Consider the following 102806-nt stretch of genomic DNA (forward strand, 5'->3'; position numbering starts at 1 on the left):
TGCCCCCCATCGAATGGCCGGGGATATGGATGACCTCCCATGACATGCCCCCGATCTCGAGTGTCTCTCCGCCCTGAAGCTTCCGGTCCACCTTAAATGTGAATGCCCCCGGCTTCAGGCCGTACTGCATCTGGCACATGCCCTTAAACTCCGCCATGCCGTACACCGCCTCGTCCTGCCCCTTCTCCAGGAGCTCTCCTTCGAGGGCGTGAACCCACAGCTCCGCGCCGGGAATCTCCTTCTTGATCTCCGTGAAGCAGCCTATGTGGTCCAGGTGGGTATGGGTCATGATGATTCTTTTTATGTGGGAGGGCTCGATTCCAAGCTTCTTGAGCGACTCTATCTTATAGCTTCCCTTTCCCGTAAGCCCCACGTCGATCATGGAAAGATCTTTCGTTGCCGGATCGCCCAATATATAGACATGGGAATCGGGAATAAACTCATCCTGTCCCTGGATGAAGTGGATACCGTCTGTAATCTTTGGCATATATGCTCCTCTCGCTGATTTTATGTTCGCTCCTTTCTTATTGTACGTTTAAAGGCCTGTGAAATCAAGGTCATTAATGGATATCGGCCTCCCTTCCAAGGGCGTGAGAGGGGCCGGGAAGGCCCCCGGCCTCGCCTGCGCCCTTCCCGGCCGTGACGGAAACCAACTCGAAATCACTTGTTGAAGGCTCAAACTACACCTTCCGGCTCGTGTATCCCCGCAAGTACAGGCTAAAGGAGGCCCACAATGTGTATACACTTAATCTTATAGATAAAATGGAAAAGAAACGTTGTTTGTTGTACCAAAAACAATTCATTTTTTTGTTGACAGCCGACCGCGATTGGGGTACCATTATTGTACGATATGTTGAGCAATGCACGGGGTACCGAATCCCTGGAGGCTCGAAAAGGTTCAGAAATCGGAAACCGGCATATCAGGGAGTTGAGTGACTCTTTACATTGAAATTACCTCCATAAGCTTCTCATAATAACCCCCCTTCCCCCTGGGCCTCCCCCAGGGGTTTTTCTTTACAACGACGGGGATTTGATGTATAAAACTACGACAGGAAGGGTATCTATGGACATGTATACAAATGGTGTATTCGGTCTCGTCGCTTCGGCAGGGACCATGGCAAAGGTTATAATAGGGATTCTCTTACTCTTTTCCATTCTCTCCTGGACGATTATGCTCGTAAAAATGCGCCAGTTCGGGAAAACCGAGAGGGAAGGCAAGAGGTTTCTTTCGGCGGCAAAGGAGACGGACTCTTTCAGGAGGCTCCTCGGCATGTACCGGGATAACCCGGATAATCCTTTCTACCGGCTCATGGTGGTGACTTACAAAGAGATCACGGCAAAGCAGAAAGAGAACCCCCGGCTTGAAGCGGAGACGGTGCCCCTCATCGAGAATGTCCTGAGGATCACGATCTCCGAGGAGACGGAGACCCTCGAGCGGCGTCTCTCCTTCCTCGCCACTACCGCCAACACCGCGCCTTTTATCGGGCTTTTCGGCACGGTATGGGGCATTATGGATTCTTTCAGGGAGATAGGAGTGCGGGGGACCACAAGCCTCGCGGTCGTCGCCCCGGGCATCAGCGAAGCCCTTATCGCGACGGCGATCGGCCTTGCCACCGCCATCCCCGCGGTCCTCGCGTATAACTACTTCAACAGCAGGCTCAAGAGGATCGTGGCGAAAATGGAAAATGCTTCCATGTATCTCCTCAATATCCTCGAAAAATGAAGACTTCCCGCGATTCGAAAGGACCCCTTTCAGAGATAAACGTGGTGCCCCTCGTGGACGTCATGCTCGTCCTCCTCATTATCTTCATGATCACTGCGCCCATGATGCAGCATGGCATGAACATCGATATCCCCAAGGTGACGACCAAGCCCATGGCCACCAAGGATGAACCCCAGATATTGAACGTGACAAAAGAGCAGAGGCTTATCCTTAACGAGAAGAAGCTCGAGGTAAAAGACCTGAAGGCCGCCGTGGAGCTTCTCTTCGCGAATAAGAAGGACAAGGAGATATACTTGAGGGCGGACAAGGACGTGCCTTACGGGTTCGTGGTGAAGTGCATGGGCACTATCCGGGAAGCGGGAATCGAGAAGATCAATATCGTGACGAAACCGCTCGAAGAGCAATGAGTGAATCGACCTGGCTGAAATGGTGCATTGTATCCGTCCTTCTGCACCTCGCGGCCTTCATCGTCTTCAGTGTCCAGCTCCCCAAGTCAACGAGAAAGATCAATTTTTCGTCTTATTCGGTGAGTCTCGTAGGGGACATGGGGGGAGGACCGAAGACCACGGGGGACATGGGGGCTGCAAAAGGCGCGCCGGTCCCTCTCAGGGAGCCTGCCAAGCCTGAAAAGAAGGCGGAAGCCAAAAGACCTGCCAAAGAAAAGCTGGTAAAACCCAAACCCGTGAGGCCCGAGAAGAACGAAGTCTCCATCTCGAAAAAGAAGGTCCCCCTCAAAGAGCCCCCGAAACAGGTGAAAAAAGAGAAGACAACCGCTTCAAAGGACGACCTGAAAGACCTCAAGGAACGACTCGACCAGATTAAGAAAAGGACCAGCTACGTCGACATATCGAGAGGCGATGGCGCAGGCTCGCGGGGCGCGGGCACACCGGGGCTGCCTTTTTCAGGGGAGGGAACTGGAAGACCCCTCGATCTGGCCACCCAAAAATATTATATGGACATAAGGGACAAGATCACCGCAGCATGGCGCATGCCCGGCTCGGGTCTCAAGAAGCTGGTAACCGAAGTGACGATCACGATACGCAAGGACGGGAAGCTTGTAGAATGGAATGTGGACAAAGCCTCGGGGAGCAGGGTCTTCGACGAATCGGTGACGCGCGCCCTCAGGGCAGCGGAGCCCTATCCCCCCATACCGCCGTCACTCAGTCTTGACTCGATCGAAATCCCCTTCAGGTTCCGTCCCGAGGATATGTCTTGACCTTCCTGCAAGGCGTCGCACTCGGGGCGCTGCAGGGAATCACCGAGTTCCTTCCCGTCAGCAGCTCTGCCCACCTTATTCTCGTGCCATGGCTTTTCAAAATGCAGGACGGAGAGGTCCAGAAGCTCACCTTTGACGTCTTCCTCCACTTCGGGACCTTGATCGCGATCTTCTGTGTCTACGGCAGGCGGTTTATGGTCATGGTCGTGGAGGGGTTCCTCGATATGGGGAGCGGAAAGTGGAGGACCACCCTGCTCACGAAGATATGCTTCGCGACGATCCCTGCGGCACTCTTCGGTTTTGCGGGAAAATCGTTCATAGAGGCCCACCTGAGAAATCCCGCGGTGACCATCTATGCCCTCGTTGCGGTTTCGCTCCTCATGCTCATTGCCGAGAGGCTTCCTCGAAATAAAAAGGATATCTCCCTTGCCTTCGCCTTCATCGTGGGCCTTGCCCAGGCCTGCGCCCTGGTCCCCGGCGTCTCCCGGAGCGGCATCACCATCGCCATGGCCATGATCCTGGGATTAAAAAGGGAGAAGGCAATCGATTTCTCCTTCCTCCTCGCCATACCCGTCATCCTCGGGGCAACACTCCACGAGGCATTACATTTCCGGTTTGACGCGAGCAATGAGCTGCTCCTCATTTATGGGTCGGGGGCCGCGTCCGCCCTCTTATTCGGGATTATAAGTCTTACTTTTCTGGTGAGGTTTCTCCGCAGCCACTCCCTTGACCTTTTTTCGTACTACAGGATCCTTCTTGCCGTGTTTCTCTTCTTTCTTCTTTACTAGCTTGAGCTTGTGGGCGATATGGGTAAAGAAGTGTATGATCTTGTTCCTGCCGAAATAGAGGAGCACCGTGAGCACGGCACTGCCGATCAGGAGGATGATAAATGCCGTATAATGGGCGTCCTTGACCGCCGTACCCTGAAAGGTAAGTATGATGGTGCCCGGAAGTCTGCCCAGAAGGGCCATCAGGAAGAAATCGAGAAATTTCATGTGGGTGAGCCCCAGGAGGTAACAGAGGGAATCCTTGGGAAAACCCGGTATGAGGAAGAGGATGTAGCTGATGTAGAGCCCCTTGTGGGTCACGAAATCATTGAATTTGTGGATATACGCCTTTTTGACTACCCTCTCCACGATCCTGAGTCCGAAAACGCGGGCAATCATGAAGGCGAGTACCGAGCCCAGGGTGAGCCCTATGGTGGAGAGCACCCCGCCCATCACATTGCCGAAAAGAAATCCTCCCACGAAACCGGTCACCTCTCCGGGTATGGGAGCGAAGACGACCTGGAGCGCCTGGAGCAGGACGAAGACCACCGCGGCGTAATGGCCGAAGGAGGCTATGAAGAGCCGGAGCCTCTTGGGATTGAGAAAATAGCGGTAGAAATCTGCAATATCTCTCCACCCGCCCTCGTGATAGGTATAGAGGATCATCACGATAAGGGCCGTGAGGAAGAGATAGAGGAGGACCCTCAAGAATATGGAGACCCCTTTCGAGCTGACTATGGAATGTTTAAACAATCTTAAATTGTCCTTGTCCCAATGATTTGCGCCGCCGGCACGGAACGGTGACTATCCTATTTTCCGAATCTCCGGCTCCTCTGCTGATAACTCCTGATGGCCCTCAGGAAATCTATCTTCCTGAATACGGGCCAGAAGGCGTCGCAGAAATAGAATTCGCTGTACACACTCTGCCACAGGAGAAAGCCGCTCAAGCGGACCTCGCCGCTCGTCCTGATAATGAGGTCGGGGTCCGGAAGGCCGCAGGTGTAAAGATGGCTTGTAATATCATCTACCGTAATACTTTCCGGCAGTTCGGCGACGGCTAAGGCCCCTTTCGCGACAATGGCCTTTCTCACCGCCTCGACGATCTCTTCCCTCCCTCCATACCCCACCGCAATATTGAGGGACCGGCTGTCATGCCCTTTCGTCTTCTCCTCGCAAGCCCTGATCGCTCCCTTGAGCCCCTCGGGAAGGAGCTCCAGATTACCGAGCACCCTTATCCTGAAGCCGAGGTTCGTGATTATGGGATTGTTCGAGAGCTCGTCTATCTTGCTCTCTATCACTTTGAGAAGACCTTCTATCTCCTCTTTATCTCTTAAGCTGTTATCCGTGGAGAAGACCCAGATGGTAACGACTTTTATATCGAGCTCCACGCACCACTTGAGCACTTCGTCCAGCTTTTTTGCCCCTTCCTTGTGGCCCCAAGTGACGTCGTCGAAACCCATCTCACGGGCATATCTCCTGTTGCCGTCGAGGATGAGGCCTATATGGGTGGGAAGGGGTCCCCTTTTGATCTCCCTTTCGAGGACTTTCCCGTAGGAAAAATATAACAGTTTTTTTAAGGGCACGTTAAAGTATAAAGTATATTCCCGAAAAACTTAAGACTTATTTGGATCCACGGACCGAAAGAAGACGGGTGTTTTGCGCCTTTACAGAATGATCGAGGCCTCCGAATCCCTGCAATGCCGCCCTCTTCGGGGAACCGCGGGAAGACCGCCCCTGTCGGGCTTTCCTAATTGTTGACCGGCCGCTTCACCCGTGACGTCAATGACTTTATGGCATCTTTCAACCCGTCAACCGTAAGCTCGTGCATGGGGAAGATCTTCCTGATGCTGTCGACCGTATAGTGGCCCCAGTAGTTCCTGTGAGTCGGGTTGAGCCAGACGGAATGGGGGAAATGCTCCCTCAGTTTAAGGAGCCATTCGATGCCCGGCGTCTCGTTGGTGGAGAAATAGTCGATGCAGCCGTTCACGTCGAAAAGCTCCGAAAAGGCCATTCTCGCGTCTCCTACGAAGACGAGCTTATATCTCTTGTCGAAGTTGGAGAGGAACTTCTCCGTCGAAATGCGCTTGTAATTGGCGATATCCTCGTAAATATCCTGGTAGACGCAGTTGTGGAAGAAGAAATATTTGAACTCCTTGAAATGCTCCATCTGGGACGCAGCCGAGAAAAGCCTCTCGCAAAGCTCCGTGTAGGGGAGCATGGAGCCGCCCGTATCCATAAGGAGAATGATGCGGACCGAATTCTGCCGGGAGCGGTTGAAGACAAGCTCTATCTCGCCGCCTTCCTTGGCGGTCTTGTCAATGGTCTCCTCGATGTCCAGCTCTTCCTCGGACCCTTCACGCTTCAGCTCGCGCAGCTTTTTCAGGGCCACCTTGGTCTGTCTCACGTCGAGGATGATGTCGTTCCGGTAATTCTTGAACCGTCTCTCTTCCGCGACTTTCGCCGCCGACTGGCTCCACGACTCGCCCCCTACCCTGATGCCGCCGGGATGGGTCCCGTAGGCGCCGAAGGGCGAACGACCGCCGGTGCCGATCCATTTGCCGCCGCCGTCATGCCTCTCCTTCTGCTCGGCGAGCCTCTCCCTGAATTGCCTCATCATCTCTTCCATGTCGTGGGTCTTCTTGAACTCCTCCATCCTCATCTGCATTTCATGGATCTCTTCCATCGTAAGCTTGGGAAGATTGTTGAGGGGGTTCTCGAGCCACTCCATGACCTTGGAGAGGTCCACATCGTCCGTCTTTATGCCGCCGAAATATTCCTGAAAGGCGAGATCGAACTGGTCGTAATAGGCCTCGCTCTTCACGAGAAAGGCGCGGCCCACGTAGTAGAGGTGGTTCAGGCTCGCCTGAAAATGGCCTTCATAGAGGGCCTCGATAAAGGAGACCCACTCGGTCACGGAGACGGGTACACCTTTCCTTCGCAATGTATAATAAAAATCAGTAAACATTAATTATCCGCTCTTCTTAATATCGTCTCTTGAATCCCATTCCGCCCTGGCCCGAAGAGGTCCTCACGAACCGCTCCGTGTCAAGCTCGTTCTTGAGAATGGTGCCGAGGAAAGGTATCTCGGAGGAGATCCTGTCGACGCTTATGCCCCCGATGGCAAGGGCCTTGATCCAGTCGATAAGCTCGCTGGTGGAGGGCTTTTTCCTCAACCCGTCGACTTCGCGGATCCAGTAGAACTTCTTTAAGGCCTCCCTCATGAGCTTCGCCTCGATATCGGGATAGTGGACCTTGACGATCTTCTCCATCATCTCCTGGTCGGGGAATTCGATGTAGTGGAATATGCACCTTCTCAGGAAGGCATCGGGCAGCTCCTTTTCCGAATTGCTCGTAATGATCACCACGGGACGGTGCTTTGCATGGACTTCCTCGTCAAGCTCCGGGATATGGAAGGACATCTCATCGAGCTCGTTCAGGAGGTCGTTCGGGAATTCCACGTCCGCCTTGTCCACTTCATCGATAAGAAGGACCACCTTCTCGTCGGCCTTGAATGCCTGGCCGAGCTTTCCCATTTTGATGTACTGCCTGATGTCGGTGATGTCCTTATCCTTGAACCGCGCATCATTGAGTCTCTGGACCGTATCATAGACGTAAAGGCCGTCTTTCGCCTTGGTCGAGGACTTGACGTTCCAGATGTTGAGCTTCATATTGAGCGCCCGCGAAATACTATGGGCGAGAAGGGTCTTGCCGGTGCCCGGCTCACCTTTGATAACAAGGGGTTTCCCCAATGCGATGGCAACGTTTACGATCTCCATAAGTGGTTTGGATGCGATATAATCTTCGCTCCCCTTATAACCTTGAGCAGTAGTACTCATTCCTTGAGCCTCCTTAGAATAGTGAAAAATATCACTGATATTATAAGGGTTATGGGCCCCTCTTGTCAAATGGGCCGGAGTGCCGAGGGAGCCCGCATGCCGTTCGGGTAGGTGCACAATAATCCTTGCAAAACTCCTTGAATGATAGGAAAATGGCGGGAAGGGAGGGCGAAATGAAAAGATTGATAATATTCGTGCTCTGCATTACGGCCGTTACGGCCTTAACGGCGATGGCCGACGACGCGGCCGGCCGAAAGCAGGCGGCGATGGAGCTCGTTGAAATAATGAATGGCCGGGCCATGAGGGACGAGATGGTCAAAGCGGTCGATGATATGATGGAGAAGCAGTTCGAATTTGCAGCCGCGGATCTGTCGGCTGAAGCTCGTAAAACCATGGAGGCCCTGAAAAAAGAGTACTTTGACTGGCTTTCCGAGAGCCTGTCCTGGGAGCAGATGAGGACGTTGTTCGTCGACGTCTATACGGAGGTATTCACCGAGGAGGAGATGAAGGAGCTCAATGGATTCTACCGGTCCCCCCTGGGCAGGAAAATGCTCGATAAGATGCCCCGACTCATTGAGGCGACCATGCGGAAGAGCCGGGAGATGGTACAGAAAAAGCTTCCCGAGTTCAATGCGAGGCTCGATGCCCTGGTTTCTGACGTGACGGCAAAGTACAGGGTAGGGAAATAGCGATTTCAGACCCCCACAAAAGGCTTGCAACCGAAGCCGTGGAGCGGCAGAATATATACAGGCGGGAAAGGCCGCCACCAAATTGAGGAGGGTATTATGAACATTTTTATCGAATACTGCGGTTCCTGAAACTACCAGCCCCATGCTTCCCGTGTGGAAGCGGAATTGAAATCGAGTTTCCCCGATTCCAAAATCAAGGTTGTCGTAGGCAGCGGCGGCATCTTCGACGTGAAATGCGACGGCAAGCTCGTCTATTCGAAAGCGAAAACAAACAGGTTCCCCCAGGAGGGAGAGGTGACGAAGCTCATAGGGGAGAAGTGAGGAGGAGATCGGCGAGCTCATCGGCTTCTACAAATCTCCCCTGGGCAGAAAACTTCTCGATAAAATGCCCGACCTTATCCGGACGACCATGGAAAAGAGCCCGGAGATGGTAATGAAAAGGCCACCCGAGTTTGAGGCAAGGATGGAGAAGATCCTCTTGGCGACCCCGAAGCGAAGTACAAGACAAAGCCCTCCCCGGTCCAAACCGAGCCCCTTCTCGGCCGCAGATAAATTCGGAGAAAGGCGATAGAGACGGACGGCCCATTGATTAGCCTTGCAACCGGATGAGAATTAGAGGAAAATAACTTGTATACAGAGGCAAGATCCGATGGAGGAGGCTTCATGAGGATAGTTATCGAATACTGCGGCTCCGGAGACTACCGGCCCCATGCTTTCCGTGCCGAAGCGGAACTGAAGGGAGCGTACCCCGATTCAACCATCGTTCGCGTCGAAAGCAGCGGCGAAATCTTCGAGGTAAAGTGCGACGGTATGCTTGTCTATTCGAAGCAGCAGGTCCCGGGAGACCGTTTCCCCATCACCGGGGAGCTCACGAAGCTCCTGGGGAACAAGGAAAGAGCAAGGGAATTGGAAAAGGAGAGGGCGAAGCAAGGGATAGAGGACTGATCCAAAGGGCCATGGCACGCCCAGGGCGTTCTGCCGGGGTATGCCGTGCAATCGAACCCTCTTCGCCTCCGCCGGGCCAGTTGACTCATAATTAAATCTTACCCAAGAGCAGTTGCGGCCAGGCAACATTGACTCATAAAAGATGTTACCCGGGGGCGGGGAGGAAGAATACCTTTTTCAGCTTCGCCTCCATTGCTTTACGTAGCACAAATGGATTGAGTCCTTCAAGCTCTTTAGTAAGTGATTCCTTGACCGTATCGGGGATATGAGGAGACTCCATGATTCTCTGATAAGGGGTCTTGGGAGAATCATGATGCTTTATGGTCTTGGAGCCGATCCTTTCCTTCGATATGAGCTTTACCGAAGGGCAGAAGAAGTTATGAAAGAGCCGCCATTCGGTTCGGTAAAGATCGTTGAGGAGTGGCACCACGCCTATGGTGTCCATCCTTTCATATCCCAGCCATTGCCGTACATGGGTCCAGTTCTTCTGCTCAATATGCGCATTATCGTCCTTATGGTAGGCCCTCGAGCGGGTAAAGGCGACAGGCTTTATTCTCTCTTCGAAGTGTCTCACGAGATGGTAATTGAGAAACTCAGATCCGTTGTCGCAATCGAAACCCAAAAGGGGAAAAGGGAGAAACTGCTCCACATCCTTAATCTGTTCCAGCACGCCCCGTTCCCCCTTGCCCCACACTGCCCGCTGCTCGGTCCAGCCGGTAGCGATGTCAACAAAGTCTATGGTATTCACATATATCCCCGCGGTAGTCTCTCCGCAGTGCGCCACCGTATCCGCCTCCAGAAATCCCGGTCTTGTCTCATCCCACTGGTTCACCTTCACCGGTATGTGCCTCCTCAGAAGCGTTCCCGGTTTCGTGGTCGACCTCCCGTGTGTTCTGTACTTCATGCGGGTGGGTTTTAAGAGCCTGTCGATCGTGGCAGGAGATATACGTTTCAATGCCTTGATAACATCCAGGGGCAGAGGTTCGAAGGACTTTGCATACCCGGGGAGCCACAAAGGGAGGATCACCTTTAAGCGCTTTGAGCAGGGGAGGTTTGCAGCACGCCATATCCGCTTTAAGGCATGGAGAATCTTGTCGTCTCCATAGAGGGGCCTTCTTCCTCTCTTCTTCGGTTTGGGCCTGGTAAATCGCTTAAAGCCCCTCAGAAGCACAATCGCATATTTCCGGTGATAACCCGTTGTGGCGCAGAACTCATCGAGAATGACGGTCTTCTCCTTCATTGAAGCCCTCTTATACCTCTTATGAACGGCTTCGGTGTACTCTCTTTTGGATCGCGGACTCATAGGCAACGCCTCCTTCAAAGGCAGGTATTGGGTAATACCTATTTATGAGTCAACGATCCCTTTCTCTTAACTCCTTGGGTAAGATTTATTGTGAGTCAATTCGCCGGGCTCGTCCGGTTTGCCTTTTTGGCGCCATTCCATTATGATAATGGTCAGTGAAGAAAATACTTCTCCTCCTCCTCGTCGTCATTGCCTGCGGCCTCGCCTATTACAGTTTCTATCCGAATATTTCGAAGCTGAAGAAGGGAAACCCCGGAAAGACGGCCCTCATGGAGATAAGGGAGGCCGAGTGGAAGGCAAAGGGCAAGAAGCTCGTCATCCGGCAGAAGTGGGTACCCCTCTCACGGGTCTCCCCTTTCCTCGTCAAAGCGGTGCTCATAGGCGAAGACGACAAGTTCTGGTCCCACAACGGGTTTGACCTCGATGCCATACAAAAGGCCGTCGAGAAGGACCTGAAGGCGAAAAAGTTCAAGTTCGGGGGGAGCACGATCAGCCAGCAGCTCGTGAAGAACCTCTATCTCTCCCCTTCGAAGAACCCCTTAAGAAAAGGGAAAGAAGCGATCATCACCTGGAGGATGGAGCGGACCCTCACGAAAAAGAGAATACTCGAGCTTTACCTCAATACCGCGGAATGGGGAGACGGGATATTCGGCGCAGAAGCAGCCTCCCAGCGCTATTACGGCAAACCCGCCGCCGCCTTAACCGCAGAGGAAGCCTCGAGGCTCGCCGCCTCCCTGCCGAACCCCAGAAAGTTCAAAGCCGACGGCGACTCCCGATACATAGAGAACCGCAGCAGGATCATCTACCGAATAATGGTAAAAAGAGGCATAGTAATCCCGGAATATGAAGAAGTAATTGGCGCGCCCGCGGAAGAAGCAGTTCAGGCGGAGGAGCAGGAAGGGGACACGCTCTAAGAAGCAGCCTTAACTGCAGTCGTTAGTCGTTAGTCTCTAGTCTCTAGTCTCTAGTAAAAGACCGAAAGGATAGTCGTTGATATATAGTATATGGTATATGGTGAATGCCTTAACGGCAGTCTCTGGTCGTTAGTCGTTAGTGAAAGGCGAAAAGGGCGGGGTCATAAAAGTAGTCTCTGGTCGTTAGAAATAAGCAGAAAATACGATAAATGGCATAATCTGTGGGGGAGTCATGGAGAGGAAGGCCGATCTGCGGCACTCTACTGCGCTCGCGTCCTCAACGTACAGATGTACGCCTCCGGGCGCGTGCTCGTAGCGCACCACATCCAGGCCTTCCTCTCCATTCGTGATCATTGGCAGGTGCAAGTCAGGAGAAACATTCAAAACAAACAGAATTTTTCCGATTTTAGCAGCTGAGTTTTATCATCTACTTGCTTACGAGGAAAACGTCTGAGTGGGCCATAGTCTTTCGCATATCTAGGCGACTAGGAGGAGCCGACGCAGGCGTACTTCTAGGTACGTCAAGGAGAGTGACGACGCGGGCAACGACGAGAGGCGGAAGAGGATGGCCTACTCGCTAGGCGGCCGCGTTTTTGGAACGCTTCCGCTCCAACCCATCCAATATCATTTTCCTCAATCTTATCGACTGAGGCGTAATTTCCACCAGCTCATCATCGTTAATATAGGAGATGCACTCTTCCAACGTCATCTTCACGTGGGGCGTCAGTATGACGGCGTCATCCGAGCCTGAGGCGCGCATGTTGGTCAGTTTTTTGCCTTTTGCCGGGTTCACTATGATATCGGCTTCCCTCGAATGCTCGCCGATGATCTGGCCTGCGTAGACCCTTTCTCCGGGGCCTAAGAAGAGCTTTCCCCTCTCCTGGAGGTTAAAGAGGGCATAGGCCACAGTGGAGCACTCTTCCATGGCGATGAGCACGCCCCTTGTCCTGTTCCTGATCTCGCCGGCGTATTCGTCGAATTTTAAGAATACGTAGTTCATCACGCCCATGCCGCGGGTTTCGGTGAGGAACTCGGAGCGGAAGCCCAGGAGCCCCCTGGTCGGGATTTTATATTTGAGTCTCGCCATGCCGTTTTCCTGGCGCATGTCGATGAGGGTGCCTTTTCTGCCGCCGAGGTTCTCGATTACTCGGCCCATGTAGTTCTCGTCAACGTCCACCGTAAGCTCTTCGTAGGGCTCGAGCCTGGTGCCGTCTTTCTCTTTGAAGATGACCTGGGGCCTGGTGACCTGGAACTCGTAGCCTTCCCGGCGCATCTTCTCGATGAGGATGGAAAGATGGAGCTCTCCCCTGCCCGAGACTTTGAATCCCTGGGCATCCTGGAGGTCTTCCACCACGAGGGCCACGTCCGACAGGGTCTCCTTGAAAAGCCGATCCCTCACGTGCCGGGAGGTGACGTACTTTCCCTCTCTGCCGTAGAAGGGCGAATCATTGGGCACGAAGGTCATGGAGACGGTGGGAGGGTCAACTTCTATGCCCATGAGAGGCATGGGGTTCAGAGGATCGGTCAGGGTCTCGCCGATGGTAATCGACTCCATCCCTGCCACTGCCACGATCTCGCCCACTCCCGCCTCGGCGGTCTCGACCTTGTCGTTCCCTTTGAAGCGATAGATCTTGGTGATCCGCGCCGGCTGGACCGTGGTCTCCCCTGCCCTCGCCACCACCACGTCCTTATCGATGCAGAAGGTGCCTGAGGTGATCTTGCCTATGGCGAGCCTTCCCAGGAAAGGTGAATAGGCGAGCGAGCTTACGAGCATCTGGAGCGAGCCTTCGGGGTCCCCTGTGGGGGCCGGTATGGCGTCTATTATCATGTCGAAGAGCGGTACCATGGTACCGCTCCGCTCGGTGTGTTCGTGAGTCGCGTAGCCGTCTTTCGCCGAGGCGTAAATTACGGAGAAATCAAGGATATGATCGGGCGCCTCGAGCTTTACGAAGAGGTCGAATACCTCGTCCACCACCCACTCGCAGCGGGCAGCGGGCTTATCGATCTTATTGACCACCACGATGATGGGGAGGGCGAGGGCGAGGGCCTTTTTCAGCACGAAATAGGTCTGGGGCATGGGCCCCTCGGCCGCATCGACCAGAAGCAGGGCGCCGTCGGCCATTTTAAGGACGCGCTCTACCTGACCGCCGAAATCGGCGTGGCCCGGGGTGTCAATGATGTTGATCATGTGTTCTTTATAGAAAAAGGAGCCATTCTTGGAGGCGATGGTGATGCCCCGCTCCTTCTCGAGATCCATTGAATCCATGAGCCGCTCTTCCACGACCTGGTTGTTGCGGAAAAGTCCGCTCTGCCGGAATAACTGATCGACAAGGGTTGTCTTGCCGTGGTCGACGTGCGCAATGATCGCAATATTTCTTATTTTTCCCTGCTCCATACTCCCTCTATAATGGCTGACGTTACCGTGTTGATACCGTGGTGCCGGATTGGACATCTATTATACCCCAAAAAGCTCGCTGAATCAATAGGGATTTTCCTCCACTGCCTGCCGCCCTGTCCCGATCCCCGGATGAGGGGAAAAAGTCTTCTGTCGCCCCAATCCCGACCGAAATCATCCATTCCGTCCATAATATATGCCATTCCAGCCTTAAATGTTGTATACTCTTGGTAATACGTCGCCGGAATCGGGCGCGAAATGGAGATAGGATGAGTAACGTTGCAATTTTATGGGACCTTGAGAACGTCAACCCCGGGTCTGATTCACTTTTCCTGGAAGGATTAAACGAATTTGCCGAGGCAAAAGGCCGGGTAGTCACCGCGCGCGCCTACGGTAATTGGGCCAATACATCATTCGCGAAGCTCGCGCCCTCCCTCACGCGAAGATACTTCTATTTAGTCCATATACCTAAAGGCAGAAAAAACAGCTCCGACATGGTGCTCGTGTCGGATACCCTTGAAATAATGCGGATTCACGACCACATCGACTGCTTCATCCTCGTCACGGGTGACAGCGATTTCCGGTTCCTCGTCCTCGAGTTGAGGCGGGCCGGAAAAGTGGTCCACATCGTCTGCAACACCCAGAACGCGTCGGAAGACCTGCTCGCCCTGGCGGACAGCTATGTCGATTACCGGGAGCTCGTGCCCGGCGGCAACGATGAGGAGACGGTAGACAAGCCCGCTCCTGCCGCGGAATCGAAAGGCGGTCAGGCAAAGGCAGCGCCCGCGGCCCCGGCCATGAAGCTCGAAGACTGGTTCATGCTCCTGGCCGAGTCGGCGGACCTCATGCTCAAGAAGAAGGTCAACCCCGGCATAGGCTCGGTCAAGATAAGAATGAAGATGCTGAACGCCAATTTCAACGAGAAGAAGCTCAACTTCGGCCATTGGAGCGAGTTCGTGGCAGCCGCGGTGAAAGCAGGCTATGTGACCATAGAAGGAAGAGGCCCTGAAGCCCTCGTCTATCCCGTACCCGCCATATTCAAGAAAGAAGGCACCCTCCAGCAGGGCTTCAAGACCCTCCTGGAAGTACTCTCAGAGCTCGACAAACACGGCGTCCCCGCCCATCATTCCTACAGAAGCGTTAACTCGAAGCTGATAGAGAAAAAGGTCTATTTCAACCAGCTGGGCTTCGGCCAATTCAAAGAGTTCATCCAGGCAGCAGAGACAAGAGGCTTGGTAGAGTCCCGTGTAGAAGGCCTGAAGCACTCGGTAAAAAAAGCCACTCCCGAGCAGCCCGAAGATGCCGCCCAGGAAAACGGGTAGTACCGGAAAGATAATGATGCAAAGAAAATAAGGATGTCTCAAGAAGGGGGCTTATGGTACATCTTACTCTCGCAGGTCTTGTGCTTTTTTTCACTTTTGTCCCTGTATTGGGCGCCACGGCTGCGGAAGGAGCCGCCGCGGTGGTGAAGACCGTCTCCGGCTCCGCCCAGATCCAGCGACAGGAGAAGGTGATTGCCGCCGTCCCGAAGGAGAAACTTTTCCGGGGCGACACCCTCAAGACCGGGAAAGAGGCTACCCTCGGCATCATCTTCAAGGATGACACGATCCTCACCCTGGGACCGGAGACCACCGTCGTCATCGACGACTTCCTCTTCTCCCCCGCGGAGCAGAAGCTCTCCGTCGCCACGCGGATGCTCCGGGGCACCGTCTCCTATATCTCGGGCATCATCGGCAGGCTCTCTCCCCAATCGGTCAGGTTCGAGACCCCGGTGGCGAGCGTGGGCATCAGGGGCACCAAGTTCCTCGTCCGCATCGAAGAAGAGGAGGCGCCATGAGGCCCCTCCTCTTCATATGCCTCGCCGCCTCCCTCCTTCTTACCGCCTGCGCGTCGCCGGGGAAGAACCAGTTCGTCCTCGTGCCCGGCTCTGACGGGAAGACGGGAAAGATCGAGGTGACAAACCGGGGCGGCTCCCGGACCCTCGATACGGCGAACCAGACGGCGGAGGTGACCGATTCCGTCACCGCGCCCGGATCAGCCCGGACTATGGAGCCTGCCGAGATCGCGCGGATCTTCGGGTCCGTTCTCGCCGCCGAGCCCCTCCCGCCGGCCCGCTTCATCCTCTATTTCGAAACAAACTCCTCCCGGCTCACCGCCGATTCAGGTAAGCTCCTCCCGGAGGTCGTGGCGGCCATCGCGGCGAGGAACTCGGCCGACGTAAGCATCGTGGGCCACTCCGACAGGACCGGCACCCGCGCGAAAAATTACGACCTTTCCCGGGAGAGGGCGCAGCGGGTGAGGGAACTCCTTACCTCCCGGGGCGCCTCCGCCGCGATCCTGGAGGTCGACTCTCACGGACAGGACAATCCCCTCGTCCCCACGGCAGACGGGGTGGCCGAGCCAAGGAACCGGAGGGTCGAGGTAACGGTCCGCTAGGCCTGAAGAGAGGAAGGCCTGCGGTGAATCTCCGCCTTCTCACGCAATCGGTGCTCAGCCGGCCCGGCAACGGGAGGCGCGCGATGGTCCTCGCCACCGCCTGTCTCACTTTCGCCCTTGCCGCGCTCTCCCTCATCCGCCCCGCCTTCATCCAGTTCCTCGACCATCACTTCTACGACGGCCTCGCAAGGAGCGCCCCCGCGGGCCGATCCATAGCGGGGAAGCCACCGCTCATCGTCGATATCGACGAAGCGAGCCTCGCCGAATACGGCCAGTGGCCCTGGCCGAGATACCGCCTCGCCCAACTCCTGGAGAGGCTCCGGGCCATGGGCGCATCCGCCGTGGGCATCGACATCCTCCTCTCCGAGCCCGACCGGACCTCGCCGGTAGTGCTGAGAGAGGCCTTCTCCCGCGACTTCGGAATCGACCTCACCCTTCCCTCCATCCCCCCGAAGCTCGCCGACCACGACCTCCTCCTGGGGGAGGTCCTCCGGTGCGGCCCCTTCGTGACTGCCTTCAAATTCTCCTTTGTCGCCGGGCTCGCTTCCGGAAAAGGGACGCTGCTACCCCACCCCCTGACGGCCGCCGTGGCAGGCCCCGATCCGATTGCCCTAGGGGAGAGCTCCCTCCCCCACGCGAAAAGCGTGGTCTCCTCCCTGCCTGTACTTTCGACAAGCGCCGCCTCGTCGGGCTACATCAATGCCTCGGTCGACCGGGACGGGATTCTCCGGCGCATGCCCCTGGTTACCGAATACGAGGGGAGGCTCTACCCCTGCCTTGCCCTAGCCGCCTTCTCCCTCTCCCGGAATAACCCGCCCACTCTCCTCACCATGGGCCGCGGGGGCGCGGAGAGCCTCCGGGTAGGGACGGCCACCGTGCCCCTCGACCGCCACGGCAGTCTGCTCATCCGCTACCGGGGCCCGGGCAGGACCTTCGAGTACCTCTCTGCAGGGCGGATCCTGAAGGATGAGGACTTCACGGAGAGGGTGAAGGGGAGGATCGTCTTTCTCGGCACCTCGGCCGCGGGCCTGGCCGACATGCGGCCTTCACCCTTCGACTCGCTCTTACCGGGCGTGGAGGTCCATGCCACTGTGGCGGACAACCTCATGAGGGAGGATTTCTTCTCCCACCCCTCCTGGTCCCCCGCAATGGAGCTTCTCCTCCTCCTCGCCACGGGAGGCATCGTGATCTTCCTCTTCACCTGCACGGCCACCCTCTGGAGCCTCGCCTGCCTGCCTGCCATGGCGGCCGCCCTCTGGCTGGGCTCCCTCTTCGCCCTCCATTACGGGGGCGTCTTCATCTCTCCCGTCATGTCCCTCTTCACCCTGGCGTGCGACTTCTCCTCCATCACCCTCTTCAAGTACGGGCGGGAGGCGCGGGAAGCGCGGGCACGGCAGAGGCAACTCACCCTCACTCAGGACTTCACGATCCGCTGCCTCGCGTCGCTCGCCGAATGCTGGGATAGCGAGACGGGCGGCCACATCCTCAGAACCCAACGCTACGTGGACCTCATCTGTCGCCGCCTCGCGGAAAAAGACGGGTACGGCCGCCACCTTGGCCCCGAGACCATCGAGCAGCTCTACAAGTCGTCGCCGCTCCATGACATCGGCAAAGTGGGTGTGCCGGACCATATCCTCCTCAAGCCGGGGAAGCTCACGGAGGAAGAGTTCGAGGAGATGAAGAAACATACCGTCTACGGCCGGGACGCGATCAGGCGGGCCGAGGAGAAGTTCGGCACCGGCACGAGCAGCCATTTCCTCCTCCTCGCCAAGGAGATGGCCTACTCCCGCCACGAGAGGTGGGACGGCACGGGATACCCGGAGCACCTGAGGGGGGAGGAGATCCCCCTCTCCGGGAGGATCATGGCCATCGCCGACGTCTACGACGCCCTCGTGAGCTACCGGGTCTACAAGCCGCCCTTCTCCCACGAGGAGGCGGTCGCCATGATCCTGGGCCTCAAGGGGAGCCTCTTCGACCCGGCCATCGTCGCCGCCTTCCTCGAATCGGAGGAGCAATTCCGGAAGATCGCCGCAGAGCTCTCCGACGACTCGGCCGATTAGCCCCTCCCATCTTCTTTTCCCCCTTGAAATATGGTATACTTAAGCTATGAAAACAGTCTCTACGAATAGGAAGGCGTTTCATGAGTACCACATCGAGGAGAAATTCGAGGCAGGCATCTCGCTTATGGGAACGGAAGTCAAATCCCTGCGGGAAGGCAAGGCCAACCTCGTGGAAAGCTATGCCAAGATCACGAATGGCGAGCTTTTTCTCCTGAACGCCCACATAAGCCCCTATTCGTGCGGAAATTTGTTCAACCACGAGCCGAAGAGGACGCGAAAGCTCCTCGTCCATAAGAGGGAGATCCATCGGCTGGTAGGAAAAATACGGGAGAAGGGATACACGCTCGTGCCTTTGACCATTTACTTCAATGCGAGGAACAAGGCAAAAGTGGAGATCGGTCTCGCAAAAGGCAAGACCCTCTACGACAAGCGTGAATCGATCAAGCGTAAAGACGAGAGACGCATTAATGAAAGAGAAATGAGAATACGATGAAAGGGGGCGATTGGTCTCGACAGGGATGCAAGAGTCAGAGAGGCATGCCGGGTTTTCTGCCGACCCGTAAAAAAGGCGGAACTAAACACAACTGCAGACTCTAACGAGTACGCACTAGCCGCCTAGAGCGGCTACGTCATCCGGACTTTCTTCCTGCTTCAAGTCCGAGTATGGCGTCATTCAAGTAGGATAGTCTTTCCTGAAACCTATAGGGAAAGGCGAAATTAATAGGCATGGGTGGTGTCAAACCTGTCAGTGGGTGTTTCCCCATCCGAGATTAAATCACTGACTACGCATGTAGGCTTTTTGGCTGCTTCTTCTTTGGACGCGGGTTCGATTCCCGCCGCCTCCACCATTTTGGATACGATACGCAGCACACGGAAACCCGCTGGAAACAGCGGGTTTTTTATTTTCCGACGCCGCGCCATGGAATCTCTCTCATAGTCTAGGCAAGGGGAAAAGTGCACAGGCTTTACTGTGAGGGTCGCTTTTTGAGCTTCTTGACTTAATATATTCAAATATATATAATTGGATAAACCCACTGAGGATATCCTGAAGGATATTAGAGCAGAAGATGAAAAAGGAAAAGACGGAAGAAGAGCAGAATCAGCCAAAAAAAGTAGAATGGATAGGAAGTAGCTTAAAAGATATGAAGAAACTTCCCAAGCCCGTCCGTCGAGCATTCGGTACCGCACTCGTAGCGGCTCAATTGGGGGACAAATCGCCTGATGCCAAGCCTCTTAATGGATTTGGCGGGGCAGGCGTATTGGAGGTAATCGAAGATTACCGCACCGATACATACCGAGCGGTCTACACGGTTAAGTTTGCGGGTGTCGTTTACGTGCTGCACGTATTTCAAAAGAAATCGAAGCAGGGGATCAGAACGTCGCGAGGAGATACAGAACTTGTAGAGAAGCGATTAAAAGAAGCGGAAGCTCATTATAGAAGCAGATAATAATCTACCTCACCGCACGCAACGGCGAGATAGACCATGAAAGGGGCATGACATGACAACAAATTATGAGGAAAGCAGTGGCAATGTATTTGCCGATCTTGGATTTCCCAATTCGGAACAAGAACTGGTAAAGGCAAAGTTGACTGTACAAATCTATCAGATCCTCCGGGATAGAGGATTAAAACAAGCCGAAGCCGCAAAGCTTCTGGGCACGACTCAGGCCCAGGTATCCGCGCTTATGCGCTGCCGGCCGGTATCGGTCTCCGTGGGGCGCCTCATGGAATTCCTCACGATATTGGGCCAGGATATCGAGGTTAGGGTCAAGCCGGCGGCCGAGGATGACAAGGGACATATGTCCGTGAATCTGGAGCCGATTCGCAAGGCGGTATAAAGGGTGATCAAGATCAAGCAGTTCGTTACCAATCCGAAAGGGCACAAGATAGCCGTTACCATTGATATAAAAGAGTATGAGAGGTTGAGCAAAATCTTTAAGCTCATCCCTTCTTCTGAGGCATGGCTTTATGAGAACTCGGAAGCCCTGGAAAGCGTCGAGAAAGGATTGCAGGGCGCGGCCCTGGGGAAGGTCTCAAAACTCAATCTAAAAGACCTCTAGGCCTTTCATTCAAGGCCCTCCCCTAAGCTTCCCCAATATTCCATTTTCAAAGAGCAGTGCTTCCGCCGCGGCCATAGAGCGGGCACCTGGGTGCCCGATAATGCCCCTTGCCGGCTAACCCGCACATGTGGTCATGATTCCCCATCGTGCTCAACGAAAGGGGTTTCACGCCCCTTTTCGGCATTTCCCGGCTTGTGCCTCTTGTGACTCACCATGGGGGGGAGGGGGTGTCGGTTAGTTTTCGCGGAATCATTAGGGTTTTACCTCATCAAAGAACTCATCTATGAGTTTGAAGACCTGTTGGACGAACGCCTTATCGAGGGTTTCGCCCCTCGCCTTGATGGACTTTACGAAGACATCCATGGCAACGGCGACCGAGTAATAGACGTCCGGCTCCATCTTCTTATGGACGTCTGCGATCGCTTTCACGACGGCGGTGTAGGCATAGGTGGCCTGGACGTCAATCGCCGTAGGCCCGAGAGTTTCGAAGAACCCCTCATACCGCTTCCTTTGCGCTTCAAGACCGGCGATGAGCTCGGTCTCACCCCTGTTCGCTTCTTTCACTGTCGTCTCCTCTCTCTGTTCTCTTAAGGCACGGCCCTTCCAGCCGCATCGGTCCGCCCATGCCGAGATCGTGGTCCTGTGTATGACAAGCCCCTCTGCCGCAAGCCGCCGCGCCGCCTTCCCGGAGTTATACCCGCATTCCTTCCATGCGAGATATGCCCTTTCACCCGTATCTTCATCAAATTGTACCCGCATGGGAGTACTCCTCCTGTCCCCTTATCGGGGAACCCCGGCGCCGGGTACTATGCAAAGGGACGTCCGACCCGAGCGTCTCGTGAAGACTAACAAAAGGTCCTCCCCTAAGTCTTTGAAAGCAGTTGAAAAAACTCTCTTTAGACGCACGCCCCACCCCGGACGTGCTCCGGCCGGACCAAAAGGGTGGCTTTTTGCCGAAAACCTACGTGCCCCCCCGCAGTTACGGCTATTGAAATACTGAAGGATGTCCCGATCGCTCACGAAACTACATCATGAGAGGGGACGGAAAGTGAAAAAGTAAAGGGCCCCCCTCGATCACCAAGCATGGAGTATAAAGCGGATGCCCTCCTAATCTTGCCGCTACTCCAGAAGTGTTGTAGAATAGACATACTGATTATATAAATGAAGGTGAAATCGATGAATGAAACAAGGCATAGGAAAGAGCCCCCTGTCCGTAAAGCGGAACATCATTTTCATAAATATGATGCCGTCATGAAGGCGCGTATCGCTGAGTATCTATGAAAAAACATGGGGAAACGAAAACAGCTTCAGATGCCATTGAACCGGCAAGCACGCTCACTTTCAAAAAGGCACCTGTCTATACCGTTCAGGATATAATCCTTAAAATCTTGTCTGTCGAGCGATTCGAGGGCGGGTTTCAGATGGACACTCCTCTTGCGGTGATGCTTGGTTTAAGTGCAGTTGACCTCATGAAGCTGTCAAAGAAGATCATGGGCCGACAAAAGATGAATCGGTTCCTTGTGTTGTCGACGGCGATAGTACTGGAAATTCTTGAAAAGAGGTACCTGAATGAAAAGACAGAATGGAGCGCCGTTGTAGATAAAAGCAAAAAATGGTTAGACCGGGAAATAAGTGAAAAATCTCCCATGATTGAGCACACTGCACTCCTGAAGTGGACTGAAAGGTATGTAGGTGGAACTCGAGGGCAACCATAGTGCGATAATAAAGACCCGACTCAAGGTATCTCAACTGGCTACGCTATCCTAAGATGTATTGTATCAGGGGCCCCTTGGGCCCCGACCAGTCACCTCGGGAGTCACGGTGGGCCGAAACCACGTCATCAGAGCGAATTCCCATGGTTGGACTTTAACCAACAAGTCATACGTTCTACACGGCATACGGACGTCCATAACCATATTCACTAGATTGTGTTACCGTTAATGAAGTTATTTAATTTTGATTCCTGAGAAGCAGCTCTCTTTCGATGTTGGGAAATTTTGATTTAAGTTCTTAAGAGCGTCCCTGCTGGTACCCCCTGGATGATCGTGCCATTACCTTCGCCTGCCACTTTTTCATTGAATAAAACCTCTATATATGTGAGAAAGGAATAGAGAAAGGTTCGTCGGCAACACATCGGATGGGGCGACGACATACCGCACGCGCTACCGGGGCATGGGGGTCTCACGAAGACTTTTGACATCGATGACAACTGATTACCACGCGAAATATTACGCCTACGAGCTTAGCCGGACGGGAGGCAGTGGAGTCGACCGGCTGGGGCGCGCCCTTTTCGATGCCTGTGTGGATTTAAACCCCCACCAGATTGAGGCGGCCCTTTTTGCCCTCCGCTCTCCTATCTCCAAGGGGGTGCTTCTCGCCGACGAAGTTGGCCTTGGCAAGACCATTGAGGCGGGTCTTGTACTGTGCCAATACTGGGCGGAGCGGCGGCGCCATCTTTTGGTGATCTGCCCTGCCTCTCTCCGCAAACAATGGGAGTTGGAACTTTCTGAAAAGTTCAACCTCCCCTCTATAGTTCTCGATGCAAAAGCCTTTCGGGACCAGCAGAAAAATGGCAGACCGAATCCCTTCAGAGATAGCAGGATAGTCATCTGTTCCATGCATTACGCAGCAGGCAAAGCGGACGAACTCAAACAAATCCCGTGGGACCTTGTCGTCATCGATGAAGCACATAAGCTCCGCAATTCCTACCGCCAGAGTAATCAGATAGGTCAGAAAATCCGTATGGCCACGGAAGACCGCAAAAAGCTCCTTTTGACCGCCACGCCACTTCAAAATTCGCTCCTGGAGCTGTATGGCCTCTCCACCCTTATCGATGAACGTTTTTTCGGTGAGCTTGCCTCCTTTCGCGCCCAGTATCTTAATTACGGAGGCGATATCCCGGGACTAAGAGATCGCCTCAAGGCCTTCTGCTGGCGCACTCTGCGTAGCCAGGTGGTCGAGTTCGTTTCTTTCACGGAGCGAAGACTCATTACACGCCCCTTCAAGCCCACGGAACAAGAGCACAAACTCTATGAGGCCGTGTCGGCCTATCTGAAACGCGATGATGCGTACGCTCTGCCATCGGGACAGAAACACCTCCTCATCCTCCTGGTCCGTAAAGTACTTGCTTCCTCCCCCCATGCCGTAGCAGGTACACTGGAAATCATGAGAAACAGGCTTCTCAGGCTCCAGGATGAGGTCAGGAGCAATGCATCGGTGTTGACGCGCCTCATATCCGACGAAGAGATTGACGACGATGTCCTCGACGAGCTTCTCGAGGACGAGGAGGATAACCTCGTCGACGCTGACAGCATGCCCGTGGAGGTCCCGTCCGAGGCGGTAGAAAAGCCGATTGACCTCAAAAAGCTAGCCCATGAGATACAAGAGCTTGAAGATTATATCCGGTGGGCGAGGGGCATCGGCATAGACACAAAAACAAAGGCCCTCGTCGCGGCCCTTGAGATCGGTTTTAGAAAAATGGAGGAGATGGGTGCAGCGCAGAAGGTGGTGGTCTTCACCGAATCGCGGCGCACCCAGGCCTGGCTCAAGGAGTTTCTTGAAGGCAGCGGATATGCCGGTCAGGTGCTTACCTTCAACGGCACGAACAAAGATGATGCATCGGGCCAGGTCTATCAGGAGTGGCTCATTGCCAACCGGGACTCGGGCCGGGCCACCGGCTCCAAACAGATTGACCTCCGCACGGCCATCATTGACCGCTTTCAATCGCATGCGCGCATCCTCATAGCGACAGAGGCGGGTGCGGAAGGCCTTAACCTTCAGTTTTGCTCGGCCATCGTCAATTTCGACCTGCCCTGGAACCCGCAAAGGATAGAGCAGCGCATCGGAAGATGCCACAGGTATGGTCAGAAACATGATGTGGTGGTTATCAATTTCCTGAATGAACGGAATGAGGCAGACCGCCGCGTATATGAGTTATTGGATCAGAAATTTAACCTCTTTACCGGCATCTTCGGTGCGTCCGATGATGTACTCGGTTCCATTGAGTCCGGGATTGATTTTGAGAAGCGCGTCCTTGAAATTTATCAGGAATGCCGCACGGAAGAGGAAATTCAAGCAGCCTTTGAACGTCTGCAGACCGACCTCGATGAGGAGATCCAGACAAGGATGCGGGACACCAGAAGGCTCCTCATGGAGAATTTCGATGAGGACGTCCACGCGAGGCTCAAAGTCAACTTGTCCGGCGCCCAGGAGAAACTCGACAGGATCGGGCGGCTCTTCTGGATGCTCACAAAGCACGTCCTTCAGGATTTGGCCCGGTTCGACGACCCGAACCTTTCCTTTCTTCTCGATTCCTCCCCCATCTCCGGGGCTACTCCCGGACACTATCATCTCATTTCAAAAGATAGAGAGAATGTACCGGGCGAATACCTTTACAGGCTGAGCCACCCCCTCGGTGAGCACGTCATTGCAGAGGGTGTATCGTACGAGTGCCCCACGGCGGAGGTGGAATTCGACATGAGCAACCATCCCACCAGGATCTTGATGGTGGAGAAGCTCAAGGGAAAATCCGGCTGGCTCCGTCTCCGGCACGTGCGGATAGACTCGTTCGACCGGGTAGAATTCCTGCTCTTTACCGCGGTTGACGACCAGGGCAACAACATAGACCAGGAGACGTGCGAGAAGCTCTTCAACTGCAGGGGCCGAACCCGCCAGGCGGTTGACTTGCCTCAAGACTCCCGGGATCGCTTAGGCGCCGATTCCGAAAGGTATACAGAGGCTACGATTGCCCGTAACCTGGAAGAAAACAATCAGCACTTCACCGAGGCGTGCCGGCAGCTCGACAAATGGGCGGAAGACATGGAGATGGCCGCGCAGAAGGAGCTGGACGATATAAAACGCCAGGTCCGGGATCTGCAGCGCAGAAGCCGCCAGGCCCCCACCATTGAGGAGCAGCACGGCCTGCAGGAAGAGATTGGCAGGCTTGAACGCAAGAAACGCACCCTGCGGGAGCGGATTTTTGACATTGAGGACGAGATTACCGCCAAGAGGGACCACCTCGTAGATCAGCTCGTAAAGCGCATGCAGCAAAAAACAACGGTCACACCGGCCTTTACTATACGGTGGAGTGTGGTATGATGAAATGGCGGCACTCCTGTAGCTATTTTGACTAAAATAAAAATTCCCAAAAGTGATCATCGATCATTATTGATTGGAGATTGAAGAATGCCTACGACCGAACAATTGAGAACCAGGCTTCTCAAGAAACTGAAGGAGCTTTTTCAGCTCGATCAGCCGGACCTTGACTTCGGCTTCTATCGCATCATGCATGCCAAGGCCCGGCAGGTCTCGGAATTTATCGACAATGACCTTCTCAAAATAGTCGAGGAGGCTTTCGGCCATGTTGACGAGGCTCGCAAGAATAGCCTCAAGGCAAAGATAGAGGAGGCAATTACCACGGCCCAAAAATTCGGGGCTCCTGACCCTGAGGCGACGGACGCGGTAAAGGAAGCCCGGGTCCAATATGAAGCGGTTGCGGATACGGCCTCGGCGGAAGCCGACATATATGATCACCTCTACAGGTTTTTTGAACGGTACTATGACGACGGCGATTTCATCTCCCGCCGCTACTATGCGAGGGAAACGGAAGGTCGCGCTGCTCCTTTTGCGGTCCCTTACAACGGAGAGGAGGTTAAGCTCCACTGGGCCAATGCAGACCAGTACTATATTAAGACTGCGGAATACTTCACCAACTTTACCTTCGATCTTTCTAAAGCGGCAAGAGCCCAGATCGAAAGGAACCGCAAAGAAAAAGCGGGCGATAAGGACACTCTTTTCGATCTCTCCGATAAAGACCCTCTCGATGACCTCAAGGTCCATTTTCTTATCGTCGAAGCGAGCGAGGGAGAGCACGGCAATGTAAAAGCATCGGAGACCACGAAGCGCTTCTTCCTCATCCACAAGGATAGACCCATAGAGCTGAACGACAGAGAAGAGTTGACCGTCAACTTCGAGTACCGGCCTGATCCTGAAAAATCAGGCCAGGAAGGTACCCACCGCGAAAAACGCAACGCCGAGGCAATGGAAACAATTCTGCACGCCTTAGAAGAAATGGCCAAAGGCGAGGCATCTCCTCGCCTGGAAAAATATGGGCAACTGTTAAGAACCCCTTCCCCCACGGATTCAGACAAAAAACGGCCTCTCCTGGCGAAATATATCAACCAGTATACGGCCCGCAACACCATGGACTATTTCATCCATAAGGACCTTGGCGGCTTTCTCCACCGGGAACTCGATTTCTATATCAAGAATGAAATAATGCGTCTCGACGACATCGAAAACGCCGACGTGCCCTCCGTTGAGTCATATCTTGCGAAAATAAAGGTCCTTCGGCTAATTGCGGGCAAACTCATCGATTTCCTCGCGCAACTCGAAGACTTCCAGAAGAAACTCTGGTTAAAAAAGAAGTTCGTTATCGAGACAAATTACTGTGTCACCCTTGACCGGATACCCGAGGTGCTTTATCCCGAGATAACCTCGAATGAGGCGCAACATGACGAGTGGATACGCCTGTTTTCGATTGATGAGATCGAGACAGTGCCCGGTGACTTAGCTACCCCTGATATACCAGGTTATTCAAAGCCCCTCACGGTGCATTTTCTTAAAACTCACAACAAGATGGTGCTTGATACTCAGTTCTTTGACGATACGTTTAAGGAACAACTTATTTCCTCAATTGAAGGATTTGACGAACAGTGTGATGGCTTGCTGATTCATTCGGAAAATTTCCAGGCATTGAGTCAGTTACGGGAGCGCTATCGAGAGCAGATGGAATGTATCTATATTGATCCGCCCTATAATACTTCTGAGAATGCTTTCTTATATAAGAACGGCTACAAACATTCTTCGTGGCTTGCTATGTTGTCCGATAGGATTAGAGTAGCCTCGCTATTCACCCCAAAATCTGGTGTGTTTATGGGCGCGATCGACGACACCGAGTATTCAAACCTCAAGACTGCGTTGTCTGACACTTTTGGAGACGACAATTATGTGGGCACTATTGCCGTCGAAGTAAACCCAGCAGGTCAAAATATTAGGCCAAACGTCCCGGCGCGGAGCCATGATTATTTTCATATTTTTGCAAATGATATCGAATCAATAAACATGGTCCTAAGGGGACTCACCGCCAAGGAACGAGAGCAATACAAGGAAAGGGACACAAAAGGTTATTTTTATTGGGATAATTTGCGTCGAAGGGGAGGTAACTCGCGACCCTCAGACAGGCCCAAACAATGGTTCCCCTTGTTTATAGATGGCGCTCAGGTCAGAGTTCCAACAATGGACTGGAGCGAGCATGCAAAAAAATGGCTTGTAAAGGAAGCCCCGCTACAGGGAGAAACTGAAGTATGGCCAATTGACCCCAAAGGTGAGGAGCGTATATGGCGCGTCAATGTAGAGGGCGCAAGGCAGGGAATTGCCGAAGGCGAGATATCTGTTATCGAGAAAGCCGGTAGATTGGAGGTGTCGAAAAAGTCGCGAGAACCCGAAGGAAAAAAACCAAAAACATTCTGGTCGGAGCCAAAATACTCGGCCACATCCCACGGATCAAAGTTGCTCCTCGACATTCTTGGATCCGGGTTGCATTTCAGTTATCCAAAATCAATACATCTCACCACTGATGCAATTCGGTACTGGGCAGATCAATCAGCGCAGGTACTGGATTTTTTTGCTGGCTCGGGCACGACCGGCCACGCGGTTATGAACCTCAACCGCGAAGACGGCGGACGTCGTAAGTACATCCTTGTGGAAATGGGTGACTATTTCGATACTGTTCTAAAACCGCGTATTGCCAAAGTGGTCTATTCCGATAGCTGGAGGGACGGTAAACCGGTCGCCCGTGAGACCGGCATCTCCCATTGCTTCAAATACCTACGCCTCGAATCCTATGAGGATACCCTCAATAACCTGCGCTTCGATGACGATGCTGGGCGCATTAAGGCCATCGCTTCTAACACTTTCCTCATAGAAGACTACATGCTCCACTACCTGCTGGATGTGGAGACCAGGGGCAGCCAATCTCTTTTGAACATCGATGCCTTTAGTGATCCTACAGCGTATAGACTGATGGTGAAAAAGCCGGGCAGCGACGAACATGTCACCCGGCATGTCGATCTTGTGGAGACGTTTAATTACCTGATTGGCCTGAGGGTGACACACATTGCGGTACCACAATCTTTCGCGGCCGCATTTGCCCATATCCTTGATCCTGAACTGCCCGAGGACCAACACACAAAGCTTATCCTCGATGGGAAGATAAAACAGGATATCCAGGGCCCTTGGTGGTTCAGAAAAATCGAGGGCTGGGTTCCCGCCGACCCATCAAACCCGGGCAACGGTCATCGGGAAAAGGTGCTTATCGTTTGGCGAAAGCTTACGGGCGATATGGAACAGGACAATCTCATGCTCGACGAGTGGTTCGAAAAGAACCGCATCAGCACGAGGGATTTCGAATTCGATACCATTTACGTCAACGGGAGCAACAATCTCCCGAACCTCCAGAAAGAAGGGGATAACTGGAAGGTCCGTCTGATAGAGGATGAGTTCATGAAACGAATGTGGGATGTTGAGGGGGTGTGACGTGGCGCCGGTCAATTATCACTATGGCAAATTTCCTCCTGAAAAAGTCAACTGGGCCGACCTCATCTCCCTGATCGGGCCGGCCAATGCCGCTATAGCCCGTTACGACGGAGTGCTGTCTGCAATACCCAATTCAACCATATTGTTGAGCCCTTTGATAACTCAGGAGGCTGTTCTTTCTTCCCGCATCGAAGGCACCCAGGCGACGATGGGGGAAGTGCTGGAGTATGAGGCCGAAGGAGAGAAGGCCGGCATGTCAGCCGAGAAACGGGATGACATTATGGAGGTCCTCAATTATCGTGAAGCCATGCGTCACGCCGTGAATATGCTCAAGGAATTGCCTTTATGCCTGCGAATTGTTTTGGAAACCCACAAAATACTTTTAAACAACGTGCGGGGACATGGCAAGTCGCCGGGGCAGTATAGAAGGGTTCCGAATTGGATCGGGCCGGCCGGCTGCACCATGGAAACGGCCAGGTACGTGCCTATTTCCGCTGAACGGCTGCCTCAAGCCATGGGGGATTGGGAAAAGTATATTCATGGCGACGCCCCTGACAAGCTGGTGCAGCTTGCCATCCTTCATGCCGAGTTCGAGGCGCTCCATCCCTTCCTGGACGGAAACGGTCGCCTCGGCCGCATGTTGATACCCCTCTTTCTCTCTCAATCCGGTCTGATTCAGAGCCCCATGTTCTATATCAGCGCCTATTTTGAGACTCACCGTGATGAGTATTATGAAAGGCTCCTTGCCGTATCTCGGGATGAAGACTGGACTGGCTGGAGCGCGTTCTTTCTCAGGGCGATCCAGGAGCAGGCCGAGCAAAATAGAGAAAAGGCGCATGCCATACTGGCTCTTTACAATACCAAAAAGTCGGATATGGTGGCCCAGACACATTCGCAGTATGCCATTCACGCTCTGGATTGGATATTTCAGCGGCCCATATTCCGGAGTAGCGACTTCGTGAGATCTTCATCCATTCCCAAGCCAACTGCCTCGAGAATCCTTGCGGTCCTTAAAGAGAGCAAGATGCTCGCGGAGCTCGTTCCCGGAAGAGGACGGAGAGCTGCAGTCCTTGCATTCAGCGAGTTATTGAATATTGCGGAGGGACGCAATGCGTTTTGAGTCTCGTCTGTTAGACGCAAAGTCAGTTGTGTATCATAATAGCACCAATATGAGACACAATAGACTTCGTGGCTATTTCATGAGCCACAACCATAATCACGCTGAATATCGAGTACTTGTCCATGCCTAAGAAGCCCAAAGGTCCGAAGCAGCATGCCTTTCGCAACAAACTTCTCCTCAATCACTGGCTCATCAGCCTTTTCGGCATCGATCCCCTGTCCGAAAAGTATTCCGGCGCTTCAACGCGGCCCTTTCATGATCTCACAGAGCCGCTCAGGAAATGCCGGGAAGGTCTGGATCATGATAATCTTCACCATTTCTACCATGCCCTGGTACATAGTGAATTATTCTGGAACGACCTGGCCCTTCTTCCGAAAGAGCAGATCCTGATCTACGAAGAAAACCTAGTGCGACACACCCAGGCCATCAACGACAGGCGACACAGGCCCGTGGTCTGGAAATACTATCAATGGCTGACATTGCTCTTTGCGGAAGTTTACCTGGACCGTTTTTTCGGCAATCGGGAGAAACTCGTAGAGGACCTCAACGAATTTGTGAAGCGCTTCAACCTGAGATGGGTCGATTATGCGGATTTCCCGGCCTATTCGGAAGACGACCTGAATAAACTTTGCCTCCAGAACGCCACGGGAAGCGGGAAGACCCTCCTTATGCACGTCAATCTGCTTCAGTATCGTCATTACGCCAGGAAGTGCGCACAGGAGAAGCTCCTCTCCCGGGTCATTCTCCTTACCCCCAATGAACGGCTGAGCGAGCAGCATGTCGGTGAATTCAGGGAGAGCGGCATAACGGCCGGCAGCTATGTGAAAGAAAAAGGACAACTCTTCACCCAGGCGCAGGGCCTCAATCGGGTCGATGTACTGGAAATCACCAAGCTGGCAGACCAGGAAGGTCCTAATACCATCGCCGCCCGTAGCCTCGGCGACGAAAACCTTCTCCTGGTAGACGAAGGCCATCGGGGCATGAGCGGAAAAGAGGAAGGCGTGTGGCTTACTCGCAGGTCGGACCTTTGCGCAAAAGGATTTACCTTTGAGTATTCGGCGACCTTCGAACAAGCGGTGTCGGCTGCAGGTAACAAAGATTTCGAAAACAGCTATGCCAAGACTATCTTTTTTGACTACTCTTATCGATGGTTCTATGAGGACGGATTCGGCAAGGATTATCAGATACTGAACCTGCCCAAATCCTTCGAGGATATGAGGACCACATACCTGACGGCCTGCCTGCTCAAATTCTACCAACAGCTAAGGATCTACGAAGACAAATTGGTGGAATTCGAGCCCTTCAATATTGAAAAACCGCTTTGGGTTTTCGTTGGCAGCACGGTCTCAAAGGCCAAAGGGGGCTCCGAAGACGAAAAGATCATGGCAACGGATGTGGCGCAGATAATTCAATTCATCGCCGGCTTCCTCCATGACCGCCAGGGTGCGTGCCGGAGAATGGGCGATATCCTCACCGGCAAGGGCCGTGATACGGGCCTCGTTGACAAGGATGGGGCCGATATTTTCGCCGAATCCTTCAATTATCTGGCAAGGATGATGATGGCCGGAGAAACTTTAGACCATCTCTACCGCGATATTCTCGCGCGTCTTTTCAACAATTCGGCGGGCGGCATCCTTGAGCTTGCCAGGATCAAGGGGGAATCCGGCGAGGTGGCTCTCCGCGTCGGCTCTGCTCGCGACCCCTTCGGGCTCATAAACGTGGGTGACGCAAAAGGCCTCTGCGACCACGTTGAAGAGGTGGCCGCCCAGAACGGTACCCTTCTGAAGGTGGAAGACAGCGACTTTACCGAGGCCATGTTCGCCTCCGTGAAGGATTCGTCGTCCCCCGTGAACCTCCTCATAGGGTCAAAGAAGTTCGTAGAAGGATGGGATTGCTGGAGGGTCAGCACCTTGGGGCTGATGCATGTGGGGCGCAGCGAAGGCTCTCAGATCATTCAGTTGTTCGGGCGTGGCGTCCGCCTTAAAGGTTACGAGTGGAGTCTGAAACGGAGCGGGAAGTCTTCCGCACCTCAGCAGCCCGTCTTCATTACGGAAATCGAAACCCTCAACGTGTTCGGGATTGAAGCCGATTTCATGGAAAAGTTCCGGGATTTCCTGAGAGAGGAAGGCCTGCCGGGGAACGAGCACAGGCTGGTCATAACCATCCCCCTGAATGTGACCTACGACTTCGGCAAGAAGCTCAAAATCCTGCGCCCGAAAAGAAAGGCTTCTGATGGTAAGGAATATGATTTCAAAAAGGATGGACCCGTCCCTACCGTGGGCGATGTGCCTCAATATATGACCGACAACCGGGTGGTGGCAGACTGGTACCCCCGCATCCAGGCCGTACAGTCCAGGGGAGGGGGCCTTGTCGCCCAAAAGGACAAAGCGTATCTTAGAGAAGGGCATCTTGCTCTGCTGGATTACGACGCGCTGTTTTTCGAGCTGGAACAGTTCAAGCGCGAACGGACCTGGCACAATCTCAACATTTCGAAGGACGGCATATACCGTCTTCTCCACGATACGTCATGGTACATCCTTTATCTGCCGGAAACATGGCTTACACCATCGGGATTCCATGGAGTTATGCTCCTGCAGCAGGTTGCCGTCGAGCTCCTGAAGAGGTACTGCGAGCATTACTACAATTACCGCAAACGCGAATTTATCGAGCCGCGGCTTGAGCTCAGGGAGCTGACGGCGGATGACGACAACTTACCCAAAGAGGAACTTTATCAACTCATCGTTGACGGGGACGAGTTGCAGGTCATTGAGGGAATCGAACGGATCAAGAAGGATCTCGAATCGAGAAAGGACGACCTTCTTCGAGCCGGCGATCTAAACGCCTGCGACTTCGGACGGCATCTTTTCCAGCCCCTATTTCATGTCCGTCGCGGCGGCAAGATTACCATCCTTCCGATAGCGCTCAACGAAAGTGAATATCAATTCGTCACCGACCTGAAGGACTGGTGCGAAATGAATAAGGCTACCCTTAAGACCGACGGCGTGGAGCTCTACCTGCTGAGAAACATGAGCCGCGGCAAGGGTGTAGGGTTTTTCGAGGCGGGAAACTTCTACCCGGACTTCATTCTATGGATGCTCACTGGAGACAAACAGTACGTCACCTTCTTAGACCCCCATGGCCTCCTGCATGGCGAGGGCCCGGCAAGCGAGAAGATCCAGCTCCACCTCCGAATCAAGGACATCGAGCAACGCCTCAACGATCCGAATATAGTTCTCAACAGTTTCATCCTCTCGTGGACCCCACATCCCCAGTTAAAATGGGGCAACACCCGGGAGGAACTCGAAAAACAGCATGTACTCTTTATGACGGATGACCGTGATGGGTATATTGAAAAACTTTTTGAAGGAATGAGAAACACTTTAAATAGCGGGCGCGCAGGAGAAAAGTAGAGAAATCTTACGACACAAGGAGTAACTCCTCTATGGAATACATTTCTAATAAACAAGCGACCAAGAGGGTACAAAAGGCAATTCTTCAGTGCCCTTCTGCTCTGCCTGTATAAGAAAGGTGACGATGTACATCGCTGAGTTGAAGGGGAAGCTATCTCTCACGGACGAGAGAAAGGAAGACATCCTCACGAGTAATGTGTTTTCCTTTTTTAAATATTCTACCCGCAAGGTCTTTCTGAAGGATAAGGGGTTGCGGGACGCTCTTAAAAACTTAAGTTAAACGAGATTCTCCTCCATCAACCGGTACCCATTCTCCTAGGCGATTGTTTGGCCTCTCCTTGCGGCATAGGGCCCCATGTGGGAGACGCGCATCAATAAATAACTATCTTTCCCTGTACCCCCCCAGGAACCTACGGAGATATACTCCCCGAAGTCACGTATCGATCCTCTTGGTTTGAAGAACCCGTTCTAAGTCGCCTTTGATTGTAAGCACAAAGAAATTTGTCTTGAAATTTGATAGGTCGTGGAGCACAATAGATTCTACGTGGGTGGTACACTGTCACGAACACTTCCCAAAAATTGTCAAGGGAGACACAATGGCTTTCATTACTTTGGCAGTCGGTCCCCGTGTGATTCGAGAGGTGTGCGAGGGCCATGAATATCAGAAGCAGCTTGCGATCCGAGGCGCCTCCCGGGACCTTCGAACCCTTATAGAGGCGGCCAATCGACAGAATAAGGTTACTGTTGCGATTTGCGGGACATTCGAACTTGCAATTGGTGATACAGGCGCGATATGGGGAGTTCATCAGGCTGTCGGCGTCCAAGCGGAGGACTTTGGCAATCTTTATGCTCTTTTGGCAAATCGTCCGGGCATCGCAGTTACATTCCGATGGTAGAAGAGTACCTAGGGGACGGAGCGCCACCTTCTCTGCGTCGCCTGCACCAGGGCCAAGGACTATCTGCTCGTCACGAGCGGCATACACCGTCGGAGTTTCTCGACGACATGGAAATAGGGGGCGTGCATAAGAGGGGTGACGATGTACATAGCTGAGTTGAAGGGAAAGCTTTCTCTCGCTGACGAGAGAAAGGAAGACATCCTCACGAGTAATGTGTTTTCCTTTTTTAAATATTCTACCCGCAAGGTCTTTCTGAAGGAATATCTCCGAAGACTTCAGTTCAGCGTCTCCGACGAGGAGGCGGAAGCTGCCGAATTCGAGTTTTGGCCTCGGTACGAGGAGAACACAGAGCCCGACCTTGTACTCCTCGTGGGGAAATATTATCTGCTCTTTGAAGCGAAGTACTTCTCCAACTTTGGGCAGGAGACCAAGACGACCCGCGGCCAGTTGATCAGAGAAATTGAGGGCGGCCTCCTCGACGCGAAAAATTACGGCAAGGAGTTCAAGCTCGTTGCCATAACTGCCGATCATTACTATAGGCACCACAGATTTGATGCAGTTCCCAAAGAACTACATCAACATTTGAAATGGACGAACTGGCAAATTGTCTCTCACCTCCTCTACGACGCCCTTGAGCGCGGCTGGGACTTGCGCCAGGAGGACGTTGATTTTGCGCGGGACCTTTACAATCTTCTTGATCGAAAAAACCTCAGGAACTTCCTCGGGACTCACATCCCGCACCGGAGAATCTTCCACCGTGCCCAAAAGGGATCGGTCTTCTTCGAGGCGAATACTGCCCGCTACAGAGGGAACTTCATAGGCTTTCTATCGAGTTTTTCGGAGAGCGGGAGGCTCAGGGCGGCATATGATGCTATATTCTACGAGCCTCGCAGGATGTTCTTTGCCATGAATGACGCCGGACTACTCCATCGTCCGCAGGAAACCATATTTTGGAAGGAGAAAGGGTAAGATGAATAGGCCGGAGATGGTCAACCAAACGCGGATGGCTTTTGATTACCTTCAGAAGATGTATCTTGAAGTGTCGTATCTCATAAAGGAGATAGAAGGACAGCTATTTGAAGAAGACGAGAAATTCGTGATTTGTAAGGCCAGCGGCTATGCTATAAGCACGAGAAGCTCATCAGGCTTGGAATCTCCCAACGTGGCGATGTGGCTCACAAGAAAACTCGCCGTATCTTTCGTGCCGGAGGAGAGAACCAAGTTGGATCGAGGTCAAACACTTACCGACATTAACGGCGGACTCAAAGTGTTCCATACCAGTATTGTGTTGGATGATCCTAAGGTAAGCGAGCCTTCCGTGTTTTCCGGTGTGCTCTATAATATCCATCAGAAACTCTCGGTAAAATGGATCAAGAAGTTTGAGAATATAATGGCCCATATTGAATATAACAGGGAGAAGGTCTTCAAAGACCCCGAAAACGTGGAACATGAAGATGCGTATATCAAACTGAGCGGCAAGTTTGTCCGTCGCAATCTATTCGACATCAACAACAGCGAAGCGATAGTGGAGCACATCATAAAACCGGCATTGCTGCTGTATAGAGGCGTGCCGTAGGATGGTTCCCGACGGTACGTCGGCACCCGTGCGGTGGCAGCAAAACTTCGACAAATCGTAGGAAGGCCAACGGGAATAGCCACGATGCAATCTGTGTATTTGGTAAATAAAAAAAGAGCCCGAGAAACCGACGTGAAGGAGGTTGCATGTTCAAGAAGAACCAGTTTTACACGAGAATAGAAATTGCAGAGGAAGTTGGTGGCGGTGGCCTGCAGGACTGCCTCGTCCATTCCGGGGGCCGTGTGATCGCAATCTGCATGAGGAAGGACATGAATCCCGACGCCCCCGACATATTGTTGGTCGGAACAGGACCAGACAAACAAAGATACAGTAAATTCCTATGTGAATTCCAGCTAAACGATTCGATCCCTATCTTTACAAAAACCGACAGTGGCTGGAAGTCTCACGGATATTTTAAAGTAAAGAACTTTTCGGTAGACGCGAATCTAATCAAAAAACACGAAAGCCAATCCGGCAGAAACGATGTCAAAATGGTCATTGAGTTTATGGAAGCCTAGAAAATGAGATACACTCACCGGGCGTAGCCTTCCTCTTCACCCGAAGCTAGTCGATTGCTTCGGAATGTCCTCCCAAAAGTCTACTTCAAACCGCTTGTCACGAAGGGTCAGCCCTTGATTGACACGAGACAAAGCCTTGTTCAGTAATCCTCGATTTGCCGGTCAGCAAGGGCCCGGCGTAATTCGGACGATGGATAAGAAGTGAGATATAGTGAATATAATCAAAAAGAGGTCGTGCCGCGGCGACCATCTAATGTGATACCTTTGGAGCCGCCTGCTGTGGAGGGTGGAATTGGCCGGAAGGTCCAGATGTGGTGTCAGGCGAGCATAGGAGGACCGCAGGCGTATATTGATACGTCGAAGGGCACCGGCGGAGCATGGCGCCGCAGATGGGCCTTTTGTGTCAATTCCACATTCCCGGCTAGAGCGAGGCCGTGGCCTCAGGACAAAGCAGAAGGGTCGGTCCCTTGACACAGGACAAGCTGTCCCCGCCAAGCATGCGTCTCTGTCCTCCGAAACAGGCCTCTCATGCCCACAGTAACCAAAGCCGTTCAGGCACTTGAGGATGGAAGGCTCGTAACGGAAATAACCGGCCGACCCAGGGGAAGGATTTACAATTATCGGTAGTATATGGACATCATGAATGAGGGGGCCGACCTGGAATAGTTCTGGTTGTTGGGGTATTTGTGGGAGCTATCGGATGCATACCTCCTTCGATTCCTCGTCCATGTAGCAGCCGCTGCAATTCCAGTTACAGTCGCCATAAAGCAGGTTGCAGGATTGTGCTGCTTTTCGCGTGTCGAAGACGTCGACCTCGCCCAGATATTGGTTGTTGTTTCTGTCCCCTGCGTAGCAGGAAACCATATATTCGGTTTTACCCCAGTCTGCCGCTGCGCTGCCCGCGAGGATGGATAATCCAGCCAAAACCAGGATTAATGCACCTACAAGATGTCTCCCCACGGGTCCTTCAGCCTTCCCGCGGCCCTCAGACACAGGGCTGCCGGATCGATTTCATTTTCATTGTCTCTCTCTTCCCTTGCGCGGATGTCGAAATTTTTTATCCCCACGCTCCGGGCCTTGATCCGGGTGGCTCAATTAGCCATAGGATCTTTTATGGGCTCTCTCTTTCTATTCTCCTTCTTCAGTTCAGGTCCTTATCTTTGTAGTACTTGGCGCCCGTGATGCTGACGCCGGCGATAAGACCCTCTTCAGTGATCTGGTACATATGCACGCCTTCCGACACTGTCACGGCTCCGGCGAGCGCCCCGCCCTCGGTTTTGGTCTTGGCTGCCGCCATGGCGTCCGCGCCGAACTCCCAGCCGGAAGTCACGAATTTGTTGTAGGCCTCCGGAGTGTCAAAGATCATCACGGCCCGAAATCTCCTGGCTCCCAGACCCAACCCCGGCTGGAGTTCCGCCATCTCCATGAACGTCTCCTTTTTCGTGTCGTTGTTCTTCGCCATGCCCTTGCCCCGGACCCCTCCCATGAACATGAGCTTAAAACCGAAGTCGGTGAAGACCGCGTAGCCCGCCGCATTTGTGACTACCCTTTGGGCTGCGGGGTTGGCTCTATAGAGTTGGGCAAGCGTCTGTGCCGCCATGTCACGGAGAGGAGCCTGCGCCTCTTCTTTTTGAACCTCCGTCTTCGGGGCGGTCGCGCAGGACGCAAGCCCCAGGAACCCCAGTATCATGACCGACAAAATAACTGCACGAACTGTTTCTCTCCTCATTGTGCGTCCTCCTCCCGTGTTCCGCGCGTCCCTATCCAATAGTCGCCAAAATTAACCGTCATCATTGCCGTTCTTCTTTAGACTCGACCGGAGTTCATGAGAACTCATGGTGGCCCATCCCCGTCCATACCGGGATTATTATCACAGGCTTCTGTCTTGTCAAGCGGCCATATATTCATTATGTCGCTCCTCGGGGAATGTCGCGAACAGTTTCCTTTTTTCGCTCTCCCGGTGATTCTCGCAAGGAGAGGATGGGATCGGGGAGAGCGAAAAAGACCGGGATGGGGCGTTCGGTATGGCTGCCCGGATAGGGGAAGTGGACGAGAACGACATCGATACTTACACTTCCTCCAGGGACTCCGGGTCTTTTGGAAGATTGTCGGAAAAAGACCCTTCGATTTCATGCGCCGGATGAAGCGGAGCGGAGTGGCAGCTGAATTTGCTGAACCTGCGGCGCACAGCCCCCTTGGATGCCATCTGGTGGCGTTCTCAGGGCACGAAGAAGGCGGATAAGGGGCTCAACACACGAGAGAGTTGTTCAGGGAAGTTCAGATCACAATGTTATACCGGCACTTGAAAAGAGGTGAGAAAGAAAAATGCTGAGGCGGCAGCCTGCCATAACCCTGCAAAGGGGGCGGCTTTTTTCGGTATTAGTCGAGTATTTGTATGCACCAAATTAATGAGGAAGGGAGGTAAGGCATGAAGAGGGTATTGTTAGCAGTAATGGCTCTGGCACTGGTTTTCACGGTGGTACAAATTGATTTTGCCCTGGCTCAGGATACCGAGATGCTTGGGGCCGCGAAGATGGCGGGCGAGAAGCCCGGTGTCGTTATGGTGCAGTCAGTTTCGGAGAAGGTCAACGTCGAGTCAGTTGACGCGGCGGCACGGACCTTGACCCTCAAATTTCCGGACGGGAGAATGGTCGCTCACAAGGTGGACCCGTCCGTGAAAAACTTCGACCAGATAAAGGCGGGTGACGAGATCAAGGTAACTTATGCAAAATCCGTGGCGCTCTATGTCAGGAAGGCTACTGACTCGCCGGCGCAGGGCGAGGTCCGGACCGTCCAGGTGGCGCCCAAGGGCGCAAAGCCGGGCGTTGTCATGACAGGTACCTCTGAAATAACTGCCAGGGTCGAGGCAATCGATTATGCGAACCGAACCGTAACGCTCAAAGGACCCGAGGGCAACGTGGCCACCTTTTCGGTGGACGAGAGGGCAAAGAGGTTCAAGGCCGTGAAGGTGGGCGACGACATCGTCCTGAGGGTCACCGATGCCATGGTAATAGCGGTCGAGACGCCCGCTCAATAGCGGGTCAGCGTACCAAGCCCCGCCTAAAGGCGGCCTGCGAGCCCTCGTCGCCTTCAGGCGGGGCTTGCAGATTTCACTGAGGAGGAAAGGGAGATGAGGAAAAAAGCTGAAATGCTCTTCGTGGTTTTTACGGTTACGCTGGCGCTCGCAATGTTCTGTCCGTGGGCATACGGTCAGGAGACCTCATCCGGTGAGAGCGACTCCATCAAAGGTGATAAATGGCAGGTGGAGGTAATACCCTATCTCTGGGCAACGGCCCTGACCGGCAATGTGCAGGTAAGAGGCATCGATTCCAAAGTGGATATGAGCTTTGCCGATATCTGGAAGGACCTCGACTTTGGAGCCATGGCGCACGTAGAAGCAATGAAAGGGAACTGGGGGTTCTTCGCGGACGGACTCTATGTGAAACTCACGGCCGATGGGGACACCGCCGGTCCAAGGGTCGGACCCGTCTCGGGGAGCGTCAAGATAAAAGAATGGATCGTTGAGCTGGGCGGCCTGTACCGGATCGGCCGGTGGCCGGTCGGGGAAGGGAGAAAGATATCGCTTGACGCCCTTGGCGGGGGCCGGTACTGGTACCTCGAAAGCACCCTGAATTTTGCCGCTCCTGATCGCGGTCTTCTTATCGATATGAGCGCAAGTAAAGAGTGGGTTGACCCCTTTGCAGGACTCCGGATGCGCGCGGACCTGACCCGGGATCTCGCATTCCTGTTACGGGGCGATATTGGAGGCTTCGGTCTGGGTTCGACCTTCTCCTGGAATGCCTCCGGCGTCTTTCAATATTCTTTTACCCCCGCAATCAGAACCTATCTGGGATACCGCGCCATGAAGGTGGATTATGAGTCGGGAAGCGGTGCGACCAAGTTCAGATATGACGTGAACATGTATGGCCCCATCGCGGGAGTGGGCTTCCGTTTTTAGCTTGAATTGCCGTAACAAAACCATAGGCTGCGTTGAGAGGTTCTCGAAGCGGCGGCCGGGAAAGGGGCTTTTAGGTTCCGGGCGGAGAGGATGAAGATTTTTCCGGATGAGACCCATGGAGTAGGAAAGTAGCGCACCTGAGCACGGCAAGAAACGAAATGAAGTAGTGACAGGGAGGAAAAGATGAATACAAGAATGGTGCAGCTCCTTTCCGCAATTGTGGTCCTTATGGCGTTCATCGCCTGCCCGGCAATTGGGGCGGACAAGCCTAATATTGTCGTCATAATGGGAGACGACATCGGCATCTGGAACATCGGCGCGTACCACCGGGGCATGATGGCCGGGCGAACGCCGAATCTCGACAAGCTCGCCGCCGAAGGCATGCTCTTCACCGACTACTACGCCGAGGCAAGCTGCACGGCGGGCCGGGCGAGCTTCGTCACCGGCGAATTGCCGATCCGCACGGGCATGACCACAGTCGGCCAGGCGGGTTCTCCTATCGGCTTGCCGGCCCAGGCGCCTACGATTGCGACGGCGCTCAAGAGCATGGGTTATGCCACGGGGCAATTCGGAAAAAACCACCTCGGCGATCTCAACGAATTCCTACCCACCGTTCACGGCTTTGACGAGTTTTTCGGCTATCTCTACCACCTCGATGCAATGGAAGATCCCGCCCATTCCGCCTACCCGCAGGAGTTGCTGAACAAAGTCGGCCCGCGCAACATGGTCCACAGCTGGGCCGCGGATACGGATGACCCGACGGTGCAGCCACGGTGGGGCAAGATCGGTAAACAAAAGATCGAAGACGCCGGGACGCTCTATCCGAAACGGATGGAGACAGTGGACGACGAAATCCTCGCGAAGGCGCTCGCCTTCGTGGACAAGGCCAAGGCGGACGGCAAACCCTTCTTCCTCTGGCTCAACCCGACCCGCATGCACATTGTCACCCATCTTTCGGAGAAGTATAGGAAGATGCGCGACTCGAAGAATGGCTGGACCATTCAGGAAGCCGGCATGTCCCAGATCGACGATATCGTGGGCGACGTGATGAAGAAACTCAAGGACATCGGCGTAGACGACAACACAATCGTCATGTTCACCACCGACAACGGCACGGAAACATTCACCTGGCCCGATGGCGGCAACACACCCTTCCGGGGACAAAAAGGAACGATCTATGAAGGCGGGTTCCGCGCGCCGGCAATGATCCGCTGGCCGGGCAAGGTGCCGGCAGGCAAGGTGGAGAACGGCATCATCTCCGGGCTCGACTGGTTCCCGACTTTTGTGGCTGCTGCCGGCAACCCGAACATCGCTGCCGAGCTGCTGAAAGGAAAGCAACTCGGTGACCGCACCTACAAAGTCCACCTCGACGGCTATAACCAGATGGACATGATCACGGGCAAGGGTCCCTCGAACCGCCACGAGATCTTCTATTTCGGGGAAAGCACGTTGGGCGCGGTGCGCGTTGACGACTTCAAGTATCGTTTCATCGAGCAGCCTCAGGGCTGGATCGGTCCCAAGGTTCATGTCGATGCGCCGATTCTGACGAACCTTCGCCTCGATCCCTTCGAGCGATTCGACTGGCCGGTCGGAACTCTTGCCGGATCCCAGAATTATTTCTCCTGGTTCCAGTACGAGTTCTGGCGTTTCATTTTTGTCCAGCAGGAGGTGGCGAAGCTGGCCAGGACGGGCGTGGAGTATCCACCCATGCAGAAGGGCGCGAGCTTCAACCTCGATGCCGTGAAAGCGAAAATCGAGGAAGCCATAAAGGCGCGCGAGGGTCGATAAGAAGACTCTTAACGACAGGGGTCCCGGGCCGCACAGGCATAGAACGATTGGCGGATGAATAAGGGGGGGTGAATCGTGAGCCCATTGGCAATTTCCCTGGTTACATTTGGTTGCATTTTTGGCGGCACCATGCTCGGAATTCTCTTTCATGAGATGCTGCCCGATCATCATCTCAGTGCCGAGTCAAAGGATTCGGTGAAGCTGGGGACCGGTATGATCGGGATGCTGGCTGCCCTTGTCCTTGGTCTTTTGATTGCCTCCGCAAAGGGTAATTTCGATACTATGAGCAGTGGGCTCAAGCAGGCCGGCGCCAAAATCATCTCCCTGGACCGCGTCATGGCCGACTACGGACCGGAGACAAAGGATGCACGCGATCTCTTGCGCCGCGCGGTCGCCGCGGTAATCGAGCGGGTCTGGCCGGATGAGAGGACAGGACGAAAGGAAGTGAAGGTCTTTGACGCGGGGGTCGGGATCGAGACTATCCAGGGACATCTTAGTCGACTCACCCCGAAAAACGACTCCCAACGATGGCTTCAGTCGCGGGCCTTGCAGTTGATCGGCGAGATAGGGGATGCACGCTGGCTGCTTGTCGAACAGAGCCACGAGAGTTCGCTGCCCATGCTGCTCCTCTTCATACTGATCTTCTGGCTCACCGTTATCTTCTCCAGCTTCGGTCTCTTCTCCCCGCGTAATGCAACAGTAGTCGTGGTCTTGCTCGTGTGTGCCTTATCTGCCGCAGGTTCACTCTTTATGATTTTGGAGCTGGACCGCCCGCTTGAGGGGGTGATAAGGCTCTCCGACGCCCCGCTGCGTAACGCCCTCGTGCTGCTCGGTCGTTAGGTCTGACGTCGGCATCGGAGATACATCGTGTTTCACCACAGAAAGGAGTATTACAGTGAAAGGGTGCAAAAAATTTCTTAACCGGACATTTGCGCAATGAGGAAACGAATATGGCTCCGGGTGGCGCTGGCGGCAACGATCATAGCCGCGGCTTTGAACGCGCGCGCAGAGGAGGGGGGATACCGGGGCTATGCGGGCTCCAGGAGCTGTGTGGAGTGCCACCAGAGGTTTTATGATCTCTGGTCCAACTCCCGCCACGGGCTGGCCATGCAGCCCTACAGTACCACATTTGCGAAAGCCGCGCTCACTTCCCAGACGGGGGACGTGGTGATCGGCAAGCTTAAATACCGTGCCGATCTCACCAGAGGCGTAGTCACCGAGAAGGGCCCCGGGGGGATGAAGCAGTACGCCATCGCGCATGCCCTGGGAGGCAAGAACGTCTATTACTTCCTGACCCCCTTTCCAAGGGGGCGGCTGCAAACGCTCCCCCTCGCATATGACATCAACAGAAAGGTCTGGTTCGATACGGCCGCAAGCGGCGTACGCCACTTCCCCGGCGCAGGCAGGGACCAACCTGTAAGCTGGAAGGACACCGGTTATACCTTCAACACGGGCTGCTACAACTGCCACGTGAGCCAGCTTTCGACCAACTACGACCTGAAGACCGATAGGTACCACACAACCTGGGCGGAGCCGGGCATCAACTGCGAGACCTGTCATGGTCCGTCGGCTGAGCACAACCGGGTCATGAAGGAGACCCCCAGGGGGCAGCTCCCGAAAGATATGAAGATCATCAGCGTCAAGAAGTTCACGCCCGATCAGCACAACGCCGCCTGTTCCGGATGTCACGCCAAGATGTCCCCCGTCACCAAGGCTTACGCGCCCGGGGAGAGATTCTTCGACCACTACGATGTCGTTACCCTGGAGAACCCCGACTACTACCCTGACGGCCGCGACCTGGGCGAGAACTACACCTACACCTCGTGGCTCATGAGCCCTTGCGCCAAGGGGGGGAAGATCAACTGCGTGACCTGCCACACCTCGAGCGGCCGCTACCGGTTCAAGGCCGAAGAAAAGGCGAACCATGCATGCATGCCCTGCCATGAGGATCGTGTGAAAAACTCAGTCGCCCACACCCGCCACAAACCGGACAGCACGGCGAACAAATGCGTCTCCTGCCACATGCCCATGACCTCCTTTGCCCGCATGAACCGAACCGACCATTCCATGCTGCCGCCGACGCCTTCGGCTACCATTGCCTTCAAGTCCCCCAATGCATGCAACCTCTGCCACACCGATAAGGACGCGGTCTGGGCGGACAAGCATGTACGGCAATGGCGCGCCCGTGACTATCAGGCGCCTCTCGTCGCGAGGGCGGCCCTCATCGAGGGGGCTCGCCACAGAGACTGGAAGCAGCTGCCCGCGATGCTCGACTACATAACCGGCAAGGATCGTGATGAGGTATTCGCCGCGTCCCTTATCCGCATGATCCCCTGGTCGGGGGACGCACGGAAGGCCCCGGCACTGCTTGGGGCCATGAAGGATTCTTCTCCGCTGGTACGCGCCGCCGCAGCCGATGCGCTGCAACAGGCGCCATCCCGCGAGGCGGTCCAGGCCCTTGTGGCTGCCACGGCCGATGAGTACCGTCTTGTCCGGGTTCGCGCTGCCGCATCCCTCACGGCTTACCTCAAACTGCCCCTTGACGGGGCGAGCAAACAGACCGTTGAAACTGCGCACAAGGAGTACCTCGCCTCGCTCACGGCACGACCCGACCAATGGTCATCGCACTACAACCTGGGCAATTACCACCTGAACCGCAACGAGCTGAAACAGGCAGTCGGCGCTTACGACACGGCCTTGAAGCTTGAGCCGCGCGCGGTCCTGGCCATGGTCAATGAATCGATGGCCTATGCCCGCATGGGAGAGGGCAAGAAAGCCGACGAATCGCTCAAGAGAGCCTTGAAAGAGGCCCCGGACAATGCCGCCGCCAACTTCAATATGGGCCTGCTCAAGGCGGAGCAGAATGATCCGAAAGGGGCGGAAAAGTATCTTAAGAAGGCGCTGGATGCCGATCCCCAGATGGCCCAGGCGGCTTACAACCTCTGCATCATTACTTCAAAAGACCGCATCGCCGAAGCGGTGAGGTACTGCAGAAAGGCGGCCGATCTCAGGCCCCAGGACCCCAGGTATGCATTCTCCCTTGCCTTCTATCTTAATCAGAAGGGAGACAGGGACGAGGCGGCGAGGTTGTTAAAGGCCATCATAGAGAAGTACCCGGGCTATAGAGATGCCGAGATGCTCCTCGGAGAAATATCGAAAAACAAGAAGAAACCATTAGGGAAGCATCGGGAATGGAGCAGTGACATGAAGTAATACCGGAGCGATCCCCGAGATTTCTCCTGTCGACGCCCCACCTGCGGATCGAGAGGGGTGGTGTGCTCCCGGCGCCGAACGGCAGGTATGGCGAAGGATGGCATATTATTCCCGTGAGCAGGTAAAACCGTTTTATGGTGTGGTATGCAATATCACGTGGCGCCATTCCTAAAAGAGATCAATCTCGCCTTTCCCTGGTTGTTCGCCGGCGCGTTACACACTTTGTCAAATAGTCAGCATATCAGGAGAGGAGGTTTTATGAGAAGAAAGGAGGTTCTAATTACGGCCCTGCTTGCAATTGCCGCTTTGATGCTTTCGCTCGTGCCGGCCATGGCGCAGCAGATCACCGGGATACCCGGTTCACCGAGCGCCACCATAACGATAAGGGGCGACCGGCTTCCGGCGCCGCCCGCGAAGTTCGAGGGCAAGATCGAGCGCAACGCCATGGATTCAAAGCCATACTGGCCGCCGCGCATTATGCCGAAAAAGGACGCACCGAACGTGCTGCTTATCATGACCGACGATTCCGGCTACGGCGTCCCGAGCACGTTCGGCGGCGTGATCCCGACCCCGGCGCTCGACAGGATCGCCGCCAACGGCGTACGGTATACGAATTTCCACTCGACGGCGTTGTGCTCGCCCACGCGGGCGGCGCTCATCACCGGCCGCAACCACCACTCGGCAGGCTTCGGCGTCATCTCCGAGCAGGCGTCGGGTTACCCGGGCTACAACAGCTTCATCGAAAAAAACAAAGCCACTATCGGCACCATCCTGAAGAACAACGGCTACCGCACCTCGTGGTTCGGCAAGAACCACAACACCCCTGCGTTCCAGGCGAGCCAGGATGGGCCATTCGACCAGTGGCCCATCGGCATGGGCTTCGAGTATTTCTACGGATTCATGGGCGGGGATACCAATCAGTGGCAGCCGGCGAATCTCGCGCGCAACACGACGTATATCTACCCTTTTATCGATAATCCCGGCTACAACCTCACGACTGCCATGGCGGACGAGGCCATCGCCTATATGCAGCGCATCAACGCCCTCGCGCCTGAGCAGCCGTGGCTCATCTACTACGTCCCCGGCGGAACTCACGCCCCCCATCATCCCACGCCCGAGTGGATCGCCAAAATCAGCAAAATGAAGCTTTTCGACAAGGGATGGAACGAGCTTCGGGAACAGATCTTTGCCAATCAGAAGAGGCTCGGGGTGATCCCCCAGGACGCGAAAATGACCCCCTGGCCGGACGATCTGCTAAAGAGATGGAACCAGCTCACGGACGGTGAGAAGAAGATGTTCCTCCGCCAGGTGGATGTCTTTGCCGCGTACGTCGCCTATACCGACCACGAGATCGGCCGCGTGATCCAGGCGGTGGAAGACATGGGCAAGCTCGACAACACGCTTATCATCTACATCAACGGCGACAACGGCACCAGCTCCGAAGGCACGCTGAACGGCACGCCGAACGAGGTCGCCATGTTCAACGGCGTCGAGGTGCCGGTCGAAACTCAGCTCAAGCACTTCTATGACGTCTGGGGATCGGACAAGACCTACGGCCATATGGCGGTGCCGTGGGCGTGGGCTTTCGACACGCCCTTCTCGTGGACCAAGCAGGTTGCATCGCACTTCGGCGGCATCCGCCAGGGCATGGCGATCTCGTGGCCAAAGGTGATCAAGGACAAGGGCGGCATCCGTCACCAGTTCCACCACGTCATCGACATCGCTCCCACCATCCTGGAGGCCGCACAGATCCGTCAGCCCGAGGTGGTCGACGGCATCAGGCAGAGCCCCATGGAGGGCGTGAGCATGGTCTACACCTTCGACAAGGCTAATGCAAATGCGCCGTCGACGCACAAGACGCAGTACTTCGAGATGATGGGCGACCGCGCGATCTACCACGACGGCTGGATCGCGAGCACGAAGGTCATGCGTCCGCCCTGGGTCACCATGGCGCCCGCCAAGGACCCGATGAGCTTCCCGTGGGAACTGTACGACCTCAAAAAGGACTGGACCCAGTCCGACAATGTGGCCGACAAGTACCCGGACAAGCTCAGGGAGTTGGAGGGCATCTTCTGGCAGGAAGCGAAGAAATACCAGGTCCTGCCGCTCGACGCGACGGTCGCGACGCGCTTGATCACGCCGAGGCCGAGCATCACTGCCGGGCGCAATGTGTTCACCTACTCCGGGGAGCTGACCGGAACTCCCAACGGCGACGCCCCGAGCATACTGAACACGTCGTACCACTTCAAGGCCGAGGTGGAGATACCGCAGGGGGGCGCCGAAGGGGTGATCGTGACCCAGGGCGGCCGGTTCGCAGGCTATGGATTCTATCTCCTGAAGGGTAAGCCCATTTTTCTTTGGAACCTGGTCGATTTGGAGCGGATCCGCTGGGAAGGTCCCGAGGCTTTAACCCCGGGCTCCCATACCCTTGAATTCGATTTCAAGTACGACGGACTTGGCATGGGCACCCTTGCCTTCAACAACCTGAGCGGTATCGGCCGAAGCGGCACGGGCATTCTTAAAGTGGACGGCAAAGTCGTCGCGGAACGGAAGATGGAGCACACGATCCCGCTGATCCTGCAATGGGACGAGAACTTTGACGTAGGCGCCGATACGGGTACGCCGGTGAATGACGCCGACTACCGGGTACCGTTCAAGTTCACCGGGAAGCTCAACAAGCTGACACTCACCATCGACAGGCCGAAGCTCACGCCCGCCGACGAGAAGCGGTTGCGGGAGGCCCAGCGGAACAACAAGGTGAGCGAGTAGAAACCACTGGTGACCGGTCACTGATCGTCAGGGTGTGATGAATGAGAAAAGGCAGGGTCGGGATGGCCCTGCCTTTTCTTCACATTTTTTGAGGCGGTAATGGCTTGTTTCCCGGTTATATGGGAGACATGAGATGGAAATCTCTCATGTGGCGTATGGTCACCTTCCCCTTACTTCGCGAACGTGTCGTACCCGAGTTTGACCACCATTGCGGAAACGACCACGAGAAAAAATATCCGCACGAACCGGTTCCCTTTGAGGATCGCGAGCCTCGCCCCCACGAGCGACCCTGCGATATTGCTCGCCGCCATGGGCAGAGCCAGGGCGTAGAGGATATTATCGGTGAATCCGAAATAGAGCACTGCGGAGAGGTTCGTCGCGAGGTTGACGACCTTCGAGGAGGCCGAGGCGGAGAGGAAGCTGAATCCGAAGACCCCTATGAAGACGAAGATAAGGAAGCTGCCCGTGCCGGGGCCGAAGAAGCCGTCGTAGAAGCCGAGGACCATACCGGTGGCGATGCTGAAAAGATAGTGGCGTACGTCGTGGGCCCGGGGCGCGTGACGGGCGCCGAAGTCTTTCCTCGCGAAGGAATGGATGAGGATCGCGACAAGGAGCATGATGATGACCACGCGCATGAGTGCCGGGTTCATGTGGCTCGCGACCCTGGCCCCGAGGAAGGAGAACACAAGGGCTGCGAGGGTGGCGGGCAGGGTCGTCTTCCAGCTTATCCGCACGTGCCGCGAATACTGGCCCGCGGCGAAGAAGGTGCCCGCGATGGAGGCAAGTTTATTCGTGCCGAGGAGGTGGGCAATCGCCTCGTGGGGAAGAAAGATGAGGAGTGCGGGCAGCTGGATCAGCCCTCCACCCCCCGCGACGGAGTCGATGAAGCCCGCGAGGGCGGCAAAGGCGCATAAACAGACGATTTCCATATATTACCCTTCTTCCATGCCCTGCCCTTTTGCGGAAACCCTCATCCGGTCTCCTATCCGGCAAGCCCCATATCTGCCCGCCCCGGGGTGATCTTTTGCCACACGACCACGAGCGCGATGAGCCCCATGCCGATGAGATCGAAGTATATGTTCGAATAGACGAGGAGGAGCCCCCCGACGATCAGGGCCACCCTCTCCCAGGCCGTGGTCCGTCTGAAAAGCCATGCGCTCGCACCTCCCGCGATTCCGGCGATGCCGATCATGGCGGTGAGGAAGGTCCAGATCATATTCGGGACCGGGCCCTCCAGGAGCAGGCCGATGCCGTCGGGGGTGAGGACGAACATGAAAGGCACGATGAACGCGGGGATCGTATACTTCCATGCGAGCATCATGGTCTTAAAGGGGCTGCCGCCGGTCAGGGCTGCCGCCGCAAAGGGAGAGAGCGCCGTGGGCGGCGACACTTCGGAGAGCACCGCATAGTAGAAGATGAACATGTGGGCGGCAACCTCGGGCACCTTGAGCTGAATGAGCGCGGGAGCGGCGATCACCGCGCCGATGATATAGGTGGCCGTCACCGGGACCGCCAGGCCGATGACCCACATGAGGACGCCCGTAAAGAGGGCCGTGAGGAAGAGGCTCCCTCCCGCGTAGCCTATTATGATGCTCGAAAACTTCAAGCCCAGGCCGGTAAGGGTGACCACCCCCACGATCAGGCCCGCGCTCGCACAGGTACATGCCACGGAGAGGACCCCGAGAGAGCCGCCGCTCAGGGCGGTTATGGCCTTCTTATAGGTAAGAGCGGTATCCCGCCTGAGGTAACTCGTGAAGAAAGCCAGGACCGTGGCCCAGAATACGGCCCAGATGGGGCTGAAGCCTATGACCATGAGTACCACGATCGCCACGAGAGACGAAAAGTGGTACCAGTACCTCCTCGTGAGAAGCCAGACGGATTCCCCGTCCCGGGTTTCGATTTTCTTCGCGCCGAAGCGTTTCGCGTCGAACTCCACCATGAGAAATATGGACCAGTAGTAGAGGACGGTAGGCACTATGGCCAGCTTGATCACCTGGAGATAGGAGATCTTCAGTATCTCCGCGATGAGGAAGGCCGCGGCGCCGAGCACGGGTGGAGAGATGATGGCACCGATCCCTCCTGCCGACAATAATCCCCCTGCCGATTCCTTATCGTATCCCGCGCGCTTCAGCATGGGATAGGCGACCGAGCCCAATGTGACGGTGGTTGCCACGCCGCTGCCCGAGGGCCCTCCGAGCAGGAAAGAGGCCAGGGTCACGGTCCTGCCCGCGGAAGAGGGCTTCCCGCCCATGAGCCTGAAAGAAAAATCGATAAAGAACTTGCCGGCCCCGGTATGCTCAAGAATGGCGCCGTAGATGGTGAAGAGAATGATGAAGGTGGAAGAGACCTCGATGGGTACCCCGAATATGCCCTCGAGGGTCATGTACATGTGGCCGACTATCCGTTTCAACGTGTATCCCCGGTGGGTCCAGGGCGAGGGCAGCCAGGGCCCCACATAGGCATAGATCAGAAAGAGGGAGACCACTAAAGGCATGATCCAGCCCGTGCCGCGCCGGGTCGCTTCCAGGATAAGGACGATAAGGATGGAGCCGAACACCAGGTCCAGGGCGTTGGGCGTAACGGCCCGGTAAATGAACTCCTCGAAATCGACGAGCATATAGACTATGGTTGCCACGCCCATGAGAGCAAGGAGCACGTCATACCAGGCGATGGAGCGCAGCTTCTTCTTCGATGGAGGAAAGACGAGGTAGCTGAGAAAGAGCACCATGGCGACATGGAGGCCCCTCAGGACCTGGGTGGTGATGGTCGCCACTGCCGCATAGAGGTGAAAAAGGCTCATGGCCACCGCGAACCAGGTGACGGCCTGCTGCTTCCACCCGGAAAGACGCCGGGTGACCCCTTCCTCTTCCTCTATGTATCTCTGCGCCTCCCTGAGGCGCTCTTCGGAGACCTGGCCGGTCGGCTCCCTTTGATCCATCACATGCTCCTCCCGCTCACATGGCCCCTAGGGCTCGCAACTTATGTCGCCCGGCCGGACCCGGATGGCCAGGGGCTCGGCGGCGGCGGCAACATCCTTCAGATGGAGGGTCCTCCCCCCGACAATCAGGCGGTGGTCTTTGTAGCTGGAGCTCCTGATCCTGATATCTCCCACCTTCCTGTGCAACGTGGCGCTTCCGGTGCCGTCGGGCTCCAGTCCGTAATATTCGAATACCCCTGCCGAAGGGCTCTCGACCCTGACCACGAAGATACCCTCCCCGTCAATGTAGACAAGGCTTTCCCGCACGGGTGCCAAATATATGGAGTTGATAAATTCGAGATAAATTGGCTCCCCTTCCTTAAGAGGCAGGCACGCGCGCGCCTTTTCCGGCTCACCTCCGAGAACTAGGAGCTGCCGTTCGGGAATCCCGCCGGCCGGGGCTGTGCCGGCCCATGCGAGCATCGTCAGAAGAAGGCCTGCGCGAAGGAGCGCCATTACCCGGCCCTACATCTTTATGCCTTTTTCCTTAAAGAACTTTATTGCCCCCGGGTGGTAGGGGACCGGGGTCTTGATCACCGCCCCCTGGAGGGTCAACTCCTTCGCCTCGGAGTGGACGGCAACCAGGTCCGCCTTATGGTCGAACATGGCCTTCAGTACCTTGTAGATGAGGTCAGGATCGGCGTCCGTGTTACAGACAAGCACATTCGGAATCCCGACCACACCCACGTCGCCCGTCATTTTCGGATATGCGGCCCTGGGGATGCTCTCCCTGGTATAGATCTGTCCGTACTTCTGGAATATCTTCGGCAGCGCCGTGTCGGTGGGAACGAGCCTCATCGATACGCCGGGGCTGGCGGCGAGATCGAGGATCGCCCCGGTAGGAAGGCCGCCGACCCAGAAGAAGGCGTCGATCTTTCCGTCCCTTAGGGCATTGGCCGATTCGACCACGCTGAGACGGTCCCGCTTGATATCTTTGTCGGCCCGTATGCCGAAGGCTTCAAGGACCCGGAAGGCCACGACCTCGGTGCCGCTGCTCGGAGCCCCCGTCGAAACACGCTTCCCCTTGAGGTCGGCCACCGATTTGATGGGGCTACCGGAAAGGGTGACAAGGTGAAAGTAGCTCATGTACAACTGGGCTACCATCCTGACCGGCAGTTTGCCCCTGAAGAGCCCCTTCCCTTCCATCGCGTCATAGGCGAGGTCGGGATAGGCATAGCCGAGGTCCGCATCCCTGCTCGCCACGAGCTTCAGGTTGTCTACGGCCGCCGCCGTCACCTCGGCGGTCGCCTCCACGCCGGGCACGTATTTGGAGATGACGTTCGCGATCGCCCCGCCGTAGGGATAATAGACACCCCCCGTGCCTCCCGTTGCAATGGAAAGCCTCACCTTCTTCTGGCTCTTCTGGGCCCACGCGGACGAACATCCCATCACAAGACCGATGACCAACAAGACCGCCAATACACGCTTCATGGATAGACCTCCCGCATTTGACCTGATGCCGAAATTGAGATTCATGGGTCTCGCAAAATTATAAGGCAACCCCGATATGGGGGATATCTCGTCGGGGACAGAGGGCAAGGGAAACCGGAAATCGCATACCTTCCTTCCCGCATCAGCTAACCCAAACGGACGTTATCAGCAAAGATCTGAAGCAATCTGCCGAGAGGATATAACGCGCCAACCCGTGTGTCAATGCCAAAATAGACCTGTATTTATAGGGTAATGCGGGCGGGCGTAGGAACGGTGAAACGAAGTTTCTGTCTGATCTCCCTTCTTGGCCATCGTCAGAATTAAACACCTTCCGGAAATGCTTTCCGACAGGGAAGACTTGAAAGTCTTTTCGCCCAAACTTATAGTGTGCTCAGATGGGCACGATATAACCGTGAAGTGGAGAGCCGCATGAAAGCGAGGGCGCACACCGGAAGAGCTCATACGGCACGGCAAAGAAGCCCTGTTTCGGCTTTGGGTCACTTCAGAATCAGGAGGACAATATGGGTACGAAGCGGTCAATCATCAGGGCAGTGTCAAACCTATCTATCGGCGTATTCATGCTGGTTTCTCTTCTGGTGCCCTATTCCCGGGCGCAAGAGGCCGCAGGCCCCGGTTTCCCGACGAGGACCCTCGGCTCCGTGGCGGCTATCGGGGACAGCATAACCCAGGCGTTTAATGCGAAGTACTCCGACTTCGGGGACTGCCGGTACATCGACACGCCCGAGTACAATTTTTCAACGAGCAAAACAGTCAACACGACTTTCAGTATCGCGGAGCGGGCCACCGCATACAAGGGCAGTACGGTTCCCACCGCCAACTTCGCTGCAGACGGAGCCCGGATGTCTTCCGGCGCTGACCAGGCGGCCGCGGTGAAGACCTGGGCATCGGGTCAGGCCGCGCCGCATCTGATAACTGTTTTTCTGGGTCACAACGACCTCTGCGCGGGAGGAAAGGACAAGATTCAGATCTCGTGCTCGCGCGCCGATCGGGACCCGAACAACTATTGCCGGACCTCCACCTTTTTTTACGAACTGCAGATGCGCCAGATGCTCGATGTGCTCGTCACCATTCCAAGCTCCCAAATTGCGATCATCCATCCGATCAGGGTATCCCAGCTCTGCAACTTCGCCACGGAAAAGGTCGTGGATACGCCTTTGCTTACCCTTAGTTGCCAGGACCTGTGGGCGTTGCCTAACCTCTTCGGCGAGGATGGTGTCTGCCCCTCACTGACGAGCTGCACCCCCGACCGCATCGCCGATGCCTATACAACCTGGGTCAGCTATCGTGACATCGGCGAAAGACTCGTTGGAGAATACAACCAGGTGGGCGCGGGTCAGGCCATCCCTCCCAACCCGACCTTTGGCACGGGCGGCGTGGTCAGGGCGAGCGAAGTCTTCCTGCAAACGACCGACGCCATCGGCAATCAGAGGTTTAACTATACGAATGCATTCGGCAACGTGATGCTGAGTGTATGTGAGTGCTACCATCCCAGCAAGTTCGGCCAGAACCTGCTGGCCGGTTCTCTTTGGGGCGGCGTCACCTGCAGCTCCACGACCCCATGCTGCAACGATAACGTCCAGGGCGACTCCGATACCGATAAGGGCCTTTGTAATCACTTCACCACCAGCGGCTCCATGAACGGTCTCTGGGGCGCGGGTGAGCCCAGGGCCCTCAGGGTAGTTAAGACGGGCAACGGGACAGGGCTGGTCACGAGCACCCCGGGCGGGATCAACTGTGGTAATGACTGCAATGAGTTTTTCACGCAAGGTACAGTTGTCGCCCTCACCCCTTCGGCTTCCGTAAACTCCACATTCGCCGGCTGGAGTGGAGGGGGGTGTTCAGGTACCGGCGCCTGCAGCGTTACGATGGATTCGGCAAAGTCAGTGACGGCTGCCTTTATGGGACCCCAGAAACTGACGGTGACAAAACAAAGGGTCAGTAACGGCACCGGGACGGTCGCCAGCGACCCTTCCGGCATAAGCTGCCCTACAGGCTGTACGCGCACCAATGCGATCTATCCCTTCCAGCAGAACGTCACCCTCACCGCCATCGCGGATAGCAGCTCCGTCTTCACCGGCTGGCTCCCCGTCGCCCTCTGCCCGGGCACGAGTCCCTGCACGGTTACCATGGATAAGGCAAGAAACATTACTGCGAAATTCACGGGGCCTCAGACCCTGACGGTAAGGAAGGTATCGATAAGAAAGGGAACGGGTACCGTCACAAGCTCGCCCGGGGCCATCAACTGCGGCCCAACCTGTAAGGACAGGTTTACCTACAACACTTCCGTTGTCCTTACCGCACAAGCAGGTACCGGCTCCGTATTCTCGGGCTGGCTCCCTGCCTCCATCTGCCCGGGCACCGGTCCCTGCATGGTTACCATGGATAAGGCAAGAAACATTGCAGCGAAGTTCACCAAATAAGGTACTGGCGGATGACGAGAGGGGTGCGCCGTGATGAAGGGGATTCAGGCTGAATGGTTGATATCGTTGGATAGTTTCTTTTTGCAACTTGGTGTTGACAGGGGAATATAGGATGTCCCCTAAAATTCTTTTCTGAAACATAACCTTCCGGCGATCTATCATATCTTTTGTCACCAGGGAAGAGAGCGAACCATATTCCCTCCGGGAGGGGGAAAACAAGGGCATCCGCCGATTTTCCTTTGACATCAGGCGTCAAATCGTCATAAGACTTACCGGTACCGGAAGAAGATTACCTCATTAATGGATGCTTCGAAAGCATAGGCTTAGCGAGCCGGGCCGCAAAGCGCCCTCCGGCCGATTATGACGTTATCAAGATGATCTAAGGATTGGATAGAATGGAAAAGCGTGTCATAGGCGTCGTTACTGCCGGTTTCTTTACACTTTTTATTGCATTTGCGGTCAGATATTCCTATGGACTGATTCTGCCCTACATGCTGTCCACCCTTGCAATATCGAAAACCGAGGCGGGAGTCATTTTCTCGTCCTATTTTGTTACGGCTACCATCTTTTCGCCTTTGATGGGCATTCTCGCGGACCGATTCAATACAAAGCTTATTCTCACCGTTTTTGTGGCTATTCTGGGCGCCGGTACGTGCCTCATGTCCTTCTCCTCCTCGGTCGTGCAGGCCTCCATTTTCTTCGCCATAATAGGGATCGGCCATTCGGCGTGCTGGGCCCCGGTTGTTGCGGTGGTCATGCGATGGGTCAGCCCGAAGAGGAGAGGCATAGCTATTTCGGTGGTAGACCTTGGGACTACGGTCGGCATTGCCGTATGGAGCGTTATCGTGCCGATCATCATCAGGGACCATAGCTGGAGAACCGTATGGCTCGCCCTCGGTGTCACCGCACTGGTGGTGGCGGGTATGAATTTCTTCCTTATAAAGAATCACCCGGAGACCCCGGCCGGCGTCCAGGAAAGGGTGCAGGTTCCCGTCAAAAGGTCATACAAGGTAGTTTTCGGAGATCCAAAGTTCTATCTGATCGGGTTTTCTTACCTGTGCATCAGCTTTTCCATACTGATCCCCTTTACGTTCCTGACAAGCTATGCGACGCAGAAATTGACCATACCCTATGCCTCTGCCACGGGTCTCTTACTGGTGATAGCGGTCGCGGGAACAATAGGCAAGCTGATCCTCGGACATGTGTCGGACAAAGTGGGGCGGCTCGAAATTATGATGCTTTGCGGGCTGCTTACGGCTTTCGGGGCATTCGGCATGGCCTATTCCCATCAACTGTCGACTTTATGCATAGTATCAGCCATATTCGGTATCGGCTACGGAACCCTCTGGGCAGTCTATGCCGCCTCTGCGCGGGATCTATTCCCTGCGGATTATTCCGGCAGCATTATTGGTTTCTGGACCTTGTTTCACGGCCTGGGTTCGATTATCGCCCCTATATTGAGCGGCTGGATCATCGATAGAACCGGCGCCTACACCTGGGCATTTGTGATGGCCGCGTCAGCCTCCTTGTTATCACTCTTGCTGCTGTTGCCGGTAAGGAGGCTCAGCAGGAAAAGTGAAATGTAAAGCCCTTGCCTCACCTGTTGTGCCCCTTACCCGTGAGTTCCTGCTCTATCCTGTCGGACAGAAAAATCTTGATCAAGGATTGATAGGGTACGTCGCGCTTATTTGCCAATAATTTCAGTTCTTCGAGCATGGATTCGGGAAGACGGAGAGAGATTGTTTTCACCGAGGGCCTCAGGTTGGCCAGCGTGAGCCTCTCCGCCTTTTTCCAGTCAATATATTCCGTGGAATCGTGACTTTGCCAGAACTTCCTTTCTTCCTCTTCACTCTTGAACTGCGGGATCTTCTTCATGGGTTTGATACGCCCTCCTCTCTTTCTTTTTCATGTCTCTCGCGGATATGATTCGCAATTTGTCCTCGCGAATGGTGAAAACCGGAAACAAAAACCTGCCGGAGTCCGTCTGTCCCAACACATAGAAGCAGTTTTCGTTCTCCGAGTGCTTTTCGTCATCACCCGCCACCACAGGAATATTGAAGAAAATTTGCTCGCATTCACCCGGTGTGACGTTGTGCCTGGTCCTGATCTTCTCGGAATTGTGCGTATCCCATTCGAAACCGGTGCAATTCGCGAGAATGTCAGATATCATATTTATCGTATATCGCTCACATATACATCCGTCAATTCCGCTCCGCAAGGAGACGCCATAGGGCACGGGCGGAGCATGGCGCCGCGGATGGGCCTTTTGTGTCAATTCCACACTCCCGGCTAGAGCGAGGGCCGTGGCCTCAAACCGACTTCAGCGCTCGTCCGCCCGCAGGACCCCATAAATACGAGTCTATTTTCGGCATTTCTTCCACCGCCAGGGCCCCCACGAGGATTTCCCCGGCAGCCTCGGCTTAAGTGCCCGGGGGATGGCATTATATCCTTGAATGGCGTCAATTTTAGCGCCTATAATAGAATATCTGGAAGCAACGCTGAATCTGATATGAGGAGGTTTTATATGCATTCTGACGACGAAAAGAAGAAACCTGGGAAAGCGATTTCCAGGCGGCAGTTTATCGCGGCGGGGGTGGCCGGGTCAGTGGTGGCGGCGGGCCTTTCGCTCACGAACTCGTCGGAAGCTGCCCCGATGCCTAAGAAGTGGGACGGGGAAGCGGACGTGGTGATCGCGGGGTTCGGGGGCGCCGGTGCGTGCGCGGCTATCGAGGCCGCGAAGGCAGGGGCGACGGTCATACTGCTCGAGAAGGAGCAGATAGGCGGGGGCTCCACGACCCTTTCGGGGGGCGCCGTATATGCGGCGGGAACTCCGCTCCAGAAGAGTCTGGGGATCGAGGACTCGGCCGACGATATGTTCAAGTACCTGAAGGCCTGCGGACACGGCAGAGCCGACGATGCGCTCATCCGCATTACCTCGGACAGGTCGGCCCAGAACGTGGCGTGGCTCGAAAGCCTGGGGGTCGAGTTTCCGAAAGACCTTCTCTATACAAGCGGCATGGAGGAGGAGCCCGAGTATAAGGCGGTTACCCCGGCTAAGAAGAGGGGCCACAGGGCCAAGGGCACGGGCGGGGCGGTCTACAAGGCGCTCGCGAACGAGGTGGCCAAACAAAAGAACGTGAAAGTCATGACCGCGACCCAGGCCGTGCAGCTCATCACGAAACCGGGCGCGACCGCGGCGTGTGGTGAAATCGTGGGTGTAAAGGTGCGGCAGCGGGGCAAGGAGCTCAATATTCGCGCAAAGAAGGCCGTTATCCTCACCACAGGGGGGATCATGGCCACCGATATGGCGCGGCCGTGGCTCCTCGATTATTCCCCCTCCATCGCGAAATGCGTTCCTGCCGGCGCCCGGGGCGCCACCGGGGACGGGTACCGGATGGGCATATCCCAGGGGGCTGCGCTGGGGGCCCTGAACAGCGGGGGCATTCTCCCGGCCGTCCTCTTCCCGGGCCAGACCATGGCGGGCATCGTCTACATCAACATCTGGGGCCTGCCCAACATTTACGTCGACCCAAAAGGCAACCGGTTCGTTGACGAAGGGGCATACTATATCCTGGTATGCGAGCAGATGATCGCGAAAAGCAGCGCGAGCTCCTATTGCATCTTCGACTCCCAGACGCTGAAAAAGGCCCTGGAGCTGACGCCGAAAGGGATTGAGGCCACCCGGACCCTTGCCCTCGGTCTCGACCCGAGAGATATGGATAAAGCAGTAAAAGCGGGCGCCGTCTGGAAGGGAGAGACCGTGGGAGAGCTTGCCCGCAACATTGGCATCGACGCTTCAACCCTCGAGAAGACGGTTGCCGCATATAATGGGAACGCCCAGGCGGGCAAAGACACCGAGTTCAACCGCAGGAAGGGGCTTGCCCCGATCGTTACGCCTCCCTATTACGCCTTTAAGGTGAACGTCGGCCTGGTCTGCCATAACGGCGGCCTGAAAATCAATCCGAATGCCCAGGTCCTCAACAGCTACGGGGAAGTCATACCGAAGCTCTACGCCGCAGGCCGCGACACGGCCGGTATTTTCGGCGAGCGCTACCCGGCCAGCGGCGCGGCGCTCATCGACCTCGTCACCTTCGGCCGCATCGCCGGCAGGAATGCCGCGAAGGAGCTTTCCGCAAAGAAATAGCCTTGCCCTCCCAATCGAACCCCCCGCCCGGCAAGGGCGGGGGCGAAAGGGAAGTACGACCATTTTCCCTCCCATTTCGATCTATTTCACGCCAATAATTGACTTTAATTGAAGGAGACTTAACTTTTTATTAGTGGATTAGTGAAATATATGTATACACTTGATTATCAAAGACATGGTAATACCGCTTCCTTCGACAGCGGTAAAGATGTGCGGGAGAAACCGAAATACTGACAGGAGGAATCCATGATGAAGAAGTTTACTCTGGTTGTGGCGCTCTTAGTGTTTTCTCCGATCCTGCTGCTTGCCTCAGAGTGCACGCCTAACGACATTAATCTCCTTGTCGGGAAATGGGTGTGCACTAAATCCGCGACGGTGGTCCCGTCTTTCACGGACCAACCGCCTTATTATCAGGTATCGGATAACAATTATTTGTATATTTCGATAACCTGAACCTCCAGGTTACGAAGGATTCTGCGTGCGTGGTAAATTGGAGCTCCTCTCCCAGGAATGGTTTTGCCGGGATATACGTGGTGCGGGACCAGTATGGTCCTATCGGCCGATATCTTGATGAATGTCCTGCAAACGGTGTAATAGAGTCTTTCCGCGGGACCTATGCTATCACCACTACGAACTGTTTAGCAGATCTGCATGGGTATGGGTCTGCCACCGGCGCAGTTTCCTTCCTCACAGTGGAAAAGACGAACTCCAGGAAAATCCGGATTCAATATGGTAACAACACTTTAGGTTTCAGTGTAAGCCTGTCGTGCACCTTGCAATCGCGCCGCTGATATTTTTTTGTTATGGACAAAATGGTGGTGAAGAGTCCATTAGGGGGTGAAGTCTTTATTCTTGCCTTTGGGCCGACATAACGGCCTTTTGGTCGGAATAAAGATTTGGCCCCATTTCCGCCGGATCATGGGCCATCTCCTTGGCCGTATTATACTTCGCAAAGAGAAAGATCCTGAATACATAGAATGACGCGAGAAGGGATACGAGTTCTTCCAGGAGCTCGGGCCAACCGATCACGCCGGCGAAACATATGGCGAGATTCAGTCCAATCATATTTGAGTGGGGCAGCACGAGCCTTGCGAAAGAGAGATAGTTCTTTTTCAATTCCAGGTACACCTGGGCCATGGTCGCAACAGGAAGCAGGATGGGACAGAAATAAAGATAGTAATCCAGGTCCATAAAGTTGTGGATGTTAATCTCACGAAACCCGCTGTCCGTGAGAAGAGCGGGCGTATTCCATCCGAAAATCCTTTGGCCCCAGCTTAGCTCTTCCATGGCGTCAAGGAAAAAGACAAGTACCAGCAACCAATAGCACGCGAGTACGTATCTTGGCCCCTTGGTCGCCTGTTCGTTTCCGGCTTTCATTTTTATCACCGAAATGCCCAGAACGATGGCGTTCAACAGCATCAGCACCGCCGTGAGTGTCTCGAGGATGCCATCCTCGCGGTAGGCGATATTATGACCATCTTTGCTGAAGAGTGCGTAGCCGACGGTAAATGCAAACCCTATAACGGAAGAGAGACATAAAACAGGAACCGGCGAAAGCAGGCCCGGGCCAGGCAGGGGATCTCTCACAAATATACTCTTTACTCTGCTCCACCAGTATTCATCTCTTGCCTTTATAAGCACCAATCCGGAGGCAAGAGTCATTGCCATCATAAACCAGGCCGCGATGTTCACTCTTCGCATCGTAACGGGGAGAATGTGGTGGTCCTGACTGCAACAATTCTCCAATAAGGCGATTATATCTGCCTGGAATATACGATAACAGAACATTGCCGCTATGCCGAGCAAAACCAATAGCAGCCCCGCCATTCCTCTTCCATCATTCATTCTTGTCTCCCGCGAAATGACTAAAAAAGGGCTTATACTTTATACCTCCCGCCGCTGTCAAGATAAATTATGAAACCTGCCTGAGGCGGACTCCCTCCTCTGCAAGTGGTGTTGGTGTTCGGTCTTGCGCCGCCCTGAAATATACCTCATGAGAGGCGCCCTTTACTTCCTCACTTTGAATAAACGGCTACGGCGGAAAGGGAAGTGAAAAGTGAAAAATCCTTTTTTCTGAGGAAAATTTACCCGCCCAGATAGGCGTGAATGACCTTCTCGTTGTGAAGCAGGTTGGCGGATGTGTCTTCGAGCGCGATGCGGCCTGTTTCGATTACGTAGCCCCGTTGGCTGATCTCCAAGGCCATTCGCGCGTTTTGTTCTACCAGGAGGATGCTTGTGCCCTGTGTGTTTATTTCCGCGATGATGTGGAAAATCTCACGGACCAGGATGGGAGAGAGCCCCATCGACGGCTCGTCCATCAACAGAAGCCTGGGTCTCGCCATCAATGCCCGTCCCAGGGCCAGCATCTGCTGCTCGCCGCCGGAGAGGTTTCCTGCGGGGAGCTCCTGCTTTTTGCGCAGCACGGGAAAGCGGGTGAAGACGGCCTCCATATCCTCTTTCAGCCTGTGGGATTTTCCGGTAAAGGCCCCCATTTCCAGGTTTTCCCTCACTTTCAGCGTCGTGAGGATCGCCCGTCCCTCGGGGACCTGAACTATGCCGCTACGGACAATCGCCTGGGGGGAATGGCCGGCAATATCCTTCCCTTCGTATTTGATCGTTCCGCCGGTTATTTTCAGTACGCCGGAGATCGCGTTCAGGGCCGTGCTTTTGCCCGCGCCGTTGGCGCCGATGAGAGCAACGATCTCACCCTCTCCCACCTTCAGGGATATTCCCTGTAGGGCCTTGATGTGGTTGTAATTTACGTATACGTCATTAAGCTCCAGGATCGTCATCAATGTTCTTCCTTACCCAGATAGGCTTCTATGACAAGAGGATTACTCTTCACCTCGTCGGGGGACCCAAGGGCGATCAATTCCCCGAAATTGAGCACCGCCACCTGGAGACAGACGCCCATCACAAATTTCATGTCGTGCTCGATGAGGCAGATGGTATAGCCCCGGCTGTTGATCTCAATGATCTCGCCGATCAGTTCTTCCGTTTCCGAAGGGTTCATTCCGGCTGCCGGCTCGTCTACCAGAAGCAGCTTCGGTGAAGTGGCCAGGGCGCGGGCGAGCTCCAGCTTCCTCTGTTCCCCATAGGAAAGGCTGTCTGCCCGGCGTTTCGCCTTATCGGCCAGGTGAAAGAGATCGAGGATCTCCATTGCCTCTTCGCGCATAGCCTTTTCTTCCTGCCCCTGTATGGGAAGATTCAATAACATTGCCACGGGCGAATAGGTATAGAGGCGATGCATACCGGCAAGTACGTTCTCCAGAAGGGTCAGTTCCTTGAAAATCCTGATATTCTGAAACGTGCGCCCCATCCCCCGGGCAGCGATCGATGAAGGAGGAAGATTGGTGATGTCGGCGCCGTTAAAGACGACCCGTCCCGAGGTAGGGCGGGAGAGGCCGCTGATGATATTGAAGAGCGTGGTTTTCCCGGCCCCGTTCGGACCGATGAGGCCGAAGATCAATCCTTCCCCGACCTTCAGGGAGAGGGAATCCAGGACCCTGAGCCCGCCGTAGTCTTTTGTGATGTTTTCCAGTCGCAGCATCTGTTTTCGTCAATCCTTCTTCTTCACTCTTATGATCCCGTTGGGCAGGTAAATCACCACAAGCACCAGGATCAGGCCGTTCAAGGCCAGGCGGTAAGGCCCTATGAATCTCAGCAATTCGGGCAGAACGGTGAGGATAGTGCTGCCCGCCAGGGGCCCCCAGAATGTTCCGGTACCGCCTAAAATAGCGAAGGTCAGTATGTCTACGGCAAAGTCGAACCCATACTCCCGGGGCGAGAGAAAAAAGGTGAAATGGGCATTGAGGCCGCCGGCCACGCCCGCGATAAAAGCCCCGATCACGAAGGCCCACACTTTGAACGAGGTGGTCTTGATGCCCATTACCGTTGCGGCCACTTCATCTTCCCGAATGGCCTCCAAGGCCCGGCCGAACCGGGAATTCCTGAGCTTCAGGAAAAAATAGATGAGCACCGCCATTACCGCGAGGAGGTGCCAGAGCTCCGTCTTTGGCGGTACGCCGTTTAAGCCCACCGAGCCTCCGGTGATGGTCATATTGAGAAACGCTACCCTGACCACTTCCCCAAAGCCAAGGGTGGCCATGGCAAGGTAGACGCCCGACAGCCTTAAAGTCGGTGCGCCGATAACCAGGGCTACGAAGGCCGGCAGCATGCCGCCGGCAAGGAGCGAGAGGCCGAAGGGGGCGCCCAGCTTCATGGTAAAGAGGGCAGCCGTATAGGCGCCGATCCCCATGAACGCGGCATTCCCCAGCGACAATTGCCCGCAGGCAAGGGTAATGTAGATCGAAAGGGCCAGCATGCCATGGACGAGGATGGTATAGACGAGGGTGTTATAGGTTTGCCAGAAGGACATCAAAAATTCGTTCATCCTTCCCCCCTCATCCTTTCCGCTCTATGGCAGAGCCGAATATGCCGGAGGGCCTGACAAGGAGGATGATGAAGAGCAGGCCGAAGGAGACGGCATCGCGAAAATCCGAAGAGATGTAGGCCACGCTCATTATCTCCGAAAAACCGAGAATCAGTCCGCCCAGCACCGCGCCCCTGATATCCCCCATGCCGCCCAGAATGATGACGGCGATCCCGCGGTGCATGATCGGACCGCCCATGAAGGCGTGAACTGCATTGAAATTGATCCCCGTCAGCACCCCGGCAGCCCCGCCCAGGGCGGAGGCGACGAACGCAGTCAGCTGGAACGTGCGCTCCACGGGAATACCGAGCAAGGCGGCGGTGCGGGGACTTTCCGCAACGGCGCGCACTGCTTTGCCCCACTTTGTCCTGTTCAGGAGGAAGATAATGATCAACATCAAACAGAGGGCAACGCCGATGATAATTATCTGCAGCGAGGTCATCTGTATGGCCCAAAAGGTGTAGGAGGTAACCGGCATGAAATCGAAGGGGAAGCGATAGACCTCGGCGCCGAAAATACCCTGGGAAATGCTGACAATGATCGTGGCACAGCCGATGGTGGCGATCATGGGCGCCAGATGATGAAATTCTCTTTTTCGTAAAGGCCGCACGGCAGCCAGATCTATCAGCCAGCCGAGGATACCCGAGGCCAACATTCCGGCCAGGATCGCAATGAGGGGGCTTACGTTAAATTTTGTGACGATCACAAGACCGGCAAAGGCGCCGACCATAAAGACGGCGCCGTGTGCCAGAGTTATAATTTCGAGCACACCGAAGATCAACGTAAAGCCGAGGGCAAAAAGCGCGTAGACCGCGCCCAGGCCGAGGGCATTGGCAAATTGTTGTAAGAACACTTTTCCTGCCTCAGTACCGCGGAATATTTGTGAAGATCAATGCATCAAATAACGCTATTCGGCGAAAACGGCGAACTTGCCGTCCTTTATAGTCAGTACCCGCCCCTTCTGTTCGGCGTCACGATGTTCGTTGAAGGAGAAAGGACCGCCTACGCCTTTGAAATTCTTTACCTTGGCCAGGGAGTCACGGAGCGCCGTTCTGTCTTTTTCCAGATTGCCCGATATCGTGATGGCCTTGATCCCTTCCGCCATAATGTAGAGGGCATCATAGGCCTGAGCAGCGAACTGATCCGGGGCTACGCCGAATTTCTTGGTGTAGGCTTTGACAAACGCCTTGTTCCTGGGACTCGGATCGTCCAGGAACCACGGACTGCCGCTCAAGGAGCCTTCTGCGGCCTTTCCGGCAATCTGAATCAGTTTTGGCGTATTGAAACCGTTGCCGCCGATAAACCTGACCTTATCGGGCAACCCCAGTTTTCTGGCCTGGAGGATGATATTCGATGCCTCTTCCACGAGGGCGCCACAGACTACCGCATCGGGATTGAGGCTTTTGATCTTGGTAAGCTGGGCGGAAAAATCGATGTCACCCTTGGCAAAGGTCTGGATTGTCAGTACCTGCAGCTTTTCCGCATTCACGGCCCTTAAAAAGATCTCGTGGCTCGATTTGGTCATGGAATCGTCATTGCCATAGAAAAGGGCGACCTTTTTCAGTCCCAGTTTTTTTGTTGCCGCGTTGATCACGATCGGCAGGATGTCCGCTTCCGCGACGGAATTACGGAACACATAGGGGCCGATGGCAGTAATGCCCTCCGCGGTGTTGGAGGTGCCGAAGACGACTGTTTTCTGAGCATTCGCAAATGGATCGGAGGCGAATGCCGAATTGGAGAGGGTCGGGCCGAAGATGGCCAGTACCTTATCCTGGAAGATGAACTTCTTGAAGACATTGATCGCTTCTTCTTTTTTCGCCTGCTCGTCTTCTATCACGAGGGCGATCTTATTCCCCTTTATACCGCCCGCGCCGTTGATCTCCTCGGTAGCGAGGACAAAACCGTTTTTAATGGGCACGCCATACTTGGCGACAGGTCCCGTCAGGGCCTCGGCGACTCCTATCTTGATGTCCGCAGCCTGGGCGGTGAAAGCCAAAGATATTACGAAGGCAATACAACAACTGATCTTTATGAATAGCTTCATCCCTTCTCTCCTGTCTCCTTATTAGAATCTTGTACTAGAATCTTGTTAACCCGAATGAGTGGCAGAGTCAAGTATTTTTGTGAATTATTTCACTGGTTTTTTGCACAGTCTCGATTCTTCCCCTATCTCTGCCGATTATTATAATGTCCTTCCGTTGGCGATGGCATGATGGATCGGGAGGCACAGGCGATCCCTTGAAGAGTACACCCATGCCGGAGGCCTTTTTGCCTGGAATGGCGCCGCCACTCCTCTTTCTACTTTCAGCCCGATTCCGACGTCAATCGGGACATCAGCCACGACGGCAGGGGCTTTGCCTGCCTCGGGGCCGTATTAGTGCTTTCGCAGCTCGGACATTTTTGCTCCTTTACCTCAACTTCGTCCACGCGAAAAGTACGACTGCAGTCTTTGCACTCATATACCTTGCCGAGCGTCATCTTTCACCTCCCCGGCATATCTTGTCACAGGATACTATTATACTACATTTAGCGTCTGCTGCGGGCGAATCATGGCGCAAACCGCAGTACGCCGAAGTCTTGAGGGGCGTGGAAGTTCCGCTCCTTCAAGGGGGACCACGAAGCCCAGTGGGGGCGGCTCGTCTTGTTGCCGCACTTATAGAGGTTGCCCCGCCACTCCCGGCCCGCTATCGTGCCCGGATTCCCCACATAAGCATGAAACAACGCGAAAGGGATCGCGAACTCGAGCGACCACGTGACTTCATCCTCTATCTCACGCTCCACAAGGGGAGGAAGGCTGCCATAAACGGCTACCTGGCCACCTTCCTCCGGGGAAAGGGGCGTGGCCCCCGCCACTCGCCCGTCGACCCTGGCCGGGTCCGTCACGTAAGAGGCGAGCATTGTCCCACCGCAGTTGAACTCGAAATTGAAGTAGCCCGTGTCGGGGTCCGGCTGCACGAAGAGCTCGACACAGCTATCCTCCCAGACGGGTGCCTGGAAATCTGTATGGATGCATCGCACATATCGGTCCCGGACGAAGAACAGCCCGTAGAGGCGGCTCTCGTCGTATAACAGCTTGCATCGCACAAGGGGCCGGTGCGAAGAACTCTCGGGCCTGAAGCAATCGATGGGGAGAAAGGGGACGTCGCCCCAGGCCGGTCCGTCCCAGAGCCCCCGTAGCTCCGGAGGCCAGGCAGCCCTGGGAATGCTATGACGGTAGTCGTTCATGGTATCGACAAATTATGGCGCACGTCGGAGGAAAATGCAACAATCCCCAAGGCCACAAAGAGCGTTTAAGGTCCGGAGGCGGGTTGACGCCGTTCAGGGGAGTCATTAATGTTAAAGAAACGATAAAGATCGTGGTTCTCATTACGGAGGCCCTGCGAAAAATGGAGCGGAAGATACCGCAGCATATGACCCTCAACCGTTTTCTTGTCCAGCAGCAGCACGCGTATCCCGGGGCCGCAGGTGAGTTGACGGCCGTCATGGACCAGCTGGGGACCGTGGGGAAGATTATCTCCAGCTCCATGCGGCGGATCGCCTTGGACGGGCTCACGGGCCTTACCGGGGGGCTGAACGTGCAGGGCGAGGAAGTGAGAAAACTCGATGAGCTGGGGAATACCATCTTTATCGAGGCCTTCGAGTACGTCGATATCGTGGGCGCTGTCGTCTCCGAAGAGATGGACGAGCCCCTGGCCATCTCCTCCGGGGGAGAGCCCGGGAAATACGTGGTCCTCGTGGACCCCATCGACGGCTCCTCGAACCTGGACGTGGACTGCGTTATCGGCTCGATCTTCTCCATACGCAACCTGAAAGGGAGCGTGGAAGAATCCATTTTGCAGAAGGGGACCGGGCAGGTGGCAGCCGGCTATATCATGTACGGGACATCGACGCTGCTCGTCTACACCGCGGGAGACGGGGTGCACATCTTTGTCCTCGACGAGCAGATCGGAGAGTTCGTCCTGACCCACGACATGGTCCGCATGCCCGCCAAAGGGACCATAATGAGCAGCAATTTCGGCAATTATCAACGGTGGGCCGATCCGGTCAAAAGGTTCGCCGGCACCCTTGCCAGGGAGGAAACCTACTCCCTCAGGTATTCCGGAGCCCTCGTGGCCGACCTCCACCAAATCCTTCACAAGGGGGGTATCTACCTTTACCCGGAGGACGACAAGAGGCCTGAGGGGAAACTGAGACTCCTCTACGAATGCGCCCCCCTCGCCATGATCGCCGAGCAGGCAGGTGGAGGGGCAACCAACGGGAAGGCCAGGGTCATGGAGATTGCACCCGGCCACGCGCACCAGCGTGTCCCCTTCGCCATCGGAAGCCCGTATGAAATCGGCAAATATGAAGAATTTTGCCGCGGTTAGCCACCCTGTTTTTGCAGGAGTTCCCTCTAACTTAACACGGTGGTGTCTTCTTTGTCATTTGTCCGAAACAGTGGTATGGCGACGGTCCCGCTCCTGTCGTCGGCCTCACTTCACCGGCTGAACTGCACGACATTCGTCCAGGCACCCGGAGTAGTGCAGGGCCTCCTCTTCCACCTTGTCCTGATAGGCCATCACATTAAGCCCTTTTTCATACTTTGCGGCAAGTTGTTTCATTTTCCCCGAGTGCCGTTTGAGACACTCCTCCTGACAATGTGGCGCATCACCCCGTTTTCCTCCGCCGGAGTTGCCCGTTGCCGGGAAAGAGCAGAACCAGAACCAAAGGAGGAATACAAGGAAAATTACTATCCCCCCTCCGGCGCGGAAGAGACCCTTGAAATGTGTTCTATTGTTCATCTGATCGTGCCTCCTGTAGATACTTCCACCCTTCGAATGGTTCTCAGTCTGCGATGGATTTCTAAAATTTCACTCCCCACGGTTTTGGTCATTGCGTTGAATTGAGCGAAGTTTCCCAAGTTTCGACGAGTCCAAAGGCCTCCCCGGAAGTCCCGGCGAGGGCAAGGCTTTGAAAAAGATGCCTGTTCTGAGTTGCCCGGCTTACCATGCCCAGGATGCGGATCTGGACCTCGGGCTTCTCCTCGGGGGTCAGGATCAGAAAGACCAATTGGACGGGCTTTTCTGTCGATACGTCCGAAATCCCCTGCTTCGCGAGACCGAGGGCCACTAGGGGGGCCGGCAGGCCGGGAAGGCGGACATGGGGAAACGCCGCTCCCTCATTAAAAAAAGTAGATCCCTGCGCCTCGCGCGTGAGAATTGCGGCGTAGAGTTCCCCGGGATCAATCGGCCCGCCTTCTTTCGCGATTGTACCCGTCAAGGCCCGGAGCGCCTCCTCCTTCGTTATCGCATGCTCCCATAGGAGAATGCGGTCGGCCGAGATCAACCCACTCAGGTCCAATGGCTCCCTATCCGCCGGCTCCGCCTTTGCGGGGGCGGGCGTTGCCGGAAGCGGCGCATTGGGCTTCAGACCCCAGGCGTCTTCGTCGCTCGTGTCCAGGACCGCCACGGTAACCCCTTTTGCCCGCCTGATCAGGTTTCCCACGATGTCGTTGTTTCTGCCGAATCTCTTCCAAAACGGCCGCGGCCGGGGTTTCCCGATGACGATATGGCCCACCAGGTATTCTTTCGCAAACCTGAGGATCGTATCCGCCACGTCTTCTCCTTTATAGGTAAATACCATGGCGCCCAGCTGCTTCGCCAAAGTCAGCGTGTCGGAGATGAGCCGCTGTGTCCGCGCATCGATGACCGTCGCCTCTTCCGAGGGGGTCTGGACGTATACGGCATACCAGTTCCGGTTAAGCCTTCCCGCGAGACGGGAGGCATAGCGCAGGAGTTTCTCGCTGTTCGGCCCGTGGGAGCTCAGGCAGACCATTATCTGGTCCGGTGCCACGGTCGGCTTCTCCTCCGGCTCTTCCCGCCTCCTCAGATCGAGCTGTGAAGCCAGCTCGCGCAAAGTGAGCTCCCGGAGCCGTTCAAGGTTGGAATAGGTGAAAAAATTGAGGAGGGACGCCTCAACACGATCGGAGGGGTAAATTTTGCCACTCTGAAGACGCCGCCTCAGGTCTTCGGCGGTGAGATCCACATCCACGATCTGGTCCGCCCCGGCAAGGACCGAATCGGGCAGGCGCTCCCTGACCTTCACCCCGACCGCCTTCTCGATCACGTTGTAGAGGCTCTCCAGGTGCTGGACATTCACCGTGGTGATCACGTGAATTCCCGCGGCGAGAATATCCTGGATATCCTGGTACCGCTTGGGGTTTCTCGCGCCGGGAACGTTCGTGTGGGCAAGCTCGTCGATGAGCGCCACCTGGGGCCTGCGCGCCAGAATTGCGTCGGTATCCATCTCTTCCACTACGATGCCGCGATACTCCTGGTGCTCGCGGGGAATCATCACCAGGCCTTCGGCGAGCTTCTCGATATCGGCCCTGCCGTGGGTCTCGAGTAGCCCTATGACCACGTCTATCCCGTCTTCCTTGAGCCGGTGCCCCTCCTGGAGCATCTGGTACGTCTTTCCTACCCCCGGACAATAGCCGAGGTAGATCTTGAGACGCCCCTGCTGGGAACGGCGTATCAGCCTGAGGAAGGTGTTGGCCCTGCTTTCGGCTTCGTCAATGGGATTTTCTTGTGTCGTCATCGTCGTCGGAGGACATATGTCCTCAGTCTCCCCGGACATCGAGCATCATGTTGAGCTTCAGGACATGGACCCGCGGTTCTCCCAATATTCCCAGGTAACGGTCTTCAGTCGAGCGTGCAATCACCGCAAAGACTTCGTCTTCCCCCCTGCCCCTGGCTTTTGCCACCCGGGGGGCCTGCAGTCGTGCGTTTTGCACGCTTATATGAGGGTCGAGTCCACTCGCCGATGCGGTCACCGCGTCGGCAGGTATGGGGACATCGGGTCCAAGGCCGTTCTCGGCCCGATACTCGGAAATGCGCTGTTTCACCGTCTCTATCAGCTTTCTCGAAGTCGGCCCCAGGTTACTCCCCCCGGAATTGAGCGCGTCATAACCGGTCCCTGCGGCTGACGGCCGGGGATGGAAATATTTGGCAGTTGCAAAACCTTGCCCCACGAGATACGATCCGTGACGCCTTCCTTCCCGCCCCACCATGGAGCCGTTGGCCTCGAAGGGAAAGAGCGCCTGCGCGAGACCCCAGATTACCGCCGGGTAGATGGCGCAGACAAGGACGCCCAGGGACAGGACGGCAATGACCGCGATCTTTAGTTCAACGAAGAGCTTCTTCATCTTCTCTCTCCTTTTACCTCCCTATACCAGGCGTAGCCCGTTGACGATCATATCGATAAGCTTGATCCCCGGGAAAGGGGCCATGAGACCCCCCAGACCGTAGATCAGAAGGTTGCGCCTGAGGATCGCCGCTGCGCCGAGGGGACGGAACCGCACTCCCCGCAGGGCCAGGGGAATAAGGGCCACGATTATGAGGGCATTGAAAATGACCGCGCTCACGATCGCGCTCCTCGGGGAGCCGAGGCCCATGAGGTTGAGGGGGGCGATCACAGGGAAGACGGTCACCACCATCGCCGGGATGATGGCGAAATATTTGGCCACGTCGTTCGCGATACTGAAGGTGGTAAGTGCCCCCCGGGTGACGAGCATCTGCTTGCCGATCTCAACCACTTCTATCAGCTTGGTCGGGTTGGAGTCCAGGTCCACCATGTTCCCCGCTTCCTTGGCTGCCTGAGTCCCCGTATTCATGGCCACACCCACGTCGGCCTGTGCGAGGGCAGGGGCATCGTTTGTGCCGTCGCCGGTCATGGCCACGAGGTGTCCCGCTGCCTGTTCCCTCCGTATGAGGGCCAGCTTGTCTTCCGGCCTGGCTTCGGCAATAAAATCATCTACCCCCGCTTCCCGGGCTATGGCGGCAGCCGTCAACTGGTTGTCTCCTGTAATCATTACGGTCTTGATGCCCATTGCCCTGAACCGGTCAAAGCGGTCTTTCAACCCGCCTTTGACAATATCCTTCAGGTGGATGGACCCCAGGACCCTCGTTCCTTCTGCGACCAGTAAGGGGGTTCCCCCCCGGAAGGAGATGCGGCTGACCGCGTCACGCACTTCCGGGGGGATGGAGCCGGTAAGAGCTTCTATGGAGTCGACGGCCCCTTTTCTGATCTGCCTGCCGTCCATATCCACGCCGCTCATCCTCGTCTGGGCCGAGAAGGCGACAAATTCCGCGTTCGGCAGCTCCAGGATCGAACGGCCCCTGAGACCATAATCTTTCGCGAGGACCACGATGCTTCTGCCCTCCGGCGTCTCGTCCGCCAGGGATGCAAGCTGCGCGGCATTTGCCAATTCCTGGGCTTCCACTCCCGGCGCAGGGATGAATTCCACGGCCTGCCGATCGCCCAAGGTGATGGTGCCCGTCTTATCGAGAAGCAGCACATCCACATCCCCCGCCGCCTCCACCGCCCGGCCGCTCATGGCCAATACGTTTTTCTGTACCATGCGGTCGATGCCCGCGATGCCGATGGCGCTTAGGAGACCCCCGATAGTGGTGGGGATGAGGCAGACGAGCAGAGCCGTCAGTACGGTGGTGGAAAAGTCGATGTGCGAATAGAGCCCGAAGGGCTTCAGGGTCATGACCACTACGAGAAAAATGATGGTCATGGCAGAGAGAAGAATCGTGAGGGCGATCTCGTTCGGCGTCTTCTGCCTCACTGCCCCTTCCACGAGGCCGATCATCCTGTCGAGGAAACTCTCTCCGGGGTTTGCCGTAACACACACGTGGATCCAGTCGGACAGGACCCGGGTGCCGCCGGTAACGGCGCTTCTGTCGCCGCCGGCCTCGCGGATCACCGGGGCGGATTCTCCTGTGATCGCCGATTCGTCCACGGTTGCCACGCCCTCGACAATCTCACCGTCCGCAGGGATCATGTCTCCTGCGGAGACAACTACAAGATCGCCTTTCTTCAAAGCCTGGGCCTCGATTTCAACAAATGATCCATCCGGACTGAGAAGATTGGCGGTCGTGCTGGTCCGCGTCTTCCGAAGGGCATTTGCCTGCGCCTTTCCCCGGCCCTCGGCCATTGCCTCGGCAAAATTGGCAAAAAGCACCGTGAACCAGAGCCATAGGGATATCTGCAATCCGAAGCCGAAAGGCTCCTCCTTCGACGGGAAGGCAAGGCTGACGGTGGTAATCGCGGCGCCTGCTTCGGTGACGAATATAACCGGGTTCTTCATGAGCTTTCTCGGATTCAGCTTTTTAAAGGAGTCGAAGATCGCCTGCCTGATTATCTGCCGGTCCAAAAGGGAATGGGTTCTCGCAGCCATAATGTATGACTCCTCTAGTAGAGCACCTGAGATTTCGTCAAAAGAAAATGTTCCACCACGGGACCGAGGGCAAGGGCGGGGAGAAAGGTGAGGGCCCCCACGATAAGAACCGTCCCGACGAGGACGAGAATGAATATGGGGCCCCAGACAGGGAAGCTCCCCCCTGACGAGGGGACCTGCTTCTTTTTCGCCAGGCTTCCCGCAAGGGCCATGACAGGAACGATCATCAGGAAGCGGCCGAAAAGCATGGCGAGACCCAGAGTGGTGTTGTACCAGGAGGTGTTTCCCGATAAACCGGCAAAGGCGCTCCCGTTATTGCCCGTAGCCGATGAAAAGGCGTAGAGAATCTCGCTCAGGCCATGAGGTCCCGCGTTATTGAGGCCCGCGAGCCCCCATGTGCTTATTACCGCCCAGGCAGAAAAGCCGAGGATCGAGAAAATCAGGATGAGCAGCGCGAGGACCGAAACCTTCACGTCATAGGAATCGATCTTCTTGCCCAGATATTCCGGGGTCCGCCCCACCATCAGCCCCGTCAGAAAGACGGCGAGGACCACAAAGATGAGCATTCCGTAGAGTCCGGCGCCCACGCCGCCGAATACCACTTCGCCGAGCTGGATGTTAAAGAGGGGAATGAGGCCCCCAAGGGGCGTGAAGGAATCGTGCATACTATTTACCGCACCGCACGAGGCGGCAGAGGTGACCGTGGCAAAAAGGGCTGAGCCGAAGATCCCGAAGCGGACCTCCTTTCCCTCCATGTTGCCGCCTGCCGCATCGATTCCCAATGCATGGAGCCGCGGATTGCCCCCGGCCTCGGCCCACCAGCAGACGAAGAAGGCGGCGAGGAAAAGGATTGCCATGGCGCTCCAGATTGCCCAGCCGTGTTGCTGCTTTTTCACCATCCTGCCGAGGTAATAGGTGAGACCGCCAGGGATGAGAAAGATCGAAAGGATCTGGATAAAGTTGGACAGGGGGGTCGGGTTCTCGTAGGGATGGGCTGCATTTGCATTGAAGAAGCCGCCTCCGTTCGTTCCCACCATCTTGATCGCGACCTGGGACGCCGCCGGCCCTTGGGGAATAACCTGATTTTCGACCTTTGTGCCGCCGGCCAATGCATTTCCTTTTTCCCCGGACCCTTCCTGCGGGGGAGGAGTGACAACCGCCGGTTCCACAAGGCTCGCCTTTTCATAGGCCCGGAAGTTCTGGACCACCCCCTGGGCTGAAAGGAAAAGGGCAAAAATAACGCAAATGGGGATGAGGAGGTAGAGATGGATGCGGACGAGATCTACCCAGAAATTTCCGATCGTGTCTGCCGAATGGCGGGCAATGCCCCGCACGAGAGCCGCGGCAACGCCGATTCCCACGGCGGCGGAGGCGAAATTATGGAACGTGAGGCCCACCATCTGGGAGAAATAGGAGAGTGTCGATTCACCCCCGTAATTCTGCCAGTCCGTATTCGTGGTAAAGCTTGCGGCCGTATTGAACGCCAGGTCGCTGCTCACCGCCCCGAAACCCTGGGGATTAAGGGGAAGAATATGCTGGAGCCTGAGGACCGCGTAGGTGAAAAGAAGCCCGGCGAGGCTGAAACAAAGCAGGGATATCGCATAGCTCTTCCAGTCTTGCTCCCGGCCCTTATTTATACCGAATATTCTATAGAAAAGCCTCTCCAGGGGACGCAGCGCCGGATCGAGGAAGGTCTTCCCCTCGCCGTCGAGGACCCGCACCAGATAAAGCCCCACCGGCTTCGTGAGCGCAGTAAGGAGCCCCAGGAAGAGCGCCAGTTGGATGTAGCCATATATGTTCATACCCATACCTCTTTCAGAACTTCTCCGGGTAAAGCACGCTGAGGAGAAGATAGACGATCAAAACAATACCGACGACCGCGCCTATTGCATCAACCATGTTTCAAAGCCTCCCGCAGCCATGGACGTATATGACGCAGATCCCGAAAAAGACGGTGGAGAGAAGGATATAAAGAAGATCCGTCATGAACCGATTTCCTCCTTTCTTGTACGGTCTGCCCTCAAGAGGGTGAAGGTGAAGACGCTCCCCTTGCCTTCCATGCTGCTTGCGCTCGCCGTCCCTCCATGGGCCCCGGTAATCTGCTTCACTATGGCGAGCCCAAGCCCCGTGCCCGTCTCTTTTTCCTGTTTGGGGACGCGGAAGAACTGCTCGAAGACGCTACTCAAATATTCCGGCGGGATGCCCCTGCCCGTGTCCGTGATCTCAAATTTCACCCGTTTTTCCTCCACGACTGCCGAGATCGTGATCTTTCCGCCCGGATCGGTATATCGGAGGGCATTGGAAAGAAGATTGGAGAAGACGTGGGCGATCTGTGTCGCGTCGGCCCATACCTCGGGCGGATCTCCAGGCAAATATGTCTCGATGAAGACGCCCTTATCGTGGGCCATGAGCGTGAACAGGTCTACTGCCTCGAGGGCGAGCTCGTTCGGATTTTTTGCCTCGAAATTCATAATCATCCTGCCGGACTCTATCCGGCTGATGTCGAGAAGGCTGCCCAAAATGGAGTGAAGCCTGTCGCTGTCCTCCCGGGCCGCCAGCAAAAGCTCGACCTGTTTTTCCGTGAGAGGGCCCACTCTCTCTTCAAGTAAAATATGAATTGCCATGCGAATCGATGTGAGGGGGCTCTTTAACTGATGGGAGACGACCGATACAATCCCCCGCTTCATCTCATCCTGCTGCCACATTTGCGTTACGTCCTTAAGGACCAGGACAATTCCGGTGGGGAGGCCTTCCGGGTCGAGGATGGGCACTGCTTCCGGACGGAAGAACCTCTCTTCCCCCTTGATGAACTGCTGTATCACGGTCTTCCTGTTTTCGGGCGCGGTGACGGGCGCATTCTTTATGGCCTGCCGCCAGGCGTCTTTGAGAACGGGAAATTTGAGGCCGTCTATCGTGGTGTTCGGTTTCAAGCCGAAGACCTCTCTCGCGAGCTCCGTCGCGGTCTCCACCCGCCCCTCGAGGTCCAATAGGGCAATGGAATCGGGGAGGCTGTCGAAGGCGCGCTGCGTGGCCCGCTGAACCCGGATCAGTTTCGCATGGTCCGAGCGGCGGGATTCCCGAAGGTTCGCCGCCATCGTATTGAAGGCCTCCGAAAGGTGGCCGATCTCGTCTTTTGAGTCGCTCCTTACCACGAGATCGAGGTTTCCCCGCCCGATCTCGTCTGCTGACGCGATAAGCCGGTTTATGGGGTGGAGAATCCACCGGCTGGTGAGGAAAAAAAACCCGGCAGCCACCATTGCGCCGAAAACGAGGAGCAGGTACATCTGCCTGCGGGCCGATGCGGCCTTGTGACGCGCCGCATCATTGGCTTCATTCATGTTGTGCTGGTTCATCCGGAGAATCTCGTCGGCAGTATCTTTGATCTGGCGAAAAAGAGAAAGCACTTTCGAGAAGTAGGTCTCCCGGCGCATCGCAAGGGAGGCGCCTGGGTCATGGATCGTCTCAATCTCTCTCTTATACTGACGGTAAAGCTCCCGGATGCGCGCCACCTTCCGGCCCTCTCCGGGCAGGGTTATATTGTCCGATTCTGTCGCGAGGGCCTTGTCGAAGGCCTCAGAATTTGCGCGGATGAGGCCGTTCCCTCTTTGCCGGTCCCCCAGAAGCCCGACGAGAACGCCGCTATCGATCCCCTCCAGGGCTTCCTTCATCTGCTGACAGGCGACCACGCTCCTGTAATTCTCCCGCAGGATCACGTCTATCGACTCTCCCAGCCCTGTCAGATAGGTGATTCCCTGAATCCCGATTATCAGAATAATCAGGAGGAGGCCTCCAAAGCCCAATGACAATTTTTTCTGTAATCCCGACACCTGTTTCTCCTGATACCTATGATAGCAAACATTATGCCGCGGGGTAGAGATTGCTAACCCATTGATAATATAATCATATTTATTAATGAAAGAAGATGGGGCCTTGCATTTTTCACGGACTCGGACAAAAACTCATTGTAAATTGCAAGGGTTCGAGAGGGGCACTATTCTATATTTCGTACTTCTTGCGGCGCCGCCAGAGGGTGGCCTGATCGATTCCCAGTATATCGGCTGCCTCCTGCAATGATTTTGTTCCCGCGAGAATCCTGCGGATATGCTGCTCCTCTATCTCATCGAGGGTCGCCCGGTCGCCGATGGCCGGGCGGTGACTGTCCGGGACCAGGGTTGGCGGCAGGGATTCCGTACCCACCTTATCAGAAGGGCTTATGATGGCTGCCCTTTCGATGATATTCCGTAGCTCCCTTACATTTCCCGGCCATTGATATTGTCGAAGCGCCCGGATCGCGTCCGCGGTGAAGCCCACAAGAGAGCGGTGATTATTCCGGGCATAGAAGGCCAGCAATCTCTCCGCGATAGCGATGATATCGTCAGGGCGCTCCCGTAGCGGCGGGATCTCGATCTGAATCACGTTGAGCCGGTAAAAAAGGTCTTCCCGAAACCTCCCTTCCGCGACGGCTTTTCCGAGGTCGATATGGGTCGCCGTGATAAGGCGGACGTTCGCCCTGCGGGTCTCATAATCTCCTACCCGTTCATATTCTTTGTCCTGGGCAAAGCGCAGGAGCTTCGGCTGCAAGGAAAGAGGCAGGTCGCCGATCTCGTCGAGCAGGATGGTGCCGCCCTCGCAGGCAGCGATACGTCCCGGATTATCCCGTATTGCGCCGGTGAAGGCGCCTCTCACATGTCCGAAAAGCTCGCTTTCCAAAAGATCTGCCGAGAATGAGGGACACGAGACAATGCCCAGAGGTTTGGCCGACCGGTTGCTCCAGCCGTGTATGGCCCTGGCGAGAACGGTTTTTCCGGTCCCGCTCTCTCCCCGAAGAAGGATGGTGGCATCCGAGACCGCCACCTGGCGCGCAAGGTTTAAGGCCCGTTGCACCGCACCGCTCTCACTGGAGAAATCTATCTCAGGATGGAGACGCCCTAAATCTTCCTGGAGAGAGGCAACCTTCTGTTCCAGGGTCCTGAGCTCGAACACCTTCTCCATTGCGAGCCTCACCTGGGCAGGGGTGAAAGGCTTGGGAACGTAATCGGTCGCGCCGCGCCTTATCGCCTCGATCGCGGTCTCTATGGAGGCATAGGCCGTAATGACGATGATCTTGAGCCGGGGATTCGCGGCACGCAAGGGGGCGAGCAGGTCGAGCCCGCTTTCCGTTCCGAGCCTTAAATCCACAAAGGCCATATCGAATGACCTTCCCGACGCCTCGGCAACCGCATCATTGAAATTACTCACCGCCGTTACCTTATGGCCCTCCGCCTCCAGAAATATGGAAAGGGTCTTGCGGATATTTATCTCGTCGTCGACGACAAGGACACTTAGCATCTCATTCGCGGTCTCATTTGGCGTCATTCACTATTCCCCGGCTTAGGTGATGATAACGTCTGTCTTTCTTTTTTGTCAACTCCTCAGGTGTCGGTGGATATTTTCTGCCGCCCCTGGATCAGACCCGGAACCGCCAAAATCCTCCGGAAGAATAGAAGGCCCGCACCTTTCCGTCCTTTTCAGGCACCATCTTATAGATTAGCCAAATGGAAATATTCAATAGAGGAATAACCGGGGCGACCTGCGGAAAGGGAGGTTATGAGCGATACGGTCAGCCGGAGTGCGCGACCCGCCGGTCAGGGACCATGGGTTGGGGTCCGGCTCATCAAATAGTTGTATTTACCCTCATAGAGAGTTAGCATATAGGCTATCGCTCAAAAGAAGATGCAGCGAAGCCCGGCAGCGCCGCCGGCGACAAAGAACTCAACGATCGAGTCCGATTGAACGCATACTGAGGAGAATTGCCGGATGGACATCGACCCCCTGCAGCATGAGCCGACTATAATCGAAAAAGCACGACGCACCATTTTAGGCGCTCCACGAAACGTGAGTGAGCCGTCGATATTTCATAAGCTTTCCCTTATCCCCATACTCGCATGGATCGGTCTTGGCGCCGACGGACTCTCGTCGTCATCCTACGGCCCTGAAGAGGCCTTCAGGACCCTGGGGCAACATACGTATCTCGCCATATTCCTGGCCCTGGCGACCGCCCTTACGGTCCTCATCATATCCTACTCCTATTCGAGGATCATCGAGCATTTTCCCCATGGCGGCGGCGGATATATCGTGGCCACCCACACCATAAGCAAGAATGCGGGGGTAATATCGGGCTGCGCCCTTCTGGTGGATTACATGCTTACCATCACCGTCTCCGTGGTTTCATGCGGCGATGCAATTTTCAGTTTCGTCCCCCTCCCGTTTCAGAAGTACAAGTTGACCTTTGTGGGGTTTCTCATTGTATTGCTGGTGGTGCTCAACTTAAGGGGAGTGAAGGAATCGGTTAAATTACTCGCGCCGATTTTCTTCATTTTTGTCATCACCCATATTATTCTTATCGGTTACGGCATAGGAAGCCATACGGCGCAGATAAAGCCACTGGTAGGCACCGTGCACAGGGATTTTGTCCAGGGCTTCTCCACCCTCGGCCTGGTGGGCATGCTTGCTATATTCCTGAGGGCCTTCTCTTTGGGCGCCGGTACCTTTACCGGCATCGAGGCCGTGTCGAACGGCATGCAGATCATGAGGGAGCCGAAGGTGCAGACCGGAAAAAGGACCATGGTCTATATGGCCACGTCTCTCGCCATCACCGCCGCCGGCCTCCTCGTATGTTACCTGCTCTTCGACATAAAGCCCGTTGAAGGCAAGACTCTGAACGCAATCCTGGCCGAGAACATGTTCGGCGGCTGGCCCCTGGGAAACGTTATTGCCCTCGTCACGATCGTCTCCGAAGGGGCGCTCCTGATCGTCGCGGCCCAGGCCGGCTTCATCGACGGCCCCAGGGTAATGTCCAACATGGCAATAGACCGGTGGTTCCCCCGTCGGTTCGCGGCTCTCTCCGAACGGCTCACCATGCAGGACGGGGTACTTCTCATGGGATTGGCCGCCTTCATTCTTTTGATCTATACCCACGGCTCCATCACGGCCCTTGTAATTATGTACTCGATAAACGTCTTCGTGACTTTTTCCTTTTCACAATTCGGCATGGCCCGGTTTTTCGTGAAGAACAAGGGCACAGATAAGAACTGGAAGAAGCATATCACCATCCATCTCATAGGGCTCGTGGTCTGCGTAACCATCCTCGTGGTCACCGTGTATGAGAAATTCCAGGAAGGGGGCTGGGTAACCCTCGTCATCACCGGCTTCGTCATCGGCTTCTGTTACCTCGTGCGGGGCCATTACGAAAAGGTGGGCAAGGCGATGCAGAAGCTCGCCGATCAGCTCTCCGATATACCGGCAGTCACCCCCTTCTGTGAAAAACCGGTGGACCCCAAAGAGATGACGGCCGTTTTGCTCGTGAGCGGCTTTAACGGCTTCGGCCTCCACACGCTCCTCTCCATCGTGCGCTCCTTTCCCGGGGTCTATACGAATTTTATCTTTGTCTCAGTGGCGGAGATCGATTCCGGCACCTTCAAGGGCATTGCGGAGATCGAGGCACTGAAGGCGTCGGTAGAGAAGGATCTTGAAAAATATGTGAAGATCACCCGGCAGCACGGGTTTCCCGCTGACTGCAGGATGAATGTGGGGACGGACGTGGTCGATACGGTGACGGAGCTGGTGGAATCGGTGGTCAGGGAATTTCCCCGGTCCACAGTATTCACCGGAAAACTGGTCTTCCGGCACGAAAACCCGTTCCAGAAGATCCTTCACAACGAAACGGCCTTTTCCATCCAGCGGAGGCTGCAATGGGACGGTGTGGCCACGGTGATCCTCCCGATTCGCGTATCGGTATAGTGCCCGGTCCCGGGCAGGTGAAAAGCCTTATCTCTCCCGTCCTATGTCTACAGTCCTTATCCTTACGGGCGACGGTGGAAGGGCGGGCTCACCGCTTCCGCCTGTCGCGAACATCGCTCTTTCTTCTATGCCATGTTCCCCATCCTCCTGCATGGCCCTCATGATAGCGGTCTTTGTCGCTTTTTTACATGCCCTCTGTCCCGTTTATATCTGTTCCTTGTAATCCGGATTCGGACAAGGCAGTCCGTTTTTATCAACAATTTTTGTGCATAAGCTGTGGAAAAAATGTTGACCTTTGCCCCTAAGTAAGGGATTTTACAGAAGAGATAGCCACATGACAAGGGAGGGAGCGATCCAATAAGGTCTTTTATTCCAGATAGTTACAGTTTACGCGGCAGAGGAAGGGCACTGCGTTTTTCGCGACACAGGACCCTCTCCGGTACCTGTAAAGATAAGGTGTTTCGCAAAAGGAGAATTTTCACAATCGATACTATGCTGAGAGAGTAAGGCTTGCGGGGAGGGCCTCAAGGGAGCCTGAAACGTGCGAATAAGACGGTCATTGAACGGCAATCTTCCCTTCTGCCGCCGGCGGCAGTATTTTCGGATCTACCCTTGCCCCGGGGTCACGGCCCCGGGAGCTTGATTTTTTATTGCCCCTCCTTTAATATTAGAGGGTCCTGTGGATGCCTGAAGGCATACCTGGAGGATTGAAAGAAGGAGGAAAAGGAAATGAAGCACCTCGAAGAGTTGACGCTCCCCGCCGAAAGGGCGATGATACCCCGTTTTCTCGACCTTGTAGCAACCCACGCCAAAACCGTGGGCTATAGCGACGCGCGCGTCGGGGAGATCAAAGGGGCGGTTTCGGAGGCCCTCACCAATATCATCGATTTTATCTGCACCGAAGGGCAGGAGATCCACCTGACGTGCGGCGATGACAAGAGGAGGAGGTTTACCGTCGATATCTCCGACTCGGGAAAATCATTCAATATGCTCCTCGAGGCAGACCCTTTCCTCTCGGGAAGCGATCCCGGGCAAAAACGGCCTTCCGTCCGCTTTATCAAGAAGATCGGAGATGTGGAATATAAGCGGTTCGAGGGGAAAAACCACGTCATCATCACGGTCTATCCTGAATACGGAAACCCTGAGTGGGCCGCATTGGGCGATGATCCTTCCGAGGAGAGCGCCCCGAAGAAATGAGTGCCCGCGCCTGTCGTCTCCCCTTTATCTTGTGTATATAGCCTGAACATGTAATATATAAAGATGGGAAAAGGACCGATTACGCGAGTGCGGCCGGCAACGGCGATGAAAACCCTTTCAGCAGGGGTACGACTCGTGGCGGGGACGTTCGCCGATTTCATGCGTGAAGACGGCACCATGCTGGCCGGCGCCATCTCGTGCTTCTTCATCCTCGCCTTCGTCCCCTTTATACTCCTCATGGTGTCGGTCCTCGGTTATATGTTGGGAGAATATAGCGAGCTTCACCGCTTTCTCCTTCAGCTCCTCGCCGATCTTTTCCCCACGGTCACCCATCAGATCACCAAGGAGATCGGGTCGGTTATCGGTTTTAAGCGGATCGGGTTTTTCACATTTCTCGTCTACGGGTTTTTCTCCCTCGAGCTCTTCTTCTCCCTCGAGACCGCGGTACAGACCATGTTCAAGGCCCCGGTAAAGCGCTCGTTCCTCAAGTCCCTCGCCCTCTCCTTTATTACGGTCACCCTCCTCATTACCTTCACCCTCCTCTCCTTTGGCGCCGCATGGCTGATCGAGATGTTCGAAACCCTCTCCCAAAGATTTCCGGTCCTGGAGGCGGGACGGGTGCCCGGCATAATCACGGGCATTATCGCCCCCATGTGCGTGGTTTTCATCGTCTCCACCCTGCTCTATTTCATCCTCCCCTCGCGCCGGAGCTTTAGACACGCCCTCGTGGGGGGTCTCTTCACCACCATACTCCTGGAAGCGGCAAAATTCCTCTTCACCTTCTACATCGCCTGGAGGGTAGTCCGCCTGGGCGCAATCTACGGCTCCCTCACCGCCATAGTAGTCTTCATCCTCTGGATCTTCTACGCCTCGTCCATATTCCTGATAGGCGCAAAACTGGTCCATAATATGAGCGCAAAAGAAGTGGCGCCTGTGCCTCCGGCACAGGCTTAGATTGAAGAGGTAGTTTTGTCTTCAGGTTCTTAACCTTTATATCCAAATTATCTCCAAGGAAGGGTCGGGGGTGGTCCATCCCGGCGCGTTAAGCGCAGGGTAGCGAAAAGAACTCAGCGGAAAAAGGGGCGAGGTAGTACCCCCCGTGTCAAAGTAAGGGGGGATGGGGGGGAAGCATTCGCCGCTTTTTCCGCGCCAAGTTTTCTCTACCCGGAGCGTGCACGGGGATGGACCACCCCCGGCCCTTCCGCTCCCCCGCACCCAGCCCTTCCGTCCCCGTCCCGGCTTGTGCTAGACTATACTCACCTACCCTAAGGAGGCCTTATGAAGGCGAGTCCGGAAGTCGAAGCGGCAGTTCTTGAAACCTTGAAAGATTCCTGGGATGCGTACAGGAGGCAGGAGACGGACGAGGTCCTCTCCTATTACACGGTCGATGACGATCTCGTTGCCATAGGGACCGGGGCCGACGAGCGGTTTACGGGCCGGGAGAGCCTTAGGGCAGGACTTCTTCGCGATTTTTCCCAGGGCCATGAGGCGAAGCTGGTGATTACCTGGGCCTCGGTCTCCCAGTCAGGCAATGTGGCCTGGATAGCCGCCCAGTGCGTGACCGAGGTAAATCTCGGGTGCCAGACCGCGAAAATCCCCGCCCGCCTCACCGCGGTCATGGAGCAAAGAGGGGAGAGATGGTGTATCATGCAGACCCACTTTTCCCTTCCCGGCGGCGCCGCCGCACCGACCGTCAGGTCCTGCGAAAAAGGCTGGTAAGGCTTTCAATCTTCAAAAGTGGCGGCCTTTCCGCTCCTTTTTCATATTGACTTGCTGCCAGGCGCTCACCTCCCAATTATCTTTGCGCTCATGGCGCCTTGCCCATGGCGGGAGAGGGAGACAGAAATAATAGGAGAGGGAATGGACGTAGGGCTCGTACATGTCCCGAAGCTCACCCAGCTTTTTCTCAAAACCGGCCCCCGTATCTATTGTTTCGTCCGGAGATCCCTCATGTATCAGGCTATCTTTAAGTATCGCCAGCTCTTCGGGGGTAATACGGTCCTGTGCGGGTACCGTGGGGGGGAGGTTAAAGACGATGGCAAGGTCGACCACCGTGTGCCTGGCCATGGCAAAGGTGAGTCCCGCCTGGTTTCTGCAATCCTCTTCATCGCATGAAATGAGCAACGCGCTGATGTCGAGGACCGCGGTGAGGGCGGAAAGCCATGATTGGTTTTCATGCTGGGACCTGAAATAGCCCAGCACCGGATATGAGAGGTGGCTCTCGAGAAGCTCCGCGGCCCACCTCTCCCAATTCAGGAGGAGTTTCCGCAGGTCGTCGCTGCCTCGCTTATGTCCATGCCTCATGAGCATTTCAGTCGCAGTGGGCGGCGAGCCCGCGCGGGCGTCGAGCATGGAGATGCTCGTCTCGCGGCTCCCGAAGGACTGATTCAAGACCGGAAGATAACTGATAATGAGGGCGAGAAAGCCAAAGCCGAGGCCCGACTCCACGACACTGAGAAACCTGCCCACCATCGTATGGGGCGTCACGTCCCCGAGGCCGAGGGTAAAAAATGTCGTCCCGCTGTAATAGAGGCTCACTGCCAGGCCTGTCGCGCTGTTTCCCGGCGAAAAGGCAGCCGCGTAAGCCCAGTGGATGAGGCCGAAGCCGACAATAAGGCCTCCGGCCCAGATACTGAGAAGGATGAGGAGCGACAGCGGCCCATAGACGCCGAGATAGGTCTCCACTTTTCTCGGCCCCGTGCACCTGAAGATAATACCGGACCAGAAGCGCCACGTGGTGCCGTAAAAAAGGCGCGCGATCCGCACCTTCCGTGTTACCCGCCTCGGCAATACCATTGTCTCGAAGCCGTCCCAGAGTATGAAGAGGACGATCCCTGCTCCTATAAATGCAATGACCGTGGCGATAAGAGCCTCCTTGAGGGCGGAAAACCCTCTGACAATCTATTGAAATCGGGATCTCTTGTCAAGAGAGGGCGTACGCCTCCTTGACGCGGCGCCGGGGGGAAACTTATATTGCATTATGAAACTTTACGTCACGGGTATTATCCTGTCCCTCGCCCTCCTGGTAGCAACCGGACCTGTGGGGGCAAAAGAGGCCGTCCCGGGTAACGGCAGCCCCCGCCTTGAGAAGGCTACCTTTGCCGGCGGGTGCTTCTGGTGCATGGAGGCGCCTTTCGACCACCTGGAAGGGGTAGTATCGGTGACGCCCGGCTACACGGGAGGCACAAAAAAGAACCCTTCCTATGAAGAAGTATCCGCAGGCGGCACGGGTCACGCCGAATCGGTCCAGATCGTATTCGATCCCGCGAAAACAAGCTATTTGACCTTAGTAGAAATCTTCTGGCACAACATAGACCCCCTGACGAAGGACGGCCAGTTCTGCGATATGGGCCGCCAGTACCGGACCGCTATTTTCACCCATAACGAAGAGCAGAAGAAGGTCGCGGAAGAATCGAAGAAGGCCCTCGAGGAGTCCCCCAGGCTCAAAGGCAAGACCATTTATACGGAGATCACCGCCGCCTCCGAATTTTATCCCGCGGAAGAGTACCACCAGCACTACTACAAGAAGAACCCCCTGAGGTACAAATTCTACCGCTTCAGCTGCGGCAGGGACGATCGGCTTCAGGAAATCTGGGGCAAGCCGCCTCATTAGATTTCTTTCTTATTTTCCCTCTAAAGAACATTTATGAAAAAAAGGCAGGATCAGGGAGGTTGTCCCGATCCTGCCTTGGAAAATCTTCGGACGAGGAATCTACTTGCGTTGATTTATGGTGAATATCTTTTTCTTTGCCGGATTCTGTGACAAGGTCACGTGAATTTTCCCCACCCTCGTTCTAGAGCTACTGTTCCCGAGGATCGAGTAGCCGACCGTGCTTCCCGCAATAGCGCCCACCGTTACCCATGGAGCGGCCGCGTCCGCCGTGGCGCTCCACTCGCAGTCCGAGGGCGTGGTGCTTACCGTGAAAGATCCGTCAAATGGCTGGTTGTCACGACGAACGGATGGCGGGCTGAGGGCGCGCATGCTGCATATGGCCCCGTCCTGGGTAACGGTAAAGGTCTGCCCCGCTATAGTGATCGTGGCTGCCGGTGCACGGGCCTGGGACGAAGGATTCGCGAGGACCGAGATCCTGACGTTGCCTCTGTTATTCCTGAAATTGAGCGCCGTGCCACTCGCCCAGTCCGCATTCGACGTGATCTGCGGCGTGGTACACCCGGTCCCCGTGCCGGTTACCCTGATGGTGACCGAGCCTTTTGCGGCTCTGAAGGCATTCGAGGTCTTGGAGAGGGTATAGGTGCAGGTAGCGGCGTCCATGAACTGGGCAAAAAGGCCGGCACCGGTGCCTACCAGAAGGTCATCCCAGTAAAGCACGTTTATCTCCGTCCCTGCCGGATAGCGGTAGGCGAGGCTCCACGCGCTCCCGTTGAGGTAATAGATATCATCGCCCATCGCAACGAAAGGTGTCTCATTGCTCTGTGCGTCCTGCCCTATGGTAAGCGCGGAGATCGTGCCCTTGGCGGGAAGGCCCGTAGAAACGAGGGCCTGCCACGTGGAGCCGGCGGCACTCTTCACGTACACTTTAGGGGCGTCGGTGTTATCGACGCCGGCCGCATAGATGTCGCCCAAGGTGTTCTTTGCAAGGCTCAGGGCCCCGAAGGTGGTGATGGTTCCCGATTGGCCGTTCATATCGTTGCTGTAGCTCACCGCGCCGCCGGTTTTTGCGTAGGTGACCGTCTTGACGCCGTAGGAAGGCGCGCCCCCGGCGGCCGTATATTCACATGCCGCATACACCTTTATCGAATCCTCGTCTTCCACCATGAGGAGGTCCCTCACCTGCGTATCGGCGCTCCCCGTGTCCAGCTTGCTCCATACGGGAGACCCTGCTTTTGCGTTGGCAGTGTAAAATATGCCTCCCCTCATATTGGGGGTCTGGGCTTTGGCTCCCACGAAAAGGAGATCGGGATTGCTTGCCGACAAGGCGAGAGCGGGGATCTTGGCCGCGAAATCGAAACCCGGTTCATTGTCGAGGGCGAATATCCTGCTCCACGAGCTGCCTCCATCGGTGGTCGTGTATACCCGGAGGTTTGCCGCATACGCGCTGTTTCCCGAGGCATCCGATTTGTCCATGGCGATGGAAAAGTAGGGAGAGCCGTCCGACATGGGGAAAGAGGTCGACCACGCTTCCGATGGGGTCCCGTAATTGGCCACGCGCCGCACGCCCGATTTCGAGGCGGACCACGCGATCGTCTTTGCGGCGTTCATGTCGAGGTCGGCGATCTGTACGGCGAGGACCCCATTGTTGATGTCCTGGAGGTCGACGCCGGAGTTAATCGACACCCCTATGCCTGCGTCGGTGGTAAGGTATACGACGCCGGTCCTGTTGGGATCGGCATAAATCGCCCCGTCGTTGGCATGGGAATCGAACGCACCGCCATTGGGCATGGTATGCCAGGTGCCGTTTTCACCTTTGCTCGTACTCATTGCCGACCCTACATAGACGGTATAGGAAGCTGCATCCCCCGAAGTCGTCACGTTCGGGCCCACTATCCCCCACATACCCGAATTGAAGGTGGTCCAGCTTTCGCCCTCCGTATCGGTATAGGCAATATACTTGCGGGGATCTCCCGCGAGATTGGACGCCGCGGCGAAGACGCGGCCGTCAGGGCCGATGCCGAAGGAGTTGTATTCCAATTCCGTACCCAGGGCGGTCACGCTCAAGGCGGCAAAGGTCGATCCTGAAAGGCTGTTGTAGACGCCTGAGGAGACATAGATCGCGGGAGGGTTGCCCCCTTTGAAGATATAGACTTTGTGGTTGAATTTATTGACCATGAGCCGGATAAGGCCGTTTCCGAGACCCGTCACGGTTACGGGGCTGCCCGCGTCTTCCGTGCCGGAAGAGACGGTGCCGAAGTGGAGCTTATCTCCCTTCAGCCAGAAAACCTTGCCGCCGTAGGCAGTTATGGCGCCGACGCCCGACGGGACGAGCTGCTGGATGGATCCCGCGGTGACGGTGCACGTGTAAAGGGCCCCGTTGGAGTTAAAAAAGATTTTTCCCGTCGTCTGGTCCACCGCGAACCTCTGCACGGAGGTCCCGAAGCCTTTGGTATAATCGAGGTCGGGCACCACCTGGAAGGCGCCGAAAGAAGGCGTCCCCGAGCCGTGGTCCACGTCCGCATAAAACATGGTATTGGCGCTGTAAGTGGAAATGAAGACCCTCGTGACCGTAGCGCTTAACGGGTACCCGTTGATCCAGGTAATGGAGCCGCCGTAGACCGCCTGCGGCTGGGGCGTGCCAAGAGCCGCGCCGGCCGGCGCAGGGGATAGAGAGAGAAAATAACAGAAGAATGCAACGACGAAGGCTCTTAATACCCATCCGTGACGCGTCGAGAAGTAAGACATAATCACCCTCCAAGAATTATTCCTGAATTGTTATCGGCAGGCTTCTCCAGGACTTAACGCCGTTGCCCGGCCGGGAGCCGCCTCTTTTGATTATTATGTGAGGCTGTGGTAATATTGTGTACACAATTTAAGACGATTTGCACGGTAATCCCTTGTAGTTATGAGGCAGCAAATTTGTGATATATTTCAAAAGCCGGGATAAAGCGCGTAACCCGGCGCGGGCGGAGAGGATGAACAGAAAGACCAGGATATTGGTGGTGGATGACGACCCGGAAGTGCTCGAGCTCAATACGAAAGTCCTCACAAGGGCAGGATACGAGGTCCTCGAGGCGCGGACCGGGAAGGAATGCCTTAAGGCGGTAAAACCCTTTCGCCCAGACCTTGTCCTGCTGGACGTAGTGCTTCCGGACCGGTCGGGGACCGATCTGTGCGAATCCATCAAGTCGGACCCCGAGCTGAAAAGCACTCTCGTCTTACTCGCCTCGGGAGTGATGACTTCATCGGACTATCAGGCAGAGGGTCTCGACTGCGGGGCGGACGGCTATATCACAAAACCCATTTCAAATAAGGAATTATTGGCCCGTGTACGCGCCATGGAGCGGACGAAGGAAGGCGAGGACGCGCTGAGAGAAGGAAAGGACCTTCTGGAGCAGCGGGTAAGGGAACGGACCGGCGAGCTTTCGGAGGCAAACAGACTTCTTCTCAAGGAAATACGGGAGCGCAAGGCTGCGGCGAGGGCCCTTGCAAAGTCCGAGGAGAGATTGCGTTTTCTCACGAACCATCTGCAGAAGATCAGGGAAGAGGAGAGGGCAATGCTTTCGCGGGAGGTCCATGACAAGCTCGGACAACTCCTGACCGTGATCAAAATGGACGCGGCATGGCTGGAAAAGAGATTGCCCCGTGACGATGAGCCTGCTTTCGAGAGGGTGCGTGAGCTTACGAAATATGCCGATGACGCCACGCGCACGGTGCAGGGGATGTCCTCGGCCCTCAGGCCCTCAATTCCCGCAGAGCTCGACCTGATCGAGGCGATACGGGCCGAGGCCGGGGATTTTGCAAAACGGACCGGGATTGCCTGCGAGGTGCGTGTGGAGACGAAGATCCTTTGGCCGGGAAGGAAGATCAGCGGGGAGGTGCTGCGGATTTTTCAGGAAACCCTTACCAATATCGCACGCCATGCGAATGCGAAAAATGTGCTGATAAGGGCGCGAAAGATAGGAAAGGGCCTTCTGCTCGAAGTGAAAGACGATGGCAGGGGGATCACCAGAAAAGAGATTATGGGACCCCGGTCGATCGGATTGACGGGAATGGGCGAACGGGCCGGCGCCATAGGAGGAACCCTGCAAATTAGGGGTGCGGCGGGAAAGGGAACTACGGTTACCTTGATGGTCCCCGTGGCCGCGCCACGGAAAGGAAAGGCAAAAACCGACACTCTCCGGTAGAGGGAAAAGAGATGAATTAATTGGAGACTCTTGCCGGGCAATGTAATAATGTATTATAGCATTACTTTGATTTCATATTTTCCGGACAACAGGGGTATTCATCTTCCCCAGGATTTTAATGAAGGTTCGATATGACCGGATTAAACTCACTACGAGGAGACCACCATGAAAACTTCCCTTGCCGGCCTCACACACACCTCCCTTGAGAAATGCCCTACCGGAATCTCAGGCCTCGACGAGATCACCCGTGGCGGTCTACCCAAAGGAAGGCCCACTCTCGTGGCAGGCGGGGCAGGCTCCGGCAAGACGCTCCTTGCCCTCGAGTTTCTCGTAAAAGGTGCGACCCTCTATAATGAGCCGGGGGTATTCATGGCCTTCGAGGAGACCGCCCAGGACCTGTCAAAGAACGTAAGCTCCCTGGGGTTCGATCTGCCGGGGCTCATAAAGAAGAAGAAGCTCGCCATAGACTATGTCTATATCGAACGCTCCGAGATCGAAGAGACGGGAGAATACGACCTCGAAGGGCTCTTCATCCGCTTAGGCTATGCCATCGATACGGTCAAGGCCAAAAGGGTGGCCCTCGACACCCTGGAAGTCCTCTTCGGAGGATTGAAGAATGAAGGGATCCTCCGGGCAGAGCTCCGGAGGCTCTTCCGCTTCTTAAAGGAAAAGGGGGTGACCGCCCTCGTCACCGCGGAGCGGGGAATAGACCAGTTTACCCGTCACGGCCTCGAAGAGTACGTGGCCGACTGCGTCATCCTCCTGGACCACCGGGTAAACGAACAGATCTCGACCCGGCGATTACGGGTCGCCAAGTACCGCGGGTCTGCCCACGGCACCAATGAATACCCCTTCCTCATCGACCGGGATGGCCTCTCCATCCTCCCCGTCACCTCCCTGGGCCTCGACCATAGCGTCTCATCGGAACGGATATCGACCGGGGTCCCAAAGCTCGATGCCATGTTCGGGGGCAAGGGCTTTTTCCGGGGCAGCAGCATCCTCATATCGGGCACCGCGGGCACGGGAAAGTCGACCCTTGCCGCCCACTTTGTGGAAGCCGCCTGCAAAAGAGGGGAGAAAGCCCTCTACTTTGCCTTCGAGGAGTCTCCTGCCCAGATCGTGAGGAACATGTCCTCCGTGGGCATTAACCTCGCCCCATGCGTAAAGAAGGGGCTCCTCGAGATCAGATCGCAGCGGCCCACCTTCACCGGTCTCGAGATGCACCTCATCGAGATGCATAAGCTCATCTCCACCTCCAATCCCCGGGTAGTGGTCATGGACCCCATCACCAACCTCATCGAGGTAGGCCTCGCCGCCGACGTGAAGTCCGTCCTCACCCGTCTCATCGACTTCATGAAATCAAAAGAGATCACCGCCTTCCTCACGAGCCTCACCACGGGCGGGGAGGCAACCGAAGCGACCAACGTGGGCGTCTCTTCCCTCATGGATACGTGGATTCTCCTCAATGATATCCCGGGGGAGACGGAGAGGACCAGGGGGGTATCGATCATAAAATCGAGAGGCATGGCCCATTCGAACGAGGTCCGGGAGTTCCGGCTTACGGATAAGGGATTTCTTATCGAAGAGAGAGTCGCGGGATCGCAGGAGAAGAAATGAGAGAGGTGAAAAGGTAATGGACATGGCTGCCTCGTCAGGCGCCTACCTCCGCCCCCCAGGAACGATGATCTGGGTTTTTCGAACACTGAAAGGGTGCTCGTGGGACTCGACATTCGTGCTGCCCGGGCTTAGGAGACAGATATGAAAAAAGTGAGTAGGACAGAAGATTTTGAAAAAGCACTCAAGGAAGCGCCCCGAAAGAAATACGTCCTCCGCCTGTACGTGGCAGGGGCCAGCCGGAAATCATCGGAGGCGATCGCCCACATAAAAAAGATATGCGAAGAGCACCTCAAGGGACTTTATGAGCTCCAGGTCATAGATATTTACCAGCAGCCCGTGCTCGCCAAGGGGCGGCAGATCATCGCGGTGCCGACCCTCGTAAAGGAGCTGCCCGTGCCGCTGCGCCGTTTTATCGGCAGCATGGCAGACGAGGAGCGTATCCTGGTGGGGCTCGATCTCGTGCCGAAGAGGGAGGATCTCTCTTCGAAAGCAAAAACAGGGGTCAGCACAAAAGAAGGGAAGGATGAAAGGGAACCGAAAGGATCATGATTTGAAAGCCGAGATAGAGGATTTGAAGGTGCGCCTCGCCGAGGCCGAGGAGACCATCCGGGCGATCCGGCATCGTGAAGTGGACGCCCTCGTGCTCGAGGGACCCGAAGGCCTGCAAACCTACACCATCGAGGGCGCTGACCGGCCTTACCGGGTCTTCGTGGAATCGATGAACGAGGGGGCGGTGACCTTGTCCCCCGACGGGACGATCCTCCATTGCAACACCAGGTTCGCCGAAATGATCAAGAGGCCCCTCAACAAGATCATCGGCGCTTCCTTTTTAGACTTTCTTACCCCCTCCGACAGGGGCTGGCTCGAGCACCTGGCGCAAGAATGCGGCCTCGAGGGCTGTAAGGGCGAGACGCTTCTGACCGTCTCGAAGAAGCAGAAAATGCCCGTCTATTTCTCCGTCACACCCCTGACACCGGAGATAAACACCTTTTGCATGGTGGTTACGGACCTGACAAGCCTTAAACAGGCCCAGGACCTTTTAAAGAAGGCAAACGAGGAGCTGGAGTCGCGGGTGAAGGAACGGACCGCGGAATTGCAGGAAGGCGAAGAGCGCTGGGCCGCCACGCTTGCGAGCATCGGCGACGGGGTGATCGCCACCGACGGGAAAGGGAAGATCACTTTCTTGAACAGGGTGGCGGAGGCCTCAACGGGCTGGACCCTCAAGGAAGCCGCGGCCACACCCGTGAGGGGCGTCTTCCGCGTGATCAGCGAGGAAGGCCGTCACAAGGTCCCTGATCCCTTCGCGAGCCTTCTCAAGGGGGAGGAGATGGCTGCTCGAGCAAATCATTCCATCCTGATAAAAAAAGACGGATCGGAAGCAATAATCGACCACAGCGGCGCGCCTATCAGGGATAAAGAGGGCAATACCACGGGCGTGGTACTCGTCTTTCGCGACATCACGGAACGCAGGCTGGCGGAGGAGGTCAGGAAAAAGAGTGAATCCATGTTCCGGCTCCTCTTCGAGACGAGCCCCGACGCGGTCTTTCTTACCTCTCCCGATGGAGGCGTCATAGCCGCGAATCCCGCGGCATGCGCCATGTTCGGCATGACGGAAGCGGAGCTGCGCCGGGCGGGCAGGAAAAGCCTCGTCGACCCCGATGATCCCCGGTTCGCGGACCGCTTGAAGGAGCGGCAGCGCACGGGCCGCGTGATCAGGGCGGAGCTCAATTTTATCAAGAAAGGCGGCCAAAAGATTATCGCCGAGGTAGATTCGGTCATCCTCCCCGGCAGCCCGCCCCGCTCCTTTGTCATCATGCGCGATATTACGGAGCGAAAACGGATCGAGCAGGCCCTGCGGGAGAGCGAGGAAAAATTCGCCCGCTCTTTTTCCAATAACCCGGTCGCCATCGCCATGAACCGTCTCGAAGATGGACTCATTCTCGAAGCGAACGACACCTGGCTCGCTCTCCACGGCATGAGGCGGGAGGAGGCGATAGGCCGCTCGGCCAGGCAGATGGGCCTCTGGCCGGACCGCGCGGACATGGAGCGGTTCATCCGGGTGATGCATGAGAAGGGCGCCATCCATGGGTGGGAGCAGGAGTTCATCAACAAAGCGGGCGGGACCTTTATTGCCCAGGTATCGGCCCAGGTCATGACCCTGAGGGGCGAAAAGGTGATCCTTCTGGCCATGACCGACATCACCGAGCGCAAGCGGGCCGAAGAGGTCGTACGCAAGTCCCGTGATGAGCTGGAGTTCCGCGTTCAGGAGCGGACCGCCGAGCTCGAAGCGGCGTATGAAACGCTCCGGGTGGAGACGGATGAGCGGAAACGAATGGAGGTCCAGCTCCGCCAGTCTCAGAAGATGGAAGCTTTAGGCACCCTCGCGGGTGGCATCGCCCATGATTTCAACAATATCCTTGCCGCGGTCCTCGGTTTTGCGGAGATGTCCCTGGAAGATGCGCCCCAAGGCTCGACCCTCGAAAAAAACCTCCAATATATCCTGAAATCCTCTTTCAGGGCGCGGGATCTGATCAGGCAGATGCTTACTTTCAGCCGTAAGACAGAGTATACGGTGAAACCTCTCCCCCTGACCCCCCTCGTAAAAGAGACGGCCAAACTGCTCCGTGCATCGATCCCCACCACCATCGAGATCCACGTGGACACTGCCGCCGCATCGGATATGATCCTTGCGGACCCCACCGGAATGCAGCAGATAATCATGAACCTCTGCACCAATGCAGCCTATGCCATGCGGGAAAGAGGCGGCAGATTGACCATCGCCCTTTCGGACGTCGATTTGAAAGAGGATCGTGACGATATGGCCCTCGTGGCAGGCCCTTATATTCAGCTCGCGATAAAAGACACGGGTGACGGAATGACGGCCGGAGTCATGAAAAGGATATTCGAGCCTTTCTTTACCACCAAAGGATCAGGACAGGGAACGGGCATGGGTCTCGCAGTTGTCTATGGTATCGTAAAAAGTTTCAAAGGCGACATAACTGTGGAGAGCAAGCCCGGAGAAGGCTCCACCTTCCGGGTTCTCATTCCGAAAATATACGCGGATGAGGTATCGGAGCCCGCTGCCGCGGAGGCCATAGCCGGCGGGAAAGAGCACATCCTTTTTATTGATGATGAGGAGATAATAATGGAGCTGGGAAAGACGATGCTCGAAAGGCTCGGTTATATTGTCACCGCCACGACCGACAGCATCGAAGCCCTTCAAGTCTTTTCACAGGACCCCCTTCGGTTCGACCTTATCATCACCGACCAGACCATGCCCGGCATTACAGGCCTCCGTCTCGCCCGGGAGCTGCGGAAGGTGCGTTCCGACCTTCCTATCATACTCTGTACCGGGAATAACGAGAGCATCAATTCCGATACCCTCAAAAAAGCGGGGATAAGCCGGTTCCTGATGAAACCCCTTTCAAGACGGGAGATGGCAGCCGCGGTCAGGACAGTGCTTGACGCAGACGGGGAAGAGGGAACGGGTTAAAAGCGGCGTTCTATTTCAATAGCCCCTGGAGTGCCTGTTTCAGATATTCTTTGACGATCGGCTTGATGAGCGTGGCCCGTACGCCGCTCCCACGGACCTCCTCGAGGGAGATCATATTGCCGTGTCCCGTCATCAGCACTATGGGGATGTCGTCCTTTATCCTGAGGAGCTGCTTGGTGAGCTGGGTCCCCTTCAAACCGGGCATTATCTCATCCACCACCACGGCATCGAACCGTTCCGGCGCTTTGGAAAAAAGCTTGAGCCCGTCTTCGGGCCTCACGCAGACCACCGCCAGGTAGCCCATGCGGCGAAGCATCTGGCCCACCATTTTCGATACCACCTCGTCGTCATCGACGACCAGGACCCTGTATTTCGCACGCACTCTTGTCATATTTAATCAATATAAGACCTGTCCGACCCCCGTGCAATGACCGGGCATGAAGTTTATCGCCCTGGCTCACTCCATCCCCCATATGTCCCCGGGGCAACCGAGGTCGGATTTGCCGCGACCTTGTATCGTGTCAAGGGCAGCTCCCTGTGCCGCTATGCGGGGGAGCCTAATCGCTCAGGCATGTGGCAGAGGAACAACTGTCACCCTGAACGGGGATGGGACGGGAATTCGGTAGTGACTTGACATTAGTTAATGTCATAGCCAGATTCTCAGTGAAGATCGGGAGAACTCGCGGCGAGGCTACGGGAAGAAGCCGAGATCAGACTATTGCGTGTATTTGCCGATCAAGTTGCCGAACCGTCAAAATTGGTTCGGCTGGGTCGGCTATAGGGAGGTGCCATAATGCAGGGAGAAAAAGGAGATAAGTCGTTAGGAGAGCTCTTTAGCGAGCTCGCTTCGGGGTTGACCACCATATTCCGACAGGAAATTTCACTGGCGAAGGCCGAAGCGAAAGAAGCGATCCCGCACGCAATAAAAGATGTAATCTTCCTGGTGGTGGGAGGTTTTGTCCTTTATGCGGCTTTTTACGTGTTTCTCGCGGCCGCGGTAGTGGGTCTTTCGGAGGTCGTGCCTGTCTGGCTTTCGGCGATCATTGTAGGCCTTGTGGTATCTTGTGCCGGATATGTCCTGGTGAAAAAAGGGATCAAGGATCTGAAAGCCCGTACGTTCAGGCCGGAAAAGACGATTGAATCTATAAAGGAAGATAAAGACTGGGTGAAGGCAAAGATTTGATAATGAGACCAGGAGGACGGGATGGAAAAGCAAAGACAGTTTAACGATGCAAGCGATAAGCGGCCGGGGCAGATCAAGAGGGATATCGAGCTGACCCGCGATTCAATGGGAGATACGATAGAGGAGATAAAGGAAAGAATTTCACCCCGCTACGTGAAGGAGAGGGTGAAAGAAGCCACGATTAAGAAAACAATAGAAGTGATCGAAACGACCGTGGCTCATGCACGTAAGTGGGGCGGAAGGGTCGAGCGCAATCTCAAGGACCATCCTGCCTGGTATGCCGCTGCGGGCGCGGGCGCAGGGGGATTACTATGGCTCCTGGCACGCCGCAGGCATAACCGTCGTCGTCAAAGCAGTGAAGTGGCCGAAACATTTGGCGACTCTACAGAGTTCATGCGAGGGCAGAGCAGCCGCGGGGGAAATACCGCCGCCAACGTGAAGCCAAGAGGGGGAGAGCTGAAGAGCCATCTCACGAAAGGAATCGTGCAAAACCTCCGCACTTCCGGTGGTCTCAAATTTCTTCTCGGCGTGATGACCGGTATTATGACGCTCAAATCCCGCGGAGCGATGATTGGCGAAAAGCGCGAGAAGTACGGAGTCCGGCAGACAAAGAACCCGACGATATAACGGGAACCGGTGCTGCGATGGATCGGGCTGCCTGAAGCTAAGGAGCCAGGCTTTAATGAAACTAATCAGATAATCCTCATTCACCGGCATCACTCATCACCCGTATTGTCGGTCCCGGTTAGCTTTTATCGAAAAGAGGATCGCGATCCTCTTTAACTGCTTTCATATCGCATATTTTCTTGAGCAGGTCCTGTGATCTTTTTGAAGAATCATTGAAGAAAAGGAAACTATTGGATCAAGAGCCGGTCCGGTAAGAAGAGTCGCAAAAGGAGCGCGCCCGGATTTGCGTCAGATTCGGTGGGGGCGATTGAGTGAAACCGGAGCCAGAAGTAGGCGCTCTAGGCGGCGTAACGGAAGCTACGTTGAGGATTTCGCGATTGAGTCACCGCCGGAGATGGCGGAAAGGCGGGTGTGGGACTGCGAGACTTGTGCCGATCAGAATAATGTGCCCAAAATGCCGGACAAAAAGAGAGCATTTTGTGTGGTTGCAATCTGTATTATTATGCTCCTCCGAATATTGGATCAAGAGCCGGTCCGGCAAAGAGAGTCGCAAAAAGGGCCGCGCCCGGATTTGCGTCAGATTCGGTTGGGACGATTGAGTGAAACCGGAACCAGAAGTAGGCGCCTGAAAGCGGCGTAGCGGAAGCTACGTTGAGGATTTCGCGATTGAGTCACTGCCGGAGATGGCGGAAAGGCGGGTGTGGGACTGCGAGTCTCTTTGCCGGACCGGCTCTGAAAAGAGCGTCCCCAGGGGGATTCGAACCCCCGTTGTCGGCGTGAAAGGCCGATGTCCTAGGCCAGGCTAGACGATAGGGACGTTTTTTATGGGCCGTGCAAGACTTGAACTTGCGACTCTCTGCTTAAAAGGCAGATACTCTACCGACCTGAGTTAACGGCCCCGAAGTCTATAAGGATATAAAAAAGTTGCCCTATTGTCAAGCTTAATAAGCCTTGGGATTCCAATAGGAATAATTCACATTCGGGGAGGGCGGCCCACGGCCTTCGCAACTCCGTGTAAGTACAGGGGTAAGGAGAGGCCAAAAAAAGGGCGGATCATAACCTGTTGATAATTGAGGCGAAACAGGAGGCGGTAAAGTTGGGGGAGGCGGGTATTTCCGGGGGACCGCTGAAACTGCAAGTAGTCATTATCATTACATTTTTCAATCTGCCTCTCCCTTGGGCAGTCAGAGCGAAACCAAATGATATCCATGAGTTGAGGGGGTGCTTCTACAACTTGTCCACAGATTTTCCACAAATTTTGTGGATAACCCGATCACCACTTTTGAGGACAAAAGGGGGTTATTTACCGATGCAGAAGCGGCTGAATATCTCATGGAGGATATCGTCGGTCCACGCCTCTCCCGTGATCTCGCCCAGGAGGTTTATGGCTTCCCGGAGATCGAAGGCAGTGAATTCTTTTGGACTCTCCCCCTTATGCGACCCTATCGCCCTGTCTACCGCCTCCAAGGCCCTTGCAAGGCCGGTACGGTGGCGGATGTTTGTGACCAGCACGTTATTACCGCGCCGGGAGCTCCCCATGAGCCGCGTGTAAACCGCCTGTTTCACCTCCTCCGTGCCCTGTTCCTGAAGAGCCGAGATATAGATAGGATCGACGCCCTTTTCCCTGAGGATCTCCTGATCGAGGACGGGGGGGAGATCGAGTTTATTCACCACCGCAAGGGAAGGCCTCCGACCTATGGTCCGGTACACCTCTTCATCTTCAGGAGAGTACGGGCGGGAGCCGTCGAGGACCCACAGGACGAGGTCCGCTTCCGGTATCCTCCGCCTGACCCGCTCCATGCCCTCTTCCTCGACCTCATCCCTTGCAAGGCCGATCCCCGCCGTGTCGACCAATCTCACCTTAATGCCTTTTATATGGATCATATCTTCGATGAGATCCCTCGTGGTGCCCGGGATGGGCGTAACGATCGCCCTCTGACGAGCGATGAGGGCGTTTAAAAGGCTCGATTTACCCACATTGGTGCGACCTGCGATGAGGACTTCCATCCCGTGCCTCACTGCGTTTCCTTCATGATAAGAGTCGACGAGGGATTTTAATGCCTCCCGCGCCTCTTCCATATACGTCCCGATCCCCTCTTCGTCCACATCCACGTCTTCCTCGGGAAAATCTATGAGCGCTTCCGTCTCCACGAGTGCGTTCGTGAGCTTCTCTTTCACCATCCCGATCCGCCCGGAAAGCGCCCCTCTCAGGTTCCCGACGGCATAGCGGAGCTCTTCGTCCGTTTCGCTCTCGATCACGTCGAGCACCGATTCCGCCTGGGCAAGATCGATCCTCCCGCTTAAGAATGCCCTTCTCGTAAATTCTCCGGGTTCCGCGAGCCGCGCGCCTGCCGCGATCATAAGGGAGAGTATCTTGCGCTGAACGGCGAAACCACCGTGGGAAAAGACCTCCCCCACGTCTTCCCGCGTATAGGTGCGGGGCCCGCTCATGAAGACCGCATATGCCTGATCCACAATAGCCAAATTGTCAGGGTCGATGATGGAGCCGAGATAAAGGCGGTGAGACTCGAACGTCCCGCCGCCTTTAGATGTCTTGAATATTTTCCTTAATATGAAGTGGGCCAGGGGCCCGCTCAGCCGCAATATGCCGATCCCGCCCTCTCCCGGAGGGGTCGAAACGGCACAGATGGTGTCATTGATTTCCATTCGCCAGGCCGGCGGGTGAGATGACCACCTTCTTAATGTGGCCTTCGCCCTCGCTTTTCGTCGTAATATTCTTATTATGCTTGAAGAGGGAGTGGACGATCCTGCGCTCGTAAGGGTTGAGCGGGTCCGTCTTGAACCGCTTGCCCGTCCTTCTCGCCTTGTCCGCCATTCTCTTGGCCATGAGGGTGAGGGCCTTCTTTCTTTTTTCCCTGTACCCGTTGATATCGACAAGGACCTTCAATCCCTGTTTGTAACGTTTTGCAATGGCGAGGCGCAGCACGTGCTGGAGCGCCTCCAGGGCCTCTCCGTCCTTTCCGATCAGCACATCGCCGTTGTCGGATTGGATGAGGAATATAATCCTGTCTTCGTATTGGGAGATCTTGGTCTCGAAGGAGAGTCCCACGAGGGTAGCCAGGTCCTGAAGAAACTGCCGGCCGTACTCCTCGGGCGTCGTCTCTTTTTCCCGCAGCCTCGCGATGATACGCACTTTCTTGCTGCCGAGGAGACCGAGAATGCCTTTGGTATCGACCTCCTTCACTTCCACGTCGAGATCCTTTTCCTCCGCATTCAGTTCGGCGGAGGCTTTCCTGATGGCCTCCTCGTACGTTTTCCCTTCAACCTCAACGAAATCCATGGTACCTCCTTTAGGAGACCTTCTTATTGATGTAGTACTGCTGGGCGATGGAGATGACGTTATTCACCAGCCAGTAAAGAACGAGCCCTGACGGGAAGCCCCAGAAGATGAAAGTAAAGACTATCGGCATGGCAAGCATTATTTTCTGTTGCATGGGATCGACGCTCGTGGGGGTCATCTGCTGCTGGATCACCTGGGTAACGCCCATGACGAGGGGCAGGACCCTCAAAGGCAGGTCGAACCCGGCGACGTGGAGGGTATAGAGGTCTTCCGGAGACGAAAGGTCGTTGATCCAGAGCATGAAAGGGGCATGACGCAGCTCGATGGCAGCGGAGAGCGCCTTATAGAGGGCAAAGAAGACGGGGATCTGGATCACCATGGGGAGGCAGCCTCCCATGGGGTTTATGCCCTTTTGCTTGTAAAGGCCCATGATCTCCTGATTGAGCTTTGCCTTGTCGTCCTTGTATTTTTCTTTGAGCTTGGCGAGTATGGGCTGGGTCTTCTGCATCTCCTTCATGGACTTGTAGCTCTTCACGCTCAAGGGATAGAAAATCAGCTTTATAAGGATCGTCAGGAGTATGATGTCGATGCCGTAGTTGTGGGTCAGCTTGTTGCAATAGTTCATTCCTATGATCATCGGTTTCGCGATGATATCGAACCAGCCGAAGTCGACGATCTTCTCGGCGCCCACGTTGAGGCCTTTCAGGATTTCCGTGTTCTTCGGCCCAAAATACATCCTCCCCGAGGCGGAGCCGCCCGGAAGGCTAAGGCGTATCACGGGAATGGCGTTCTCTCCCTTTACCAGCGTAGCGGGCGTCTGAGAGCCGGCATCGGGAATCCAGATGAAGGCGAAAAAGCCGTCGTCCAGTCCGACATACCTGTACGCCTTGTCGAGGTCCACATTCTTTTCGACACTGTCCACCTGTTCGAATTTATTGCCCGCAAGGTAGAAAGGGCCCTTGAAGGTATAGGAGGATTCGTTCTTGCCCGTCACCATGGCAAAATCCATGGCCGGTTTGATCGCATCGGCGCCGGCAACCGCGACTTTCAGATCGATCGTGTACCCGTCGGGTTGAAACGTGTAAGTCTTCTTCACCGCCCGCCCGTCGGTGAGGGTCCCGGACATGACAAGAGTCTCGGGCTTATCGGTAAGCACGATCTTATCCCGGTTGGATGTGAAGAGAGTCCTGTCGCTTCCCGTATCGCCGGTTACGGCTGCAAAGACCTTCGGGATATAGACGTAGGGCTTCACGTCCTCGATCATCTCCTTGCTGTCCGGCTTGTTCACCTTTTCTTTATAGTTTTTGAGTTTTACGCTCGAAATGGCGCCGCCCAGGTCCGTGAGGGTGACTTTCAGCTTCGCGGTCTCCACCGTAATTTCCCGGGTCGCTTTCTGCTCGGCCTTTTGGGCCGGGGCGGAAGGTCCGCCAGGGAGGCTCGCCTTGGGCGTCGTGCCCGGGGTCTTTGCGGCTTCCGTCTTCGCCGCTTCCCCTGTTGCCTGGGTTGCCTGGGGGGCTTGCGTCGCCGGTTTGGGGGTGAAATACATCTGGAAGAAGAATATCAATACTATGGTCAATCCGAGCGCTACCATGGTTCTCTTGTCCATCAATTACCTCCGTTATTTGACCGGGTCATACCCGCCGGAACAAAAGGGGTTGCATCTGAGAAGCCGCTTTATGCCGAGGAAGATACCCCTCGCCACGCCTTTCTTCTCTATGGCTTCCTTCATATAGCAGGAACAGGTGGGATAAAATCTGCATTGGGTGGGGACGAATGGAGAAATAGTGAATCCGTATACGTCGAGCATACCCACGAATACTTTTTTCACTATAGAATTTTCGGGTTCGATAATAGTTGCCGGAGCTCTTCGCTCGTCTCTTTCCATTTTAATTTGGGCGGCATTGTCTTCACTTTAATGAGGCTGTCGGCAGCTTCCGTGAAAAGCCCCTTGTGAAGCCTGAAGTACTCCCGTATCAGCCGCTTTATCCTGTTCCTGACGACCGCGCACCCTGTCTTCTTGCGCACACCTATAGCGATCCTTCGCGTCAGGTCCTTATTCTTCTTTCCCAAAAGGAGGAAATGGGTTGTTTCGCCTCGTTTCACCCATTTTATACCCCGAAAATCCCCCTTTTTCAATATCTCATTTTTTGTGAGAGTGTAAGCCATGTCAAGAGGATGGGCTCGCCGGCCTACATATGAAGGATAAACTGCGGTAAAATTCGGGACACCGGACTACCCACTGCACGTATAAAACCGCGTTAAGCCGAAAGCGTTTTCCGTCCCTTTGCCCTTCTTCTCCTGATCACGTCCCGTCCTGAAGCCGTTCTCATTCGTACAAGAAAACCATGGGTTCTCTTTCTGCTCTTGTTGTGAGGTTGGAAGGTTCTTTTCATTTAATCACCCCAATATAATTTGAAGATAACACTTAACCACAGAATATCGTGTAAAGTCAACAGAATTAAGGGGGAGTTGCTGGTACTGTGCATGGGACTCGCTACTATGCATGGGGGCTCACGTCGCGCTATTGTGCAGAGGGACTCACGTCGCCCCCTCCACGGGCAAAGCCCATGGAGCCTCCCCCTCTCGCTCGCGGTGCGAGCTACACGCGCTGGGGAAGCCGGGAGAACGGAGGGGACTCGGCGGCCGCGGCAGGGATTGGGGCCTTGGGCGTTCAAGGAGGGAGCTCGCATTGACCACCATTATGGAGTAGCTCAGGGTTCACACTATAACCATATATAACGCGGTCGAGGAGGCTCGTGTGCCTGTGTTACTAAAGGTTGTGTTCCCTATCCCCCTAGGGCGGGTTCTGACTTGCTCCGGCAGCAAAGCCGCCGGAGCGTGCCCTTGTTATCCAAATTAAACTCCAAGGAGGGGTGTTGGTGGTTTATCCTGGTGCGTTAAGCGCAGGGTAGCGAAGAAAACTCAGCGGAAAAAGGGGCGAGGTAGTACCCCCCGGGTCCAAGCAAGGGGGGA

General features: G+C 55.5%; 82 protein-coding genes, 2 tRNA genes, 1 other RNA gene and 1 pseudogene. 46 read left to right on the plus strand and 40 right to left on the minus strand.

From position 1 onward, the window contains the following. A partial coding sequence (locus VGJ94_18855; GenBank protein HEY3278682.1) for an MBL fold metallo-hydrolase occupies positions 1–487 on the minus strand: 487 nt, incomplete at its 3' end. Between the two features lie 576 nt (positions 488–1063). Here VGJ94_18855 and VGJ94_18860 point away from each other — a divergent pair. The 4 genes from VGJ94_18860 to VGJ94_18875 are packed head-to-tail and all read left to right on the plus strand — an operon-like array spanning position 1064 to position 3727. Beyond that, on the plus strand, positions 1064–1723 hold the full coding sequence (locus VGJ94_18860) for a MotA/TolQ/ExbB proton channel family protein (GenBank protein ID HEY3278683.1): 660 nt from the start codon (positions 1064–1066) through the stop codon (positions 1721–1723). Further along, positions 1720–2130: a biopolymer transporter ExbD gene (locus VGJ94_18865; protein HEY3278684.1), complete on the plus strand. Its 411-nt coding sequence runs from the start codon at positions 1720–1722 to the stop codon at positions 2128–2130. Before VGJ94_18860 ends, VGJ94_18865 begins: the two co-directional genes overlap by 4 nt. Continuing rightward, positions 2127–2939 (plus strand): TonB family protein, encoded by an 813-nt coding sequence (locus VGJ94_18870; protein ID HEY3278685.1) that lies wholly within the window; start codon positions 2127–2129, stop codon positions 2937–2939. Before VGJ94_18865 ends, VGJ94_18870 begins: the two co-directional genes overlap by 4 nt. Next, positions 2936–3727 (plus strand): undecaprenyl-diphosphate phosphatase, encoded by a 792-nt coding sequence (locus tag VGJ94_18875; protein HEY3278686.1) that lies wholly within the window; start codon positions 2936–2938, stop codon positions 3725–3727. Before VGJ94_18870 ends, VGJ94_18875 begins: the two co-directional genes overlap by 4 nt. Here the strand turns inward: VGJ94_18875 and VGJ94_18880 are convergent. The 4 genes from VGJ94_18880 to VGJ94_18895 all read right to left on the minus strand — a co-directional run bounded on the left by VGJ94_18880 (position 3611) and on the right by VGJ94_18895 (position 7542). Further along, positions 3611–4459, minus strand: a complete 849-nt coding sequence (locus VGJ94_18880) for a TVP38/TMEM64 family protein (protein HEY3278687.1) — start codon at positions 4457–4459, stop codon at positions 3611–3613. The two genes, VGJ94_18875 and VGJ94_18880, sit on opposite strands and share 117 nt — an antisense overlap. 56 nt (positions 4460–4515) lie before the next feature. Beyond that, on the minus strand, positions 4516–5289 hold the full coding sequence (gene uppS / locus VGJ94_18885; protein ID HEY3278688.1) for a polyprenyl diphosphate synthase: 774 nt from the start codon (positions 5287–5289) through the stop codon (positions 4516–4518). 164 nt (positions 5290–5453) lie between these two features. Beyond that, entirely contained in the window at positions 5454–6671 is a 1218-nt protein-coding gene (locus VGJ94_18890) for a VWA domain-containing protein (protein HEY3278689.1), read from the minus strand. Positions 6672–6687: 16 nt separating this feature from the next. Continuing rightward, positions 6688–7542 (minus strand): MoxR family ATPase, encoded by an 855-nt coding sequence (locus VGJ94_18895; GenBank protein ID HEY3278690.1) that lies wholly within the window; start codon positions 7540–7542, stop codon positions 6688–6690. A 173-nt stretch (positions 7543–7715) separates the two neighbouring features. Here VGJ94_18895 and VGJ94_18900 point away from each other — a divergent pair, with 173 nt between their 5' ends. From VGJ94_18900 to VGJ94_18910, 3 genes and pseudogenes are all read left to right on the plus strand, one after another. Beyond that, on the plus strand, positions 7716–8231 hold the full coding sequence (locus tag VGJ94_18900; GenBank protein ID HEY3278691.1) for a DUF2059 domain-containing protein: 516 nt from the start codon (positions 7716–7718) through the stop codon (positions 8229–8231). Positions 8232–8372: 141 nt separating this feature from the next. Continuing rightward, positions 8373–8552: pseudogene (locus VGJ94_18905) on the plus strand (Rdx family protein). Between the two features lie 342 nt (positions 8553–8894). After that, a complete protein-coding gene (locus tag VGJ94_18910) occupies positions 8895–9176 on the plus strand; it encodes an Rdx family protein (protein ID HEY3278692.1) in 282 nt (93 codons plus the stop codon). A gap of 145 nt (positions 9177–9321) precedes the next feature. Here the strand turns inward: VGJ94_18910 and VGJ94_18915 are convergent, their stop codons facing one another. Next, positions 9322–10416, minus strand: a complete 1095-nt coding sequence (locus tag VGJ94_18915) for an ISNCY family transposase (protein HEY3278693.1) — start codon at positions 10414–10416, stop codon at positions 9322–9324. A 218-nt stretch (positions 10417–10634) separates the two neighbouring features. Between VGJ94_18915 and mtgA the strand changes: the two genes are divergently transcribed. After that, positions 10635–11393 (plus strand): monofunctional biosynthetic peptidoglycan transglycosylase, encoded by a 759-nt coding sequence (gene mtgA, locus VGJ94_18920; protein ID HEY3278694.1) that lies wholly within the window; start codon positions 10635–10637, stop codon positions 11391–11393. 577 nt (positions 11394–11970) lie between these two features. Here mtgA and typA read toward each other — a convergent pair. Further along, complete coding sequence (gene typA / locus VGJ94_18925; GenBank protein ID HEY3278695.1) at positions 11971–13788, minus strand: translational GTPase TypA; 1818 nt, start codon at positions 13786–13788, stop codon at positions 11971–11973. 269 nt (positions 13789–14057) lie between these two features. On the opposite strand from typA, the gene VGJ94_18930 reads away from it, so the two are divergent. From VGJ94_18930 to VGJ94_18970, 9 genes are all read left to right on the plus strand, one after another. Continuing rightward, positions 14058–15110, plus strand: coding sequence for an NYN domain-containing protein (locus VGJ94_18930; GenBank protein ID HEY3278696.1), 1053 nt, complete (start codon positions 14058–14060; stop codon positions 15108–15110). Positions 15111–15163: 53 nt separating this feature from the next. Then, positions 15164–15625 carry a FecR domain-containing protein gene (locus VGJ94_18935; protein HEY3278697.1) on the plus strand — a complete coding sequence of 154 codons (462 nt, stop codon included), beginning with the start codon at positions 15164–15166 and terminating at the stop codon, positions 15623–15625. Next, a complete protein-coding gene (locus tag VGJ94_18940; GenBank protein ID HEY3278698.1) occupies positions 15622–16224 on the plus strand; it encodes an OmpA family protein in 603 nt (200 codons plus the stop codon). The genes VGJ94_18935 and VGJ94_18940 overlap by 4 nt, the downstream gene beginning before the upstream one ends. Positions 16225–16247: 23 nt before the next feature. Further along, positions 16248–18284 (plus strand): CHASE2 domain-containing protein, encoded by a 2037-nt coding sequence (locus VGJ94_18945; protein HEY3278699.1) that lies wholly within the window; start codon positions 16248–16250, stop codon positions 18282–18284. A gap of 46 nt (positions 18285–18330) precedes the next feature. Beyond that, positions 18331–18777: an SsrA-binding protein SmpB gene (gene smpB / locus VGJ94_18950; protein HEY3278700.1), complete on the plus strand. Its 447-nt coding sequence runs from the start codon at positions 18331–18333 to the stop codon at positions 18775–18777. Between the two features lie 2 nt (positions 18778–18779). Next, positions 18780–19132: a transfer-messenger RNA gene (gene ssrA / locus VGJ94_18955) on the plus strand. Between the two features lie 219 nt (positions 19133–19351). Further along, positions 19352–19732: a type II toxin-antitoxin system RelE/ParE family toxin gene (locus VGJ94_18960; GenBank protein HEY3278701.1), complete on the plus strand. Its 381-nt coding sequence runs from the start codon at positions 19352–19354 to the stop codon at positions 19730–19732. A 52-nt stretch (positions 19733–19784) separates the two neighbouring features. After that, positions 19785–20123 carry a helix-turn-helix transcriptional regulator gene (locus tag VGJ94_18965; protein ID HEY3278702.1) on the plus strand — a complete coding sequence of 113 codons (339 nt, stop codon included), beginning with the start codon at positions 19785–19787 and terminating at the stop codon, positions 20121–20123. 3 nt (positions 20124–20126) lie between these two features. After that, positions 20127–20345, plus strand: a complete 219-nt coding sequence (locus VGJ94_18970; GenBank protein ID HEY3278703.1) for a hypothetical protein — start codon at positions 20127–20129, stop codon at positions 20343–20345. Positions 20346–20597: 252 nt separating this feature from the next. Here VGJ94_18970 and VGJ94_18975 read toward each other — a convergent pair whose 3' ends face one another. Further along, complete coding sequence (locus tag VGJ94_18975; GenBank protein ID HEY3278704.1) at positions 20598–21104, minus strand: hypothetical protein; 507 nt, start codon at positions 21102–21104, stop codon at positions 20598–20600. Positions 21105–21622: 518 nt separating this feature from the next. Between VGJ94_18975 and VGJ94_18980 the strand changes: the two genes are divergently transcribed. From VGJ94_18980 to VGJ94_19015, 8 genes are all read left to right on the plus strand, one after another. Then, the gene (locus VGJ94_18980; protein ID HEY3278705.1) at positions 21623–22060 is read left to right on the plus strand and encodes a hypothetical protein; all 438 of its coding nucleotides are present in this window, start codon (positions 21623–21625) and stop codon (positions 22058–22060) included. 487 nt (positions 22061–22547) lie between these two features. Next, a complete protein-coding gene (locus tag VGJ94_18985) occupies positions 22548–25442 on the plus strand; it encodes an SNF2-related protein (protein ID HEY3278706.1) in 2895 nt (964 codons plus the stop codon). Between the two features lie 186 nt (positions 25443–25628). Further along, positions 25629–28940 (plus strand): site-specific DNA-methyltransferase, encoded by a 3312-nt coding sequence (locus tag VGJ94_18990; GenBank protein ID HEY3278707.1) that lies wholly within the window; start codon positions 25629–25631, stop codon positions 28938–28940. A 1-nt stretch (position 28941) separates the two neighbouring features. Continuing rightward, positions 28942–30060, plus strand: coding sequence for a Fic/DOC family N-terminal domain-containing protein (locus tag VGJ94_18995; protein ID HEY3278708.1), 1119 nt, complete (start codon positions 28942–28944; stop codon positions 30058–30060). Between the two features lie 122 nt (positions 30061–30182). Further along, a complete protein-coding gene (locus VGJ94_19000) occupies positions 30183–33470 on the plus strand; it encodes a DEAD/DEAH box helicase family protein (GenBank protein ID HEY3278709.1) in 3288 nt (1095 codons plus the stop codon). 1037 nt (positions 33471–34507) lie between these two features. Beyond that, complete coding sequence (locus VGJ94_19005; GenBank protein HEY3278710.1) at positions 34508–35335, plus strand: hypothetical protein; 828 nt, start codon at positions 34508–34510, stop codon at positions 35333–35335. Position 35336: 1 nt separating this feature from the next. Next, the gene (locus tag VGJ94_19010; GenBank protein HEY3278711.1) at positions 35337–35942 is read left to right on the plus strand and encodes a hypothetical protein; all 606 of its coding nucleotides are present in this window, start codon (positions 35337–35339) and stop codon (positions 35940–35942) included. Between the two features lie 146 nt (positions 35943–36088). Continuing rightward, positions 36089–36460, plus strand: a complete 372-nt coding sequence (locus VGJ94_19015) for a hypothetical protein (protein HEY3278712.1) — start codon at positions 36089–36091, stop codon at positions 36458–36460. Between the two features lie 693 nt (positions 36461–37153). Here the strand turns inward: VGJ94_19015 and VGJ94_19020 are convergent. Together VGJ94_19020 and VGJ94_19025 are read right to left on the minus strand one after the other, a co-directional pair. After that, positions 37154–37420 (minus strand): hypothetical protein, encoded by a 267-nt coding sequence (locus VGJ94_19020; protein HEY3278713.1) that lies wholly within the window; start codon positions 37418–37420, stop codon positions 37154–37156. 181 nt (positions 37421–37601) lie between these two features. Continuing rightward, positions 37602–38189 carry a YSC84-related protein gene (locus VGJ94_19025; GenBank protein ID HEY3278714.1) on the minus strand — a complete coding sequence of 196 codons (588 nt, stop codon included), beginning with the start codon at positions 38187–38189 and terminating at the stop codon, positions 37602–37604. A 699-nt stretch (positions 38190–38888) separates the two neighbouring features. Between VGJ94_19025 and VGJ94_19030 the strand changes: the two genes are divergently transcribed. The 6 genes from VGJ94_19030 (at position 38889) to VGJ94_19055 (ending at position 48188) form a co-directional block, all read left to right on the plus strand. Beyond that, positions 38889–39497: a hypothetical protein gene (locus VGJ94_19030; protein ID HEY3278715.1), complete on the plus strand. Its 609-nt coding sequence runs from the start codon at positions 38889–38891 to the stop codon at positions 39495–39497. A gap of 93 nt (positions 39498–39590) precedes the next feature. Next, positions 39591–40418: a hypothetical protein gene (locus tag VGJ94_19035; protein ID HEY3278716.1), complete on the plus strand. Its 828-nt coding sequence runs from the start codon at positions 39591–39593 to the stop codon at positions 40416–40418. A gap of 183 nt (positions 40419–40601) precedes the next feature. After that, positions 40602–42206 carry an arylsulfatase gene (locus VGJ94_19040; GenBank protein ID HEY3278717.1) on the plus strand — a complete coding sequence of 535 codons (1605 nt, stop codon included), beginning with the start codon at positions 40602–40604 and terminating at the stop codon, positions 42204–42206. Positions 42207–42281: 75 nt separating this feature from the next. After that, positions 42282–43046 (plus strand): hypothetical protein, encoded by a 765-nt coding sequence (locus tag VGJ94_19045; GenBank protein HEY3278718.1) that lies wholly within the window; start codon positions 42282–42284, stop codon positions 43044–43046. Positions 43047–43142: 96 nt separating this feature from the next. After that, positions 43143–45419 (plus strand): tetratricopeptide repeat protein, encoded by a 2277-nt coding sequence (locus tag VGJ94_19050; GenBank protein ID HEY3278719.1) that lies wholly within the window; start codon positions 43143–43145, stop codon positions 45417–45419. Positions 45420–45677: 258 nt separating this feature from the next. Then, a complete protein-coding gene (locus tag VGJ94_19055) occupies positions 45678–48188 on the plus strand; it encodes an arylsulfatase (protein HEY3278720.1) in 2511 nt (836 codons plus the stop codon). A gap of 170 nt (positions 48189–48358) precedes the next feature. On the opposite strand, the gene VGJ94_19060 is transcribed toward VGJ94_19055, so the two are convergent. From VGJ94_19060 to VGJ94_19075, 4 genes are read right to left on the minus strand one after another with little or no spacing between them, the layout of a single operon-like run. Next, on the minus strand, positions 48359–49117 hold the full coding sequence (locus VGJ94_19060) for a TSUP family transporter (protein ID HEY3278721.1): 759 nt from the start codon (positions 49115–49117) through the stop codon (positions 48359–48361). Positions 49118–49170: 53 nt separating this feature from the next. Continuing rightward, positions 49171–51126: a TRAP transporter fused permease subunit gene (locus VGJ94_19065; GenBank protein ID HEY3278722.1), complete on the minus strand. Its 1956-nt coding sequence runs from the start codon at positions 51124–51126 to the stop codon at positions 49171–49173. 27 nt (positions 51127–51153) lie between these two features. Next, positions 51154–51621 carry a hypothetical protein gene (locus tag VGJ94_19070; protein ID HEY3278723.1) on the minus strand — a complete coding sequence of 156 codons (468 nt, stop codon included), beginning with the start codon at positions 51619–51621 and terminating at the stop codon, positions 51154–51156. A 9-nt stretch (positions 51622–51630) separates the two neighbouring features. After that, positions 51631–52596, minus strand: coding sequence for a TAXI family TRAP transporter solute-binding subunit (locus VGJ94_19075; GenBank protein ID HEY3278724.1), 966 nt, complete (start codon positions 52594–52596; stop codon positions 51631–51633). Positions 52597–53117: 521 nt separating this feature from the next. Here VGJ94_19075 and VGJ94_19080 point away from each other — a divergent pair. Both VGJ94_19080 and VGJ94_19085 read left to right on the plus strand, forming a co-directional pair. After that, the gene (locus VGJ94_19080; GenBank protein HEY3278725.1) at positions 53118–55037 is read left to right on the plus strand and encodes an SGNH/GDSL hydrolase family protein; all 1920 of its coding nucleotides are present in this window, start codon (positions 53118–53120) and stop codon (positions 55035–55037) included. A 395-nt stretch (positions 55038–55432) separates the two neighbouring features. Continuing rightward, on the plus strand, positions 55433–56623 hold the full coding sequence (locus tag VGJ94_19085; GenBank protein ID HEY3278726.1) for an MFS transporter: 1191 nt from the start codon (positions 55433–55435) through the stop codon (positions 56621–56623). 10 nt (positions 56624–56633) lie between these two features. On the opposite strand, the gene VGJ94_19090 is transcribed toward VGJ94_19085, so the two are convergent. After that, on the minus strand, positions 56634–56912 hold the full coding sequence (locus VGJ94_19090; GenBank protein HEY3278727.1) for a BrnA antitoxin family protein: 279 nt from the start codon (positions 56910–56912) through the stop codon (positions 56634–56636). Positions 56913–57561: 649 nt separating this feature from the next. Between VGJ94_19090 and VGJ94_19095 the strand changes: the two genes are divergently transcribed. Beyond that, entirely contained in the window at positions 57562–59181 is a 1620-nt protein-coding gene (locus VGJ94_19095; protein HEY3278728.1) for an FAD-dependent oxidoreductase, read from the plus strand. An 846-nt stretch (positions 59182–60027) separates the two neighbouring features. On the opposite strand, the gene VGJ94_19100 is transcribed toward VGJ94_19095, so the two are convergent. The 7 genes from VGJ94_19100 to VGJ94_19130 form a co-directional block, all read right to left on the minus strand. After that, positions 60028–61026 carry a hypothetical protein gene (locus tag VGJ94_19100; GenBank protein HEY3278729.1) on the minus strand — a complete coding sequence of 333 codons (999 nt, stop codon included), beginning with the start codon at positions 61024–61026 and terminating at the stop codon, positions 60028–60030. Between the two features lie 239 nt (positions 61027–61265). After that, on the minus strand, positions 61266–61973 hold the full coding sequence (locus VGJ94_19105; GenBank protein HEY3278730.1) for an ABC transporter ATP-binding protein: 708 nt from the start codon (positions 61971–61973) through the stop codon (positions 61266–61268). Then, a complete protein-coding gene (locus tag VGJ94_19110) occupies positions 61973–62731 on the minus strand; it encodes an ABC transporter ATP-binding protein (protein ID HEY3278731.1) in 759 nt (252 codons plus the stop codon). Before VGJ94_19110 ends, VGJ94_19105 begins: the two co-directional genes overlap by 1 nt. Positions 62732–62740: 9 nt before the next feature. After that, a complete protein-coding gene (locus VGJ94_19115) occupies positions 62741–63574 on the minus strand; it encodes a branched-chain amino acid ABC transporter permease (GenBank protein HEY3278732.1) in 834 nt (277 codons plus the stop codon). Between the two features lie 10 nt (positions 63575–63584). After that, positions 63585–64466 carry a branched-chain amino acid ABC transporter permease gene (locus tag VGJ94_19120; GenBank protein ID HEY3278733.1) on the minus strand — a complete coding sequence of 294 codons (882 nt, stop codon included), beginning with the start codon at positions 64464–64466 and terminating at the stop codon, positions 63585–63587. A 54-nt stretch (positions 64467–64520) separates the two neighbouring features. Next, on the minus strand, positions 64521–65657 hold the full coding sequence (locus VGJ94_19125) for an ABC transporter substrate-binding protein (protein HEY3278734.1): 1137 nt from the start codon (positions 65655–65657) through the stop codon (positions 64521–64523). A gap of 503 nt (positions 65658–66160) precedes the next feature. Beyond that, positions 66161–66838 (minus strand): carbohydrate-binding family 9-like protein, encoded by a 678-nt coding sequence (locus VGJ94_19130; GenBank protein ID HEY3278735.1) that lies wholly within the window; start codon positions 66836–66838, stop codon positions 66161–66163. Positions 66839–66921: 83 nt separating this feature from the next. On the opposite strand from VGJ94_19130, the gene fbp reads away from it, so the two are divergent. After that, positions 66922–67980, plus strand: a complete 1059-nt coding sequence (fbp, locus tag VGJ94_19135; protein HEY3278736.1) for a class 1 fructose-bisphosphatase — start codon at positions 66922–66924, stop codon at positions 67978–67980. A gap of 105 nt (positions 67981–68085) precedes the next feature. Here fbp and VGJ94_19140 read toward each other — a convergent pair whose 3' ends face one another. The 7 genes from VGJ94_19140 to VGJ94_19170 form a co-directional block, all read right to left on the minus strand. Continuing rightward, positions 68086–68394 (minus strand): hypothetical protein, encoded by a 309-nt coding sequence (locus tag VGJ94_19140; protein ID HEY3278737.1) that lies wholly within the window; start codon positions 68392–68394, stop codon positions 68086–68088. Between the two features lie 88 nt (positions 68395–68482). Next, positions 68483–70189 (minus strand): PTS sugar transporter subunit IIA, encoded by a 1707-nt coding sequence (locus tag VGJ94_19145; GenBank protein HEY3278738.1) that lies wholly within the window; start codon positions 70187–70189, stop codon positions 68483–68485. 22 nt (positions 70190–70211) lie between these two features. Next, positions 70212–70796 (minus strand): K(+)-transporting ATPase subunit C, encoded by a 585-nt coding sequence (gene kdpC / locus VGJ94_19150; GenBank protein ID HEY3278739.1) that lies wholly within the window; start codon positions 70794–70796, stop codon positions 70212–70214. A 21-nt stretch (positions 70797–70817) separates the two neighbouring features. After that, the gene (gene kdpB, locus VGJ94_19155; protein ID HEY3278740.1) at positions 70818–72836 is read right to left on the minus strand and encodes a potassium-transporting ATPase subunit KdpB; all 2019 of its coding nucleotides are present in this window, start codon (positions 72834–72836) and stop codon (positions 70818–70820) included. Positions 72837–72850: 14 nt separating this feature from the next. Continuing rightward, positions 72851–74638 carry a potassium-transporting ATPase subunit KdpA gene (gene kdpA / locus VGJ94_19160; protein ID HEY3278741.1) on the minus strand — a complete coding sequence of 596 codons (1788 nt, stop codon included), beginning with the start codon at positions 74636–74638 and terminating at the stop codon, positions 72851–72853. A gap of 180 nt (positions 74639–74818) precedes the next feature. Further along, positions 74819–76663 (minus strand): ATP-binding protein, encoded by a 1845-nt coding sequence (locus VGJ94_19165; protein ID HEY3278742.1) that lies wholly within the window; start codon positions 76661–76663, stop codon positions 74819–74821. A 169-nt stretch (positions 76664–76832) separates the two neighbouring features. Next, on the minus strand, positions 76833–78191 hold the full coding sequence (locus tag VGJ94_19170; GenBank protein ID HEY3278743.1) for a sigma-54 dependent transcriptional regulator: 1359 nt from the start codon (positions 78189–78191) through the stop codon (positions 76833–76835). Between the two features lie 441 nt (positions 78192–78632). Here VGJ94_19170 and VGJ94_19175 point away from each other — a divergent pair, with 441 nt between their 5' ends. The 4 genes from VGJ94_19175 to VGJ94_19190 all read left to right on the plus strand — a co-directional run bounded on the left by VGJ94_19175 (position 78633) and on the right by VGJ94_19190 (position 83531). After that, positions 78633–80615 carry an APC family permease gene (locus VGJ94_19175; GenBank protein HEY3278744.1) on the plus strand — a complete coding sequence of 661 codons (1983 nt, stop codon included), beginning with the start codon at positions 78633–78635 and terminating at the stop codon, positions 80613–80615. 729 nt (positions 80616–81344) lie between these two features. Continuing rightward, the gene (locus VGJ94_19180) at positions 81345–81812 is read left to right on the plus strand and encodes an ATP-binding protein (GenBank protein ID HEY3278745.1); all 468 of its coding nucleotides are present in this window, start codon (positions 81345–81347) and stop codon (positions 81810–81812) included. Positions 81813–81917: 105 nt separating this feature from the next. Next, entirely contained in the window at positions 81918–82766 is an 849-nt protein-coding gene (locus tag VGJ94_19185) for a YihY/virulence factor BrkB family protein (protein ID HEY3278746.1), read from the plus strand. Positions 82767–83090: 324 nt separating this feature from the next. After that, positions 83091–83531: a nuclear transport factor 2 family protein gene (locus VGJ94_19190; GenBank protein HEY3278747.1), complete on the plus strand. Its 441-nt coding sequence runs from the start codon at positions 83091–83093 to the stop codon at positions 83529–83531. Positions 83532–83543: 12 nt separating this feature from the next. On the opposite strand, the gene VGJ94_19195 is transcribed toward VGJ94_19190, so the two are convergent. Beyond that, entirely contained in the window at positions 83544–84608 is a 1065-nt protein-coding gene (locus VGJ94_19195) for a potassium channel family protein (GenBank protein ID HEY3278748.1), read from the minus strand. Positions 84609–84792: 184 nt separating this feature from the next. Between VGJ94_19195 and msrA the strand changes: the two genes are divergently transcribed. After that, positions 84793–85425: a peptide-methionine (S)-S-oxide reductase MsrA gene (gene msrA / locus VGJ94_19200; protein HEY3278749.1), complete on the plus strand. Its 633-nt coding sequence runs from the start codon at positions 84793–84795 to the stop codon at positions 85423–85425. Positions 85426–85524: 99 nt separating this feature from the next. On the opposite strand, the gene VGJ94_19205 is transcribed toward msrA, so the two are convergent. Then, complete coding sequence (locus tag VGJ94_19205; GenBank protein HEY3278750.1) at positions 85525–88170, minus strand: hypothetical protein; 2646 nt, start codon at positions 88168–88170, stop codon at positions 85525–85527. Between the two features lie 230 nt (positions 88171–88400). Here VGJ94_19205 and VGJ94_19210 point away from each other — a divergent pair, with 230 nt between their 5' ends. The 4 genes from VGJ94_19210 to VGJ94_19225 all read left to right on the plus strand — a co-directional run bounded on the left by VGJ94_19210 (position 88401) and on the right by VGJ94_19225 (position 94722). Next, on the plus strand, positions 88401–89612 hold the full coding sequence (locus VGJ94_19210) for a response regulator (protein ID HEY3278751.1): 1212 nt from the start codon (positions 88401–88403) through the stop codon (positions 89610–89612). A gap of 165 nt (positions 89613–89777) precedes the next feature. After that, on the plus strand, positions 89778–91229 hold the full coding sequence (gene kaiC / locus VGJ94_19215; protein HEY3278752.1) for a circadian clock protein KaiC: 1452 nt from the start codon (positions 89778–89780) through the stop codon (positions 91227–91229). A gap of 141 nt (positions 91230–91370) precedes the next feature. After that, positions 91371–91778, plus strand: a complete 408-nt coding sequence (locus VGJ94_19220) for a circadian clock KaiB family protein (GenBank protein HEY3278753.1) — start codon at positions 91371–91373, stop codon at positions 91776–91778. Next, positions 91753–94722: a PAS domain S-box protein gene (locus tag VGJ94_19225; protein HEY3278754.1), complete on the plus strand. Its 2970-nt coding sequence runs from the start codon at positions 91753–91755 to the stop codon at positions 94720–94722. Before VGJ94_19220 ends, VGJ94_19225 begins: the two co-directional genes overlap by 26 nt. 10 nt (positions 94723–94732) lie before the next feature. Here VGJ94_19225 and VGJ94_19230 read toward each other — a convergent pair whose 3' ends face one another. Continuing rightward, complete coding sequence (locus VGJ94_19230; protein HEY3278755.1) at positions 94733–95113, minus strand: response regulator; 381 nt, start codon at positions 95111–95113, stop codon at positions 94733–94735. A 402-nt stretch (positions 95114–95515) separates the two neighbouring features. Between VGJ94_19230 and VGJ94_19235 the strand changes: the two genes are divergently transcribed. Both VGJ94_19235 and VGJ94_19240 read left to right on the plus strand, forming a co-directional pair. Beyond that, on the plus strand, positions 95516–95905 hold the full coding sequence (locus tag VGJ94_19235) for a phage holin family protein (GenBank protein ID HEY3278756.1): 390 nt from the start codon (positions 95516–95518) through the stop codon (positions 95903–95905). Positions 95906–95926: 21 nt separating this feature from the next. Then, positions 95927–96532, plus strand: coding sequence for a DUF3618 domain-containing protein (locus VGJ94_19240; GenBank protein HEY3278757.1), 606 nt, complete (start codon positions 95927–95929; stop codon positions 96530–96532). Positions 96533–97274: 742 nt separating this feature from the next. Here VGJ94_19240 and VGJ94_19245 read toward each other — a convergent pair. The 8 genes from VGJ94_19245 to rpmH form a co-directional block, all read right to left on the minus strand. After that, positions 97275–97349: transfer RNA gene (locus VGJ94_19245), tRNA-Glu, on the minus strand. An 8-nt stretch (positions 97350–97357) separates the two neighbouring features. Then, positions 97358–97431: transfer RNA gene (locus VGJ94_19250), tRNA-Lys, on the minus strand. A gap of 400 nt (positions 97432–97831) precedes the next feature. Next, positions 97832–99199, minus strand: a complete 1368-nt coding sequence (gene mnmE / locus VGJ94_19255) for a tRNA uridine-5-carboxymethylaminomethyl(34) synthesis GTPase MnmE (GenBank protein ID HEY3278758.1) — start codon at positions 99197–99199, stop codon at positions 97832–97834. Further along, positions 99186–99833 (minus strand): RNA-binding cell elongation regulator Jag/EloR, encoded by a 648-nt coding sequence (gene jag, locus VGJ94_19260; protein HEY3278759.1) that lies wholly within the window; start codon positions 99831–99833, stop codon positions 99186–99188. The genes mnmE and jag overlap by 14 nt, the downstream gene beginning before the upstream one ends. 10 nt (positions 99834–99843) lie before the next feature. Continuing rightward, entirely contained in the window at positions 99844–101439 is a 1596-nt protein-coding gene (gene yidC, locus VGJ94_19265; GenBank protein HEY3278760.1) for a membrane protein insertase YidC, read from the minus strand. Between the two features lie 12 nt (positions 101440–101451). Beyond that, positions 101452–101661: a membrane protein insertion efficiency factor YidD gene (gene yidD, locus VGJ94_19270; protein ID HEY3278761.1), complete on the minus strand. Its 210-nt coding sequence runs from the start codon at positions 101659–101661 to the stop codon at positions 101452–101454. After that, complete coding sequence (gene rnpA, locus VGJ94_19275; protein HEY3278762.1) at positions 101661–101999, minus strand: ribonuclease P protein component; 339 nt, start codon at positions 101997–101999, stop codon at positions 101661–101663. Before rnpA ends, yidD begins: the two co-directional genes overlap by 1 nt. A gap of 92 nt (positions 102000–102091) precedes the next feature. Next, entirely contained in the window at positions 102092–102226 is a 135-nt protein-coding gene (gene rpmH, locus VGJ94_19280; GenBank protein HEY3278763.1) for a 50S ribosomal protein L34, read from the minus strand. Between the last annotated feature and the right edge of the window lie 580 nt (positions 102227–102806).

It is taken from the genome of Syntrophorhabdaceae bacterium (assembly GCA_036504895.1).
Classification (GTDB): domain Bacteria; phylum Desulfobacterota; class Syntrophorhabdia; order Syntrophorhabdales; family Syntrophorhabdaceae; genus PNOM01.

What these genes read in the sequence shown, in the direction of transcription:
- VGJ94_18860 (HEY3278683.1), top strand. Translation starts at nt 1,064, where the DNA reads ATGGACATGTATACAAATGGTGTATTCGGTCTCGTCGCTTCGGCAGGG.
- VGJ94_18865 (HEY3278684.1), top strand. Translation starts at nt 1,720, where the DNA reads ATGAAGACTTCCCGCGATTCGAAAGGACCCCTTTCAGAGATAAACGTG.
- VGJ94_18870 (HEY3278685.1), top strand. Translation starts at nt 2,127, where the DNA reads ATGAGTGAATCGACCTGGCTGAAATGGTGCATTGTATCCGTCCTTCTG.
- VGJ94_18890 (HEY3278689.1), bottom strand. Translation starts at nt 6,671, where the DNA reads ATGTTTACTGATTTTTATTATACATTGCGAAGGAAAGGTGTACCCGTC.
- VGJ94_18895 (HEY3278690.1), bottom strand. Translation starts at nt 7,542, where the DNA reads ATGAGTACTACTGCTCAAGGTTATAAGGGGAGCGAAGATTATATCGCA.
- VGJ94_18900 (HEY3278691.1), top strand. Translation starts at nt 7,716, where the DNA reads ATGAAAAGATTGATAATATTCGTGCTCTGCATTACGGCCGTTACGGCC.
- VGJ94_18910 (HEY3278692.1), top strand. Translation starts at nt 8,895, where the DNA reads ATGAGGATAGTTATCGAATACTGCGGCTCCGGAGACTACCGGCCCCAT.
- VGJ94_18915 (HEY3278693.1), bottom strand. Translation starts at nt 10,416, where the DNA reads ATGAAGGAGAAGACCGTCATTCTCGATGAGTTCTGCGCCACAACGGGT.
- typA (HEY3278695.1), bottom strand. Translation starts at nt 13,788, where the DNA reads ATGGAGCAGGGAAAAATAAGAAATATTGCGATCATTGCGCACGTCGAC.
- VGJ94_18930 (HEY3278696.1), top strand. Translation starts at nt 14,058, where the DNA reads ATGAGTAACGTTGCAATTTTATGGGACCTTGAGAACGTCAACCCCGGG.
- VGJ94_18935 (HEY3278697.1), top strand. Translation starts at nt 15,164, where the DNA reads ATGGTACATCTTACTCTCGCAGGTCTTGTGCTTTTTTTCACTTTTGTC.
- VGJ94_18940 (HEY3278698.1), top strand. Translation starts at nt 15,622, where the DNA reads ATGAGGCCCCTCCTCTTCATATGCCTCGCCGCCTCCCTCCTTCTTACC.
- smpB (HEY3278700.1), top strand. Translation starts at nt 18,331, where the DNA reads ATGAAAACAGTCTCTACGAATAGGAAGGCGTTTCATGAGTACCACATC.
- VGJ94_18960 (HEY3278701.1), top strand. Translation starts at nt 19,352, where the DNA reads ATGAAAAAGGAAAAGACGGAAGAAGAGCAGAATCAGCCAAAAAAAGTA.
- VGJ94_18965 (HEY3278702.1), top strand. Translation starts at nt 19,785, where the DNA reads ATGACAACAAATTATGAGGAAAGCAGTGGCAATGTATTTGCCGATCTT.
- VGJ94_18975 (HEY3278704.1), bottom strand. Translation starts at nt 21,104, where the DNA reads ATGCGGGTACAATTTGATGAAGATACGGGTGAAAGGGCATATCTCGCA.
- VGJ94_18980 (HEY3278705.1), top strand. Translation starts at nt 21,623, where the DNA reads ATGAAAAAACATGGGGAAACGAAAACAGCTTCAGATGCCATTGAACCG.
- VGJ94_18985 (HEY3278706.1), top strand. Translation starts at nt 22,548, where the DNA reads ATGACAACTGATTACCACGCGAAATATTACGCCTACGAGCTTAGCCGG.
- VGJ94_18990 (HEY3278707.1), top strand. Translation starts at nt 25,629, where the DNA reads ATGCATGCCAAGGCCCGGCAGGTCTCGGAATTTATCGACAATGACCTT.
- VGJ94_19000 (HEY3278709.1), top strand. Translation starts at nt 30,183, where the DNA reads ATGCCTAAGAAGCCCAAAGGTCCGAAGCAGCATGCCTTTCGCAACAAA.
- VGJ94_19005 (HEY3278710.1), top strand. Translation starts at nt 34,508, where the DNA reads ATGTACATAGCTGAGTTGAAGGGAAAGCTTTCTCTCGCTGACGAGAGA.
- VGJ94_19010 (HEY3278711.1), top strand. Translation starts at nt 35,337, where the DNA reads ATGAATAGGCCGGAGATGGTCAACCAAACGCGGATGGCTTTTGATTAC.
- VGJ94_19015 (HEY3278712.1), top strand. Translation starts at nt 36,089, where the DNA reads ATGTTCAAGAAGAACCAGTTTTACACGAGAATAGAAATTGCAGAGGAA.
- VGJ94_19025 (HEY3278714.1), bottom strand. Translation starts at nt 38,189, where the DNA reads ATGAGGAGAGAAACAGTTCGTGCAGTTATTTTGTCGGTCATGATACTG.
- VGJ94_19030 (HEY3278715.1), top strand. Translation starts at nt 38,889, where the DNA reads ATGAAGAGGGTATTGTTAGCAGTAATGGCTCTGGCACTGGTTTTCACG.
- VGJ94_19035 (HEY3278716.1), top strand. Translation starts at nt 39,591, where the DNA reads ATGAGGAAAAAAGCTGAAATGCTCTTCGTGGTTTTTACGGTTACGCTG.
- VGJ94_19040 (HEY3278717.1), top strand. Translation starts at nt 40,602, where the DNA reads ATGAATACAAGAATGGTGCAGCTCCTTTCCGCAATTGTGGTCCTTATG.
- VGJ94_19050 (HEY3278719.1), top strand. Translation starts at nt 43,143, where the DNA reads ATGAGGAAACGAATATGGCTCCGGGTGGCGCTGGCGGCAACGATCATA.
- VGJ94_19055 (HEY3278720.1), top strand. Translation starts at nt 45,678, where the DNA reads ATGAGAAGAAAGGAGGTTCTAATTACGGCCCTGCTTGCAATTGCCGCT.
- VGJ94_19060 (HEY3278721.1), bottom strand. Translation starts at nt 49,117, where the DNA reads ATGGAAATCGTCTGTTTATGCGCCTTTGCCGCCCTCGCGGGCTTCATC.
- VGJ94_19065 (HEY3278722.1), bottom strand. Translation starts at nt 51,126, where the DNA reads ATGGATCAAAGGGAGCCGACCGGCCAGGTCTCCGAAGAGCGCCTCAGG.
- VGJ94_19070 (HEY3278723.1), bottom strand. Translation starts at nt 51,621, where the DNA reads ATGGCGCTCCTTCGCGCAGGCCTTCTTCTGACGATGCTCGCATGGGCC.
- VGJ94_19075 (HEY3278724.1), bottom strand. Translation starts at nt 52,596, where the DNA reads ATGAAGCGTGTATTGGCGGTCTTGTTGGTCATCGGTCTTGTGATGGGA.
- VGJ94_19080 (HEY3278725.1), top strand. Translation starts at nt 53,118, where the DNA reads ATGGGTACGAAGCGGTCAATCATCAGGGCAGTGTCAAACCTATCTATC.
- VGJ94_19085 (HEY3278726.1), top strand. Translation starts at nt 55,433, where the DNA reads ATGGAAAAGCGTGTCATAGGCGTCGTTACTGCCGGTTTCTTTACACTT.
- VGJ94_19090 (HEY3278727.1), bottom strand. Translation starts at nt 56,912, where the DNA reads ATGAAGAAGATCCCGCAGTTCAAGAGTGAAGAGGAAGAAAGGAAGTTC.
- VGJ94_19095 (HEY3278728.1), top strand. Translation starts at nt 57,562, where the DNA reads ATGCATTCTGACGACGAAAAGAAGAAACCTGGGAAAGCGATTTCCAGG.
- VGJ94_19100 (HEY3278729.1), bottom strand. Translation starts at nt 61,026, where the DNA reads ATGAATGATGGAAGAGGAATGGCGGGGCTGCTATTGGTTTTGCTCGGC.
- VGJ94_19105 (HEY3278730.1), bottom strand. Translation starts at nt 61,973, where the DNA reads ATGACGATCCTGGAGCTTAATGACGTATACGTAAATTACAACCACATC.
- VGJ94_19110 (HEY3278731.1), bottom strand. Translation starts at nt 62,731, where the DNA reads ATGCTGCGACTGGAAAACATCACAAAAGACTACGGCGGGCTCAGGGTC.
- VGJ94_19115 (HEY3278732.1), bottom strand. Translation starts at nt 63,574, where the DNA reads ATGAACGAATTTTTGATGTCCTTCTGGCAAACCTATAACACCCTCGTC.
- VGJ94_19125 (HEY3278734.1), bottom strand. Translation starts at nt 65,657, where the DNA reads ATGAAGCTATTCATAAAGATCAGTTGTTGTATTGCCTTCGTAATATCT.
- VGJ94_19130 (HEY3278735.1), bottom strand. Translation starts at nt 66,838, where the DNA reads ATGAACGACTACCGTCATAGCATTCCCAGGGCTGCCTGGCCTCCGGAG.
- VGJ94_19140 (HEY3278737.1), bottom strand. Translation starts at nt 68,394, where the DNA reads ATGAACAATAGAACACATTTCAAGGGTCTCTTCCGCGCCGGAGGGGGG.
- VGJ94_19145 (HEY3278738.1), bottom strand. Translation starts at nt 70,189, where the DNA reads ATGACGACACAAGAAAATCCCATTGACGAAGCCGAAAGCAGGGCCAAC.
- kdpC (HEY3278739.1), bottom strand. Translation starts at nt 70,796, where the DNA reads ATGAAGAAGCTCTTCGTTGAACTAAAGATCGCGGTCATTGCCGTCCTG.
- kdpB (HEY3278740.1), bottom strand. Translation starts at nt 72,836, where the DNA reads ATGGCTGCGAGAACCCATTCCCTTTTGGACCGGCAGATAATCAGGCAG.
- kdpA (HEY3278741.1), bottom strand. Translation starts at nt 74,638, where the DNA reads ATGAACATATATGGCTACATCCAACTGGCGCTCTTCCTGGGGCTCCTT.
- VGJ94_19170 (HEY3278743.1), bottom strand. Translation starts at nt 78,191, where the DNA reads ATGACGCCAAATGAGACCGCGAATGAGATGCTAAGTGTCCTTGTCGTC.
- VGJ94_19175 (HEY3278744.1), top strand. Translation starts at nt 78,633, where the DNA reads ATGGACATCGACCCCCTGCAGCATGAGCCGACTATAATCGAAAAAGCA.
- VGJ94_19180 (HEY3278745.1), top strand. Translation starts at nt 81,345, where the DNA reads ATGAAGCACCTCGAAGAGTTGACGCTCCCCGCCGAAAGGGCGATGATA.
- VGJ94_19185 (HEY3278746.1), top strand. Translation starts at nt 81,918, where the DNA reads ATGAAAACCCTTTCAGCAGGGGTACGACTCGTGGCGGGGACGTTCGCC.
- VGJ94_19190 (HEY3278747.1), top strand. Translation starts at nt 83,091, where the DNA reads ATGAAGGCGAGTCCGGAAGTCGAAGCGGCAGTTCTTGAAACCTTGAAA.
- VGJ94_19195 (HEY3278748.1), bottom strand. Translation starts at nt 84,608, where the DNA reads ATGGTATTGCCGAGGCGGGTAACACGGAAGGTGCGGATCGCGCGCCTT.
- msrA (HEY3278749.1), top strand. Translation starts at nt 84,793, where the DNA reads ATGAAACTTTACGTCACGGGTATTATCCTGTCCCTCGCCCTCCTGGTA.
- VGJ94_19205 (HEY3278750.1), bottom strand. Translation starts at nt 88,170, where the DNA reads ATGTCTTACTTCTCGACGCGTCACGGATGGGTATTAAGAGCCTTCGTC.
- VGJ94_19210 (HEY3278751.1), top strand. Translation starts at nt 88,401, where the DNA reads ATGAACAGAAAGACCAGGATATTGGTGGTGGATGACGACCCGGAAGTG.
- kaiC (HEY3278752.1), top strand. Translation starts at nt 89,778, where the DNA reads ATGAAAACTTCCCTTGCCGGCCTCACACACACCTCCCTTGAGAAATGC.
- VGJ94_19220 (HEY3278753.1), top strand. Translation starts at nt 91,371, where the DNA reads ATGAAAAAAGTGAGTAGGACAGAAGATTTTGAAAAAGCACTCAAGGAA.
- VGJ94_19225 (HEY3278754.1), top strand. Translation starts at nt 91,753, where the DNA reads ATGAAAGGGAACCGAAAGGATCATGATTTGAAAGCCGAGATAGAGGAT.
- VGJ94_19230 (HEY3278755.1), bottom strand. Translation starts at nt 95,113, where the DNA reads ATGACAAGAGTGCGTGCGAAATACAGGGTCCTGGTCGTCGATGACGAC.
- VGJ94_19235 (HEY3278756.1), top strand. Translation starts at nt 95,516, where the DNA reads ATGCAGGGAGAAAAAGGAGATAAGTCGTTAGGAGAGCTCTTTAGCGAG.
- VGJ94_19240 (HEY3278757.1), top strand. Translation starts at nt 95,927, where the DNA reads ATGGAAAAGCAAAGACAGTTTAACGATGCAAGCGATAAGCGGCCGGGG.
- mnmE (HEY3278758.1), bottom strand. Translation starts at nt 99,199, where the DNA reads ATGGAAATCAATGACACCATCTGTGCCGTTTCGACCCCTCCGGGAGAG.
- jag (HEY3278759.1), bottom strand. Translation starts at nt 99,833, where the DNA reads ATGGATTTCGTTGAGGTTGAAGGGAAAACGTACGAGGAGGCCATCAGG.
- yidC (HEY3278760.1), bottom strand. Translation starts at nt 101,439, where the DNA reads ATGGACAAGAGAACCATGGTAGCGCTCGGATTGACCATAGTATTGATA.
- rnpA (HEY3278762.1), bottom strand. Translation starts at nt 101,999, where the DNA reads ATGGCTTACACTCTCACAAAAAATGAGATATTGAAAAAGGGGGATTTT.
- rpmH (HEY3278763.1), bottom strand. Translation starts at nt 102,226, where the DNA reads ATGAAAAGAACCTTCCAACCTCACAACAAGAGCAGAAAGAGAACCCAT.